General features: G+C 69.6%; 103 protein-coding genes and 4 pseudogenes. 60 read left to right on the top strand and 47 right to left on the bottom strand.

The features are described from left to right. From ACH4DZ_RS00005 to ACH4DZ_RS00025, 5 genes are all read left to right on the top strand, one after another. A partial coding sequence (locus tag ACH4DZ_RS00005; RefSeq protein ID WP_398284561.1) for an SDR family oxidoreductase occupies positions 1–726 on the top strand: 726 nt, incomplete at its 5' end. A gap of 47 nt (positions 727–773) precedes the next feature. Further along, the gene (locus tag ACH4DZ_RS00010; RefSeq protein WP_398284562.1) at positions 774–1325 is read left to right on the top strand and encodes a cupin domain-containing protein; all 552 of its coding nucleotides are present in this window, start codon (positions 774–776) and stop codon (positions 1323–1325) included. A gap of 53 nt (positions 1326–1378) precedes the next feature. Further along, positions 1379–2371, top strand: a complete 993-nt coding sequence (locus ACH4DZ_RS00015) for an alpha/beta fold hydrolase (protein ID WP_398284563.1) — start codon at positions 1379–1381, stop codon at positions 2369–2371. Further along, positions 2371–3306: a 2,3-dihydroxyphenylpropionate 1,2-dioxygenase gene (locus tag ACH4DZ_RS00020; RefSeq protein WP_398284564.1), complete on the top strand. Its 936-nt coding sequence runs from the start codon at positions 2371–2373 to the stop codon at positions 3304–3306. The genes ACH4DZ_RS00015 and ACH4DZ_RS00020 overlap by 1 nt, the downstream gene beginning before the upstream one ends. A gap of 118 nt (positions 3307–3424) precedes the next feature. Further along, positions 3425–3820: a hypothetical protein gene (locus ACH4DZ_RS00025; RefSeq protein WP_398284565.1), complete on the top strand. Its 396-nt coding sequence runs from the start codon at positions 3425–3427 to the stop codon at positions 3818–3820. A 93-nt stretch (positions 3821–3913) separates the two neighbouring features. Here ACH4DZ_RS00025 and dmpG read toward each other — a convergent pair whose 3' ends face one another. The 3 genes from dmpG to mhpD are packed head-to-tail and all read right to left on the bottom strand — an operon-like array spanning position 3914 to position 6683. After that, positions 3914–4930 (bottom strand): 4-hydroxy-2-oxovalerate aldolase, encoded by a 1017-nt coding sequence (dmpG, locus tag ACH4DZ_RS00030; protein ID WP_398284566.1) that lies wholly within the window; start codon positions 4928–4930, stop codon positions 3914–3916. Beyond that, the gene (locus ACH4DZ_RS00035) at positions 4927–5865 is read right to left on the bottom strand and encodes an acetaldehyde dehydrogenase (acetylating) (RefSeq protein ID WP_398284567.1); all 939 of its coding nucleotides are present in this window, start codon (positions 5863–5865) and stop codon (positions 4927–4929) included. Before ACH4DZ_RS00035 ends, dmpG begins: the two co-directional genes overlap by 4 nt. Beyond that, positions 5862–6683, bottom strand: a complete 822-nt coding sequence (mhpD, locus tag ACH4DZ_RS00040) for a 2-keto-4-pentenoate hydratase (protein ID WP_398284568.1) — start codon at positions 6681–6683, stop codon at positions 5862–5864. The genes ACH4DZ_RS00035 and mhpD overlap by 4 nt, the downstream gene beginning before the upstream one ends. Before the next feature lie 181 nt (positions 6684–6864). On the opposite strand from mhpD, the gene ACH4DZ_RS00045 reads away from it, so the two are divergent. Continuing rightward, a complete protein-coding gene (locus tag ACH4DZ_RS00045; RefSeq protein WP_398285429.1) occupies positions 6865–7638 on the top strand; it encodes an IclR family transcriptional regulator in 774 nt (257 codons plus the stop codon). Positions 7639–8149: 511 nt separating this feature from the next. Here ACH4DZ_RS00045 and ACH4DZ_RS00050 read toward each other — a convergent pair. Continuing rightward, positions 8150–8611, bottom strand: coding sequence for a nuclear transport factor 2 family protein (locus ACH4DZ_RS00050; RefSeq protein ID WP_398284569.1), 462 nt, complete (start codon positions 8609–8611; stop codon positions 8150–8152). 178 nt (positions 8612–8789) lie between these two features. Here ACH4DZ_RS00050 and ACH4DZ_RS00055 point away from each other — a divergent pair, with 178 nt between their 5' ends. Continuing rightward, complete coding sequence (locus tag ACH4DZ_RS00055; protein WP_398284570.1) at positions 8790–9662, top strand: helix-turn-helix transcriptional regulator; 873 nt, start codon at positions 8790–8792, stop codon at positions 9660–9662. A 74-nt stretch (positions 9663–9736) separates the two neighbouring features. Here ACH4DZ_RS00055 and ACH4DZ_RS00060 read toward each other — a convergent pair. Further along, positions 9737–9901 (bottom strand): annotated as a pseudogene (locus ACH4DZ_RS00060) (TetR/AcrR family transcriptional regulator); the annotation flags it as partial. 472 nt (positions 9902–10373) lie between these two features. Between ACH4DZ_RS00060 and ACH4DZ_RS00065 the strand changes: the two are divergent. Both ACH4DZ_RS00065 and ACH4DZ_RS00070 read left to right on the top strand, forming a co-directional pair. Beyond that, positions 10374–10766 carry a hypothetical protein gene (locus ACH4DZ_RS00065; protein WP_398284571.1) on the top strand — a complete coding sequence of 131 codons (393 nt, stop codon included), beginning with the start codon at positions 10374–10376 and terminating at the stop codon, positions 10764–10766. A gap of 92 nt (positions 10767–10858) precedes the next feature. After that, entirely contained in the window at positions 10859–11281 is a 423-nt protein-coding gene (locus ACH4DZ_RS00070) for a hypothetical protein (protein ID WP_398284572.1), read from the top strand. A gap of 68 nt (positions 11282–11349) precedes the next feature. Here ACH4DZ_RS00070 and ACH4DZ_RS00075 read toward each other — a convergent pair whose 3' ends face one another. The 5 genes from ACH4DZ_RS00075 to ACH4DZ_RS00095 form a co-directional block, all read right to left on the bottom strand. Continuing rightward, positions 11350–12231 (bottom strand): M23 family metallopeptidase, encoded by an 882-nt coding sequence (locus ACH4DZ_RS00075; protein WP_398284573.1) that lies wholly within the window; start codon positions 12229–12231, stop codon positions 11350–11352. 75 nt (positions 12232–12306) lie between these two features. Continuing rightward, positions 12307–13179 carry an NlpC/P60 family protein gene (locus ACH4DZ_RS00080; protein ID WP_398284574.1) on the bottom strand — a complete coding sequence of 291 codons (873 nt, stop codon included), beginning with the start codon at positions 13177–13179 and terminating at the stop codon, positions 12307–12309. A gap of 8 nt (positions 13180–13187) precedes the next feature. Beyond that, positions 13188–13943, bottom strand: a complete 756-nt coding sequence (locus ACH4DZ_RS00085; RefSeq protein WP_398284575.1) for an RNA polymerase sigma factor — start codon at positions 13941–13943, stop codon at positions 13188–13190. Positions 13944–13985: 42 nt separating this feature from the next. After that, positions 13986–14639 carry a M15 family metallopeptidase gene (locus ACH4DZ_RS00090; RefSeq protein WP_398284576.1) on the bottom strand — a complete coding sequence of 218 codons (654 nt, stop codon included), beginning with the start codon at positions 14637–14639 and terminating at the stop codon, positions 13986–13988. 254 nt (positions 14640–14893) lie between these two features. After that, positions 14894–18073, bottom strand: a complete 3180-nt coding sequence (locus ACH4DZ_RS00095; RefSeq protein WP_398284577.1) for an AfsR/SARP family transcriptional regulator — start codon at positions 18071–18073, stop codon at positions 14894–14896. A gap of 271 nt (positions 18074–18344) precedes the next feature. Between ACH4DZ_RS00095 and ACH4DZ_RS00100 the strand changes: the two genes are divergently transcribed. Next, complete coding sequence (locus tag ACH4DZ_RS00100) at positions 18345–18743, top strand: hypothetical protein (protein ID WP_398284578.1); 399 nt, start codon at positions 18345–18347, stop codon at positions 18741–18743. Positions 18744–19388: 645 nt separating this feature from the next. Beyond that, on the top strand, positions 19389–20972 hold the full coding sequence (locus tag ACH4DZ_RS00105; protein WP_398284579.1) for a GMC oxidoreductase: 1584 nt from the start codon (positions 19389–19391) through the stop codon (positions 20970–20972). Between the two features lie 33 nt (positions 20973–21005). On the opposite strand, the gene ACH4DZ_RS00110 is transcribed toward ACH4DZ_RS00105, so the two are convergent. Further along, a complete protein-coding gene (locus ACH4DZ_RS00110; protein ID WP_398284580.1) occupies positions 21006–22613 on the bottom strand; it encodes a PucR family transcriptional regulator in 1608 nt (535 codons plus the stop codon). Positions 22614–22741: 128 nt separating this feature from the next. Here ACH4DZ_RS00110 and hisD point away from each other — a divergent pair, with 128 nt between their 5' ends. From hisD to ACH4DZ_RS00130, 4 genes are all read left to right on the top strand, one after another. Next, entirely contained in the window at positions 22742–24067 is a 1326-nt protein-coding gene (gene hisD / locus ACH4DZ_RS00115; protein ID WP_398284581.1) for a histidinol dehydrogenase, read from the top strand. Positions 24068–24162: 95 nt separating this feature from the next. Continuing rightward, positions 24163–25770, top strand: a complete 1608-nt coding sequence (locus ACH4DZ_RS00120) for an APC family permease (protein WP_398284582.1) — start codon at positions 24163–24165, stop codon at positions 25768–25770. Then, positions 25767–26426: a ThuA domain-containing protein gene (locus ACH4DZ_RS00125; protein WP_398284583.1), complete on the top strand. Its 660-nt coding sequence runs from the start codon at positions 25767–25769 to the stop codon at positions 26424–26426. The genes ACH4DZ_RS00120 and ACH4DZ_RS00125 overlap by 4 nt, the downstream gene beginning before the upstream one ends. Positions 26427–26472: 46 nt before the next feature. Next, entirely contained in the window at positions 26473–28260 is a 1788-nt protein-coding gene (locus ACH4DZ_RS00130) for a thiamine pyrophosphate-binding protein (protein WP_398284584.1), read from the top strand. Positions 28261–28472: 212 nt separating this feature from the next. Here ACH4DZ_RS00130 and ACH4DZ_RS00135 read toward each other — a convergent pair whose 3' ends face one another. The 9 genes from ACH4DZ_RS00135 to ACH4DZ_RS00175 all read right to left on the bottom strand — a co-directional run bounded on the left by ACH4DZ_RS00135 (position 28473) and on the right by ACH4DZ_RS00175 (position 36981). Beyond that, positions 28473–29861, bottom strand: a complete 1389-nt coding sequence (locus tag ACH4DZ_RS00135; protein WP_398284585.1) for an aminotransferase class V-fold PLP-dependent enzyme — start codon at positions 29859–29861, stop codon at positions 28473–28475. Positions 29862–30049: 188 nt separating this feature from the next. Then, a complete protein-coding gene (locus ACH4DZ_RS00140) occupies positions 30050–31474 on the bottom strand; it encodes an amidase (RefSeq protein ID WP_398284586.1) in 1425 nt (474 codons plus the stop codon). Positions 31475–31503: 29 nt separating this feature from the next. Then, positions 31504–32253, bottom strand: coding sequence for a hypothetical protein (locus ACH4DZ_RS00145; protein ID WP_398284587.1), 750 nt, complete (start codon positions 32251–32253; stop codon positions 31504–31506). A gap of 53 nt (positions 32254–32306) precedes the next feature. Then, positions 32307–32915, bottom strand: a complete 609-nt coding sequence (locus ACH4DZ_RS00150; RefSeq protein WP_398284588.1) for a carboxymuconolactone decarboxylase family protein — start codon at positions 32913–32915, stop codon at positions 32307–32309. Beyond that, a complete protein-coding gene (locus tag ACH4DZ_RS00155) occupies positions 32902–33858 on the bottom strand; it encodes a VOC family protein (protein WP_398284589.1) in 957 nt (318 codons plus the stop codon). Before ACH4DZ_RS00155 ends, ACH4DZ_RS00150 begins: the two co-directional genes overlap by 14 nt. After that, a complete protein-coding gene (locus ACH4DZ_RS00160; RefSeq protein ID WP_398284590.1) occupies positions 33855–34301 on the bottom strand; it encodes a nuclear transport factor 2 family protein in 447 nt (148 codons plus the stop codon). Before ACH4DZ_RS00160 ends, ACH4DZ_RS00155 begins: the two co-directional genes overlap by 4 nt. Further along, a complete protein-coding gene (locus tag ACH4DZ_RS00165) occupies positions 34298–35221 on the bottom strand; it encodes a fumarylacetoacetate hydrolase family protein (RefSeq protein ID WP_398284591.1) in 924 nt (307 codons plus the stop codon). The genes ACH4DZ_RS00160 and ACH4DZ_RS00165 overlap by 4 nt, the downstream gene beginning before the upstream one ends. Continuing rightward, positions 35218–36039: an MBL fold metallo-hydrolase gene (locus ACH4DZ_RS00170; protein WP_398284592.1), complete on the bottom strand. Its 822-nt coding sequence runs from the start codon at positions 36037–36039 to the stop codon at positions 35218–35220. Before ACH4DZ_RS00170 ends, ACH4DZ_RS00165 begins: the two co-directional genes overlap by 4 nt. Positions 36040–36117: 78 nt before the next feature. Then, positions 36118–36981 carry an NAD(P)H-binding protein gene (locus ACH4DZ_RS00175; RefSeq protein ID WP_398284593.1) on the bottom strand — a complete coding sequence of 288 codons (864 nt, stop codon included), beginning with the start codon at positions 36979–36981 and terminating at the stop codon, positions 36118–36120. Positions 36982–37442: 461 nt separating this feature from the next. Between ACH4DZ_RS00175 and ACH4DZ_RS00180 the strand changes: the two genes are divergently transcribed. Continuing rightward, complete coding sequence (locus ACH4DZ_RS00180; protein WP_398284594.1) at positions 37443–37901, top strand: Rrf2 family transcriptional regulator; 459 nt, start codon at positions 37443–37445, stop codon at positions 37899–37901. Positions 37902–37997: 96 nt separating this feature from the next. Here the strand turns inward: ACH4DZ_RS00180 and ACH4DZ_RS00185 are convergent. Continuing rightward, a pseudogene (locus ACH4DZ_RS00185) lies at positions 37998–38261 on the bottom strand (IS5/IS1182 family transposase); the annotation flags it as partial. A 552-nt stretch (positions 38262–38813) separates the two neighbouring features. Between ACH4DZ_RS00185 and ACH4DZ_RS00190 the strand changes: the two are divergent. Next, positions 38814–39215 carry a nuclear transport factor 2 family protein gene (locus ACH4DZ_RS00190; protein WP_398284595.1) on the top strand — a complete coding sequence of 134 codons (402 nt, stop codon included), beginning with the start codon at positions 38814–38816 and terminating at the stop codon, positions 39213–39215. Here the strand turns inward: ACH4DZ_RS00190 and ACH4DZ_RS00195 are convergent. The 3 genes and pseudogenes from ACH4DZ_RS00195 to ACH4DZ_RS00205 form a co-directional block, all read right to left on the bottom strand. After that, positions 39209–39490 carry a hypothetical protein gene (locus tag ACH4DZ_RS00195; RefSeq protein WP_398285481.1) on the bottom strand — a complete coding sequence of 94 codons (282 nt, stop codon included), beginning with the start codon at positions 39488–39490 and terminating at the stop codon, positions 39209–39211. The two genes, ACH4DZ_RS00190 and ACH4DZ_RS00195, sit on opposite strands and share 7 nt — an antisense overlap. Beyond that, positions 39421–39592: pseudogene (locus tag ACH4DZ_RS00200) on the bottom strand (winged helix-turn-helix domain-containing protein); the annotation flags it as partial. The gene ACH4DZ_RS00195 and the pseudogene ACH4DZ_RS00200, both read right to left, overlap by 70 nt. Positions 39593–39669: 77 nt before the next feature. Beyond that, on the bottom strand, positions 39670–40428 hold the full coding sequence (locus tag ACH4DZ_RS00205; protein ID WP_398284596.1) for a FadR/GntR family transcriptional regulator: 759 nt from the start codon (positions 40426–40428) through the stop codon (positions 39670–39672). Between the two features lie 222 nt (positions 40429–40650). Between ACH4DZ_RS00205 and ACH4DZ_RS00210 the strand changes: the two genes are divergently transcribed. The 11 genes from ACH4DZ_RS00210 to ACH4DZ_RS00260 all read left to right on the top strand — a co-directional run bounded on the left by ACH4DZ_RS00210 (position 40651) and on the right by ACH4DZ_RS00260 (position 52491). Beyond that, positions 40651–42117 carry an APC family permease gene (locus tag ACH4DZ_RS00210; protein WP_398284597.1) on the top strand — a complete coding sequence of 489 codons (1467 nt, stop codon included), beginning with the start codon at positions 40651–40653 and terminating at the stop codon, positions 42115–42117. A 40-nt stretch (positions 42118–42157) separates the two neighbouring features. After that, entirely contained in the window at positions 42158–43600 is a 1443-nt protein-coding gene (locus tag ACH4DZ_RS00215; protein ID WP_398284598.1) for an aldehyde dehydrogenase family protein, read from the top strand. A 62-nt stretch (positions 43601–43662) separates the two neighbouring features. Next, complete coding sequence (locus tag ACH4DZ_RS00220; RefSeq protein WP_398284599.1) at positions 43663–44586, top strand: dihydrodipicolinate synthase family protein; 924 nt, start codon at positions 43663–43665, stop codon at positions 44584–44586. A 33-nt stretch (positions 44587–44619) separates the two neighbouring features. Continuing rightward, positions 44620–46266: a GMC family oxidoreductase gene (locus ACH4DZ_RS00225; RefSeq protein WP_398284600.1), complete on the top strand. Its 1647-nt coding sequence runs from the start codon at positions 44620–44622 to the stop codon at positions 46264–46266. Further along, on the top strand, positions 46263–46703 hold the full coding sequence (locus tag ACH4DZ_RS00230) for a hypothetical protein (RefSeq protein ID WP_398284601.1): 441 nt from the start codon (positions 46263–46265) through the stop codon (positions 46701–46703). Before ACH4DZ_RS00225 ends, ACH4DZ_RS00230 begins: the two co-directional genes overlap by 4 nt. Beyond that, complete coding sequence (locus ACH4DZ_RS00235; protein WP_398284602.1) at positions 46700–48226, top strand: gamma-aminobutyraldehyde dehydrogenase; 1527 nt, start codon at positions 46700–46702, stop codon at positions 48224–48226. Before ACH4DZ_RS00230 ends, ACH4DZ_RS00235 begins: the two co-directional genes overlap by 4 nt. Positions 48227–48242: 16 nt before the next feature. Further along, positions 48243–49295 carry a proline racemase family protein gene (locus ACH4DZ_RS00240; RefSeq protein ID WP_398284603.1) on the top strand — a complete coding sequence of 351 codons (1053 nt, stop codon included), beginning with the start codon at positions 48243–48245 and terminating at the stop codon, positions 49293–49295. Positions 49296–49323: 28 nt separating this feature from the next. Continuing rightward, positions 49324–50109 (top strand): electron transfer flavoprotein subunit beta/FixA family protein, encoded by a 786-nt coding sequence (locus ACH4DZ_RS00245; RefSeq protein ID WP_398284604.1) that lies wholly within the window; start codon positions 49324–49326, stop codon positions 50107–50109. Positions 50110–50144: 35 nt separating this feature from the next. Beyond that, positions 50145–51113 carry an electron transfer flavoprotein subunit alpha/FixB family protein gene (locus ACH4DZ_RS00250; RefSeq protein WP_398284605.1) on the top strand — a complete coding sequence of 323 codons (969 nt, stop codon included), beginning with the start codon at positions 50145–50147 and terminating at the stop codon, positions 51111–51113. Between the two features lie 32 nt (positions 51114–51145). Continuing rightward, the gene (locus ACH4DZ_RS00255) at positions 51146–51745 is read left to right on the top strand and encodes a short chain dehydrogenase (protein ID WP_398284606.1); all 600 of its coding nucleotides are present in this window, start codon (positions 51146–51148) and stop codon (positions 51743–51745) included. Between the two features lie 131 nt (positions 51746–51876). Next, positions 51877–52491, top strand: a complete 615-nt coding sequence (locus tag ACH4DZ_RS00260; protein WP_398285430.1) for a TetR/AcrR family transcriptional regulator — start codon at positions 51877–51879, stop codon at positions 52489–52491. A gap of 211 nt (positions 52492–52702) precedes the next feature. On the opposite strand, the gene ACH4DZ_RS00265 is transcribed toward ACH4DZ_RS00260, so the two are convergent. Together ACH4DZ_RS00265 and ACH4DZ_RS00270 are read right to left on the bottom strand one after the other, a co-directional pair. Then, positions 52703–53041, bottom strand: a complete 339-nt coding sequence (locus ACH4DZ_RS00265; RefSeq protein ID WP_398284607.1) for a thioredoxin family protein — start codon at positions 53039–53041, stop codon at positions 52703–52705. 172 nt (positions 53042–53213) lie between these two features. Next, positions 53214–54353, bottom strand: a complete 1140-nt coding sequence (locus ACH4DZ_RS00270) for a PucR family transcriptional regulator (protein ID WP_398284608.1) — start codon at positions 54351–54353, stop codon at positions 53214–53216. Between the two features lie 86 nt (positions 54354–54439). Here ACH4DZ_RS00270 and ACH4DZ_RS00275 point away from each other — a divergent pair, with 86 nt between their 5' ends. From ACH4DZ_RS00275 to ACH4DZ_RS00285, 3 genes are all read left to right on the top strand, one after another. Then, positions 54440–55495 (top strand): ferredoxin reductase, encoded by a 1056-nt coding sequence (locus ACH4DZ_RS00275; RefSeq protein WP_398284609.1) that lies wholly within the window; start codon positions 54440–54442, stop codon positions 55493–55495. A 7-nt stretch (positions 55496–55502) separates the two neighbouring features. Then, positions 55503–56621, top strand: coding sequence for a fatty acid desaturase family protein (locus tag ACH4DZ_RS00280; RefSeq protein WP_398284610.1), 1119 nt, complete (start codon positions 55503–55505; stop codon positions 56619–56621). 120 nt (positions 56622–56741) lie between these two features. Further along, positions 56742–56993 carry a hypothetical protein gene (locus tag ACH4DZ_RS00285; protein ID WP_398284611.1) on the top strand — a complete coding sequence of 84 codons (252 nt, stop codon included), beginning with the start codon at positions 56742–56744 and terminating at the stop codon, positions 56991–56993. A gap of 9 nt (positions 56994–57002) precedes the next feature. Here the strand turns inward: ACH4DZ_RS00285 and ACH4DZ_RS00290 are convergent, their stop codons facing one another. Continuing rightward, positions 57003–57146, bottom strand: a complete 144-nt coding sequence (locus tag ACH4DZ_RS00290; RefSeq protein ID WP_398284612.1) for a hypothetical protein — start codon at positions 57144–57146, stop codon at positions 57003–57005. Positions 57147–57249: 103 nt separating this feature from the next. Continuing rightward, positions 57250–57828, bottom strand: a complete 579-nt coding sequence (locus tag ACH4DZ_RS00295; protein WP_398284613.1) for a TetR/AcrR family transcriptional regulator — start codon at positions 57826–57828, stop codon at positions 57250–57252. Positions 57829–57919: 91 nt separating this feature from the next. Between ACH4DZ_RS00295 and ACH4DZ_RS00300 the strand changes: the two genes are divergently transcribed. Continuing rightward, a complete protein-coding gene (locus ACH4DZ_RS00300; RefSeq protein ID WP_398284614.1) occupies positions 57920–58366 on the top strand; it encodes an anthrone oxygenase family protein in 447 nt (148 codons plus the stop codon). A 1696-nt stretch (positions 58367–60062) separates the two neighbouring features. After that, complete coding sequence (locus ACH4DZ_RS00305) at positions 60063–60686, top strand: SMI1/KNR4 family protein (RefSeq protein WP_398284615.1); 624 nt, start codon at positions 60063–60065, stop codon at positions 60684–60686. Positions 60687–60863: 177 nt separating this feature from the next. Here the strand turns inward: ACH4DZ_RS00305 and ACH4DZ_RS00310 are convergent, their stop codons facing one another. Both ACH4DZ_RS00310 and ACH4DZ_RS00315 read right to left on the bottom strand, forming a co-directional pair. Continuing rightward, positions 60864–61004 (bottom strand): hypothetical protein, encoded by a 141-nt coding sequence (locus ACH4DZ_RS00310; RefSeq protein ID WP_398284616.1) that lies wholly within the window; start codon positions 61002–61004, stop codon positions 60864–60866. Between the two features lie 432 nt (positions 61005–61436). Next, positions 61437–61901: a MarR family winged helix-turn-helix transcriptional regulator gene (locus ACH4DZ_RS00315; protein WP_398284617.1), complete on the bottom strand. Its 465-nt coding sequence runs from the start codon at positions 61899–61901 to the stop codon at positions 61437–61439. 57 nt (positions 61902–61958) lie between these two features. Between ACH4DZ_RS00315 and ACH4DZ_RS00320 the strand changes: the two genes are divergently transcribed. The 9 genes from ACH4DZ_RS00320 to ACH4DZ_RS00360 all read left to right on the top strand — a co-directional run bounded on the left by ACH4DZ_RS00320 (position 61959) and on the right by ACH4DZ_RS00360 (position 72337). Continuing rightward, positions 61959–62825: an SDR family NAD(P)-dependent oxidoreductase gene (locus ACH4DZ_RS00320; RefSeq protein WP_398284618.1), complete on the top strand. Its 867-nt coding sequence runs from the start codon at positions 61959–61961 to the stop codon at positions 62823–62825. Between the two features lie 171 nt (positions 62826–62996). Further along, a complete protein-coding gene (locus ACH4DZ_RS00325; protein ID WP_398284619.1) occupies positions 62997–65231 on the top strand; it encodes an MMPL family transporter in 2235 nt (744 codons plus the stop codon). 197 nt (positions 65232–65428) lie between these two features. Next, positions 65429–66769: a sensor histidine kinase gene (locus tag ACH4DZ_RS00330; RefSeq protein WP_398284620.1), complete on the top strand. Its 1341-nt coding sequence runs from the start codon at positions 65429–65431 to the stop codon at positions 66767–66769. Further along, positions 66766–67443, top strand: a complete 678-nt coding sequence (locus ACH4DZ_RS00335; RefSeq protein ID WP_398284621.1) for a response regulator — start codon at positions 66766–66768, stop codon at positions 67441–67443. The genes ACH4DZ_RS00330 and ACH4DZ_RS00335 overlap by 4 nt, the downstream gene beginning before the upstream one ends. A gap of 209 nt (positions 67444–67652) precedes the next feature. After that, entirely contained in the window at positions 67653–68933 is a 1281-nt protein-coding gene (locus ACH4DZ_RS00340; RefSeq protein WP_398284622.1) for a metallophosphoesterase, read from the top strand. Between the two features lie 467 nt (positions 68934–69400). After that, complete coding sequence (locus tag ACH4DZ_RS00345; RefSeq protein WP_398284623.1) at positions 69401–69760, top strand: hypothetical protein; 360 nt, start codon at positions 69401–69403, stop codon at positions 69758–69760. 438 nt (positions 69761–70198) lie between these two features. Then, entirely contained in the window at positions 70199–71098 is a 900-nt protein-coding gene (locus ACH4DZ_RS00350) for an aminoglycoside phosphotransferase family protein (RefSeq protein ID WP_398284624.1), read from the top strand. 364 nt (positions 71099–71462) lie between these two features. Continuing rightward, complete coding sequence (locus ACH4DZ_RS00355) at positions 71463–71915, top strand: NUDIX hydrolase (RefSeq protein WP_398284625.1); 453 nt, start codon at positions 71463–71465, stop codon at positions 71913–71915. A gap of 242 nt (positions 71916–72157) precedes the next feature. Then, complete coding sequence (locus ACH4DZ_RS00360; RefSeq protein WP_398284626.1) at positions 72158–72337, top strand: DUF6480 family protein; 180 nt, start codon at positions 72158–72160, stop codon at positions 72335–72337. Positions 72338–72374: 37 nt separating this feature from the next. On the opposite strand, the pseudogene ACH4DZ_RS00365 reads toward ACH4DZ_RS00360, so the two are convergent. Both ACH4DZ_RS00365 and ACH4DZ_RS00370 read right to left on the bottom strand, forming a co-directional pair. Next, positions 72375–72990: pseudogene (locus ACH4DZ_RS00365) on the bottom strand (phosphotransferase). A 253-nt stretch (positions 72991–73243) separates the two neighbouring features. Continuing rightward, the gene (locus ACH4DZ_RS00370) at positions 73244–73783 is read right to left on the bottom strand and encodes a 2'-5' RNA ligase family protein (protein ID WP_398284627.1); all 540 of its coding nucleotides are present in this window, start codon (positions 73781–73783) and stop codon (positions 73244–73246) included. A 350-nt stretch (positions 73784–74133) separates the two neighbouring features. Here ACH4DZ_RS00370 and ACH4DZ_RS00375 point away from each other — a divergent pair, with 350 nt between their 5' ends. The 5 genes from ACH4DZ_RS00375 to ACH4DZ_RS00395 all read left to right on the top strand — a co-directional run bounded on the left by ACH4DZ_RS00375 (position 74134) and on the right by ACH4DZ_RS00395 (position 77754). Continuing rightward, positions 74134–74544: a DUF4190 domain-containing protein gene (locus ACH4DZ_RS00375; RefSeq protein ID WP_398284628.1), complete on the top strand. Its 411-nt coding sequence runs from the start codon at positions 74134–74136 to the stop codon at positions 74542–74544. Positions 74545–74859: 315 nt separating this feature from the next. Continuing rightward, complete coding sequence (locus ACH4DZ_RS00380; RefSeq protein ID WP_398284629.1) at positions 74860–75711, top strand: STAS domain-containing protein; 852 nt, start codon at positions 74860–74862, stop codon at positions 75709–75711. Next, positions 75708–76124 (top strand): STAS domain-containing protein, encoded by a 417-nt coding sequence (locus ACH4DZ_RS00385; protein ID WP_398284630.1) that lies wholly within the window; start codon positions 75708–75710, stop codon positions 76122–76124. Before ACH4DZ_RS00380 ends, ACH4DZ_RS00385 begins: the two co-directional genes overlap by 4 nt. Before the next feature lie 26 nt (positions 76125–76150). Then, positions 76151–76534, top strand: a complete 384-nt coding sequence (locus ACH4DZ_RS00390; protein ID WP_398284631.1) for an anti-sigma regulatory factor — start codon at positions 76151–76153, stop codon at positions 76532–76534. Then, positions 76531–77754, top strand: coding sequence for an ATP-binding SpoIIE family protein phosphatase (locus tag ACH4DZ_RS00395; protein WP_398285431.1), 1224 nt, complete (start codon positions 76531–76533; stop codon positions 77752–77754). The genes ACH4DZ_RS00390 and ACH4DZ_RS00395 overlap by 4 nt, the downstream gene beginning before the upstream one ends. Before the next feature lie 12 nt (positions 77755–77766). Here ACH4DZ_RS00395 and ACH4DZ_RS00400 read toward each other — a convergent pair whose 3' ends face one another. Continuing rightward, positions 77767–78594, bottom strand: a complete 828-nt coding sequence (locus ACH4DZ_RS00400; protein WP_398284632.1) for a class I SAM-dependent methyltransferase — start codon at positions 78592–78594, stop codon at positions 77767–77769. A gap of 72 nt (positions 78595–78666) precedes the next feature. Between ACH4DZ_RS00400 and ACH4DZ_RS00405 the strand changes: the two genes are divergently transcribed. Further along, positions 78667–79269 carry a TetR/AcrR family transcriptional regulator gene (locus ACH4DZ_RS00405; protein ID WP_398284633.1) on the top strand — a complete coding sequence of 201 codons (603 nt, stop codon included), beginning with the start codon at positions 78667–78669 and terminating at the stop codon, positions 79267–79269. A gap of 318 nt (positions 79270–79587) precedes the next feature. On the opposite strand, the gene ACH4DZ_RS00410 is transcribed toward ACH4DZ_RS00405, so the two are convergent. Next, the gene (locus ACH4DZ_RS00410; RefSeq protein ID WP_398284634.1) at positions 79588–80310 is read right to left on the bottom strand and encodes an alpha/beta fold hydrolase; all 723 of its coding nucleotides are present in this window, start codon (positions 80308–80310) and stop codon (positions 79588–79590) included. Positions 80311–80429: 119 nt separating this feature from the next. After that, the gene (locus tag ACH4DZ_RS00415; RefSeq protein ID WP_398284635.1) at positions 80430–81401 is read right to left on the bottom strand and encodes an alpha/beta hydrolase; all 972 of its coding nucleotides are present in this window, start codon (positions 81399–81401) and stop codon (positions 80430–80432) included. Positions 81402–81679: 278 nt separating this feature from the next. Between ACH4DZ_RS00415 and ACH4DZ_RS00420 the strand changes: the two genes are divergently transcribed. Further along, positions 81680–83296 (top strand): MFS transporter, encoded by a 1617-nt coding sequence (locus ACH4DZ_RS00420; protein ID WP_398284636.1) that lies wholly within the window; start codon positions 81680–81682, stop codon positions 83294–83296. A 70-nt stretch (positions 83297–83366) separates the two neighbouring features. On the opposite strand, the gene ACH4DZ_RS00425 is transcribed toward ACH4DZ_RS00420, so the two are convergent. The 7 genes from ACH4DZ_RS00425 to ACH4DZ_RS00455 all read right to left on the bottom strand — a co-directional run bounded on the left by ACH4DZ_RS00425 (position 83367) and on the right by ACH4DZ_RS00455 (position 93532). Beyond that, positions 83367–83831, bottom strand: a complete 465-nt coding sequence (locus tag ACH4DZ_RS00425; protein ID WP_398284637.1) for a DUF5709 domain-containing protein — start codon at positions 83829–83831, stop codon at positions 83367–83369. 119 nt (positions 83832–83950) lie between these two features. Further along, positions 83951–84922, bottom strand: coding sequence for a helix-turn-helix domain-containing protein (locus tag ACH4DZ_RS00430; RefSeq protein WP_398284638.1), 972 nt, complete (start codon positions 84920–84922; stop codon positions 83951–83953). Next, positions 84916–85944: a helix-turn-helix domain-containing protein gene (locus ACH4DZ_RS00435; protein ID WP_398284639.1), complete on the bottom strand. Its 1029-nt coding sequence runs from the start codon at positions 85942–85944 to the stop codon at positions 84916–84918. Before ACH4DZ_RS00435 ends, ACH4DZ_RS00430 begins: the two co-directional genes overlap by 7 nt. A gap of 242 nt (positions 85945–86186) precedes the next feature. Next, on the bottom strand, positions 86187–87152 hold the full coding sequence (locus tag ACH4DZ_RS00440; RefSeq protein WP_398284640.1) for an alpha/beta hydrolase: 966 nt from the start codon (positions 87150–87152) through the stop codon (positions 86187–86189). 31 nt (positions 87153–87183) lie between these two features. After that, positions 87184–90117 (bottom strand): AAA family ATPase, encoded by a 2934-nt coding sequence (locus ACH4DZ_RS00445; RefSeq protein WP_398284641.1) that lies wholly within the window; start codon positions 90115–90117, stop codon positions 87184–87186. Between the two features lie 384 nt (positions 90118–90501). Further along, positions 90502–92151 carry an amidohydrolase gene (locus tag ACH4DZ_RS00450; RefSeq protein WP_398284642.1) on the bottom strand — a complete coding sequence of 550 codons (1650 nt, stop codon included), beginning with the start codon at positions 92149–92151 and terminating at the stop codon, positions 90502–90504. Between the two features lie 40 nt (positions 92152–92191). Further along, complete coding sequence (locus tag ACH4DZ_RS00455; protein ID WP_398284643.1) at positions 92192–93532, bottom strand: MFS transporter; 1341 nt, start codon at positions 93530–93532, stop codon at positions 92192–92194. Positions 93533–93809: 277 nt separating this feature from the next. Between ACH4DZ_RS00455 and ACH4DZ_RS00460 the strand changes: the two genes are divergently transcribed. Further along, positions 93810–94739, top strand: coding sequence for a LysR family transcriptional regulator (locus ACH4DZ_RS00460; protein ID WP_398284644.1), 930 nt, complete (start codon positions 93810–93812; stop codon positions 94737–94739). A 323-nt stretch (positions 94740–95062) separates the two neighbouring features. Here the strand turns inward: ACH4DZ_RS00460 and ACH4DZ_RS00465 are convergent, their stop codons facing one another. The 4 genes from ACH4DZ_RS00465 to ACH4DZ_RS00480 are packed head-to-tail and all read right to left on the bottom strand — an operon-like array spanning position 95063 to position 101365. Continuing rightward, positions 95063–95845: an enoyl-CoA hydratase/isomerase family protein gene (locus tag ACH4DZ_RS00465; RefSeq protein WP_398284645.1), complete on the bottom strand. Its 783-nt coding sequence runs from the start codon at positions 95843–95845 to the stop codon at positions 95063–95065. Beyond that, positions 95845–97104 carry a CaiB/BaiF CoA transferase family protein gene (locus ACH4DZ_RS00470; protein WP_398284646.1) on the bottom strand — a complete coding sequence of 420 codons (1260 nt, stop codon included), beginning with the start codon at positions 97102–97104 and terminating at the stop codon, positions 95845–95847. The genes ACH4DZ_RS00465 and ACH4DZ_RS00470 overlap by 1 nt, the downstream gene beginning before the upstream one ends. Positions 97105–97129: 25 nt before the next feature. Further along, positions 97130–99280, bottom strand: coding sequence for a hydantoinase B/oxoprolinase family protein (locus ACH4DZ_RS00475; RefSeq protein WP_398284647.1), 2151 nt, complete (start codon positions 99278–99280; stop codon positions 97130–97132). A gap of 30 nt (positions 99281–99310) precedes the next feature. Then, a complete protein-coding gene (locus ACH4DZ_RS00480) occupies positions 99311–101365 on the bottom strand; it encodes a hydantoinase/oxoprolinase family protein (protein WP_398284648.1) in 2055 nt (684 codons plus the stop codon). 197 nt (positions 101366–101562) lie between these two features. On the opposite strand from ACH4DZ_RS00480, the gene ACH4DZ_RS00485 reads away from it, so the two are divergent. The 8 genes from ACH4DZ_RS00485 (at position 101563) to ACH4DZ_RS00520 (ending at position 110205) form a co-directional block, all read left to right on the top strand. Further along, on the top strand, positions 101563–103398 hold the full coding sequence (locus tag ACH4DZ_RS00485) for a helix-turn-helix domain-containing protein (protein ID WP_398284649.1): 1836 nt from the start codon (positions 101563–101565) through the stop codon (positions 103396–103398). A 207-nt stretch (positions 103399–103605) separates the two neighbouring features. Beyond that, complete coding sequence (locus tag ACH4DZ_RS00490; protein WP_398284650.1) at positions 103606–104880, top strand: hydroxymethylglutaryl-CoA reductase, degradative; 1275 nt, start codon at positions 103606–103608, stop codon at positions 104878–104880. 119 nt (positions 104881–104999) lie between these two features. Then, a complete protein-coding gene (locus ACH4DZ_RS00495) occupies positions 105000–105929 on the top strand; it encodes a hydroxymethylglutaryl-CoA lyase (RefSeq protein WP_398284651.1) in 930 nt (309 codons plus the stop codon). A 49-nt stretch (positions 105930–105978) separates the two neighbouring features. Then, positions 105979–106761 carry a CoA transferase subunit A gene (locus ACH4DZ_RS00500; protein WP_398284652.1) on the top strand — a complete coding sequence of 261 codons (783 nt, stop codon included), beginning with the start codon at positions 105979–105981 and terminating at the stop codon, positions 106759–106761. Then, entirely contained in the window at positions 106758–107402 is a 645-nt protein-coding gene (locus ACH4DZ_RS00505) for a 3-oxoacid CoA-transferase subunit B (protein ID WP_398284653.1), read from the top strand. Before ACH4DZ_RS00500 ends, ACH4DZ_RS00505 begins: the two co-directional genes overlap by 4 nt. Before the next feature lie 73 nt (positions 107403–107475). Continuing rightward, entirely contained in the window at positions 107476–108372 is an 897-nt protein-coding gene (locus ACH4DZ_RS00510) for an RNA polymerase sigma-70 factor (protein WP_398284654.1), read from the top strand. Between the two features lie 215 nt (positions 108373–108587). Beyond that, on the top strand, positions 108588–109526 hold the full coding sequence (locus ACH4DZ_RS00515) for a hypothetical protein (protein ID WP_398284655.1): 939 nt from the start codon (positions 108588–108590) through the stop codon (positions 109524–109526). A 121-nt stretch (positions 109527–109647) separates the two neighbouring features. Beyond that, positions 109648–110205: a hypothetical protein gene (locus tag ACH4DZ_RS00520; protein WP_398284656.1), complete on the top strand. Its 558-nt coding sequence runs from the start codon at positions 109648–109650 to the stop codon at positions 110203–110205. 61 nt (positions 110206–110266) lie between these two features. Here the strand turns inward: ACH4DZ_RS00520 and ACH4DZ_RS00525 are convergent, their stop codons facing one another. Beyond that, positions 110267–111037 carry a hypothetical protein gene (locus tag ACH4DZ_RS00525; protein WP_398284657.1) on the bottom strand — a complete coding sequence of 257 codons (771 nt, stop codon included), beginning with the start codon at positions 111035–111037 and terminating at the stop codon, positions 110267–110269. A gap of 187 nt (positions 111038–111224) precedes the next feature. On the opposite strand from ACH4DZ_RS00525, the gene ACH4DZ_RS00530 reads away from it, so the two are divergent. After that, the gene (locus tag ACH4DZ_RS00530) at positions 111225–111749 is read left to right on the top strand and encodes a glycosylhydrolase-like jelly roll fold domain-containing protein (RefSeq protein WP_398284658.1); all 525 of its coding nucleotides are present in this window, start codon (positions 111225–111227) and stop codon (positions 111747–111749) included. A gap of 221 nt (positions 111750–111970) precedes the next feature. Continuing rightward, complete coding sequence (locus ACH4DZ_RS00535) at positions 111971–112291, top strand: hypothetical protein (protein ID WP_398284659.1); 321 nt, start codon at positions 111971–111973, stop codon at positions 112289–112291. Positions 112292–112749 lie beyond the last annotated feature (458 nt).

Below are 112749 nucleotides of genomic sequence, written 5' to 3' on the forward strand. Positions count from 1 at the left end.
ATCGGCGCGGCTGCCGCGGCCGCGCTGCGCGCCGCCGGACACCGCGTCGTGCTCCTCGGCCGCACCGCCGAAACGCTCGCCCACACCGCCGCCGCCCTGGGTGACGACGTCGACCACCTCGTGTGTGACCTGACGGACTCCGGCTCCGCGGCCGACGCCGTCGCCGAGGTCCAGCGGCGGCACGGCACACTCGACATCCTTGTCGTCTCCTCGGGCGGTCCGGCGCCGGGAAGGGTTCTCGACATCGCCGAGCCGCAGTGGAAGCACGATGTCGACCTGCTGCTCCTGGCGCCTCTGGCGCTGATGCGAGCCGCCCTGCCCGCGATGGCCCGGCGTGGCTTCGGGCGCGTCGTGGTGCTCACCTCGACGGCGGTGCGCCAGCCCCAGCCGCAGCTCGCCTCCTCCAGCGTGCTGCGTCCGGCGGTCACGGCCGCGGTCAACCTGGCTTCCCGGGAGTACGCGCACCAGGGCGTCACCGTCAACTGTGTCGCTCCCGGCGCCACCCTCACCTCCCGCCGCCTGGAGGTGCTGCAGAGCCGTGCCGACGCGGCCGGCCTCGACCTGACCACCGTCATGCAGCAGGACCAGGCCGACATCCCTGCCCAACGGGCCGCGCACCCCGCCGAGATCGGCGCGGCGGTCGCGTTCCTGGCCTCCGCGGAAGCCGGTTATGTCAACGGGACGGTCCTCACCGTGGACGGCGGCCGTACCGAGGTCCCCGGATAGGTTCCCCGCATGAGCCCAGACTTGGCACCACGAGAGGACGACACCCGATGAGCACTTCAGGCCCCGGTTTCGTGTTGGGTGACTTCCTGGCCGCCCTCACTCCTGTAGTACGCCCTGGCGGTGCGCGACCGCTGGTGGTGCACGACGAGGACCTGGAGACCATTCCGCCCGGGACCGTGCCCAACCCCACGGAGCTGCGGGTCGCGGGCAGGCTGCCCACCTCCACCTTCGAGCTCTTCCGCCAGGTCATCCCGCCCAACGAGAGCTCGGACATGCAACGGCACTACCACGAGACCGTGCACTTCGTGATCGCAGGCGAAGGACACAGCGAGATCGAGCGAGCCGACAGTTCGGCGGGGAGCCACCGCGACTCCGCGCACGGGGGAACGGACGCGGAACCCGACTCCATCACCTGGCGCTCCGGCTCCTTCATCTACACCCCTCCGTGGGCGTGGCACCGCCACTTCAACGATTCCGCCGAGCACCCCGTCGAGTTCCTCACGATCGAGAACTCCCGGCTGCTCGCCCTGTTCGGCCTGGCCCGCAGGGAGAGCGCGGGACTCGTCACTCTCGCCGAGGCCCGTGCCCACTTCGAGTAGCGGCGCCGACCGCGCATCCACCGATCCGACCCCCGTGAGGAGCCCTGAACGCCATGGAAGGCATCGACACCGCAGGCCGGACAGAGCCTCCGGCGACCGCACCTGTCGCCGGATCCGCCGTCCCCGAGCACATCAGCGTGTGGGCTGAACTGGCTGCCCTGGACCACACTGTGCGACACGTCGACGTCCGGCTGTCCGGCCGGTCGGTGCGCACCCGCGTCCTCCAGGCGGGCGCCGGACCCGAGTTGGTGCTGCTGCACGGCACCGGGGGCCACCTGGAGGCATACGCCCGTGACATCGCGGGGTTGGCCCAGGACTTCCACGTCACCGCCTATGACATGGTGGGCCACGGCTGGTCGGACCTGCCGGACCTGCCGTACACCATCGACGTGCTCACCGAGCATCTGGTCTCTCTCCTGGACGTCCTCGAAATCGACCGGGCTCACCTGTCCGGGGAGTCGCTGGGCGGATGGGTGGCCGCGTGGTGCGCTGCACACCATCCCGAGCGGGTAGCACGGCTGGTGCTGAACACTCCCGGGAACATCGCCAACAAACCCGAAGTGATGGCCCGGTTGCGGGACAGCACCTTGGCGGCCGTACGCGATCCGAGCGACTCCACGGTCCGTCGCAGGGTGGAGTTCCTCTTCCACCACAAGGAGATGGTCACCGACGAGCTGGTCAATCTGCGCCGACAGATCTACTCACGGCCCGGGTACATCGACGCCGTCAGCAACACCCTGGTCCTCCAGGATCCTGAGGTGCGGCGCCGGTTCGCCTGGGATCCCGCGTGGGTGTCCCGGGTGACCGCGCCCACGCTGCTGCTGTGGACCAGCCATGACCCGACCGGGGGCCTGGACGAGGCGCACATGCTTCTGGACTGGCTGCCCGATGCCCACCTGCACGTCATCGACGACGCGGGCCACTGGCCGCAGTGGGAGAAGCCGGAGCAATTCCTTGCCGCCCACCGCGACTGGCTCCGTCCCGGAAGCCCGGAAAGCCCGGAAAGCCCTGCCAGCCCTGCCAGCCTGGGAAGGAAGCACTCCTGATGGCCGAGGTCATCGGCTTCGTGGGGATGTCCCACAGCCCGTTCGCAAGTCTGCTGCCCCCGGATCGCGCCGATGGCCCCGGTGCGCGGTTCCTCGCCGACGCGGAGCGGGTGCGCGTCGCGGTCGACCGACTCGCACCCGACGCCGTCGTTGTCATCGGACCGGATCACTTTCACGCCAACTTCTACGACGTGATGCCACCGTTCATGCTGGGTGTCGAGGAAGTCACCGGTTTCGGGGACTACGGCAGTACCGCGGGGCGGCTCCCCGTCGCGGGCAACCTCGCCTGGTCCGCACACACGAGCCTCACCGGGGCCGGCTTCGATCTGTCCCTGTCGTACTCCCTCACCGTCGACCACGGCATTGTGCAGACCTACGAGATGATCACAGGTGCCGTCGCCGTGCCGCTGGTGCCGCTGGTCGTCAACACCGCCGCTCCTCCCCTGCCGTCGCTGGACCGTTGTGTGGCCCTGGGCCACGCCTTGGGGGCGGCGCTGCGAGACGCGGAATATCCCGGCAGGGTGCTGGTCGCGGCCAGCGGTGGGTTGTCCCATTGGCTGCCCACGAACGACCCCCGCGACGTGGGAGTGGTGGGCGAGCGCCGTACGGCTCTGATCCATGGCCGGACCGATGTCCGGGCCTTCGCCGTGGCTCGCGAGCCACGCGTACGCGCCATGGGAGGAAATCCGGACGCACGGGTCAACGAGACCTGGGACGCCTGGTTTCTCGACCGCCTCTCCGCAGCCGACGCGCAGTCCGTCGCCGCGCTGGACGACGACGGACTGGAGGAAAACGCGGGCAGAGGAGGGCACGAAGTGCGGTGCTGGCTGATCGGGCAGGTGGCGGTGGGACAGCCACTGCAGTGGACCAGCTACGAGCCGGTGCCGGAGTGGATCACAGGTATGGGAATCGGTACGACATTCCCCGTGGACTGATCCCGGTTCCCAGTGGCTTCCTCCCCGCCGACGTTCGGCGCGCCCTCACGCTCAACCACATCGACGGCACCACGTATGCGCGGAATCCGAAAATGATCTCAGGGTATGGAGGCACGAAATGAAGAAGCACCCCGTCATGGCCATGGCCATGACCGCAGGAATCCTGGCCGGAACGGTTGCTCTCGCACAGCCGGCTGTCGCATCGACGTCCGACTGCTCCGGATACGAGCACGTCCAGACCCGCCCGGCGGCAGCCGGCGAAACGTCACTGCCCTGGCGATACCTCATATCCCTGCAGACAGGCACGATCGACGTCTGCCTCGACGGTCCGGACGGCACCGACTACGGCCTGAAGCTGGTACGACTCGTCCCGGGCGGCCAGGAAACCGTCGCTACCGCGCCGAGCGGTGGGTCCGACAAGACGCTCTCCTACGTGGGACCGGTCAGCGGTTATCAGGTGCAGGTCACCGCCGACAACGCCGGTACGTACACCGCGGGTGTCAACCTCCCGTAGAAAACGATCCAACAGCGTCACCGATCGCAGCGGGACCTGTAGGGGGTTGGCAGTCGTGGTCGTGACTGCCAACCCCCGCCTCATGGCTGGGTGTCAGCTGGTGGGACGGTCCGCTGCCAGGTCCAGGGCGATGTCGGTGATCATGTCCTCCTGCCCCCCGACCATGCCGCGTCGGCCAACCTCCACGAGGACGGCCCGCGTGTCGACGCCGTAGCGGCGGGCCGCCGCCTCGGCGTGGCGCAGAAAGCTGGAGTACACGCCGGCGTATCCGAGGGTGAGGGTCTCGCGGTCGACGCGGACCTCGCGGTCCTGGAGAGGGCGTACGACGTCGTCGGCGGCGTCCATGAGCGGGAACAGGTCGCAGCCGTGGTCCCACCCCATCAGGTCGGCGACCGCGACGAACGCCTCCAGGGGGCAGTTGCCCGCTCCGGCACCCTGGCCCGCGAGGGAGGCGTCGACACGGGTGACGCCGTTCTCGACGGCGACGACCGAGTTGGCCACGCCCAGGCCGAGATTGTGGTGGGCGTGGATGCCGATGCCGGTGGCCGGGTCGAGGATCTCACGGTAGGCGCGGACGCGGTCACGGACGCCGTCCATGGTGAGCCGGCCCCCGGAGTCGGTGACGTACACCGCGTGGGCGCCGTAGGACTCCATCAGCTTGGCCTGCCGGGCGAGTTCGGCGGGCTCGCCCATGTGGGACATCATCAGGAACCCGGCCACGTCCATGCCCATCTCGCGGGCCGCGGCGATGTGCTGGGCGGAGATGTCGGCCTCGGTGCAGTGCGTGGCGACGCGCACCGAGCGGATGCCGAGGGAGTGGGCCTGCTTCAGGTCGTGCAGGGTGCCGATGCCGGGCAGCAGCAGTGTGGTGGGAATCGCCTGCGTGACGGCGCCCACGACAGCTTCGATCCACTCCCAGTCGGTGTGGGCGCCGACGCCGTAGGTGATGCTGGAGCCGGACAGGCCGTCGCCGTGGGCGATCTCGATCGCGGCCACCCCGGCGGCATCGAGCGCGCCGGCGATGGTGCGGGCCTGCTCGACGGTGTACCGGTGGCGGACGGCGTGCATGCCGTCCCGCAGGGTCACGTCCTGGACGTAGAGGGGGGTCATCGGGATGCCACCTCCGTGGCGCGGTGTGCGGCCATGCGCTCGGCGGTGCGCAGGGCGGCCGAGGTCATGATGTCGAGGTTGCCGGCGTAGGCGGGCAGGTAGTGGGCGGCGCCCTCCACTTCGAGGAAGACGGACACCTTGACGGCGCCGGCCCCGCCGGGGGCCAGGGCGCGCAGCGGGTCGTCGGGTGCGACCCGCTCGAACTGCACCTTCTGCTTGAGGCGGTAGCCGGGCACGTAGGTCTGCACACGGGCGACCATCGCCTCCACGGAGGTGGTCACGGCCGCGTCGTCGCAGTCGCCGACCAGACAGTGCACGGTGTCCCGCATGATCAGCGGGGGTTCGGCGGGGTTGAGGACGATGATCGCCTTGCCGCGGGCCGCGCCGCCGACCTTCTCGATGGCGGAGGAGGTGGTCTCGGTGAACTCGTCGATGTTCGCGCGGGTGCCAGGACCGGCCGAGCGGGACGAGATGGAGGCGACGATCTCGCCGTAGTGGACGGGGGTCACGGCGGTGACAGCGGCCACGACCGGGATGGTGGCCTGTCCGCCGCAGGTGACCATGTTGACGTTGCGCGCGTCCAGGTGGGCGTCCCCGTTGACCGGCGGGACGACGTAGGGGCCGAGCGCGGCCGGGGTGAGGTCGACGACCGTGCGGCCGAGGGCGCGCAGCACCTCGTCGTGGCGGCGGTGGGCGCCGGCGGAGGTGGCGTCGAAGACCATCGACACGTCCGTGAACTCGTCCAGCTCCACCAGGCCGTCGACGCCCCCGTGGGTGGTTGCGACCTTCAGGCGGCGGGCGCGAGCCAGACCGTCCGAGTCCGGGTCGATGCCCGCCATCGCGGTGATCTCCAGTGACTCCGAGAGCCGCAGTACCTTGATCATCAGGTCGGTGCCGATGTTGCCCGATCCGATGACGGCTACCTTCGTGGTCATGAGTCCGGTCCTTCCGCGGCGACGGGCGCGAACACTGTGCTCACCGTGCCGAGTCCTTCGATCCGAGCGGTGAACGCGTCGCCCTCGGCGGCGACCGCCATGGGACCGAGCGCACCGGTCAGGACGATGTCACCGGCGCGCAGCGGGTCACCCATTCCGGCGAGGGTGGACGCCAGCCAGAGGGCCGCGGTGAGCGGGCTGCCCAGGCAGTCGGCGCCGGTGCCCCGCGAGACGGTCTCGCCGTTCTTGGTCAGGGTCATGGCCACGGCGCGCAGGTCGACGCGGTCCAGGGGGACGGGGGTGCCGCCGAGGACGTACAGACCGCAGGAGGCGTTGTCGGCGACGGTGTCCACGATGGTGATGTCCCAGTCGGCGATACGGCTGTCGACGATCTCCAGCGCGGGCAGCGCGAAGGCCGTGGCCCGCAGCAGGTCCGCGACGGTCGGGTCCCGGTGCGGCAGGTCCGTGCCCAGCACCAGGGCGACCTCGGCCTCCACCTTCGGTTGGAGCAGCCGGCCGGGTGCGATCGGCTGCCCTTCCGGTACCGCCATGTCGGCGAAGAGCGCCCCGAAGTCCGGCTGGTCGACTCCGAGCTGCCGCTGGACGGCGGGCGAGGTCAGGCCGATCTTGCGGCCGACCAGGCGTCGGCCCTCGGCGACAGCACGGTCGACGTACAGCCGCTGCACCGCGTAGGCGGCCTCGACGTCCTGATCGCGAAGGAGTGCGCGTACCGGCGGACACGGCACTCCCGTGCGAGCGGCCTCGGCGAGGACGGCCGCCACCTTCGTCGCCGCGTCAGCGGACTCATGGACGCTCATGCGGGCCTGCCGGGCGCGGTGGGGCGGCGGTGCGGATCGGACATGCGGGGTACCTCCGGGACGGGGAGACGCGTCGGTGTCAGGCGGCAACGGCAGGCGCGCCGGTACAGGACAGGTATAGGAGTACGGGCGGAGACCCGGCAAAATGTGTTCCATGACGCGGAACAGCACCCAAGGGAACATGCTCGACAAGGCCGGGATGATCCTGGATTGCTACCGACCCGACGGCGGGGCGTTCCGTCTGACAGAAATCACCGCCCGTACGGGACTGGCCAAGGCGACCGCGTTCCGGCTGTGCGCCGACCTGGTGCGCCTGGGGCTGCTCGACCGCGACGCGGACACCTACCGGCTCGGTGGCAAGCTCTTCGAGCTGGGATCGCTGGTGCCGCGCCGGCACGACCTGCGGGAGACGGCGCTGCCCTTTCTCCAGGACCTCTTCGAGGCCACGCACGAGACAGTGCACCTCGGGGTGCGGGAGGGCCGGGATGTGGTCTACGTGGAGCGGATCCACGGTCATCAGGCGCTGGCGCTGCCCTCCCGGATCGGTGGCCGACTGCCGCTGACGTGCACGGGTGTCGGAAAGGCGCTGCTGGCGTTCTCCGGATCCGGTCTGACCGAGGAAGTCCTGGGCGAACCACTGCCTCGGCTGACCCCTCACTCGGTCACGGACCCGGCACGGCTGCGCACCGCGATCGAGCAGATCCAGGTGTCCGGGCTCGCCTATGAGGAGCAGGAGGCGGCCCTCGGGGTCAGCTGCATCGCCTCACCGGTGTTCGACGGGCCGACGGCGGTGGCCGCGCTGTCCGTCGCCGTGCCGCTGGCTCGCTTCCGCCCGGCCCAGCTGGCACCTGCCGTACGGACGGCGGCCCTCGGCCTGTCCCGGGTACTGCGCTCCGGCGGGACCGGGCGAGAGGGCTCCGGGTTCTCTGCCCGCCGCGAATCAAACGGCCCATGAGGCGGACCGATAGGTGATCGCCCTCGCCCGCCATATGGCCCATGCTGTGAGGAGAAGGACGGGGCCGGCGGGGCGGAGAATCGCGATGCGCAGGGCGCCGGTGGGGGCTTGGCGGGCCAGGTCCTTCGAGGGTGAGGTGTCCCGCGGGGCGGACGGAGGGCCGGGGAGCGCTTCGAGAAGGCGCTGAACGTCACACTCGACTCGGTGGTGTTCCGCTCTTCCGGCCAGGACCTGACGACCACCGGCACGTACATCGAGATGTTCTCCCGCGTGACCGAGCCCGACCTGTTGGGACTCGCGGTCCATAACCGCGTCAAGCGCTCACCGACACAGTTCCCGTTGTCGCTCCGAGAGATCGGCTGGCGATCAGTCCGGCCCCACCCAATACAAAAGGATCTCAAGTCCGACACCATCTACGCTTACCCGCCCGGGCTGTAGGGAGGTCGCCAGATGAAAAGGACCTCTCAGGCACCGCGAGTTCCGCTCTCCGAGCAGCGGATGCCGACCGGAGTCAGAAACCGGCAGGCAGCTTGAAGGCGTCGCCTGTGAATGCGGACGTGTCGAGCCAGAGGTACTGGAACGAGCGGCTGGTGAAGACCCAGCCGTCCTCCGAGCGCCTCAGACGGTCCGCGGTCACACAGTGGTTCCTGTAATACGTCTCGCCCGGTCCGCGCGCGGCCTCGTGGCAGATGATGCTGGTGGTCGCCTCGTCACCGGAGATCTCGATGGGTCCCTGCACCGCGAACTGCACGAAGAAGTCCCGCCCCTCCCGCAGTTTCTGGTACGTGGAGACGATGTCGTCCACACCGACGGCATGCACCCTCTCCCCGATCGTCCACTCCGCGTCCGTGGCCCAGGTCGCGCGGAAACGGTCGATGTCACCTCGGGTGGCAGCGTCGGCGAAACGAGCGACGGTGTCGCGGACCGCTGCCTCGTCCAGCAGACGGGACAGTGCGTTCTCAGCGTTGGTCATTGTATTCTCCCTGCACGGTGAATTGCTGGTCCGGCCGGGAGTTTCGACCGATCCCGGATCCGGTAAACGTCATGTCCCTTATGGTGGCGCGGCCGGGAGATGCGAACCAGAGACGCTTCGACGGTAGGAAGAGCTGTACCACCCTCGCATCACACGGGCGGCCCAGAATGCAGGAAGAATGGCCATCATGACGACGACACCCGACATCGGCCTGGGCGCGATGATCCGCACGTGGCGCGGCCGGCTTCCTCCGTCGGCCGCCGGACTGCCAGTGGCCTCGGGACGCCGCGCCACCGGGCTGCGGCGCGAGGAACTGGCCGACCTCGCCGGGATGTCGGTCGACTACGTCGTGCGCCTGGAGCAGGGAAGGGCCACCACCCCCTCGGCGCCGGTGGTGGCATCGCTGGCACGCGCCCTGCAACTGTCCACGGCCGAACGCGACCACCTGTACCGGCTGGCGCGCCTCGCCCTTCCGGCGGGCGGCACGATCTCCGACCACCTCACGCCCGGCGTGCAACGGGTACTCGCCCGGCTCGGGGACGTCGCGGTCGCCGTCTTCGCGGCGGACTGGCAGCTGGTGTGGTGGAACCGCGGATGGGCCGGCCTCGTGGGCGACCCATCCACCTCACCGGCGCGTCTGCGCAACTTCGCCCGCGACAGGTTCCCCCTGGATGACGGACCCACCCACCTCGCACTGTGGCCCGTGACCGAAGCGGACTGGGGGGCCACCGACGCCGCCGTCGTCTCCGACCTGCGCCGCGCCACCGGCCGCTACCCCCAGGACAAACGCCTTGCCACGCTGATCCGTGAGCTGAGCGCCAACACGAGGTTCGCCGAGCTGTGGGCGGCCGGAGGCGTAGCCGCACACCGCGAGGACCAGAAGACGGTCGATCATCCCGCAGTGGGACCTGTCACGGTGGACTGCGACATCCTGACCGACGGCGACTTCGACCTCAAGATCGTGATCATGACCGCCGTACCCGGCAGCGAGGACGAGACCAGGCTCCGGCTCACCGCCATCGCCGGCCAGCCCACCACCACACCCAGCTGATCCGCGCCCATCTGTGCTCGCACAAGTGAGCAGTTCTGAGAGATCACAGCTTTCGGCGAACCGTACCCGGTATTTCATGGGCGAACGGCGCGGCCGTCCAGGGTGAGGTCGAGCAGGCGTTCTTCTTGCTGTCGGTGTTCGGTGCCTGCCGAGGTCAGGGCGATGCCTTCGAGGGCGGCGCCGATGTCGGTGGGCCGGACGTCACTACGGATCGTCCCGGCGGTCGCGCACGCGTCCATGCGGCGACTTCCAGTCTCACGCCCCGCAAAGAAGACCGAACCCCGGGCAGAGACTGCCCAGACCCTTGACGAAGAACATGGGGCCCCCTCGCGAGGACGGGACGGTCCCGGCGGCCACGGCATCACCCTGAACGCCCTCACTGCCTGGGTCCCCGTCGAGGCCGGCGGGCTGAAGCGCTTGGTCGACCGGCTGGCTGCAGCGGACCGGCTCGCCGATGCCCAGCTCGCCGAGACCCACCTCATCGGTCGGCTGACCGACCGCGTCCTCCCCCTCAGCTGCCCCTGCCGGCTTCGGCCACGCGCCCGTCCGAGTGTGATCCCTTCCCCCGTGCCCGGAGACGGCGCCGGAGACGGCGATGGACGACCAGATCGAGTGCGCGGACATACGACGGCCCTGCATGTCCCGTCCTAGCAACGCGCGGGCATTCACCGTCTCCGTCCCGCGCTGTGACCTGATGCCGAAGGAGCATTCATGACCACAACCTCGCGGACCAGGGGGCGCGGTAGGCTGACCGCGACCTGTGTCGCGGCCGGCGCCGCCTTGGCCGTCCTGTGCTCGGCGGGCACCGCCCATGCCGGTTTCTACGTCTCGCTGCAGACGCACAGCAACGTCCGCTCGGCTCCTCACACCAAGAGTGGCACCGTCGTCAACACCGGTTCGGTCAAGGACCGGTTCTACCTGGACGGCGTCTGCTATTCACGCGGCCAGTACATCAAGTCCGGCGGCTACGGCACCGACGTCTGGTATCGAGGCAGCGTCCACGACAGCGTGGATCTCACCACGGGTCCGTACAACGACGTGTGGGTGTGGGGCGGCAACGTCGCCATCGGCCGCGACCCCTCCGACTCGGTGCGCCCCTGCTGACCGGGAGACGCCGCCGGCTCGACACCGGCGGGGTGCCCTCGCGCGTTCGGCTCGCTCCGACTGCCTCAGTTCCGTCATCGAAGGAGTTCACCATGCCCCAGCACCGCTTCCGTCTTTCCATGGCCGTGGTGGCCGCCGCGGCCGCCGCCCTGTCCGGGGCCGCCGCCGTGCCGGCCCAGGCCGGGAACACCGTTCGGCCGTCCACGTCATCCGCGTCGCCCACGTCATCCATGTCGCTGCCGTCGTCAGAGCGCGTGGCGTCGAGCGGCAGGATCCTCCAGCCGCACAGCAACGTCCGCTCCGGGCCCGCCAGGTCGTACCGGATCGTGGCGAGCACGGGCTCCGAATGGGGCAGCGGCGTGGCCAAGTGCTACACCCGCGGCGAGTACGTCTCGTCCGGGGGCTACGGCACCAACGAGTGGTACCTGCTGAACGTCGACTTCGGCGGCGTCCAGTACTACGGGGTCTGGGCCTGGGCCGGAAGCGTCGTGGCCGGCGGCCTTCCCCACTGCTGAACCCCAGTCACCATGGCTGTGCCCCGGGCCCTTTGACGAGGGTCCGGGGCACAGTCATGGTGACTGGGTCAGCGGCACTCGGGGACGCCCGGCAGCCAGGCGTCCTTGTGGTCGATGTAGATGTTGGACAGATAGCCGCCGAGAGCCGGTACATGGGCCCAGGCGTCGTTGCGGTGGCCCTCGGCCGCCACCATGTCGCCGCGCTTTTGGCAGTCGACGTGGACCGGGGTCGGCCCGGACAGCGTGGTGACGACGCGGGAGTTCAGCCGTACGTCCTCGCGGACCCGGATGCCGGAGCCCCAGGTGGTGAAGTTCGTGCCCGGGGTCCCGCCACCGCCCGGCGTGCAGGGCAGGCGCACTCCGCGCGCGCCGAGGTAGTCGATCGGGTTCGTGCCCCGCGTGCTGGATGTCGAGGTGTGTGCCTCGAAGTGCAGGTGCGGTCCTGTGGACTGGCCCTCGGAGCCCATCCGGGCGATCAGCCGGCCGCTGTCGACCCGCTGGTTGACCGAGACCAGCCGCTCGTACATGTGGCCGTACTCGGTGACGGTTCCGTCGTCGTGGCGGATACGGATCCACTGGCCGTATCCGTTCGCGGGGCCGGAGACGATGACGGTGCCGGGGCCGGCTGCGTGGATGGGCGTGCCCCGGGTGTTGGCGATGTCCACACCGTCGTGGCCGGAGTGGTAGCCCTGGGTGACCCGCCCGGCGGCGGGACACGAACCGCTGTAGGCGACGGCCGCCGGGACGGATCCGGGTGCGGCGACGGCGTGGGCCGCAGGCAGCGGGACCAGCGCGACGGCCGACGCGACGGCGGCCAGCGCGACCGCGATGCGGACGGCGCGCCTTGGACGCCGGGCCGCCGGTACGGCGGCCTTGACGGACTCGGCGGCCTTGGCGGACTCGGCAGCGGGCGTGGACCGGAGCCGGGGGCGGGACGAGGATGTCGACATGGAGGTGGTGTCCTTCGTACGGGCACACGAACTGGTAGACGTGCGCGGGTGGTTGGCCGGGAGCCGAGGGTGGGGTCAGAAGTCGCAGACCGGGACGTCCAGCCAGGCCTTCGGGTCGTCGATGAAGATGTTGGAGATCCAGGCGCCGTACGCCGGCAGGTACGACCAGGCGTCGTTGCGGTGACCCTCGGCCTCGACCGGCTCGGCATGCTTTTGGCACTGCACGTCGACGGACGTGGGCCCGTTCAACCGGGCCTTGGTCTCGGACCGGGTGCTGGGCTGGGCTCGCAGATTGACGCCTGTGCCCCAGGTGACGTACCGCTTGGTTCCCGGGGCCGGCCCTCCCCCGCCGCCGGTGATGCGGATGGCGCCCGCGTACTGCGCGTTGAGGCGGACGGTGCTGACCATTACGCGTGTACCGGACTCGCGGGCCTCGACCATCTTGCCGCCGCCCAGATAGACGGCGATGTGGTGCACGGTGCCCAGGTTGCCGGGGTCCCGCGCCCACAGGACCAGGTCGCCGGGCTGGAGCGGTGCGGTGCCCTGCCCGCGGTCGAAACGGGCGGTGGCGCCCTGCCACTGCGCCTGGTTCCAGGAGCCCTCGGGCAGCCGGATGCCCGCGCCCTGCCAGGCCGCGTACTGCACCAGATGGGAGCAGTCGAAGCCCTTCACCTGGCTGTCGTGCGATCCGGGACCACCATGCGGGTAGTCCTTCCCGTAGGTGGGGCCGTGGATGGAGCCGCCGGCCCAGGAATACGGGACTCCCAGCTGGCTGCACGCGGCGTTGACGACTGCCTGGGCCTGTGCTGAGGCCTCGGCGAGCGGCCGGCAGTCGGCCGCTGCGGCCGGGCGCTGTGGCGCTGCCGGTGTAGCGGTGGCGGTGGCAGTGGCAGTGGCAGTGGTCGTGCCGAGCATCGCGGCGAGCAGGATGCCTCCTGCGGCGGTCATCGTCCGGTTCATGCGGCGCATGTGTCGTTCCCCGGTTTCCTTTGCTCTCGGTGTGCGGGTGCGTGCTGTGCGGGTGTCTGGTGCGTGGGTGAGTGGTGTGTCGGTGGATCGGTGCCGTGCTGCGCCGCCGGGTCCTGGGCGGGCCGGTCTTCGCCTCCGCGGGCCTGTGTGGACGAGACGGCGGGCGGGAGCGGTCCGTATGCGTGGAGTGCGGCACGGATCTTGGCCAGTGCCCGCTGCCGGTTGCGCTGGACGGTGCCGCGGTGCGTGCCGAGTCGTTCCCCGGCGCTGTCGTGGCTGAGCCCTTCGAGATCGACGAGGATGACGGCCGCCGCCTCCTTCTCGGACAGGCCGCGCAGCAGGTCGACGGTTGCGGACTCCGCCTCGCGGAGGGCTAGGCCTCCGTCCCAGCCCCGGTCGGGCAGCCGTCCGCTGCACACTTCGCGGCGGGATGTCTGCTGCCAGGCGTCGCGCAGCAGATTGAGGGCGGCTGCGCAGGTGTAGGCGTAGGCATGCCGTTGACGGGCGAGCCGGCGGGCGTGGGCTCGCCGGGCGAGCCGCAGGTAGGTCTCCTGGAGGAGGTCGTCGGCGTCGTGCGGGTCACCGGTCAGAGCGAGCAGCCGGCGCCGCAGTCGCGGCATGGCGGCGGTGAACGCCGTGTCGAACTCCTGGGGCGTCATCCAGTCGCTGCGGGCCGGTGTCCCGGTGCCCGTGCCGGCCGGGTGGTCGGCACGGGTGCTGATGTCGGTGCCTGTGCTGTTCATGGGGTTCCCCGTCCGCGCAGGTGTCCAGGTTCCGTGGGTAGGTCAAACCAGGTCGGTGGGCCCGTAGCGGGCGGCCGGCCGACCGGTGACGAGGGCCCAGTAGCGGTCGCCGTAGGACCAGTGCCACCACTCGGTCGGGTAGTTGACGAACCCCGCTGCGGTGAGGACTCGCTCCATCAGTTCCCTGTGCGCACGGGCCTCGGTGCCGATGCCCGGCATGGCCGTGCGGCAGGCGCCCGCGCTCTCCTCGGGGGTGGCGTTGACTTCGGTGCCGAGCGGCAGTTCGGTGCCGTCGTCGGTGCACAGGGTCAGGTCCACCGCTCCTCCGCTGACGTGCGGCGCCACGTCCGGCGGCGCGATGTACGCGCTGGTGACCTCGCGAACCCGCGCCTGCGAAGCGCCCGGGTGTGCGGTCCGCATGACGGCCTCGTACTCCTCGTAGTAACGGCGTTGCAGTCCGGGGGGCCGAAAGCCCTCCACCACCAGGAAGCGGACTCCGTCGGGCAGTCGGCGTTGCGCTTCGACCAGGCGCTCCAGCGCCCCCGTGCGCAGATGGGCGTAGGAGCCGTCGCCGTCGGCCTGCCGGGCATCCATCCGCAGTCTGCCGTCCGTCCGCAGGTCGGCCAGGGGCTCATCGCACTCCTCGACGGGAGTACGGGCCACCCTGGGATCCGAGAGCAGGATGATGTCTGTCATGCCGTCAACGGTGTCCGGGGGGCCTGCAGAAATGATGCACATCCTCTGCAGAGTCCTTTGCAGGCGTATACAGGGCCCTGTGCAGGCGTCTGCAGAGCTCCGGGGGCCTTGGGGGGCGGGGGCCGGGGCCGGGCTGGCCGCGGGCGGTGGGCCGGTCGGCCGCCGCGGACCGGTCTGCCGCCGGTCTGCCGCGTGCAGCGGTCGGTCGCCGTGGGAATCATGGGTCGATCGGCCGCCGTGGGCCGGTCGTCGTCTCAGGTTGTGGCCGGCGGGCCTTCGCCCGGTCGGCCGTCCTCCGTCGCCTCCCGGCTGCCCAGGCGGCGGAAGACCTCCTGGGCGTCTGCGCGTGCGGCCTCGGCGGACGCATCGTCGCCGCGGATACGGGCGACGGTGGCCATGTCGCGCAGCGTGCGGGCCCGCCACAGCGGCAGGTCCAGACGTTCCCACAGGCCGAGCGCGCTGTGCAGTGCCTCCTCGGCGGCGTCCGGGTCCCGGTCCGCGAGCCCGCATTCTCCCAGCGTGCGCAGCACGAGCGCTTCGCCGAAGGTGTCCTGCCGTTCCCGGGTGATCGCCAGGCAGCCCGCGAGCCGCTCCCGGGCCTCTGCGAGCCGGCCCTGGCGGATGTACACCTTGGCCAGCGACTGCCCGGTGTACATCGCGCCGAACACGTCGTCGTCCGCCTCGAAGTGGTTCAGGGCCTGCGTGAAGAAGTCTTCCGCCTCGGCGAGCCGGCCCAGCGCCCGGTGGCACAGGCCGAGCGAACGTAGGGTGAGCGCCTCGCCGTGCCGGTCCGCGGCCTTCCGGTACAGCTCCAGGGCGCGGGTGAGTTCACGCCATGCCTCCTCGTGCCGGCCCTGCTCACGGTGGACATAGCCGATGCCGTAGCGGATGTGGGCGCAGGCGACCGGGTCACCGAGGTGTTCGTACGCGGCGAGCGCGGGTTCCAGCCTTTCCAGGGCCTCGGCGTAGCGTGCCTGTTCGCGGCGGGCCGAGCCCATGCCGGCGAGCGCGGCGGCCCGCCCCCGGGCCACGTCGGCGCCGGCCGGTTCGGGTCCGATCCGCTCGAAGAGCCGCAGGGCGTCCGCGAAGTACGTGTACGAATCGTCGAACTGGTCCTCCTCGTAACGGAGTTGGCCGAGCCCGTTCAGCAGCCAGGCCTCGTCCTCGGTCTGCCCGCAGCGGCGTACGGCCTCCAGGGCGAGGGTGTGCGAGCGCGACCAGGCGTCGAAACGGTTGTAGAGGGCCACCGAACTCGCTATCAACACGCCGGCCAGATCCCGGGCCGCCCGGGCCCGGCCGTGGGCGGCGCAGTACACCACGCCCGCGGTCAGACTGGCCTGCTCGGCGGCGAACCAGTCGGCCGGGCGGGCGAGCAGTGCCTCCCGCACAGCGGCGTCCATCGGCTGTCCGGCATGCGGGCCGCACATCAGGCGGGAGGCGCCGCCGGGGGCCCGGGCGGCAGCTTCCCGGGCCAGCGCCAGCCAGCAGGCGACCAACCGCTCCACGGCGGCCCCGCGTTCCTGTGGGGTCTCCTCCGCCAGGCAGCGCTCACGGGCGTGTTCGCGGGCCAGGTCGTGGATGCGGTAGCGGAGCTGGCCCACCCCGTCGACACCGACGAGTTCGATGAGGTGGCAGTCCACGAGCCGTTCGACGGCGTCCTCCGCGTCCTCCACACTCAGGTCCAGCAGGGGGGCGGCAGTCCAGGCGGCGAAGTCGGGCAGTTCCAGCAGGGCGAGCCGGCGCAGCACCCGCTGTTCCTGCGGGTCCAGTTCGGCGTAGCCGAGTTCCAGGCCGGTGCGCAGTTCGAGGTCCCCGGCGCGCAGTTCGTCCAGGCGGCGGCGTTCGTCGCGCAGCCGGACGGCGAGCCGGGCGGGCGCCCAGTGGGGGCGGGCGGCGAGCCGGGCGCCGGCGATCCGCACCGCGAGCGGGAGCCGCCCGCACAGCCGGACGATCTCCTTGACCGTGTCGGGTTCGTCCGCGGTCCGTTCGGGTCCGGCGACCCGGCCGAGCAGTTCCATCGCTTCCGGCTCGGCGAGCGCCGTCAGGTTCAGGCGGACCGCGCCCTCCAGGGCGACGAGTTGGCGTCGGCTGGTGACGAGGACGCCGGAGCCGGGCCCGGGCGGTAACAGAGGCCGCAGTTGTGCCTCGCCGGTGGCATTGTCCAGGATGAGCAGGACGCGGCGGCCGGTCAGGTGCGTACGGTAGAGGGCGAGCAGGTCCTCGGCGTCGGCGGGCAGCGCTTCGGGGTCGACACCGACGGCTCGCAGCAGCCGGGCCAGTGCGGCGGTGGTTTCCAGCGGTGCCGCGTCCGCGGCCCGCAGGTCGAGGAAGAGCCGGCCGTCGGGGAACCGGTCGGCCGTCCGGTGGCCCGCGTGCACGGCGAGGGCGGTCTTGCCGGTACCCGAGCGGCCCGTGATGACGCCGACCGGTGGGGCCGTGCGCCCCGGGGCACCGCTGTCCGCCAGGACAGCGACCACCCAGGCGATCTGTTCCGCGCGCCCGACGAAGTCGGCGACATCGGGCGGCAGTTGCGACGGAACGCGCGCGGGTGCACCAATGGCGCGGGGGACGCCGGCAGGTAGGGGGGCGGCGGAAGCCTGTGCAGCGGGAGTGGCGGGTGCTGAGGCGGGAGGGCCGGTACGGGGCAAGCGGGCAGTGCCGGATGCGGGGCGCGGGAGGCCGAGCACAGCGGTGTCACCCCGCAGCAACGCCTGGTGCAGAGCGCGCAGCTCGGGTCCCGGATCGATGCCCAGCTCGGCACGGAACAGTTCGCGTCCTTCCCGGTAGACACGCAAGGCGTCCGGGACACGGCCGACACGGAACAACGCGCTCATCAACTGTCCGCGCGCCCGCTCGCGCAGCGGATGGGCGCACACATGCGCCCACAGCCCCGGAATCACCTCATCCGCGCGGTTCAACACCAGATCGAGGGCGTACACCTCCTCCCGGGCGACGAGCCGCAACTCCACGAGCCGGGACGCCTCGGTACGCGCGAAGAGCTGCCAGAGACCTTCCAGCGCGTCCCGGCCACGCCACAGTTCCAACGCCTGCCGTAAAGCGTCCGCCGCCTCGGCGGTGTGGCCCTCAGCCGCGGAGCGACGCCCCAGCACGACAGCGGCCTCGAAGCGGCGGGCGTCGACACATTCGACGGGGAAGTCGGCCAGATAGCCCGGGGAACGGGTCTGGATAGCGCGGGCGGCGCCCACCGAGGCCAGCGCCCGGCGCAGGGCCGCGACATACGAGGCCACGAGGGCGCCGGCGGTCACGGGCGGGTGTTCTTCCCATACGAGGTCCACCAGCCGCTCGGTGGAGACGACTTCCCCCGGATGAGTGACGAGCGCGGCAAGGAGCGCAGTCGGTTTGGGACCGCCCAACGAAAGGCGCCGGTCCTCGAACCACACCTCGGCCGGGCCGAGAAGACGCACGTCCAGCATGATTCCCCGTCCGAGCAGGTCAGCGACGGGGCCACCCTACCGGCGGGAACGGGACAGGAAAGGAGGAACCGGACGGGCTCCGTCCTTCTGGCGGGCCGGGGCGGGTCCCGGAGTGCGGGGAGGGGGAGAGAGGAATCGTGTCCGGCGGGCCTGCCGTCCTCGGCGGCGCCGCGACACCACCGGACGCTTCTGCAGTCCGCTCATACGAGAGCGCCGCCGACGGCGTCCAGCGCACAACACCGTCTTCCCAGCACGGAAAGCCGAGGCTTCCATGACGATCACCAGCCCCTTCCGCCGATCCCGACTGCGCCGGGCCGTCCTGGCCGGCGCGGCAGCGACGGGAGCCGTCCTGTCCCTGCTCACCACGGTTCCGGCGCACGCCAAGCCGAAGACCACCCAGGTGTACGTGTGGGCGACGAACGTGCACATGCGCTCCTGCGCCGGCTACGAATGCGAGCCGTACGATCGCGTACGGATCAGCCGGATGCACGTCACCGCGTACTGCCAGAACCGAGGTGACGTGGTGCGCGATTCCGGTCACGTCAACGACTGGTGGGTGCAGGTGGACGCGGGCGGCCCGCGCGGCTGGATCAGCGCCGTGTACGTACGGGGCGGCGGGGACATGCAGCCCGTTCCCGGCGTCTCCCAGAACTTCGGGGACTGCTTCTGACCGCCGGGTTCACGGGCGGCCTGCCCATGTGCCCCGCCGAGTAGCCCTCCCGTAGCTGCCTGTACGGATACACGGGCCAGCATCCCGACCCAGAGCCGCCCCCTCGTTCGAATCGCCCACCTCTCCGCTCTTCCTTGAGGACCGTGGAGGGCGCCGTATGAGCGCAGCGGCCCCTCCACATCGCGAGGCGGGGCGGGGCCGCTGCTGTTCGAGGCACTGTTTGGTGGCGGACGTAGCTACATCGGGAACCTGTGTCCTTGTCCCACGGCGACTGTGGGCGATTCGCCGATCCCGATGACGGACCGGTCCTCGATGTGGCCGCGACACCTCTCCGACCTGCAGGAACTCCGCGCCCCGGACCAGTTCACCACCCATTGACCGATAACCACTGGCCGCTGGCCGCTACTGACAGGATGGCTTTGCCTCATGGGGCCCGCGATGGACCGTGGCCAAGACTCCAGGTCAAGGCCACTCCCCCGCCCAGCCCCCATGCCACACAATGTGCATTTTACTCGGCGAGTATTTCTCATTTCGTGCATGTGCCTGTTCGGCGGATCTGTCTAGGCTCTCTCCTGGAACCCGACAAGACGAGGACCGATTTCCCCGCCCCGAGTCCGCATCAGAGCGCCGAAGGAATTCCGTTTCATGGCCAACCAGGTTAGTCAGGATTACGTGCCCCCGGAGCTTCGGCCCGGTTCCGTGATGTCGGTCGGTGCCGACGACGAGATCAGCACGGATGTTTTGATCATCGGCTCCGGCATGGGCGGATCGACTCTGGCCTGGGCGCTCAAGGACGCGGGCCTCGACGTGCTCGTCGTGGAGCGGGGAAACTTTCTGCCACGGGAGCCCGAGAACTCGCAGCCGGCCGAGATGTACATCAACGGGCGGTACAAGAACGCCGGTTACTGGTACGACGGCAGGACGGGCGAGCCGTTCGCGCCCGGTGTCTATTACTGGGTAGGCGGAAACACCCGCTTCTACGGCGCCATGCTGCCGCGTTTCCGGCGCAGTGACTTCACCGAGGTAGAACACCACGACGGTGTCTCCCGCGCCTGGCCCTTCACCTACGACGATCTCGATCCCCATTACGACACCATGGAGCAACTGCTCCAGGTGCACGGGCAAACCCATGAGGACCCGACCGAGCCGCCGCACTCCAGGCCCTATCCCCACCCCGCCCTCGAACACGAACCGGAGATCGAGAGGTTCGCCCGCTCGCTGCGCGGCCAGGGCCTGCATCCGTTCCGCACACCGAACGCCCTGAACGTGAACACCCAGGCCGACCGTGCCGCGGTGACGGCCGCCGACGGCTGCCCGGACGAGACCGGTATGAAGTCCGACGCGGAGAACAGGATCCTTCTTCCCGCGCTGCGCGACGGGGTGAAGATCCTCACCGGCACGGAGATCAGCCGGCTGATCACATCGCCGGACGGACGCACGGTCGTCGCCGCCGAGGCCCGGCACGCGGGCCGCGTCGTCCGTCTCAACGCCAAGAGCTTCGCCGTCGCCGGGGGCGCGGTGAACTCGGCGGCCCTGCTGCTCCGTTCGGCGAACAACGCACATCCGCAGGGCCTCGGTAACTCCTCGGGCCTGCTGGGCCGCAACTACATGGTCCACAACAGCACGTTCTTCGTCGGGGTCAACCCGCTGCGGACCAATCCCACGAAGTGGCAGAAGACCCTCGGCATCAACGACTTCTACGAAGCCGGTCCTGGAACCCCCTTCCCGCTCGGGAACCTTCAGATGCTGGGCAAGCTCCAGGCGCCCATGCTCAAGCCGGCCCGTCCGTGGGCACCGATGTGGGCTCTGAGGTTCATGTCGGCCAGGAGCATCGACATCTACCTGACGACAGAGGACCTCCCCTCGCGGGACAACCGGATCCGGGTGGAGGGCGACCGCATCCTCGTCGACTGGACGCCGAACAACCTCGAACCCCACCATGAACTCGTGCGCCGGGTGACCAAGACGGTCCGCAAGGCGGGATATCCGCTCATCTTCACCCAGCGCATGGGGATCGAGACCAACTCCCACATGTGCGGAACGGCCGTGGCGGGTCACGACCCGGCACACAGCGTCCTCGATCCGTCGTGCCGCAGCCACGACATCGACAACCTCTGGGTGACCGACGCGTCGTTCTTCCCGTCCTCCGCGGCGCTCAACCCGGCTTTGACGATCGGCGCGAACGCCCTGCGCATCGCTCCCTCCCTTGCGAAGGCGACCAAGGGCTGAGCGTGCTCCGCAGACCTTGGTGGCGTGCCTTCGTCAGGTGCGCCGCAGGGTCGGCCTGCGCAGCAGGTCATGTCCGCGTACGGCCAATTGAAGCCGCTGCTGGTTGTCGACCCGGGTGAGGTCGAGGCCGAGGATCTCGGAGAGTCTGTCGAGACGGTGGTAGAGGGTGCGCCGCTGGATGAAGAGTTCCTCGGCTGCCCGCGCCTTGTTCCCACCGCAGTCGAGGAAGGTGCGCAGGGTTGCGAGCAGCTTGTTCTTCACGAGTGCGTCGTGCTCAAGGAGGGGACCCAGTTCGTCCTCGACATAGCGCCTGAGTTCAGGGCCTTCGGAGAGCGCGACGAGCAGACGCAGAGCGCCCAGATCGTCGAAGTGGCGCACCTCCGCGGTGGCGGCGGCCGCTGCCACGGAGGCCGCGCTCCGGCTCTGGCGCAGCGCCAGTGGCAGCGCCGTCGGTTCCACGAGACGGCTGATGCCACCCCGCAGACCGTGCTCGCTCAGCACGGTGTGCACGTCGGGCGCGGCGTCGCGCGTGGGCAGGCCCACGACAGCCATGTCGAAGTCTCCGGTGTCACCGACGACGGCGGGCCAGCCGGCCTTGTGCAGGAGACGGGCGAGAGTGGGGTCGCTGAAGGCTTCGCCGTCCCCGGCGCACGCTGTGACGACGATCAGCTCCCGCCCGCGCAGGTCCTGCCCGAGCGCCAGAGCGAGGCCGAGGAACCTTTCGCCCGTGATGTCGCCGAGCAGCAGCCTGTTCAGCAGGGCCGTCTGGCGCTGGGACGCGCGGGCGCCGCTCTCCCGCTCGCTCAGCAGGGTGATAGCCAGTGTCGCGGCCGCGCGTTCCAGCGTCCGTAGTTCGGCCGGGGCCGGCTGCACACCTCCGTGCAGGAGGTGGAGCCAGCCCCAGGACTCGCCCCGCAGGACCACATGCTGCCGCGCGCAGGGCACGACCTCCTGGAACGAGGCCGCCGGTGCCATGGGAGCCCCGGGGCCGTGTGCCACCAGGGAGTGGTGGCGTTCGTGGATGGCTCGGGAGTGCGCGCTCCACCTGTCCACGACCTCATCGGCCTCCGGCGTGGCACCTCCGTAGGCGAGCATCTGATGAGCCACGTCTTCCAGCACGACGGGACGCCCCGTGCGACGCGCCAGTTCCCTGACCACACCCACGTAGTCCTCGCCGGCCAGCAGCAGGTCCATGAAGGCCTGGTTGGTGGCCTCCTCGGCGATCAGCTGCTTGACGCGCATACCGACCAGCACCTCGTGGACCTGGGCGGAGGTTTCGACGAAGGGGATCTCTTCGGCGAGTCCCACCAGCGGCAGACCGGCGGCCTCCGCTTCCTCGACGGCGGCCTCGGGCATGGAGTCGAACATGCGGCCGGCGAGCTCGACCACCAGGACGGACGCCCGGGCATCCGCGAGACGCCTGATGAACGCGCGCTGCTGAAGAGCGGTCTCGCCCATGCCGAGTCCTGCCGTCAGGAGCATCTCCTGACCGGTGAGGAAGCGGTGGATGTCAGGGATCTCCCCGGTGTGCACCCACCGCACGGGGCGGTCCAGATTCCTCTCCCCGGCGTAGACGCGCACCTCGGTGCGGGAGAACACCTCAAGTTCGAGAGCGGCTCGGACTGTCAGTACTTCAGCCATGATCATTTTCCTCAGTATGTGCAGGATTCAAGACCAATATTGCACACACTGTGCCTGTTCCGGCAGGGCTTCATCTACCCAGACTTCATGTCAAGCCCGCAGGCACGACCACCTGCAAGGAGTGCAGAGTGTCATCGACAAGCAAGATCGTTAAAGCTCCCATCACGCCGGATCCATCGCGGACCAGCCGTCCGGAAATCGTCGAAACCGTCGCCGACGTGATCGCCGACGTACGGCAGTACGGCGATGCCGCCGTACGCCGGTGGTCGCAGAAGTTCGACGAGTGGAGTCCGGAATCCTTCCGGTTGACGCCGGACCAGGTCGCCGCCGTGGTCTCCTCGGTACCCGAGACGGTCCTCGACGATCTGCGGTTCGTGCAGAAGCAGGTGCGTGGCTTCGCCCAGGCACAGCGCGACTCCCTGACCGACTTCGAGGTCGAGACGCTCCCCGGGGTGTTCCTGGGCCAGCGCAACCTCCCCATCGGAGCGGCCGGGGCGTACGTTCCCGGGGGCCGCTACCCTCTCACCGCGTCGGCTCACATGACCGTCCTGACGGCCAAGGTCGCCGGAGTGGAGCGGGTCGCCGCGACGACCCCGCCGGATCGCGGCGCCCCACCGCCCGTGAGCATCGCCGCGATGCACCTGGCCGGTGCCGACGAGATCTTCGTCATGGGCGGTGTCCAGGCCGTCGCCGCACTGGCGCTGGGCACCGAGACCATCGACGCGGTCGACATGCTCGCCGGACCCGGCAACGCCTACGTGGCGGAGGCCAAGCGCCAGCTCTTCGGCGAGGTCGGGATCGACCTCTTCGCCGGCCCGACGGAGGTACTGATCGTCGCGGACGGGACCGCGGACCCGTTCGTGGTGGCGACCGACCTGCTGTCCCAGGCCGAGCACGGACCGGACTCCCCTGCGGTCCTGATCACGACGTCGCAGGAGGTGGCCACGCGCACCATCTCCTGGGTCGACGAGCTGCTGCCGGGCCTGCCCACCGGCGAGGTCGCCGGGCGCGCCTGGCGTGACCACGGCGAGGTGATCGTGGTTCCCACCCTCGACGCCGCCTACGACCTCGCCGACCAGTACGCCAGCGAGCACGTCCAGATCCTCACGGACGAGCCCCGCGAGGCGCTGCACAGGATGCGGAACTACGGTGCCCTGTTCCTCGGGGACAAGACCTGCGTCGCCTACGGCGACAAGGTCATCGGCACCAACCACGTCCTGCCCACCCTCGGGGCGGCCCGCTATACCGGAGGGCTCTGGGTCGGCAAGTACCTGAAGACGGTGACCTACCAGGAGATCAAGGACGCCACGTCCAGCGCCCGGCTCGGCGAGATCTGCGGCAGGGCATCGCGCATCGAGAACTTCGAAGGTCACGCGCGCTCGGGGGACGTCCGCAGCGCCCGCTTCGGGTCGGCCACGCTCGACTGGACCGACCACGCCTTCGACCAGGTCTGAACTGCGATGGCAGATCAGGACTTAGGCCGGACCGCCCGCGCGGCGAGGCAACCGTTCGACAAGGAGCACTCACCCTTCGACCCACGGAGATTGTCATGTCAGCTACGGAGAACGACGCGCAGACGTCCGGAACCCCTCATGGCAGAGCCTCGGGCAGGTCCCCCGGACCCGCCTCTTCGGCCGAGGACGCACAACTCCTGGCGGCGCTCGGCTACGAGCAGAAGTTCGACCGCAAGGTCAGCCTGTGGGCGAACTTCGCCCTCGGGTTCGTCTACCTCTCGCCCCTCGTGGGCGTCGTGTCCCTCTTCGCGGTCGGGCTGGCCACCGCGGGCGGGCCGTCCATCTTCTGGATAGGCATCGTCGGGCTCGGAATGTTCCTGGTCGCCCTGGTCTTCGGCGAGGTCGTCTCACAGTTCCCGCTCGCCGGAGGCCTCTACCAATGGGTCCGACGGCTCTGGAACGGGCGCTACGCCTGGTTCACCGCGTGGACCTACATCTGCTGCATCACCATCGGCATCACCAGCACGGCCCTGTTCAGTTCGGACTTCGTCGCCAGTCTCTTCGCCGGCACCGCCGACGCGCCCGGGATCAGTTCCACGCCCGCTCAGCGCCTGTGGATCGCGCTCGGCATGACGGTCTTCTGCCTGGTCTGCAACTGCTTCGGCACCCGGACACTGGCTCTGATCTCCAAGATCGGGCTCGCCGCCGAACTCATCGGTATCGTCCTCGTGGGCTTCTACCTCCTGATCTTCGAGCGGCACAACTCCCTCTCGATCTTCTTCCACACCAGCAGCTCCAACCACGACAGCTACTTCGCGGCCTTCATCGCTGCCTCACTCGTCGGGCTCTTCCTCTTCTACGGGTTCGAGGCGTGCGGCGAGATCGCGGAGGAAGTCCCGAACCCGGCCCGCAGCATCCCGCGTGCGATGCAGCTGACCGTGGCCGTCGGTGGACTGGCAGCCGTGCTCGCGTTCGTCGGCTACGCTCTCGCCGCCCCGGACCTCGCGTCGATCCTGTCGGGAGAGGACTCCAACCCGATCCCCTCGATCCTGCAGAGCTCGATGGGCACCGTCGGCACCAAGCTGGTGCTCCTGGTCACCCTGACCTCCTTCATCGCGGGCGTGATGAGCCAGCAGGCCGCGGCGAGCCGGATCGTCTTCTCCTTCGCCCGCGACAACATGTTCCCCGGTGCCCGTGTCTTCTCGAAGATCTCCCACAGGCACCGTGTCCCCCTGAACGCGCTGCTGGCCGTGAACATCGCCCCGGCGCTGATCTTCGTGTTCATCTACTACTCGCCCGACTCCCTCACCAAGATCGCGGCCTTCCAGATGCTGGCCGGATACACGGCGTTCATGATGGTCGTACTGGCCGCGCTGCGGATGCGCCTCAAGGGCTGGCGGCCCGCCGGGGCATGGACGCTGGGCCGCTGGGGAATCGTGGTCAACGTGGCGGCCCTGGCCTACGGCCTTCTCGGGATGGTTCTGCTGGCCTGGCCCACCGGCGACTCCGGAACCCCGGTCGTGGACCGATGGATCGCGCTGATCGGCTTCCTCATCGTCTCGGCCGTGGGCCTCGTGTACCTCTTGACGGCGAAGCCGGACCGCAATTCCACAGCGCCGGAAGGGGACGCGCTGGAGGTGGCGGAGCGTCTCCGCAGCCGCGCCGCACTCATCACATCCACGATCGGAGAGGAGAACGCATGACCCGCGTGCTGTATCTGTACGGAGGCTGGCCGGGGCACAAGCCCTACCAGGTCGCCGCGGAATGGGCTCTCCCGATCTTCAAGGATCTGGGATACCAAGTCGACGAGACGAACGACATCTTCACGCTCGACGGCGACCTCACCGGCTACGACCTGATCGCACTCAACTGGAACAACGCGCTGCTGTCCGAAGGACTCACCGCCGCTCAGGAGACGAGCCTGTTGACCGCGGTCGAAGCCGGTACGGGGATCGCCGCCTGGCACGGCGCCGCCGCCGCGTTCCGCACGAGCCTGAAGTACCACTGGCTGCTCGGCGGCAGCTTCCTCGAACACCCCGCCGGCGAAGGGGTGAAGTACCCCTACCGGGTCACCGTCACGGGCACCGGCCATCCGATCACCGCAGGGGTCAACGACTTCACGGTCGCCTCCGAGCAGTACTACATGTCGGTCGACCCCAACAATCACGTCCTCGCCGAAACCACCTTCACGGGCGAGCACCTGCCGTGGCTGGAGGGGAAGACCATCCCTCAGGCATGGACCCGGACGTGGGGACAGGGCCGGGTGTTCTACAGCGCGGTCGGACACGACCTCGACGACCTGCGGAACCCGGACGTGACCCGGCTGTGCGCCCAGGGCTTCGCCTGGGCCGCCCGCTGACGACCGTGACCACGAGAACCGAACCGAGCTGAGTGGGAGCAACCACATGCCTGTCCTCACCGGAGGCCAGATCGTCGCGCGGACCCTCCGCAACTACGGGGTCGACTACGTCGCCGGCATCCCCGGCCACGGCATCTGGTCACTGACCGACGCCTTCCTCGACGACGAATCCAGGATCCCCTTCATCCAGACCTTCCACGAGCAGAGCGCCGTCCATCTCGCGGACGGCTACTACCGCGTCACCGGCCGCCCTCAGGCCGCGGTGACCTCCATCGGCGCCGGCGCCAGCAACACCGTGATCGGGATGGGCACCGCGTTCACCGACTCCACCAGCGTCCTCGTGATCACCGGTGGCCCGCCCACCCACATGCGCGGCCACGGGCTGCTCCAGGAACTCGACCGCTACACGGCCAACGACTTCCCCAAGGTGGCCGAGGCCGTCAGCAAACGCCACTGGGTCGTCACCCGTGTCGAGGAGCTTCCCTTCGTCCTGCACCGCTGTTTCAACTCCATGCTCACCGGCCGCCCGGGCCCTGTGCACCTCGAAGTGCCGATGGACGTGCAGGCCGAGGCCGCGGATGTGGAACTCCACGACCTCGCCCGGCGCGTCCCCGTCGGCCGCCAGCATCCCGACCCCGAAGCGGTGGAACGCGCCGCCGACGTACTGCGCACCGCTACCCGACCGGTCATCGTGGTGGGCGGTGGTGCCATCACGTCCGAGGCGTCCGACGATGTGCTCGCCCTCGCCGAGCGCTGGCAGATCCCGGTCGTCACCACGTGGAACGGCAAGAGCGCCTTCCCCGAGGACCACGACCTGTTCGCCGGCAGCGTCGGCCAGACCGGCACGCTGGTCGGCAACGCGATCGCGAGCTCCGCCGACGTCGTCGTCTCCGTCGGCTGCCGCTTCACGGACTGGTCGGCCTCCAGCTACGCGAAGGGCGTCACCTTCTCGATCCCGCCGGCCAAGCTCATCCACATCGACATCGATCCGCACGAGATCGGCAAGAACTACCCCGCCGAGGTGGGCATCGTCGCCGATGCGCAGCGAGCCGTGGCAGCGATTGTCGACTCCCTGCCCACGAAGGGCGTGGACCGCTCCGAGTACCTGGCCGAACTCGCCACCCTCAAGCGGGACTGGGAGGACAAGCTGGCCGGCCGCCGTGACAGTGACCGCTTCCCATTCACCTCGCAGCGTCCGCTGGGGGCTCTCCGTAACGTCCTTCCGCGCGACGCGATCATCGTTGCCGGCTCAGGCAACACCCAGGGGGCGGTCAAGCAGACTTTCCCTGTCTACTCACCGCGTACCCACCTCACTTCCGGTGGTTTCTCCTCCATGGGCTGGGCCATTCCGGCCGCGGTCGGCGCCAAGCTGGCACGGCCGGACAGTCCGGTGGTGTGCGTTCTCGGTGACGGCGACTTCCTCATGACCGCCCAGGAAATCGCACTGAGTATCACCGCGAACGCGCCGGTGATCTTCGTCGTCCAGAACAACGCGGGATACATGTCGATCCGCGGCGGTCAGCGCAAGCAGACATCGCGGCACATCGGCGTCGAGTTCTCGCGCCCCGACGGCACGCCGTACAGCCCCGACTTCGCGGCCATGGGCCGGTCCTTCAGGATCGAGTCCTGGAAGGTCTCCGACGCCGACTCGCTGGAGTCGACCCTGCACAAGGCCGTCCAGTCGGGCGAGCCCGCCCTGGTCGAAGTGCCGACGGACCGCGATGCCGCCGGCCCCTGGGTGCCCGGCTGGTGGGACTTCCCGGTGCCGGCGTACATCACGGACGAGCGGCAGGACGAGTACCAGCGGACCAGGGCCACCGAACAGCACCTCTGAGAGAACCCGCGCCCGTCGCCCGCGCACAACGGGCATCCGAGGACATGCGGCTCACCTCCTCCGGCACCTCGCCCCCACCTCGCCCCCACCTCGCAACACACCGCGACGCCCGCTCGTGCAGCCGAGGATCTGGCTGCACGGGCGGGCGTCGCGGTGTCCTGGGGACAACCCGTCGGCGAATCCACCTAATTCACTCTCGATCGACGGGACCCTCAGCAGCGCAGCCGAGGACTGAGACCCTCGGCCACAGGAATCCGGTCGCGGTAGGCGTCGGCCGCGAAGTTGAGAAAGGCGTCGACATCGGCCCTGCTGGACGAAAGACCTACCGAGACGCGCACAGCGCCTCCGGAGGGAAGCCCGAGCAGGGCGAGGTAGTCGTCGACGGTGCCGTCACGGGTGAGTTCGAGGCCGCGCAGGGCTGACGAGTCGATGGAGAACGCCGCCTCGCCCGCACCGGGGTTGCAGAAGCAGCCGGTACGCAACGAGATGCCGAGGGCTGAGCTGTCACGGCTCACGATGCGTTCGTCGATGACCTCGCCGTGGGGATCCAGCAGGTTGAGACTGACGGTCGCACCGCGCCCTTCGGTACCGGGCGGGCCGTATATACGCGCCAGGGGCTGCCCGTTGGCGTGCCGCAGGGTACGCAGCCCGTCGAGCAGGTAGCGGGTCAGGCCGGTGACATGGTCATGGACGGTAGCCATACCGATCGACCGGATCCAGTCCAGGCCCACCTCGACATCAGGTATCGAAAGGAAGTCGAGGGTGCCATCCTCGAAGGCCGTCTCGTCGTCGGCCGGGCGGTACCACCCGCCTGCGGCGCTGGCGACCTTGACCGTCCCCCCGGAGAACCAGGGGCGTCGAAGCCTCTCAAGGGCTTCACGGCGGGCGATGAGGGTCCCGATACCGGTGGGGTAGCCAAAGACCTTGTACCAGCTGACAGCCACGAAGTCGGGTCGTACCACGCTCAGGTTCAAGGGGTTGGTGGGCACGAAGGCCGCCGCGTCGAGCAGGACATCGTAGCCCCGGGCGTGGGCGTGCTCGATCCACGTCAACGGGTGCTGCACACCGGTGAAGTTGCTCTGCGCGGGAAATGCGAACAACCCGCCGTTGTCGCCGTGCCCTGCGGCGAGGGCCTCATCCAGCGCACTGTCGGCAATCCTCAGGTCCGGCCCGGCCAACGGTACGTACCGCGTATCGGCTAATCCCGAACGCGCGTACTCACGAAGGCCGTTGACGGAGTTGTGGTTGTCAGCGGTGAGCACCAGGTTGCTGCGCTCGGCGAACGGATAGGCCTCCCCCACCAGGCGGATCGCACCTGTGGCGTTCGGTGTGAAGACGACCGCATACTCTCGTGGGTCGGCGTCGAAATGCCGCAGAACGGCTTGTCGCGCGCTGGCCACCAGGACGTCCGACGCCGCCGACGTGGGGTTATCCGAATGCGGATTACCAAAGGCATTTCCCATGATCCGGGTGGTGTGGGCCCTCAGCTGCCATCTGGAGGGCAGGCCCGCACCCGTGTGATCCAGGTAGACGTGCTTTTTCTCGTCCAGGTAGCCGTATTCCCTGGCCCGTATTTGAGTAAGAAGTGTTACATCGACCATGTACACACTATAGAGCGAAATTACGGTAGTGCTGTCAACTGCGCTTACACCAGGTCCCGTTGGAAAGTACCCGCACGGGAACGGTTCCGCCGACCGTTGTCGCACCAGCACCCTATTCCCTAGCCTTTACGGATAAGGGCAAATATCCGGCCCGCGTATTCGAGGGAGTGGCATTCCCGTCCCGGAACTCACAGGACCGGCACATGCCGACCACCGAACCCGGCACCGAGATTCTGCTCGATCGCGGACGCGACCCGGAAGGCTGTGACGTCGTCGTACGGGGCCGCGACGACCTGCACGCCTGTGGGCACTCCGTTGGACGCCCATCCGGAGGGCACCGAAATCACGGGGCTCGCGCTGTAGATGTTGAAGGCGGGTGTCAGCGAGGCGTCCGAGAAGTGGTCGAGTTTGCTGCCGTCCACGACGAGTTCGGTGTCGACGTAGTCCTCGCCGGCCGCGAAGGCCGTGGCGGCGACGGTCGGGATGACCAGGGCGTCGTAGCGGTCGAACAGGGCGTCGAGGCGTGCCCAGACGGGGGCTTCGAGGGTGTGGCCGGTTTCGGTGTCCGCCTGTGGGGCCGCCGCCATGCTTCTGCGAGCGAAGTCCAGTGTGTAGGGGGTGATCCTGCCGGGCTGTCGCCGGTCCATCGCGAGGATCTCCGCGGCTGTGCCGTTGCCGAAGTGGGCCCACAGTGCCCGCTTGATCTCATCGAGGCGCCAGATGGTCCCGACCTCTTCGACGACGGCTCCGTCCACGCTCAGGGCATCCACCGCGGCTCGGGTGTTGGCACGTATCTCGGGGTCGACGGGAAGGTCTCCCGGGGAGACGGAGAACGCCACCCGAAGACCGCTCACCCGCTCCAGGTCCGAGGGGATGCGAACCGTCGCCGTCAGGGACGAGGGGTCCCGTTGGTCCGGTCCGGCCATCACGTTCTGGAGGAGGGCGCAGTCGGCGACGGTCCTCGCCATCGGGCCGTGATGGAAGTACGGGTCCAGTCCGGCGGGCGGGAGAATCGGGTTGCGGCCGTGCGGGGGCTTGAATCCGACCACCCCCGTGAAGGACGCGGGTGCCCGGAGGGAACCCCCGATGTCCGATCCGGTGGCCAGCATGCTGGTGCCGGCGGCCAGGCTCGCCGCCGATCCTCCGGACGAGCCGCCGCAACCGGCCTCCAGGTTCCACGGATTGCGCGTCACCCCCCAGCGCCGCGTGTGGGACAACGGCATGCAGCAGAACTCCGAGGTCGTGGTGCGGGCGTGCAGAATGCCTCCCGCGGCCTCGATCCGTGCCAGTCCCATCGAGGTCTCGCGCGCGGGATACGACGGGCGCAGCAGTGTGCCGTCGGTGACCGTGTGTCCCGCGATGGGCTGCTCTTCCTTGGCCGCCACGGGGAGGCCTTCCAGCGGCCGGGGGCTCGCGCCGGGCCGATACCGCTGTTCAGCCCCTGCGGCTGCCCGCAGGGCCTTGTCGAACATCTGCTCGGCGAAGGCGTTGACGCTCGGTTCGAGGAGTGCCGCGCGTTCGACGACGGCGCGCATGACGTCCACCGGTGACAGCTGCCGGGATCGGAACAGCCTCAGCGCCTCGGTCGCGGGCAGGTAGTGCAGTGCTGACATGTCGGGCTCCCCTGCGGATGGTGCGGTTGTCACCGCCGGGCCCGGGAGCCGAGCGGTGGGATGTCCGAGACGAGCCGGTCGAGGAAGGTCCCGAGCCTGTCGTTCATCCCGGTGAAGTCGTTGTCCCGCAGCTCGGCGGGTTGTTGGACGAACGGACGGCCGGCGGAAGTGTCGTCCCACGCGCCTTCCGAAGAGCCGATCAGCTGTTCGACCAGGCTCGGGGTGAACTCCATGTGGCACTGCAGTCCGTACACGCGTCTGCCGTAGGCGACGATCTGCCGTGGGCAGCCGGCGCTGGTGGCGAGTACGCGGGCGGTGTCCGTGAGACCGGGCATCTCGTTGTGCCAGTGGCCGGCGGGGAACGTCTTCTCGAAGCCGGCGAAGAAGGGATGCCGTTGCCCGTCGGCGGTGAGGGTGGCGGGGAAGACGCCTATCTCCTTGTACGGGCTGGGCTCCGTGGCCGCCCCCAGCGCCTCGCCGATGAGCTGTGCGCCGAGGCAGACGCCGACCACCGCTTTGTCCGCTGCGGCGGCGGAGGCGATCAGCGCCCGTTCCGCGGCGGCGTCGAAATGGCCGCACTCCTCGACGGTCGTGCCGGTTCGCTGAGGGCCGCCCATCACGATGAGCAGGTCGATGCCGTCGACAGAGGAAGGCAGCTCGCCACCCTCGTAGAGCCTGGAGTGGCTCATGTCGTGGTCCCTGGCGTCAGCCCATTCCTCGAAGGCTCCGGGGCCTTCGAACGACTCATGGACGATGAAATGTGTACGGATGGCGTGCACTCCTTTCTCCCTGCTGCGGATGCGGATCCTGATACGGATCCGCGGCGCCCCTCCTACCGCTCGGGGCCGGGGATCTCCGGCGGATCGAAGACCGCGAGTGCCAGGGCGAGCATCGAGTAGTAGCCGGTGAGCCAGACCAGCTCGGCCAGACCGCGTTCTCCGAGTGCGGCGCGTGTCTCGGCGAAGGCGCCGTCGTCCAGGGATCCCGTGCGCAGCATGGCGTTCACCGCGAGCAGGGCCTGTCCACGCTCCGGTGACAGGCCCTGTGGCGGCCTGCCGTCCCGCAGCTCTCCCAACTGGCTGTCGTCGAGGCCGAGCCGCCGGGCGGCGGGTTCGTGCGCGAACCACTCGAAGACGCAGTCGTGATGAGCGGCGACGAGGAGGATGGCCGCCTCGCGTACGAGGGGATCGAGTTCCCCTCTGTAGCGCACCGCCGCACCCAGTTCCTGAACGGGGTCGCCGAGTGCCGGGACGATGGCCATGAGGGCGAACGGGCCGAGGAGGGAGCCGTCGCCGCCGACCAGCGGGACGTCGCCCCGGCGTCCTCTGGGTCCGTCCGTGATGCGGTGGTGAAAGGCTCGCTGCTCGGCGTCCAGCTCCGACGGCCGGAGCGGTTCGAAGCGTCCTGGTGCTCCTCCCGTGCCGGTGCTAGCGGGCCGCATCGGGGGTCCCGTAGACGTGGAACTCCGGCGGCAGCGGCGCTCCCCAACCGGGCTTGGCCTTCCAGTCCTCCGCGTTCCAGACGTACGGCTCGGCGTCGGGGTCGAAGACCAGGTATCCGCCGTTCGCGACCTCGACGCGATTGCCTCCCGGCTCACGGGTATAGAGGTAGAACCCCTGGATCGCCGTATGGCGGGAGGGGCCCGCCTCGATCCGGACGCGTGCGTCGGTGAAGAGATCCGCCGCGCGCAGCACCTCTTCCCGGCTGTCGACCACGTAGGCGAGATGGTGCAGGCGTCCGTGTGCCTCGGTGTGCTCCTGCGTATAGATCAGCTCGTGGCCCTGGATGGTGCTGCTCATCCAGGAGGCGACCTCGCCCTCTCCGTCCGCCTGGCGCACGATTTCGTAGGTGCGCAGCCCGAACCCCTCCTGCCAGAACACGCGGCATGCCCGCACGTCACGGGCGAGAAGGTTGACGTGGTCGAGACGCCGCACGTTCGCGCCCCGCCCGGCGTACGCCTGGAAGTTGGTCGGCAGGACCGGCCGCTGTCCCTCGGGGGCCTCGTAGCGCCGGGTTTCGTAGTACAGGCGGAAGGTGTGTCCGTCCGGATCGGTGAACTCGTAGGAGGGGCCCATCCCGTGGTCCGCCGGTGTCCACCGGCCGGCGTGCCCATGTGCTTCCAGCCAGTCGATCCGGCGCCGCAGCGCCTGCGCGCTCGCCGTCCGCCACGAAACCCAGGCCGGTCCTGCCCGGTCGGAGGCGATCACCTTGAGCGACCAGGTCTCGTAGTCGCCGAAGGCCCTCAGGTAGGTACAGTCCTCGCCCTCCGCCACGACGTCCATGCCGAGCAGGTCCACGAAGTAGCGCAGCGTGCCTGCCGGGTCGGGAGTGAACAGGGCGTGCCGGCCGAGATGGGCCAGATCGTGGATCGGTTCACCGGTCATCGACCCGCTCCCGTCGTGGTCGTCGGTGCCAGGGCGTCATCACGGAAGACAGGCAGGATGATCCTTTCCGCGAGCTTCCATGACCCGTCCGCGTCACCTGCATAGGTGTCGTGGAAGTCCGCGACCATGTAGAGGGGCACGCCCTGAACCGGCTCGGTGTTGCTCGCGAAGGTGTGCCAGCTGCTTCGGCCGAGGACGGTACCGCCGGGGCCCTCGCTGAGCAGCAGATTGCCCAGTCCGTGCCGCGTCGTCCTGGCACCGGAGCGGGCTTCGAAGGACGCGATCACTGATTCCGCATCGTGGAACTCACGTCCCGTACTCACGTAGTGCACGTCCGGGGCGAGCACCTCGCGCAGCCCGCCCCAGTCGTGCAGGTCGAGAGCCCAGGAGAACCGGGCGTTGAGGTCCGCGATGGCCGCTCGGGTCGTCGGATCGATGCTCATCGCCACTCCACGTGGTTGGCGAGCGCTCCGATGCCGTCGACGGTGATCTCCACCAGCCCGCCGAGCCGGTTGAGGTCCAGGTTCTGCACCGCACCGCCGGCTCCCGACCTTCTCAGCGCCGTGCCCATCCCGATCACGTCCCCCTGCTCCAGCGTCAGATACCGGGACGCGAACGAGATGACCTCGGCGACGCCGAAGCGCAGGTTCGCGGTGTTGTCGTCGGTGATCAGCCGGCCGTCGTGCGAGCAGGTGATCCGAAGGGCGTGCGGATCGGCGACGTCGTCCGCCGTGACCACCCACGGACCGAGCGGAGCGAAGGTGTCCGCTCCCTTGTAGCGGGCCGGGTAACTCACCCAGCTCTCCACGAAGCGCACCCCGTCGGCCGCCCCGGGGTCGGGGTGGATCGCCCGGTAGTGGAAGGTGTCCTCGTTTCGCAGGCCCGGCGCCGTGATGTCGTTCAGGACGGTGTAGCCGAACACGTGCGACAGCGCCTCGTCCTGCGCGATGTCGGCGCCGGTGCGTCCGATGACGACGGCCAGCTCCGGCTCCGGATGCACCCGCCCGTCCTCCTTGCGGAGGCGGATGGCCCGACCGTGGCCGACCAGGGACGACGACGGCTTGACGAACATCGCGGGTGTGTCCGGCCCGGACATGATCCGGTCTGGATTGGCGCTGTTGTTCAGCGCCACACACAGGATCTTGCCCGGCCGCAGCACCGGCGGCAGCCAGGCGAGTCCGCTCACCTGCAGGCGTTCACCGGCCCACAGTGCTTCGTGGACCGCTGACAGCCGTTCCTCGTCCGACACCCGCGCGATGCTCTCGATGTCGGTGAAACCAGCGGGCAGTACGGCTGCTTCCGTGTCGGTGACCGCGATCACCGCCGCCGGGCTGCCCCGATGCTCGACGGTTGCGAACTTCATGCCGGCCCCTGGGTGTCTCCGGTGTCGTCGGCCAAGCCCCGGGGGGTGGGGAGGGGAATGGCCTCCCCGTCGGCGACGAGGTGGGCGGTGATGCCCCTGAGCTGGGCTGCGGCGCTGAAGCGCTGGGTGATGTCGCTCTGTTCGGTGTAGGCGGGAGGGTTGTTGAACAGCTCGTAGTGGATGGCGCAGGCGGCGGAAGCACCGAGGGCCGCTGCGGCTTCTATGGCCTGTTCGGGGGTGAGGGTGACGGGCACAGCGGCGTCGTAGCCCTCGAAACGGGCGATGACTCCGTTGACCGGAAGGAACGCGACGTCGAACGGCCCGTGATCGCGGGCGATCTGCCACCAGTTGCCGTGCCACATGGTGTCTCCGCAGTGGATGATGCGCGTTCCGGCGCCTTCCACGATCCATGCGACCTGGTAGGAGTCGCTGCCCCGCCAGTCGAGCGAGGTGACGGGGGTGACCGTCAGGGGGCCGATGCGGCGGGCCTCACCCAGTTCCTGTGGGACGGCCTCGACGCCGTCCTTGGCCAGGTCCGGCGCGATGGACGCGTGGCAGCCGATGGTCCCTGATACTGCCAGGCCCGTGAGCAGTTCACGGTCGTAGTGGTCGGGGTGCAGGTGGGTGATCAAGGCATGCGTTCCGGCAGGCGCCTCGATGGGGGGAAGCGGCCTCTTGGGCGGTCCCAGGACGGGTTCGAGCGGTGCGACGTTCTCCAGCGCGTCGATCAGCAGCCGGGTATCGCCGAGCTGGATCTCTACGCCCGCCCAGCCCAGACGGCGCAGGCGCATCGTGTCGGTGATGGTTTCCGTGGTCATGATGAATCTCCTTGAGCGCCCGGCCTCCGCTGATCGGACAGGGTTTGCCGGTGTCTTTCAGGGGTTTGCCGAGGTGTTTCAGTTCTTCAGTGCGGTGCGGACCATGTCGGCGAAGGCGGTCGGTTCGCGGCCTGTCAGGTCGGCCACCGCCGGAGTGACGTGGGAGAGGAACCCCTGGCGCGTGGACGCGCCGAACGAGGTGATCAGCCGTACCGCCGGCTCCGGCAGACCGGCGTGACGCAGGCCCTCGGCGAAGGCGTGGTCCTCTACATCGACAAGCTCGACGTCACGGCCGCCGATCTCCCGAGCCAGGGCCGCCATGTCGGAGGCGGTCACCGCCTCGGGACCCGTCACGTCGACAACCTCGTCGACGTGGCCGCCCTGTGTGAGCACCGCAGCTGCCACGGCCGCGCAGTCCTCCCTGGTGACATAGGCGGCAGCACCGCTTCCGCTGTTGGCGAAGAGCCGCCCAGACGCGATGGCCTGCTCGACCACGGGCACCTGGAGATGCATGTACAGGTTGTTGCGGAGCACCGTCCACTCCAGACCGCTCCCCCGCAGCGCCCGCTCCGTGCCGGCATGGTCATCGACCACCACGGCCGGATTGTCGGGCACCGGCCGCGGAACCGAGGTGTAGACGACGTGCGACACCCCCGTCGCAGCGGCCGCAGCAACAGCAGCCCGCTGCTGATCCAGCCGGGAACCGATCTTGTCGGTAGAGATCAGCAGCAGCCGGTCCACGCCTGCCAGGGCGCCCTCAAGACCAGGTCTGTCGTCGAAGTCCGCCTGCCGCACCCGCGCTCCCCGCGCGGCGAACCCGGCGAGCGCTTCCGGCGCCCGCGTCAACAACACGACTTCGCCAGGATCCACACTCCGCAGCACCTCCTCGGCCACAGCTCGCCCCAACGGGCCCGAAGCACCAGAAACACCAATCGTCACCACATCGCACCTCTCGGCAATTCGTAATCATCTCAGCTACGTATTGCCGATACCGTAACCATACCGATTACAGAAGCGCAAGGCGGCAGCCACAGCCCGGCAAGCTCGCCGGGCCCCAGGGGCGCCAGCCCCACCGGTATCCACGCAGGTTGAGGCGGCTGCCTGAAGATCATCATCTGAACCGGGCGGGCGATGCACAGCACGTCGCGCCTACGTCCGAGCGTTGCCGGTGCGCGGCGAACATGACATCGGCCGGGTCGCGGTCAGGACCGCCGCCGCCGTGCTGGTCACCGTCGATGACGGCACCAGCTCCCCCACTGCCGCTCACCTGGCCTAGACATAGAGGCGCCCCCGCCGCCGGTTCACGCACTTCGGGTTCGGTGCCGCCCGGTACACCCGGTCCGGAGTCGCTCACGGAACGGTTGCTCGTAGCCATGAAGGTTACAAAATGGCAGGATGGGAGCATGGCCCGATCCACAAACACCCAGTTCGCCGTTGCCGTGCACGTGCTGACGATGCTGGCAGGTGTCACCGATGGCCGCGCCATGAGTTCGGAGGAACTCTCCAAGAGCGCCAACGTCAACGCTGTCTACGTACGCCGTGTACTCGGCCCCATGCGCAACGCGGGGCTAGTTCGCTCCCGACCGGGCGTCAATGGCGGCTGGGAACTGGCAGCCGACGCCGCTCAGATCAAGCTCCAGCAGGTCTGGCAGGTGCTCCAAGGCGCCGAACCCGTACTCGGCCTGCACGGACCCGACCCGACCTGTGCCACAGGCCGATCGGTCCAGAAGTCACTGGCCTTAATCGACCGTACGGTCGCCGGCGCTGTGGCGACCGCTCTTGGGCACTTCACCGTGCAGGACGTACTGAAGGGCGTTCCGGATACGCCGCGGCTCCTGAACGCCGAGTACCCATCAAGCTGAGCGCGATGGGGCGGCGGTGGCGAGGAAACCTGGCATGCAGGGTGCGTCAGGCGTGGGCGGAGGATAGCTGGATGAGGGCGTCGGCGGCGGGGCCCTCACCGGAAGAGCTGCCGCGATCACGAGTCGGTTCTCCGCGTCCACAATGACCTGCACGTTCGCGTAGTAGCGGCAGTTGCGGCTGGACGCACCCACGTGCCGGTCACGGACCGGGACCAGCCCTCCGTCCCGGCCAAGCAGGGTGCCGTACCCGCCCCACTCCCGCCCCGCCCCGCCCCGCCTTCAACAGCCGTGCAAATTGCGTCACCCGCAGCCCCGTGAACGTCTCCACCCACACCGCTCAGCCCTCAACACCTCAGCCATACAACGGAGATGACCAGCTCACGGCCTTGCGCCACACCCTTCAGGCTGAACCCGGCACACCTGCGCACCCCCTCCGGCGAGGCCGGGACCGGTGACAAGGGAAATGAGGATCACGCCCCAAGGGCCGGTATCCGGTGTACGCATGGCCGGCACACACTCCCCAACCGCCGCCCCGCGAGTCATGGCTCGACATCAGGGTCAAATGCCGTTAACGACGAGTATCACCACGTCCACACCGAGGAACCCTCGACGTCTCGTGCCTTCGGCAGCCTCTCCCTCGGTTCGCAGCCAACAAGCCATTAGACGACTGGTCTACTTTGGACTATGCTGACTCACAACAAGTCGCTGCACGCAGTGCCGACGCACTTCGGAACACCCGCAAACGCTCAACCGATCAAGGCTCACAGGAGACCCGTGGCTCGACGCAGACGTCAGGCCGAGGTGCGACACCGCTCGCGTCTCGACTCAGCGAGTACTCCCCGCTGAGCTGCTCATCACGCACGACCACCGAGCGTCAACTGATCGACACCCCTCACAGATGGCAGGCACTGAATGATCCATTCCCAGGCATTCAAGGTTATCGACGATCTCTACACGGCCTACGCGGAAGGCGACTTGGACGCCTTCTACAAGGATCTGTCTTCCGATCTCGTATGGGTCGAATGTGAGGGCTTTCCAACCCCTGGAGTGTTCCGGAGCAAGGAAGAAATCGTCGACAATGTCTTCAGCGTTCTGGCGCGTGACTGGATCCGATGGGACTACCAGCTCGAACAGCTCATTGATGCCGGTGAACGCATCGTCGCAGTCGGAACCTACCGCGGTACCCACAGCACCACCGCCAAGTCCTTCAGCTCCCGAGCCGCGCACGTGTGGCATGTCGTCGACGGAAAGATCACTCGATTCGAGCAGTTCGCAGACACACACCTCATACAGAAAGCCATGACCGATCAGTGAGGTTTCCAGGGTGGAGTCGGTGGTGTGAGGGTCAAGCCGGTGGCGGTGAGGCAGCCGTCGATCGGATGGGGCCCGAGCTGGATCCTGCGCAACTCCCGGCGGAGGACACGGTCCAGGTCATCGGGTGCATCGAAGGCGGCGTTGCGTGCGCCTTTGAGGAGGAGGTGGTTGCGGGGCCGGTGGACAAGACGGCTTTCCATGACGGCGAATCCGGACCCGTCCTCGAAGGGGATCCGGGCCCCGTGGGCCGCCGCGAGGCTTTTACCCTCGGCCACACCTCCTCCTTCCACAGTTCGACGGCGTGTTCGTCGCGTTCAAGTGCTCTGCGGGCGGGCACCTGCCATGACCAGCCAGCCGTGCCGTTTCAACAGTCGCCACATCAGTGACGGTCGGGGAGTTGGCCGGGCCCGCAGAACGCAGGGCCTCCATGCCGCCCTCGACGGCAAGAGGCAGGTCAATCCCGTCGGCCTGCCGCTCGGGTGAGGAAGTCCGGCGTCTGGCGGACAACCCGGCGCCCGTACACGTCCTCGATGATGGATTCGAAGTGTCCGAGGTGGCGGAGCATGGTGCTCTCGATCTGTTCCGGCTCGCCGCGCTGCAGCGCGGCGAGCGTTTCCTCGTGTAATGCGATGCCGGCCGCGTAGTCGTCCGGCGTGCGGAGCATCATGTCGTGCACGGCCTCCAGTTGCCGCATGAGGCCGATGAGGGTGCGTTCCAGGTAGGGGTTGTCCGCGGCGCTCCACATGGCGCGATGGAAGCGTGACTCCGCCTGTGAGGCCTTCAGCAGATCGTCGCGGTGCGTCCTGAGCAGATCGATCGAATGCTGCATGTCGGCATAGTGCTTGGCCGTTGCCCTGAGCGCGGCAAGCTGTGCCACCCGGGGCTCCAACGTCCGCCGGGCCTCCAGGAGGCGGAACACTTCGTCGGCGTCGGGGGCCTCGGCAGGGGTTTTGAGCAGGTCGTCCGGTATCCAGATGGAGGTCACCTTCGCCTGGCCCGCGCGTCCGGTGCCGTTGCGCAGTACTTCCGCCTCACTCAGGCGGTCGAGGGCCTGGCGCACGGTGGGCCGGGAGACTTCCATCTGCTCTGCCAGGGCCCGCTCCGAGGGAAGGGTGTCCCCCTCGCGCAGCTGGCCGCTGTGAATGCGGTCCACGATCTGGTGAAGCACGCTCTCGACGACGCTGCGGCTCCGAACGGGCAGAAACTGGTCCACTAGTACTCCATTATTGGTAACAAGGCCTTGCCATTAATGGTCAGTATAGCTAACGTCGAGTTGAGCCGCCTCCCCCACTCGGCCACTCCTCGCAGTCTTTTGTCGCCCCTGCCTCCGCCAGACCTCTCTGCAAGGTCAGCAGCCGCGACCAGAACCGATCGGAGATCTGCCATGACTCCACATTCCGGGGACAGAACCTCGCCCACGAGCAGTCCCACACAAGTGACCGGTGACGGTGCACTGGACTCGCGCCAGACCACCGACGACGCCTACCTGGCAGAACTGGGCTACAAACCGCAGCTCAGCAGGAAGCTGGGACAGTTCTCCGCATTCGCTCTGCAGTTTGGCACGATCGCCCCCATAGGCGGCATCGTCTTCACCTTCGCCGTCGGCCTGGTCGCTGTCGGTCCCGCAATGTTCTGGCCATGGGTCGTCGCGGGCGGCCTGCAGATGCTCATCGCCCTGTGCGTGGCGGAGGCGTGTTCCGCCTACCCGATCGCAGGCGGGGCATACAACATCGTCTCCCGGCTCGGCGGCGCCTTTCTGGGGTGGCAGACCGGATGGTGGATCGAGCTGGCCCACATCTTCTCGCTGGCGTCCTCCTGCATCGCCCTGGTGCCGGTCATACTCGCCTGGTTCGGTGCGTCGGTGGGGCACTGGGGCCTGGTGGGCGCCGCCGCGGGACTGATTCTGATCTCCACCCTGATCAACGTCGCCAGCGTCAAGTTCAGCACCAGGTTCGTCAATGCCGGCGTGGTTGCCACCCTGATCGCCTGCGTTCTGGTGTCCGTCGGAGTCGTGGCCGCGCTCGTCTTCGGCGCCGACCCTGTCCATGGCGCCGACTACTTGTTCACCACTGAGGGCACGGTCAAGGGCTCGATCCTCCTGCCCCTGATGTATGCGGCGCTGCTGCCCTGCATCGTGCTGAACGGCTTCGACGTGAGTGGCAACGCCAGCGAGGAGACCAAGGACGCGGCGCGCACCGTCCCCCGGGCGATGGTGCGAGCCAACCTTGGCTCCTACGGCTTCGGCACGGTCGTCATCCTGCTGCTGATCCTGGCGATGGGCCGGGTCGGCGACACGCTGGCCAGCGTGCAACCCGTTACCTTCATCCTCGACCCGGTGCTCGGCCACGGTCTCGCCAAGATCTTCGAGGGCCTGGCTGTGCTGGGACTGTTCGTCAGCGCGGTGGTCCTCCAACTGGCCGGCGCGCGGGTGTTGTGGGCCCAGGCCCGCGACAACAAGCTGCCCCTCGGTTCGCGCTTCAGCAAGCTGAACAAGGAGCACGTACCCGCCTTCGCGGTGTGGGTCACGGCCGGCCTGGCGATTCTGTCGACGCTGTGGAGCTCTCTGTACGTGGTGCTCATCGCCATGACGGTGGTGCTGTGGGTGACCGGCTACGGCGTTCTGCTCACTGTCATGTGGCTGGGCAAACTGCGCGGCACCGTGCCCACCGCCGCCTTCCGCGTGCGGGGCTGGCGGGTCATCTTCCCGCTCACCATCGCCTGGTCGGTGCTGCTGTGCGTCGTCCTCATCTACCAGAACCCCCGGCAGGTGGGGCTGGGACTCCTGATCGCCTTCGTCGCCGGAATCGTCGTCTACGCGCTGGGCCCGGCACGCCACGGCGGGCGTCACACAGCCCGCTCCGCACCCGTGGAGCCGGACTCGGCCGCCGAACACTCCGCGTGATCAACCACACCAGCAGTACGAATGAGGGAGTACAGCAGTCATGAGCACCCCCACCATCGAGCTCACCTGGAACTTCATTGGCGGCAAGCCGACTCGGGCGAGTGCCGAAGGCGTCCTGCCCGTGGTGAACCCGGCCACCGGCCGGCAGTTCGGGGCCGTGGCAGCATCGAATCCCGCCGATGTCGCCCTTGCCGTCGCGGCGGCGAGAAAGGCGTTCCCGAGCTGGGCGGCCACCAGCCCCGCCGAGCGCTGTCAGGCCCTGCATCAGGTGGCCGACCTCCTTCAGGCTCACTTCGACGAGCTGGCCGAACTGGAGTCGGTCAACGCGGGCAAGCCCATCTCGGCGGTGCGCGATGAGGAACTGCCTGGTGTCATCGATGCCGTACGGCTCTTCGCGGCCACCGCGCGCAGTCTCCCCGGCATCGCCGCCGCGGAGTATGTGCCGGGCAACACCTCGTTCATCCGCCGGGAGCCGGTCGGGGTCGTCGCCGGGATCACCCCGTGGAACTACCCGCTGCTCCAGGCCGTCGCCAAGGTGATTCCGGCGATCGCCGTCGGCAACACGGTCGTCCTCAAGCCGGCCGAAGCCACTCCGCTGACGACATTGCGGCTCGCGGAACTCGCCGGCCAGGTCCTGCCGCCGGGCGTGCTCAACGTCGTCACCGGAACCGGCCGAGAAGCCGGCCAGGCCCTGGTGACCGACCGGGCGGTAGGGATGGTGTCGTTCACCGGATCGGTTGCGGCCGGCTCCGCGGTCGCCGCAGCGGCGGCCACCGGTCTGAAGAAGACCGTGATGGAACTGGGCGGCAACGCTCCCGCCATCGTCTTCGAGGACGCCGACCTCCACCAGGCGCTGGACGCCCTGCTGGTCGGAGGGCTCTACAACGCCGGCCAGGAATGCATGGCTTCCAGCCGCATCCTCGTACACCGCTCCATGTACGAATCGTTCGTGGACGGTCTTGTCGAGCGGGCCCGCGCCACAGTCATCGGTGACTCGCTCGATCCGGCGACGCAGCTCGGTCCCTTGATCTCGCAGGCGCAGCGCGAACGCGTGGAGGGCTTCCTCTCCCGGCGCAGCACCGTCGCGCGGATCGCGACAGGTGGCACACGGACGGACGCACCAGGGTACTTCCTGGAACCGACCGTGGTCGTCGGGGTGGAACAGGAGGACGAGCTGGTCCAGGAAGAGATTTTCGGCCCGGTGTTCACCGTCCAGCCCTTCGACGATGACGACGGCGCGCTGCGCATGGCCAACGACACCCGCTACGGCCTGGCCGCCTCGGTGTGGACCCGGGACGTCGGACGCGCGTTCCGCATCACCAACCAGCTCACCTCCGGAACGGTGTGGATCAACAACCACCTGGCGTTCGGCCCCGACCTTCCCGTCAGCGGTCACGGAGATTCCGGCTACGGCGTCGAGAACAACCTCCTCGGCGTCATCGAGTTCACCAAGATCAAGCATGTCGCCGTCAACAACACCTGACCGACAGCACACAGCACTGGGCGCAACGACGGTGCGACACTACAGAAACGGATGCGATTTCCATGGCTGTCTTCTCCGGCGTCCACGCCGCGCTGCTGACTGCGTTCGACGCCGACGGCGCGCTTGACACCCGTGCCACAGCGGCGCTTGCCACCGACCTCGTCGACCGCGGCGTGCACGGCCTGGTCGTCAACGGCTCCACCGGCGAATTCGCCTCGCTGAACACTCAGGAGCGTCGACTCAACCTGGAGACCGTCATCGCGGCGGTGGGGGAACGCACCCAGGTCACCGCCCAGGTCGGAGCCATGACCACGGCGGACGCCGTAGCCAGCACCGAGCACGCCCTCAAGGCCGGCGCGGTCGCGGGCATGCTGGTGCCCCCCTATTACGAAGCCATCGACGAGCGTGAGGTGAAGGCGTACTTCCGGACCGTCGCGCAGGTCGGTCTTCCCCTGATGGTCTACAACAACCCCAGCGCCACCGGCTGGTCCATGCGACCGGAGTTCATCGCCGAACTGGCGGCGATCGACGGCGTGCGGTTCTTGAAGGACACCACCCCCGAGGTGGGCCGCCTGTTCCGCATCCGGCAGTTGTGCGGGGACAACATCGAGATCCTCAGCGGGCAGGACTCCGTCGCCCTCGCCGGCTTCCTGGCCGGCGGAGCGCAGGCCACCGTATGGGGCGCTGTCAACGCCGCGCCCGAGGCCTGCGTACGGTTGTGGGAACTGGCTGTCGTGGATCAGGACGCCGAGCGGGCACGCGAGTTCTGGCAGCACCTGTACCCCCTCACCCATTTCTTCGAGACCCACGGCTACGCGCAAGCCGTCAAGACGGCGACCAACCTGCGGGGCATCGACGTCGGATCACCCCGCCTCCCGGCCCTGCCGGTCGAACAATCCGACATCGACGAACTCCGGCAGCTTCTGAGGCTCGCGAACGAAGCTGTCGCGCAGTTCGACCGTCCGGTCGCCGCACAGTCCGCTTAGAGACCAATGGGACGCCCGAGAGGGAGAGAAACCATGAACGAGTCCCCTGAGGCCCACGCCGGCCGTCCGAGCGAACCCGCGGACGTCCTCATCATCGGCGCCGGCCCGTCCGGTGCCGTGGCCGCCCGCCATCTGACCGAACACGGTTTCCGCGTGGTCTGCCTGGAGCAGGGTGACTGGGTCAACCCGACCGAGTTTCCCGGCGACAAGCCTGAATGGGAGTTGCTGTCGCTGCGCCGGTGGCACCACGACCCGAACGTCCGCCGACGTCCCGCCGACTATCCGTGCGAGGTCAGCGACTCCGACATCCATCCCGTGATGTTCTCAGGGGTGGGCGGCAGCTCCCTGCTGTACGGAGGGCACTGGATGCGGCTGCTGCCTTCCGATTTCCGCACCGCCACCCTCGACGGCGTAGGCGACGACTGGCCGTTCACCTACGAGGACCTCGCCCCGTACTACGACCGCGTCGACGCTCAGGTGGGCGCCGCGGGCATGGAGGGTGACCCCGCCTACCCGCCGGGCTGGGCCCCTCCGCTGCCGCCCCACCCGATCGGCAAGATCGGCAAGCGAGCGGCGCGGGGCATGATCAAGCTGGGCTGGCACTGGTGGCCGGCGGTCAACGCCATCGCCTCCCAGCGGCACGGAAATCTCGCCCAGTGTGCGCGGATCGGCTCGTGCGAGACGGGCTGTCCGCAGGGTGCCAAGGCATCTTTCGACCTCACCCACTGGCCGATCGCCCTGCGCCGAGGTGCCCGGCTCATCACCGGGGCCCGGGTACGGGAGATCCACACCAACCGGCAGGGACTGGCGGACGGAGCCTTCTATCTCGACCGCGAGGGAGCGGAGCACTTCCAGCGAGCCGAGGTCGTGATCGTGGCCGCCAACGGAGTGGGCACACCCCGGCTGCTCCAGCTCTCGGCCTCCAGCCGGTTTCCGAACGGTCTGGCCAACTCCTCCGGCCTGGTCGGCAAACGTCTCATGCTGCATCCCAACGCAGAGGTCACCGGCATCTACGACGAGGACATGGACAGCTGGCTCGGCCCGGCAGGACAGTCGGTCTATTCCCTTGAGTTCTACGAGACCGACGTCACACGGGGCTTCGTACGCGGAGCCAAGTGGCAGGTCATGCCCACCGGAGGACCACTACGAGCCCTGTCGATCCACGGCGGTGCCGACTTCGACGAGCACTGGGGCGCGCCGGTCCACGAGAACATGCGCTCGACCTTGGGACGAGCGCTGCAATGGGGCATCAACTCCGAGGATCTCCCCGAGGAGTCGAACACCGTCACCTTGGACGAGAAGCTGACGGACTCCGACGGAATCCCGTCCCCGAAAATCAACTACACCATCTCCGAGAACACCCGACGGCTGCTGCGCTTCAACCTCGACCGCGCTCACGAGGCTCACCAGGCCGCCGGGGCCGTACGGACGGTGGAGACCCCGCTGTGGAGCGACCAGCCCGGTCACCTGTTGGGCACTGCCCGCATGGGCAGTGACCCTGCGAGCTCGGTCGTCGACCAGTACGGGCGTGCCCACGACGTCCCCAACCTGTTCGTCGTCGACGGCAGCGTATTCCCCACGGCGGGAGCGGTGAATCCCACCGCGACGATCTGCGCAATCGCCCTGCGCAGCGTCGAGCACCTGGTGCAGCAGGCCCGCGAGCAGGAGGTACCGCGATGAGTCTCACCTCCCCACAGCACGCGACGCTGCTGGCGTTCGCCGGCACCCTGATCCCCGCCGGAAAGCGGGAACCGGCGGCCGACAAGGTCCTTGCCGACGGCTACTGGCTGGGCCGTGCCTTCGCCGCCGAACCCCGCTTCGAGGCGGTGGTCGCCCAGCTCTGCGACCGCCTCCACGGTCAGGACCCGGCGCCCGCCCTACGGACACTGGCCGAGGACCACCCGGACGAGTTCGACGCCCTCACGACCGTCGTGGCGGGGGCCTACTACATGGCACCCGAGGTGCGGGGCGCTATCGGCTATCCGGGACAGATCCCTCACCCCGCGAGCCTCACCGAAGCGGTCGACGACCTCGAAGAGGAACTGATTGCTCCCATGCTGGCGGGCGAACGGCGCTACCGGCCGACCCCCGATGCCCGCGAAGAGAGGCCGACATGAGCAGTGTGACGTGGGTCGAACCGGCTCAGTTCATCGGCGGCCGCTACCAGGACGGGACCGGCACCGAGCAACTCGTCGTGAGCGAGCCCGCCTCGGGCGCTGTCCTCACCTCGTTCCCCGCTGCCACCGCCGAGGACGTGGACAGCGCGGTCCGCGCGGCACGCCTCGCCTGTCCCCAGTGGGCCGAGGCCGGCCCGGCGGAGCGCGCGAGCGCCATCGGACGGCTGGCGGCCGAACTGCGCTCCGTCGCTGACGAGCTGGCGGACACCGAGACTCGGCAAGCCGGGAAACCGATCAAGCTGAGTCAGGAGTTCGACGTTCCGGGCAGCATCGACAACGTCGAGTTCTTCGCCGCGACGGCACGGCATCTGGAGGGCAAGGCCGCTGGGGAGTACTCACCCGACCACACCTCATCGATCCGCCGAGAGCCCATCGGCGTGGTCGGGTCGATCGCGCCCTGGAACTATCCCCTGCAGATGGCCGTATGGAAGATCCTCCCGGCCATCGCCGCCGGAAACACCATCGTGCTCAAGCCCTCCGAACTCACCCCCCTCACCTCTTTGATGCTGGCCGAGGCCGCGACTCGCGCCGGTATTCCGCCGGGCGTGGTGAACATCGTTACGGGGTCGGGGAGAACGGCAGGCCATGCACTGGTCAGCCACGAAGGCGTCGACATGGTGTCCTTCACCGGCTCCACCGGGGTGGGCCTGGGTATCGCCCGCGCGGCCGCCGGCAAACGGCTGCACCTCGAACTCGGCGGCAAGGCGCCATTCCTGGTGTTCGACGACGCGGACCTGGAGGCAGCCGTACATGGAGCGGTCGCGGGCGCGCTGATCAACACCGGCCAGGACTGCACCGCCGCCACCCGTGCCTACATTCAGCGCCCCCTGTTCGAACAGTTCCTCAGTCACACCGCAGACCTCATGGCAGGCGTGCGGCTGGGTGACCCACTCGATCCGGGCACCGACCAAGGGCCCCTCATCCACGTGGCCCAGCAACAGCGTGTGGCAGGTTTCGTCGACCGCGCACGCTCCGCAGGCGCCAAGATCCTCCACGGTGGGTCCGCTCCGGGCGGTGACCTGGCACACGCCCCCTACTACCGGCCCACACTGGTCACCGGCGTCTCGCAGGACAGCGAAATCGTCCAGTCCGAGATCTTCGGCCCCGTCCTCGTGGTCCTGCCCTTCGACACCGACGACGAGGGCCTCGCCCTGGCCAACGACACTCCCTACGGGCTCGCCGCATCGGCCTGGACAACCGACGTGTACCGCGCCCAGCGCGCCACGCGGGAGCTGCGGGCCGGATGTGTGTGGATCAACGATCACATCCCGATCCTCAGCGAGATGCCCCACGGCGGCTACAAGGCCTCCGGCTACGGCAAGGACATGTCCGCCTACGCCTTCGACGAATACACCAACGTCAAGCACGTGATGTCCGACATCACCGGCGTCGCCCGCAAGGACTGGCATCGCACGGTCTTCGGAGACCGGTCGAGCCTGACTTCTCCCGCCCACCCGCAGTAGGACAAGGAAGGCCGCCATGCGTTGGAAGAGAGTCCTGAACGTCGTCGACTGTCACGCCGAGGGCGAGGTGGGCAAGGTTGTCGTCGGGGGCATCGGTGACGTGCCCGGCGAGACCATGTTCGACAAGAGGGTCCACCTGGAGACCAAGGCGGACCATCTGCGCAAGCTGCTGCTGTTCGAGCCGCGCGGTGCGGCGGTGCACAACGCCAACATCGTCCTGCCCTCGCGTCACCCCGAGGCGGACATGGGTTTCGTCATCCTGGAATCCACCGAGTATCCGGCGATGTCCGGCTCCAACACCATGTGCGTGGCGACCGTGCTGCTGGAGACCGGCATGCTGCCGATGACCGAACCGGTCACCGAACTCACCCTCGAAGCTCCGGCGGGACTGATCAGGGTGCGTTGCGAATGCCGGGACGGCAAGGTGCTCAACGTCCGGCTGACCAACCAGCCGGCGTTCGTCTACCATCTGCAAGTCCCGGTCGAGGTACCCGAGTTGGGCACCCTCACCGTAGACATCGCCTACGGCGGCATGACCTACGTGCTGGTCGACCACAAGGCTCTCGGGCTGCAACTGGTCCCCGACGAGGCCCGCGACCTGTGCCGGCTCGGCCAGGCGGTCAAACAGGCCGCCGCCGAGCAGTACACGGTGGAACACCCTGAGAACAGCGCGATTCCCGGCATCACGCAGACGCTGTTCGCAGGAGACCTACACAAGGAACCGAGCAAGGACGGCGGACTTCCCGTCCTGCGGTCCCGCAACGCCGTGGTGGTCTCACCCGGACGCATCGACCGGTCGCCCTGCGGTACCGGCACCTCGGCGCGACTGGCCGTGCTGCACGCCAAGGGCCGGATCGCCCCCGGCCAGACTTTCCTCCACGAATCGATCATCGGCACCGTCTTCGACAGCCGGGTCGAACGGACCACCACCATCGGCCCGTACCAGGCTGTCGTACCCAGTGTCGCCGGTGGGGCGTGGATCACGTCGCTCAGCCAGCTGGGCCTGGACCCCACCGATCCCTTTCCCGAGGGCTACACCCTGTCCGACACCTGGCTGCGTGCCCTGTGACTCTCGCAGGCATCTGAAAGGGGCCATCATGAGCCTGAGAATCATCGTCCTGGTGAAGTACGTGCCCGATGCCGCGGGCCCCCGGAGCTTCGCCGACGATGCGACGACCGACCGTGAGGCAGCGGACGGGCTGCTGTCGGAACTGGACGAGTACGCCGTCGAACAGGCGCTGCGGATCGCCGAGGCCGACGCCGGCACCGAGGTCACCGCCCTTACGGTGGGGCCGGAGGACGCCGAGGCCGCCTTGCGCAAGGCACTGTCCATGGGAGCGGACAAAGCCGTGCACGTCACGGACACGGCCATCCACGGCAGTGACGCCCTGGCCACCTCCGCGATCCTCGCCAAGGCGGTCGAACAGATCGGCTACGACCTCGTCCTGCACGGCATGGCCTCCACCGACGGCGCCATGGGTGTCATGCCCGCACTCATCGCCGAGCGCCTCGGCATCCCCCAGATGACCCTGCTGACCGAGGTGGCGGTGGAGAACGGCACGGTCAACGGCCGCCGCGACAGTGACAGCGCCACCGAGCATCTCCAGACGTCCCTGCCGGCCGTGGTCTCGGTGACCGACCAGTCGGGCGAGGCCCGCTATCCGTCGTTCAAAGGCATCCTGGCGGCCAAGAAGAAGCCCATACAGACGCTGGACCTCGCAGACCTCGGCATCGAGGCCGTCCACGTCGGGAGCGTCGGCGCCTGGAGCGCCGTGGAGACGATCACCGCCCGGCCCCCGCGTCAGACCGGCACCGTCATCAGGCACGACGAAGACGCAAGCCGCCAACTGGTCACGTTCCTACAGACGAACAGGTTCATCTGACCCGCCCCCACGACACTCTCACGGAGACAAGCGCAATGGGTACAGTCCTCGTCCTCATCGACCACGCAGACGGCCGGATCCGTAAACCGGCACTCGAACTGCTGACCATGGCCCGGCGCCTGGGCACCCCGATCGCCGTAGTGCTGGGCGCCGGGTCCTCCGCCGCAGAGGTCGCCGACGCAGCGAGCGAATACGGCGCCGCCACGGTGTACGTGGCCGATGCCCCGGAGTTCGCCGACTACCTGGTCGTTCCCCACGCCGACGCGGTGGCTCAGATCGCCCGAACCACCGACCCCACCGCGATCCTGATCACCTCCTCTCCGGAGGGCAAGGAAATCGCCGCGCGCCTGGCTGTGCGCCTGAGTGCCGGGCTGATCACGGACGCCGTGAACCTGGAGGCCGACGACAACGGCCCGCTGGCCATCCAGTCGGTCTTCGCCGCCACCTACGCGGTCGCCTCCCGAGTCACCCAGGGCACCCCGGTGATCACCGTGAAGCCGAACGCCGCGGTCCCCGAACCCGCGGCCACCACCTGCCGGATCGAGCACGTGGCAGTCGAGTTCTCACCCGCCGCCACGGGCACCAAGGTCGTCTCCCGCACTCCGCGCACCACCTCTGGTCGTCCGGAACTGACCGAAGCCGCCATCGTCATCTCCGGCGGTCGCGGGGTGGGCGGCCCGGAAGGCTTCAAGGTTGTCGAGGACTTGGCCGATGCCCTCGGAGCAGCAGTGGGGGCCTCCCGCGCCGCAGTGGACGCCGGCTGGTACCCGCACGCCAACCAAGTCGGCCAGACCGGCAAACAGGTGTCACCACAGCTCTACCTCGCCGCGGGCATCTCCGGTGCGATCCAGCACCGCGCCGGTATGCAGACCTCCAAGGTCATCATGGCAGTGAACAAGGACCCGGAAGCACCGATCTTCGACCTGGCCGACTACGGCGTGGTCGGCGACCTGTTCACCGTACTTCCCGAGCTCACCGACCAGATTGTCGCCCGCGAGACCTGACGACCCCGGCCAGCAAAAGGAAGAGACCCACCGTGAAAATCTTGCTCGTCGGTGCCACCGGCAGCCTTGGCACAGCCCTGCACGCCACGCTTGCGAAGCGCGGGCACGAAGTGATCGCAGCGAGCCGTTCCCACGCCGACGCTCCGGTGGATCTCACTGATCCCGCCAGCATCCAATCGCTCTTCGAGCGAATCCGCCCCGTCGACGCGGTGGCATGCGCAGCAGGCAGTACCCCGTACAAACCGCTGATCCAGCTCACTCGCGACGACTACTTGTCAGGCTTCCTCAACAAAGCACTCGGACAGATCGAACTCGTCCGCCTGGGACTCTCTGCGATCGCACCGCGCGGCTCGTTCACCCTGGTCACCGGCATCCTGTCACGCGAACCGATCGTCACCTCAGCGGCCGCCTCGGCAGCCAACGGCGCGGTGGAGGCGTTCGTGCGCGCGGCAGCCCTCGAAACAGCCCCGATACGGGTGAACGCGGTAAGTCCGAGCGTCATCACCGAGACGCTGGACAAGTACGCCACCTTCTTTCCCGGCTACGAGTCAGTCTCCCTGGAACGCGTTGTCCAGGCCTACATCCGGTCGATCGAGGGCAGCGAAAGCGGCCGGATATTCGAAATCGGCTGATCGCCCCCTCCCCCAGGGCCGTCAGCTCCGTTCTGTTGTCGCCCTGCTCATCTCCTGCCACCACGTACCGAACGAACATCGTGATCGTCGGTCAGTCCGCCCGATCCGTTCGTTTCTCTGAAAGCCGGGCCATGGCAACCGGATATACCGATCCACAGCGTCGCGAACGCATCCTCGCCACGACGCTCGAACTCATCGCGCAGGAAGGCATCGCCGGCGTCTCGCACCGGAAGATCGCGGCACGCGCAGGCGTCCCGCTGGGCTCAATGACTTACCACTTCCACGGCATCGACGAGGTGCTGCGCGAGGCGTTCCGACACTTCACCGACCACATCGTCGCGCTGACTGATACGCACCTCACGGAATTGGCAGACCAGGATCAGGCGAGGACTGCCGTGGTCGACCTCATCCATGTCCTGTCCGACGGAACCCGCCGAGACTTCGTCCTCATCCAGGAGCTGTACACCTTGGCCACCCGCGAGGCCTACTACAGGGAACTCGTCCAGCGGTGGACGGCCCACACCCGTAGCCGCCTGGAGGCGCACTTCGACCCGGATACCGCCTGCCAACTAGACGCACTCATCAAGGGACTCGCCCTCCACCGCTCGTTGCTCACAACGCCCCACGACAGCGCACTCACCTTCGACGCTGTCACCCGTATCACCACCATCCGAGGGGGCGGGGTGGCGGGGGGACGCCTTGAACGGCCGCGAAACACAGAACCGAGCAACGCCCGCGACGAGTGAGCTGAACCTTGGTCTCCTGCGCACTGCCGGGTACGACGGTCATGATTACGATCTTGAGCTCGGAGTCTGTGTCGGTCAGGACGTGGCAGTTCACCATGACCGGGCCGACACCGACGCCAACGCCGACTGACCGACGAGGCATCCCACCGAAGGCGTCCTCCTGCTCCTGTCCCTGTGGCAGACTCGCGCGGCCACGTGCCGCAGCGGGCGCTCAGAGGTGGCCGTCCAGGAACTTCCGTACCTCGGTGGTGGTCATGGGCCCCGTGCCGTGCGCCACCACCTCTCCCTCCTTCAGCAGGACGTAGGACGGGGCTCCGGTGATCCGGTATCGCTCGGTCGCAGCCGGGCAACGTGTGATGTCGGCGCGGACGGCCGTCAGGAGGCCCGCGTAGTCGTCGGCGACGCCACCCACGACGAGGTCCATCGCCCGACAGGGCTCGATTGCCTTGGGCCATGTACCGGTGAAGTATGCGAGGACCGGAACTACGCTCATCCCGAGGATGAAGTCGAACTCGGCGTCCTCACGGGGTCGGTGAACCCGCTGCGCCATGGAGACTCCTGACCTCGCGTCCGTCATTACATCCCCATCATCCCTCGCGCGGTGTGCCAGGCCGGCCCGGTCGGCCGCCCGGCCGACCCGTCGGAAGCAGGGCACGTCCCGGGACTCTGTCTGGGCTTCCTGGACCGCTCGTGGACGCGGTCATGGACGGTCGACGTACGCATCAGCCGGCCCGGAGACCTACCGCGAGCGTCAGTTCAAGGACCCGGTGTGGCGATGCGAGATCCGGAAACAGCTCCCGCAGCTGCGACATCCGGTACCGCACGGTCTGGGGATGGACGAACAACGCCGCCGCCACCTCGTCCCGTCTGCCCTGGTGCAGCAGCCACGCCCGCAATGTCTCTTCCAGCCGTTGTCCGGTCGCGACGGGCACGGTCCGCAACGGTGCGAGAGCTCGGGCACGCAGGTCTGCGTACGCCTCCTCGTCGGCGCTCAGCACCAGCTCGGGCAGGTGGTCCTCGGTGTCGCGAATATCGGAGGAGAGGGAGCGCGCGCGTACGGCTCGTGCGTACGAGGCGGACGCACGAGTCCATGGCCGGGCCGGGCCGACCACGGCGGTGCGGTCGGTCAGCTGCCGCAAAAGATGTGGTCGGTCGGCGTCGGGGACGAGCAGCACACCGGTGGCGTCCGGCAGATCGTCGAGGACGAGGGTGTTCGGGTCGAGCGCGCGGTAGGCGGGCCGGGCCTGGGCGGCGGGCAGCAGGACCGCGGTCAGTGCAACCGGAGGCTGCCAGCCGGCCCGTTGACCAGAGGCCCGCAGCACGTCCGGGCCCGCGCCGGCGAGGAGGTCGCGGGCCAGGTGTTCCAGGTGGCGCTCGTGGGCCCTGCCCCGAGCGGCCAGTTCGTCGGCGTGGCCCGCCGCGCTCGCGGCGGAAAGCTCGTCGATGTAGGCGAAGGTCAGCTCGGCGAACTTGGCGACGTCGGCGGCGGGCAGACCTGCGGGTACGGCACCCGCTGCCAGGCATCGCCAGGCCACGCGGGCGCCGACGCGGTAGGCGCTGAGCAGGGCGTCCATCGAACGGCCGTCGCGCACCTCGCCGCGGCCCAGCTCGTAGGCCGCGTCGCCGGCGTCGCCGCCTGTGGCGTTCCCGCTCGCGAGGTCCAGGTAGTGCCCCAGGGCGGTGCGGACGGCTCGGCGGATGGTGGCGCCCATGCGGCCCGACAGAGCGTTGGCGTAGGGAGGGACCTCGTCGATGATCGCCTGGACGACCTCGTCGGCGGTGCTCCTCAGCGCGCCCCGAAGCGCGGTGACCGTCGTCTCATCCAGGGCCAGTTCGCTGGCCTTCCTGATTGCATAGCTCATTTTTTGTTCCCTGCGAACAATTCCGCCGACCAGATTCACGTCCTGCGGTCAGGACTTTACGCCTTGAGGCGCATCAAGCTGAAGTCATGACGAGTGCAGCCCTTCGCAGCAGGGCGTGGAAAATGCTGGAGACGGTCACGACGCCACTGCTGCCGTCGGACTACCTCGACCTGGTCAGCCCGCTGCGTGCGGGCGCTGACCTGCGTGGGCGCATCGAGGCCGTGCACCCCGAGACGCGTGACGCCGCGACCGTCGTGATCAAGCCGGGACGGGGCTGGCGCGGCCACACAGCCGGTCAGTACGTGCGGATCGGGGTCGACGTCGACGGGGTGCGCCTGTGGCGTGCCTACTCCATCACCTCGCCGACCGACCGTCAGGACGGCCGCGTCACGATCACCGTGAAGGCGATCCCGAACGGCAAGGTCAGCAACCACCTGGTCCGCAGAGCGAAGCCGGGCACGCTGATCCAGCTCGACCAGCCGACAGGCGACTTCGTGCTGCCGCGGGCCAAGCCCGCAAAGGTGCTCTATCTGACGGCCGGCAGCGGCATCACGCCCGTGATGGGCATGCTGCGCGACACCGAGTTCGACGATGTCGTCATGGTCCACTGCGCGCCACAGCCGCACGACGTGATCTTCCGCAACGAACTGCACGAGCTGGTCGCGGACGAGAAGCTGCGGCTCACCGAGGTGCACACCGACACGGACGGCATGCTCGACATCGCCCGTCTCGACGAGCTCGTGCCCGACTGGGCCGAGCGGGAGACCTGGGCCTGCGGGCCCGCGGGCCTGCTCGACGCCGCCGAAGAGCACTGGACCGAGCACGGCGTCCAACAGCGCCTGCACACCGAACGTTTCCGCCCCAGCGTCGTCGTCACCGGCGACGGCGGCGAGGTCACGTTCAGCGCCACCGGCAAGACCGTCGACGCGGACGGCGCCACGCCGTTGCTGGACATCGGCGAGGAGGCCGGCGTGCTCATGCCCTCCGGGTGCCGCATGGGCATCTGCTTCGGCTGCGTCACGCCGCTCAAGGCGGGCGCCGTCCGCGACCTGCGCACCGGCGAGATCACCGAGGCCGAGCCGGGCGTCCTCATCCAGACCTGCGTGTCCGCCGCGGCGGGCCCCTGCGACATCGAACGGTAGGAGCACCTTGACCGCCATCGACCCCACCGCCCACCTGACCGCGGAGCAGATCGAGGAGCTCGGCCGCGAGCTGGACGCGATCCGCGACGAGGTGATCGCCGGCCGCGGTGAGAAAGACGCCGCCTACATCCGCAAGGTCATCTCGGTGCAGCGCAAGCTTGAGCTTGCCAGCAGGGGTGTACTGCTGTTCTCGATCTTCCCGCCCGCGTGGCTGCTCGGCACCGTCGGACTGTCCGTGGCGAAGATCATGGACAACATGGAGATCGGCCACAACATCCTGCACGGCCAGTGGGACTGGATGCGGGACCCGAAGATCCACTCCACCACCTGGGAGTGGGATCACGTCTCGCCGTCCGAGCAGTGGAAGCACTCGCACAACGAGCTGCACCACACGTACACCAACGTGATCGGCAAGGACAACGACCTCGGCTACGGCATCATGCGCGTCGACGAGGACCAGAAGTGGCACCCGTTCCACCTCGGCCAGCCGCTGTGGAACTTCCTCAACGCCTGCTTCTTCGAGTACGGCATCGCAGCGTACGACCTGGAGCTCGGTAAGAACCTGCACAAGCGCCGCCGCAACAACCCGGAGTTCCGCGCACGGGCCAGGGCCGTGGGCCGCAAGATCCGCAAGCAGGTGCTCAAGGACTACGTGATCCACCCGCTGCTGTCGGGCCCGTCGTTCCTCAACACGCTCGCCGCCACGTTCACCGCGAACCTGGTCCGCAACATCTGGACCCACTCGGTCATCATGTGCGGGCACTTCCCCGAGGGCGTGCAGGTCTTCGAGCGCCGGTCGATCAAGGGCGAGACGCGCGGCCAGTGGTACCTGCGCCAGATGATGGGCTCGGCGAACATCAGCGGCAGCAAGGCCATGCACTTCATGACCGGCAACCTCTCCCACCAGATCGAGCACCACCTGTTCCCGGACCTGCCGAGCAACCGGTACGCCGAGGTCGCGGTGAAGGTGCGCGCGCTGTTCGAGAAGTACGAGCTGGAGTACGTCACCGGGCCGCTGCCCAAGCAGGTGTTCTCCGCATGGCACAAGGTCTTCCGGCTCTCGCTGCCGAACAAGAAGCCCAAGGCCAAGACGCCGGACCGCGAGCAGGAGCTCGTCGCGGCCTGATTCCCGGGACTGGGCCAGATCTCTCGGCCGTACCGGCGACACCGCCACGGTCGGTGAGATCCGTTGCGGACGGTAGGAGGCGGATAAGTTCACCGTGGTGTGTCCGTGGCTGGTGTGTCCGTGGCACTTCTGGAGGGGGCACCGGTGGACGTCGTCGCGATCATGGAAGCACTGGCTGAACAGGGGATAACCGTGCTGTTCAAGGCTGATGCCGAGCGGATGGCAGACAGGCGCAAGCCCTGGACGTTCGTGGCCAGTGGCGCCCCGTTGCGTGGCGACATCCTCGTGCGTACCGATGCCGCGTCGGCGGAACAGTGCCTCGAAGCCTGCCTGCCACGCCTGCGTGAACTGGGCTTTTATTTTCCCGAGTGACGAGCCATGTCAGCTGGAGTAAAGCGACAACTCACCGCGTGTGGTCACCGGGACGTAGCGGCTCCAGGTGCCTCCGGCTTCGGTGACCAGCCGTGTAGCTGTCTTGTCGTGGTAGCCGAGCGCCTTCGCGATGACGGGGGCCGGCCAGATCAACCGGCACCCGGGCGATCCGATGGGCGCGAGCGACCGGAAGCGATGCCGCAGGCAAGCGGCGGGGCTTCGAGGACCGCGTCTGCGCGCCCACCGGGACGGCGTGTCAGACCATGGCGAGCCGGTCAACCAGCAACTCCATCCTCCGCTCAGCTTCCGACGACGGCAGCCGTCCCACCCGTGTCAGCGTCGCCAGCCCGTGCAGGGCCGCCCAGAACACCTCGGTGAACAGTCCCGGATGTACGTCGTCCCCGGCGACCTCGCCCAGGCTCTCCAACAACGCGGCAAAAGCGTCCTTGAGAGGTTCCGGGGTGTCCTCGCGCGCGAAGGCCAGACCGCCGTCGAGCTGGAACAGGGCGTCATAGACCGCCGGATTGCGTGCGGCGAAGTCGAGGTAGGCGCGGGCGAGGGCGGTGACCCGCGCGCGCGGGCTGTCCGCGGCGGCTGCCGCGGCCCGCACCGCCGCGGCCAACTCGGTGGCGCCTTCGAGGGAAACGGCGCCGATGATCTCGCGCTTGCCGCGGAAGTGGCTGTAGAGGACGGGCTGACTGTATTCGATGCGCTCGGCGAGCCGACGTGTGGTGACCGCGTCCCAGCCCTGCTGCTCGGCGAGTTCGCGGGCTGTCGCCACGATGAGGCGCTCGCGGGCCGCCCGTTCGCGCTCCTTGCGTTCTTGTACCGACATGGCTCGATCCTAGCACCGCTAGACAATCAAGCGGCAGCAGGTCTAGCGTTGCTTTGTCATCTAGCGACACTAGATTCTCGAAGGGGTTGCAATGCTCAACGCACTTGAGGTCTTCACCACCGTGGTCGTCGGCCTGATGGTGGGGGTGGAGTTCGCCGTCGCCTTCGTCATGAACCCGATCCTCAACGCCCTACCAGAGGACAGCCGCCAACTCGGCCACGCCCACGGAGGCCGGATGCTCGGCGCCCTGATGCCGTTCTGGTACATCGGCTCGCTCGTCCTGAGCGCACTCTGGGCCATCGCCGGATGGCACCAGCACGGCGCCGGCCTGGTCGTCATCGCGGCCGCGCTGCTGATCCTGAGCGTGGTCATGTCGCTCCTGCTGCTCGTCCCGATCAACAACCGGAACAAGACGTGGACCCCCGAAAACCGGCCCGACGACTGGCAGGAGCAGATGAACCGCTGGCTCCGCTTCCACTACATCCGCGTCGCCGTCATCATCGCCGCCTTCACCCTGCTCGTCGCCGCCCTCGCCTGATCCCGCAGACCGGCACCAGGCTGCCGGCGCACCATCCCCAGCCTCCGAGCGGCAACGGGCCACCAAAATCCCGACATCGGGGAATGCGACCCTGCCCGCCCGCTGCCACGGAGACCCCGCAAGTGCGATCCCGACGAGCTACGCCCCAGTATCAGCCCCGGCGCTACCCGATGCTCCGCGATCTTCGCCGGTCATCCGGACGGAGTTCCCCGGCGGGTTGCCATGTCACACCATCAGCAGTTCATGACAGCCCTCGATGCGCTGGACCGCGCTTTCGCCTCTGATAGGCCGTTCCTCGTCGGTGGTACACGTACCGCCGTCTCGTCCCGCGCATCGCCCGCCCCCCTTGTCGGCGGTCAGCACAATCACCCCAGTCCGGTGTCCAGCAGGGACACTCTCGGTCTCATCACCGTCGCCACTGATAGCTTGCGCCCCTGGCTGGAGGCGGTATTGGTCGGCAGCCCACGCCATGACAGCGACCAGACGCCGTCGACCGCGTTCAGGTCTGGCGCGTACAAGGGCAGTTGCATGATGGTGAGCCAGTCGTGGGCAGCCGCGTACACGCGCATTCCCGCGGTGCGATCACAGCGGCCGCGCCTCCGCTGTCCGCGAGACCGTCACCGAAGGCGCCGAGAAAGGCGGGCAAGCCCGCGCGCTGGCCCTGACCGGGTGTGTCGAGGCCGCCCGGCAACATGCTCTGCGCCACCAGTGGGCCGGACTCTCGCCCCCGGACGGACAAGAGGGCCGCCTGGTCGCACCGCAGGGACCCGGGCAGCCGACTGCCCGGCAATGGCCGGGGCAGCGAGGCGGCCGTCCCAGGGGTTGGCCACGAAGTTGCATGGCCAGGCTCGGCCGCCGAGCACCGGCCGGGCGTTATGCGGTCGTTGCGCGATACCCACAGCACTTTCACACGCGACCTGCGCTGAGGCGTGCGGCGGCGGAGACCCGATGCGGTGTCGTCTGCTGGAAGGGTTTTGTGGTGATCGCCGTAGCTGTTCTGCTACTGCCGGCTGTGGCCGTGCTGCTGTACGCGATGGACCGCCTGGAGGACGGAATGCGGCGCGGGGCGTCCACTAGACGTCACGCCCGCGGCAGGCATCTTCGACTGGTGCACAGCAGCATCGGCCGGCCCGGCTCCCGCGAAAGCACACGCAGGCAGGGCGCGGGCCGCGAAGTTGCATGACGCCCTGATGCCCTGATGCCTTGACGCTCCGGCCGCAGGATGCGGGCGGCGCCGGGGAGAGGCGGGGCGTTCATGCACGGCGCGTAGTGATCGTGTCCCGGTTCCCGGGTGACCGCCGGTCCGTCCGGCACTGCCACCGGACACCTGTCCGCGGAATCGGGCGAGCCCTTCGTATGGTCGCCACGGCGCGGACGGCGTCGAGGAACTTGCGCCAGGCCGCTGTGACCAGCCTGCCCTTGGGGTCAGCGGCGCGAACGGTGTCCGGGTCTTCGACAGGGGTGTCGGGAGGACTCCCTCGCCCACCACGACACGACCGGGGAATGGTGAAGCGCCCACGGCGTCTCTCTCGGCTTCGACGAACGCCCGGTGGAGGCTTCGCGCCTACCACGGCGCTGCCTCGGCACTACCTCAGCAGGACACGCGGCCCGGACAGGTCCTTGCTCCTGAGCCGGTTCCGCAACCCGACACGTTCGGCAGAGCCCTGACGGACTGCTCGCGTCTACCCTCACTTGCATGACGACCGATTGGACGGCAGAACACCAACGCATCGCTCGGGGGCGGCGCTTTGGTGAAACCAGTCGTCCGCCCGCGAGGCAGGTCGCCTCCCCGCCGCCGCTGTCCGAAGCGGATATCTGCGAAGCGGAGGCGGAGTTGGGCATCGCGTTCCCGGACCAGTACCGAGAGCACTTGCTCCGGCAAAGCGCCGGCGGCGCGGTGAACCGCCTGTGTCGATCCGCGGCAGGTTGGGGCTGGTATGGGGACTCAAGCACCAACTACGACTTGCTCACTACTGACTTCCCGCATCCCGACTCCTACCGTGCTTACGAGGATGAGCTGGACGCGCGCGAGCCGCAGACGCAGAACTTCCCGGACCAGAACGCCTACCAGGCGGCATGGGAGCAGTGGGACGCTGAGTACGGGGTGTTCCAGGAGCGCAAGACGTCCGGCGCTGTATTCATCCAGGACAACGGCTGTGGTTTCTCGACCCTGCTCGTTGTCACCGGTCCGCACCGGGGCTCACTGTGGTTCGACGGCCGGGCCACCTGTGACCGGATCCTTCCTCTGAACCTGGGGGGCCAACCCGTGTCGTTCATGGACTGGCTCGCTCGAAGCTCCATGAATCTGGTCCACTGGTAATCCCTGCCGGGCCCACCGGGCGGAGCCTGCCCGGCAGCCCGATCGCAAGACCCTCGAATCAACCACCGACGGTCACTCGATCAGGCAAGTCGCGGCCACGTCGTAAGCGGTCCACTCCTTCCAGACTGGGTGCAGGCGGCGGCGTCCGGCGAGCCAGGCCATGGTCCGCTCGATCACTTAACGGTGACTGTCCAGCCACTCGGAGGACTCCATGCCCTTGCGGGCGTTGCGGTGCTGGATGCCTCGTTCGCGGAGCCATTTCCACAGATAAGCGTAGTTGTGACCCTTGTCGCCGTGGTGCGCGATGTGCGCTGCCACTTCGGGGCTGCTGGCCGCCCGCACGTCCCTGGCACGAACCGCGAGGCGGCGTCGCGAAGCGCGGGCGGACGCGCAGTGAGACTCGGCGCGGCACGAAGACAGGCGAACGGGCCCCGACACCGGGCGACTGTCGACCGCCCTTGCCCGGGCCGAAATCGCGACGACCGCCATGGCCACGATCTTCATCGCCTGGCCCCGCGAGGGTCGTTCACCGCGTTGCGCCCGCCCAGCCGCGAACCAAGTGTCGCGGGGCCCACAGCAGAGAACGGCTTCCGGATTCCACAGGCTGCTCGGTGTCTGCACGAGCACTGGGAAGTCGAACGGCCCGGACAGGAGGGTTCCGGCCGCGAAACCAGCGGTCAGTGCGACTGCCGCGCCTCGTACTCCCCCGCCGCACGACGCGCTCCCCCGCCTCGCGTCTGTCTGTACGTGTCAGCCGGTCTTGTCAGCGGTCAGGGCGACGTCCAGGTGTGCGAGCAGCGTGTCGAGCACGGCCAGTTGTTGCGGTTCGAGCATGCCGAAGGACTGGCGGAGTACGTGCGTGCCCGCTTCCTCCGCGGCTGCCAGTGCCGTGCGGCCCGTCTCGGTGAGGGAGACGGTCTTGCGGCGGCGGTCCTCGGGGTCGCCGCTCCGGGCGACCATGCCGAGGCGCTCCAGGCCTTCGACGATCTGCGTGACGGAGCGCGGTGCCTGGCCGAGGGATGCGGCCAGCTCCGCCTGGTGGAGCGCGCCGCGGCCGGCCAGGGCCTGAAGGACCTTGGTGCGGGACAGGGACAGGCCGGCGGTGGCCAGCATGCGGTGGTCGACCTGTTCGCGCAGGGAGTACGCGAGGGTGAGGAAGGACAGCCCCACCTGCTCCGGGGCGCTGCCCGTAGTCGTTGATTCGTGCTGCTCCATGGTTCGGGTATCCTCGCACAATGTAATCGTGAGGTACCTCATGAAAGGAGTGGCGAGATGGATCGTCCCGTCGCCGTGATCACCGGAGCCACCTCCGGACTGGGCCGCATCGCCGCCTTCGAGCTGGCCCGCCGGGGCTACCGCATCGGCACCGTGGCCCGTTCCCGCAGCAAGGCGCAAGCCCTCGTCACCGACCTGAAGGCGGTGACCGACGAGCCCGTCGACGTCTTCCACGCCGACCTCGGTCTGCTCTCCGAAGCCCGCCGCGCGGGCGAGGAGATCGCCGCGTACTACCCGCGTCTGGACGTCCTGGTCAACAACGCCGGCCTCCACGCCTTCGCCCAGCGCATCACCGCCGAGGGCCTCGCGGACATGACGGCGGTGAACTACCTCGGCCCGTTCCTCCTGACCGAGGCACTGACGGCGAAGCTCGGCGCCTCGGCGCCGGCCCGGATCGTCAACATCGCCTCCGAAGCGGCCCGGCAGGCGAAAACGATCGCCCCGGCCGAGGACCTGCGGCGCACCGAGCCCTACACCCGCCGGGAGTCGATGCCCCTGTACGGGCGCACGAAGCTGATGACCATCATGTGGACGCAGGAACTCGCCCGCCGCCTGGACGCGGACAAGGTCACCGTGAACTGCTGCGACCCCGGCTTCAACGCCACCGGCCTGGGCCGGGACCTGCCCGGCTCCGCCGTCCTGCAGCGGATGCTGAACACCCTGAGGATCGGCGATCCCCGCAAGGGCGCCGGCATCATCGTGCGGCTCGCCACCGACCCGGCGCTCGCGGGCACCACCGGCGGCTACTTCTCCGCCCGCGGCGCCCGCCCTCTGCAGTGCCCCGAGCCCGGCCGGGACCCGCGCGTACAGCGGGAACTGTGGGACGCGACCACGGCGCTTCTCGCCGCCCACCCGGCCGGCTGAGACCCGGACACCCGCCTCAAGGAGGACACCGACCGGTACCGGGGTACCGCCCCGGGCGCGGATTCGTCCTCCAGTAGCTCTTTTCGGCCGCAGCCGACTCCTACGTTCATGGGCGGGGCCTGTCGGGCTCGCCCTCACACATCCGTCTTTCTCCTGGTGGGAGTAATTTTCGTGGCCACCCTTCTCTACCGGCTCGGCCGGCTCGCCTTCCGGCGGCGCCGGCTGGTGCTGCTGGCATGGATCGCGATGCTCGTCGCCGCGGTCATCGGCGTCAGCAGCGTGTCGGGCAGTACGACGGACGACTTCACCCTTCCCGGAACCCAGTCGCAGCAGGCCATCGACCTGCTGGAGAAGGAGTTCCCGCAGGCCTCGGCCGCCGGCGCCGCGGCCCGCGTGGTCATCGAGGCTCCGGACGGGCAGAAGCTGACGTCCGCCGCGCACAAGCAGGAGGTGGAGTCCCTGGTCTCCGACCTGCGCAGGGCACCGCAGGTGGCGAGCGTCACCGACCCCTTCACCGCAGGCCTGGTCAGTTCCTCGGGCAGCATCGCCTACGCCCAGGTGACCTACGCCGTCCCGCAGGCCGACATCACTCCCACCGCGTCGGACGCCCTGCACGAGGTGGCGGACAAGGGTGAGAAGGCGGGCCTGCACGTCAGTCTGGGCGGCAACGCGGTACTGGAGGAGGAAGAGAGCAACGCCGCCGAACTGATCGGTCTGCTGGTCGCCGCCTTCGTCCTGGTCATCACCTTCGGTTCGCTGGTCGCGGCCGGACTGCCTCTGTTGTCCGCGATCGTCGGTGTCGGTATCGCCCTGTGTGCCATCACCGTCGCCTCGTCGTTCGTCGACATGGCCTCCAACGCGCAGACCCTGGCGCTCATGCTGGGTCTGGCGGTGGCCATCGACTACGCCCTGTTCATCGTCTCGCGCTACCGGACAGAGCTGCGCGAGGGCCACGAGCCCGAGGAAGCCGTCGGGCGTGCTCTGGGGACCGCGGGCTCGGCGGTGGTCTTCGCCGGTCTGACCGTCGTCATCGCGCTGGCCGGTCTGAGCGTCATCGGTATCGCGATGCTCACCACCATGGGCCTCGCCGCGGCCTTCGCCATCACCGTCGCCGTGCTGGTCGCGCTCACCCTCCTGCCTGCCACGCTGGGCTTCACCGGTACCCGCGTGGCCAACGGCCGCCTCAGCACGCGCCGCGTGCGGGCAGAGCAGCACGGCCGGCGTGTCACGACGGGCGTTCGCTGGGGCCGCTTCGTCACCCGCCATCCCTGGAAGATGCTGCTGGCGTCGGTCGTCGGCCTGGGCGTGCTGGCCATCCCGGCACTGTCGCTGCGGCTGACCCTGCCCGATGACAGCATGGCCGCCCCCGGCAGCACCCAGCGCGTGGCCTACGACACGCTCAGCAGGGGCTTCGGGCCGGGCTTCAGCGGCCCGCTCACCATCGTCGTCGACGCTCGGGACAGCGACGGCGCGAAGACCGCGGCCACGGCCACCTCCGCCATGCTGGACGGCCTCGACGACGTCGCCGCCGTACGGCCCCCGGTCTTCAACGAGGCCGGTGACGTCGCCCTGATCACCGCGGTGCCGAGCAGCCCGCCCACCAGTCAGGAGACCGTCGACCTGGTCGCCGACATACGCGACCGGAGCGGCGCGGTGGAGAAGGACAGCGGCACGCAGGTGATGGTGACCGGCACGACCGCGCTCAACATCGACGTCTCCGCCAAGCTCGGCGAGGCGATGGTGCCCTACCTGGCCATCGTCGTCGGCCTCGCGCTGATCCTGCTGCTCCTCGTGTTCCGGTCGGTCCTGATCCCGATCAAGGCCGCGGCCGGCTTCCTGCTCAGCGTCGCCGCCACCCTCGGCGTGCTGGTCGCCGTGTTCCAGTGGGGCTGGCTCAAGGATGTCTTCGGCGTCGACGAGACCGCCCCCATCGTCAGCCTGCTGCCCATCCTGCTGATCGGCGTGGTCTTCGGCCTGGCCATGGACTACGAGGTGTTCCTCGTCTCCGGCATGCGCGAGGCGTACGTCCACGGTGCCGGCCCCACCGAAGCGATCGTCACCGGGTTCCGCCACGGCGCCCGCGTGGTCACCGCCGCCGCCATCATCATGATCTCCGTGTTCGCCGGGTTCCTCCTCGACGACATCGCCCTGGTGAAGTCCATCGGCATGGGCCTTGCCACGGCGGTCCTCTTCGACGCCTTCGTCATCCGCATGACCCTCGTCCCCGCGGTGATGACCCTGCTCGGCGAACGGGCCTGGGCGCTTCCCCGCCGGCTCGACCGCCTCCTGCCCGACGTCGACGTGGAAGGCGAGAAGCTCCGCCGCGTACTGGCCGAACGCGACCGGCACGCACGCATCCCCGTGCGGAGCGAACAGGAGCCGACGGCGCCCGCGCCCCTCAGGTAGGCACTCCCCCGGCACACCCCGACCCCGCCCGCCGGCCCCCATCCCCCGAGGGGCGGCGGGCGGTCCCCCGGGGGCCCGGACAGCACACCGTGCACCGCACATCGGCTGTCCGGGCCCCGTTGCCCCCGCCCACCGGTTCACGCTCCCCGAGGAACGGCGGGCAGCCTGCCCGGACAGCGAGAAGGCCCCCACCTGCCATGAGCGAGCCGACCACCCGAGAACCCGATCCGACCACCCGAGAACCCGTACGCGGCATCTCGCCCCATGCTTCCCGGCTTCCGCGGTCACTGACCAGCGACCCCGACCACCGCGTCACGGTGTCGATCATCAGTGGGCTGGCCGCATGGCGGATGCTCGACCGCGACCACCCCCGGCTGCGGCTGTGGGCCGTGCCCGTCTTCTGTGCCGTCCTCGGACTGCCCTCCCTGCTCAACCCGGCCAACCGCGCCCACCTGCCCGGCGAGATCGTCCTCACCTTCGCGTACACCGTTCCGCTGCTGTGGCGGGAACGACGTCCCGGCCTGGTGTTCGCGATCACCACAGCCGCCTCCGTACTCGCACTGCCGCTGAACGTCCTCAACGGCGCCGACGCGGCCCGGATCGTCGCGCTCTACAACGTCGGCCGCTACGGCACACACCGCAGGCTGGTGATCGCCTGCGCGGTCACCGCCGCCCAACTCGCCGTCTGGGTCGCGGCGTTCTGGGGAAGCGGCCAGCTGCAACACGCCAAGCGCCCGGAAATCGTCACGCTGCTGACCATGCTCGCCGTGACCGCCTGTGCCGGACTGGCCCTCACCGGACGTCTGGCGAAGGCCTACATCGTGGCTCTGGAGACCGAGAGGGACCAGCAGACCCGGCTGGCCGCGGCCTGGGAACGTACCCGCGTCTCCCACGAGATGCACGACATCCTCGGCCACACCCTTGCCGTGATCATCGGCCTGGCCGACGGAGCGGCCGCCCAGGCCAGGTCCCGCTCGGAGAGATCCGCCGACTCCCTCGACCTCATCGGCGACAGCGGCCGCGAGGCCCTCGCGGAACTACGCCGCCTGCTCATCGTGGTCGACAACCCCGCGACACAGCGGGACACCACCCCGCTCGCCCCGCAGCCGACCCTTCAGGACCTGCCCGCGCTGCTCCAGCGCGTCCGCGCCGCCGGGCCCACCGCCGACCTGCACACCGACGGGGACCTGACACCGCTCAGTCCCGGCCTCCAGCTCACCGTCTACCGCATCGTGCAGGAAGCCCTCACCAACACCCTCAAACACGCCGCGGCCGACACCATCGTCTCCGTCGACCTGCGCAGGGACGAGGAATCGGTGCACATCACGGTGGAGGACACCGGCCCGGCCCGCGCGACGGACAGCGAACGGCACGGCAGGCACAGCGGGCAGGGCCTGGTCGGCATGCGCCACCGCGCCGCCCTCTACCAAGGGCGCGTCAGCGTCGGCCCGACCCGTGCCGGCGGCTGGCGGGTCCACACCGTCCTCAGCACCTCCCGCACCCTGCCCAGCGCCGTCACGGAGAAGCCCCGCACATGACCACCGTCCTCATCGTCGACGACCAGACCCTGCAACGACTGGGCTTTCGCATGCTCCTTGAAGCACAGCCGGACATCTCGGTCGTCGGCGAAGCCTCCCAGGGCCAGGAGGCCGTCCGACTGACCGCGGAACTCCGCCCGGACGTCGTCCTGATGGACGTCCGGATGCCCGGCGTCAACGGCATCGAAGCCACCCGCCGCATCGTCGAGTCCGGCGGCCGTTCGCGGGTCCTGGTCCTGACCACCTTCGACCTCGACGAGTACGCCTACGACGCCCTGCGGGCCGGCGCGGCCGGCTTCTTCCTCAAGGACGCACGGCCCGAGGAACTCGTCGTCGGCATCCGGGCGGTGGCGGCCGGTGACAGCGTCATCTCCCCGAGCCTGACGCGCAGACTCATCGACGCCTTCACCACCTCGCGCCCGTCACGGGCGCCCGGCCCCCCTGTCCTCAGCCCCGAACAGCGACGACACCTGGCCGCGCTGACCGAACGCGAACGCGAAGTGCTTGCCGCCATCGCCACAGGTTGGTCCAACACCGAGATAGCCGCCCACCTCCACCTGGCCGAGTCGACGGTCAAATCCCACGTCAGCCGCATCCTGGCCAAGATCGATGTCCGCGACCGCGTACAGGCCGTCATCTTCGCCTACGACGTCGGCTTGGCCCGCCCCCACTGAACTCGCGCAAGCAGGCACCTGAACCCCCGGATGCCGTAGTCCGACACGGCCGCCCCACGGCCCGGGCGCCGCCGACCCCGACCGTTCGAGAACCTCGACCGTTCGACAACCCTCACGGAGCACCCCGCCGCCATGCACCCACACCTCGACCCCGGCACCCACGACGGGCGATCCGTCTCCAGCCCGTTCGCACCTGCTGAGGCGGCGGCGTGAGCACCCTCGCGCAGGAGGCCGCCGTCGCCGCAGCGAGCATCGTCGCCTCGGCCGCCGCACACCGCTACCTCTACCTGCGGCTGGTCAAGGACGTCACAGTGTCCGCCCGGCTGCGCCGCGCGGGCCGGGCCGCGGCGATCGCCCTCACCATCCTGGTCCCCGCAGGTGTCCTCACCGCCCAGTACGCGAACCCCACGCGCATCGCATGGCTGGCCTGGCCGGCCTTCGTCTGGGTCGCCATGGCCGCGCACCTGCTGATGACACTCGTCGTCCTGGAGATCCCCGTACGCCTCATGGCGCGTGCGCTGCGGCGTCGCGCCGGATCCAGCTCCGTGGTTCTCGCGCAGGCTCCTCGGGCGCCGGTCGTCCAGCAGGGCGACTCCGCCGCGGCCCTGGTCACGGGCGACACGAATCCCGGACCTCCTGAGGACGCAGCATTTCGGATGCTGGACCGGCGTCTCGTCCTGACCCGCTCGGTCGCGCTGCTCGCCACCAGTTCTGCCGCGGCCACCACGGGCTACGGCTTTCACCGCGGTCTGGGAGCACCCGACGTGAAAGTCGTGCCCGTGGCTCTGCCCCGACTGCACCCCTCACTCGACGGCATGCGCATCACCATGGCCGGCGACCTCCACCTCGGGCCGTTCTTCGGCCGCGCCCACACCGCTCGTATGGTCCGCATGATCAACGACACGTCGCCCGACCTCGTCGCCATCGTGGGAGATCTCTCCGACGGCAGCGCCGACGACCTGGCCGCCCACGCCGCGCCGCTCACCCGGCTGTCCTCGACCCACGGCGCCTTCTTCGTGACGGGCAACCACGACTACCGCCACGATGTCGACGCCTGGATCGCCACACTCGCCGACTTCCGCGTCACCACGCTGCGCAACACCCGGACACTGATCGAACATCGGGGCGGAGCCATCGACCTCGCTGGCGTCACCGACGTCACGGGCGAACAGAACCACGACGCGCCCGACTACGACAGGGCTCTAGGCGACCGCGACTCCTCCCATCCTGTCGTCCTGCTCGCCCATCAACCCGTACAGGTGCACGAAGCCGCCCGGCACAAAGTCGATCTCCAACTGTCCGGGCACACACACGGCGGAGCCTTCTTCCCCGGCAACCTGCTCGTGCCACTGACCCAGCCCGTCACAGCAGGACTGGCCACCATCGACCACACGCAGCTCTACGTCACCCGCGGAGTCGGAGCATCCCTGCCACCCATCAGAGTCGGAGCGCCACCCGACATCACAGTCATCGAACTGCGCAGGCCATGACGCACGGGGGGGGCGCCGCCGAACCGGAACGGTCCGCCGCGTGGCAGTCGACGAGACCCGGCGTCCGCGGTTGCCACCCCCGTCAGCCCTCAATGGCATCAGCGCTCTATGGCATGTCAGCCGCTGCCGACTGTCCGGTCCTGCATGCCGGAGAGCACCTGTGTGAGTGAAGGCGAACCGAGCACATCGCGTCATTTCGCGCGCACCACTGTGCACCACTGTGCACCACTGTGCACCACTGTGCACACGCGGCGGGGTACGAGCGCAGCGGACCAGTGAGGCGGAGCTCCTCCGGGCGCGTGCCGTCTGGGCCGCCGGTGGTAAACGCTGGCCGACACGAATGACCGGCGGTGTCTGGTGGGTTCGGGCCAAGGCTGGTGCCGTCCGCACGGGATGGCTGATCGTTTCGAGGGTCGGGCTCGTCCGCGCCGTGCGGGCGGCCGGCGCCGACGAAAGGACACCCTTCCGTGCCCACTTTCCAGACCGAGGACATCCCCCACGGCTTCGCCTTCGACGAGGCAGGCAAGGTCATCCATCCCCGCTACGTCCGCATCATCGCCCCGCCCCCGCCGTCGGGAACGGGCTTCGGCTGGAAGCGCGTCTGGCTGACGTTCGCCTCCGATTTCGGTGACGCCAAGGTCCGGGTGGCCGTGTTCAAGAGCGGCACCTGGACCGCCCGGACAGTGGATGTGACCTCCAGCGGCAACAGGGTCGGCTTCGAGATCGAATCCGGTGTCCAGAAGGTGAGCGTGGGCCGGATGAAAACCACCGCCGTCGACCGCAACGAGGACATCCCACTCAGCTGGCTGCTGGAATCACAAGCCTGACGTGGCCGGTGGGTTTCCGGCACTTGCTCAAGTGCCGGAAACCCACCGGCCTGCGGTAACCACAGTGGCCAGCAGACGGCCTGTGGGCTCTCATGGGCGCCAGTGCTTTTGGCCTGGTAACTGGGTAGTCACGTTCTGCGCACGGCGGAAAACGTAGCGGTGAACTCGCTGGTGTCACCTAACGGACCTCGCCGAAGGGGCACAGCCATGCCCCCGGCCGTGCGTGAGACGACGAAAGCTCACATCAGCCGGCCGTGGGTGGCATGGGCGGCGCCGCACTCGACACGACCCCCTCAAACACCCGCGACAGGCGGGCGCGTTGAGCGAGTGTGGCAGAGGACCGCCGGTTAAGAAAATGGATCGACAGACGAGTCCAACAGGCACTGTGATGGCTCCGACCGCCCGCCGCATGGAGCGGGCCCAGCGCAGGAGTTGCTCTTGGAAGCCGGGAGAGCCGCCGCCCCCCGCCCCGCGATCGATGACGCACTGGCCAGGCGCCTGGTCGATACTCAGTTCCCGCAGTGGGCCGATCTGCCTCTCAAGCTGTTCGGCCCGGCCGGTTCGGACCATGTGATCTACCGGCTGGGCCAGGAGCTGTCCGTCCGGCTGCCTCGTCATGAAGGGGCGATTCGACAGGCCGTGAAGGAGTCTGAGTGGCTCCCCAGGCTCGCCCCGCACCTGCCGTTGGCCATCCCGGTACCGGCAGCGGTGGGTGAGCCCGACTTCGGCTATCCGTGGCAGTGGGCGGTGTCCCGCTGGCTGGACGGCGAGGTGGCGACCGCCGAGGCACTGTCCGACTCGTCCCGGGCGGCCGTCCAACTGGCGGAGTTCCTCACCGCTCTTCAGGCATTCGTTCCCGAGGACTTCCCGGCCGAGGACGCTCGCGAGGACCTCACCGGTCGGCCGCTGACCGAACTGGACAGCGCGACGCGGGCCGCTATCGCGGAGGTCGACGGCGCGTTCGACGCCGTGGCCTTGACCGGGCTGTGGGATGCGGTGCTGAGCACCCCCGGACGGGATGGCCCACCGGTCTGGTTCCACGGCGACTTCCACACCGGCAACCTGCTGACCGTCGACGGCCGCCTCAGCGCGGTCATCGACTTCGGCGGGCTCGGCATCGGCGACCCGGCCTGCGACCTGATCATCGCCTTCACTCTGATGTCGGCCGGGCCCCGGGCCACCTTCCGCGCCACGCTGGGGGTCGATGACGCCACCTGGACCCGGGGCCGCGGCTGGGCCCTGGCCACCGGCCTGAACGCCTACACCTCCTACGCCGCCGTCGATCCCCAGGTCGCCGCGCAGACCACCCGCCAGATCACCGAGGCGCTGATCGGCTGATCGGCCGATCTCAGGATGTGTGGGTTCACCGACCCTGTCACCGGCCAGCAGCGTGCGATTCGGACCGTCGTCGCCGCCTCGATGTCATCGGCGTCATCGGTGTGTTCGGCGAGCACGGCCGCTACTGGTCGCCGTCGGTGTGTAACGCCACGACGGTCACAGCCGAGGCAACAGGGGCGACCGGTCCCATCGATACGGCAGACACGGCATACACCGCCACGACGGTCGCAAGGACCGATCAATGCGTACAGACGAATTGGAAACGGATGAAGAGCAACAAGGAACGCGCCGTCCTGGGCACGGAGACGGGGCTGTACCGTTCCCACCGGTGACGTCCCGTCTGATTCCAACCGTCCGAGGCCCCGTGCGACGACTATTTGCCCGCCTCTGGCGGCTCCTGCGCCCCGTTCAGAACCGCATTGTGTGGTCCCTGAACGCCAAGTTCGTGGTCGGCGTGATCGGTGTCGTACGCGACGGCGAGGGCCGGGTCCTGCTGCTCCGGCACCGTATGTGGCCGCCGAACCGCTCATGGGGTCTGCCCAGCGGTTTCGCGCACAAGGGTGAGGACTTCCGGCACACCGTGGTTCGCGAGGTCAAGGAGGAGACCGGTCTCGATGTGGAAGTGGGCCGCCTGGTCATGCTGAACAGTGGCTTCCGCACCCGCATGGAAGTGGCCTACGAGGCACGTCTCCTCGGCGGTGAACTGCGCCTCGATCCTTTCGAGATCCTGGAAGCCCGCTGGTGCCGCCCCGATGACCTACCCCAAGGCATCCAGCCCGTGTGCCTGCCCCTGGTACGCGGCGAGACGATCCCCTGAGCGCGTCGTGGGACGCCGGCATGAACGTAGACGTGTCACTCGACCCCGCTCCGCGACGAGACGGGACGCTTGATCATTTCCTGCTGACAGCGCCAGAGCGACTCCACTGTGCAGAAATCCTGGGAGACGTGCTCGACCGGGTTACGCCTGCGCGTTCTCAGCGCAGGACGCAGGACGCAGGACACAGGACGCAAAGAAAATCTGCGGATGCGCGCACGTGTGACCTGCGTGAGCCTGAAGTCATGACAGATCAGCGCGTACCACCACAGGAAACGCCCCCCGCTGAAGGCTCGATCGCCGAGGCGCACGAGGAACGCGCGGATGGAGGAATGTGGGAACACCCCGGCGTCTGGGTCTGGCTGATCGTTTTCGGCGCCGTGATCGTCGCGGCCTTCTTCATCGCCCGCATTTTCGCTCTCTGACTCCGAGCTTGTTCTGCAACCTTTGAGCCCATCCGTGCTACAGAGCAGCCGTAAATACCTCGTGGTGAGCTGCCAGCCGCCCCTGGATGTGGTCCCAACGCTGCCAACCACCGCGTTCGGACAGCGCCCGGGTGTAAAGGGGATCGCCGCCGCTGCGGACACGGGATCAAGCATGGGAACCCGGTAGCGAGCGGTCATGGCAACGTCCCACACGGCTCGGCCAGGGGCTGCCATGTCGAAATCGATCAAGGCTGCGGCACGGCCGTCGCGGAAAACGACGTTCTACGGGCACACATCGTTGTGCACAGCATCGTTCCTCCGGCAGGGTCGGCCAAGGCTCGGGGCCACTCGGCACATGCGTCAACCGCGATGGCCGAGGCGGCGTCGTGCAGGCGCCGCAGCAGGTTTCCCACCGATCTCAGCGCGGTCTCGGTCATCGCCCAGCTCGGAAACGGTGGCAGAGCGACCTCGCCGGGGATGAAGGTCAGCCGCTCGCGGCCATTCGCGGTGAGATCGACCGGCTTCGGAGCCGCGTCGAACCCGTGCTCTTCGAGCGCGAGGAGATGGGCATGGAGGGCGCGCGCGGTGCGCGGCACCGGGCGTTCCACCAGGGCACCGCGTGGGAATGGCCCACGTCCAGCCCGTCCTGACAGCCATCGCCGTCAACATCGAGCGTCTCAACGCACTGCCACCGGCCGAGGAAGCTCTCCGTACACCGCCGTCCGACTGCGTTGCAGAGCCACCTCGCCGAGACGAGCGTGACTCGGCTTGACTCTGTCCAGGATCTCGCAATAGCCGAGGTCAGCTGCTCAGGGCCCGCCAGGCCCTCTGGCGGGGGCCTTCTGGCATGCCCCCGGGTTACATGGCGCAGCGCGCCTCCCGTAGCCGTGGACCGTCGGTCCGGGTCTAGGAACACGGCCCCAACGGGGTAGCAGAGCGAACAACGGAGTCGTACGTTCGGGCCCAGGCCCACTGGCCCGTCAGGACGTCGTCCGGTTCGCCGGGCGCCGCGGAGAACAGCGGGGTGTCGGGGCAGGCGACGTCGCGGCCTCGGGCGAGAGTGATGTGCGGCTTCCAGCGCCCGGGGGCATGGATCGGATTGAGCCGTCCGCAGGCCGGGGCGTCCCGCAGGGTGCGCCATACCGCTTCGTGCAGGTGGAGCAGGGCTTCGTCGGGCCGGACTGTCCAGGCCAGGACAGGCGTCCGGCTGGCGAACCGCACCGTTCCGTCGAGGCGCAGGGGGACGGGCAGGACCGCGAGGGCGTCCTTGAGCCGGACGCGTACCTCGGGCACGAGCGTGTCGGCCGTGGCGAGGGTGAGGTGGGGACGGTTTGTCGGGTGCCGGTGAGTGGCCTGACTGGGCAGACCGGCATCCGACAGACGGCGCCACACATCGCGTACGGTCCGCTCGGTCGTCACGTCGGGCAGCAGCTCGACAGTCTGCATACGGCCAGCGTACGACGCCGCGAGGTGCGGCTGCGCTGCACAGCACGCCACTGGAACCGGGCGCCCGCCGCAAGCCGACCCGTGCCTTTCTACGTGTACGACATCGCTGACCGGCTGTGCTCCCTGCGGTGCCTCTCCTCGCAGTAGACGGTGTGTCACCGATTCTCGGCTCGTCGCCGACGTCGTAGCTTCCGGTGTGGCCGCGCTTGTTCGACCTGACTGCCGAGCCGGGCATCGCCGGGCACAGGTCGTGCGGCTCGCGCGACGGCATGTGATGCACGCCACGGGGAAGACGCCTCAGCACACCTACGACATGTACGCGCACGGTCAACGGAAAGCGAGGCCCGCGGATGGCTCACTACGGTCAACCTGCCCACCCCTATCCCGGACATCACGCGGACCCCGGGTCCAGGACCGGCAACGGTCTGGCGATCGCGTCATTGGTGCTGGGCATCGCCGGCTGCGTGTTCTTCTGGACAGTCTTCGGGGGCATCCTCCTGGGCCTGGTGGGGCTGGTACTCGGAATCATCGCCGCCCGGCGCGCCCGCGGTGGACGGGCTCCGCACCGGGTCATGGCCATCGTGGGCGCAATCCTGAGCGCTCTCGCGGTCATCGCCTCCTCCGTCATCGTCGCGATCGGGGTCTCCTTCCTGACCTCGGACTCGTTCAAGGACTACAACGACTGCGTTCAGCACGCGGACAACAAGTCCGAACGTGACCAGTGTTCAGACGACTTCGAACGCGACGTCAACGACAACTGACTCTTTGACGGCAGTCCTCAGTGATCCTGGTGACGGTGCGGCCGGAGACGTGCTGGTGCGGGGCGAATGCGGCGGCTGCTGCTGTCGGCAGCCGAAACGAGTCGAACCGAGCCGATCCGTACCCGGCACCGGCCGTCCCGCACTCGCCGGGCGAGGTCGGCCCCAGCCCCGCCGACTGGGGAACTGAGAAGTCGATCTGCGCTGCGAAGAGGGACCAACAGCCCCGCTGGCGCAAGAAAGCGGCGCCCTCGGGGGTCGCCGGGATGGCCTATGGTTCCCGAAGGGCCGTCTGGTCTGCTGAAGAAGGATGTGCTCGTGGCTGGTGGGGGCGTTTCGGACCGTTTGGTCGAGTTGTTGTCCGTGCAGGGGGAGAACCTCGGCGCCAACTGGGCGGACAAGGTCACCGGCAGGCTGGGCGGGCGGGTGAGCCGCGCGGAAGTTCACCAGGAGCTCCAGGAGATCTATACGGCGCTGGTGGCAGCGCTCGGCAGTGGGAGCCTGGACGGGCATGGCGACGCATATGGCGAGATCCGTGCTCTGCTCACCGAGCTGTCGCGCAACCGGGCCCGGCAGGGTTTCACCCCGACCGAGACCGCGGTGAGTGTGTTCGCCCTCAAGGAGGTCCTGGAGCCGTCCTTGTCGGGCAAGGGCGGTGACCTGCAGGCGTATCTGCAGTTCGCCGCGCTGCTGGACACGCTGGGCCTGTTCACCATCGAGGTCTACGCGGCCACGCGGGAGGAGCTGGTGGCGGCGCAGGCCGAGCAGCTTCTGGAGCTGTCGACGCCGGTGGTGAAGCTGTGGGACGGGGTGATCGGTGTCCCGCTGGTCGGGACCCTGGACTCGGCGCGCACGATGGTCGTGATGGAGAAGATGCTCCAGGCGCTGATCGACACGGGTTCCGAGCACGCCATCATCGACATCACGGGTGTCCCGGCGGTGGACACCGAGGTGGCCCAGCACCTGCTGAAGACCGTGGTGGCCGCCCGGCTGATGGGCGCGGAATGCACGATCTCCGGGATCCGCCCGCAGATCGCGCAGACCGTCGTCGCCCTGGGAATCAACTTCGGGGACATCGTCACCAAAGCCACGCTGGCCGATGCGCTGCGGCACGCGCTGCGCCGCTCGGGCGTCACCCTCTCGGCCACGCCGCAGGCGCGTGCCCGATGACTGAGCGCGTCCCGGTCCTGCAGATCGGTCAGGTACTGCTGGTCTCCATCCAGATCGATCTGGACGATCAGTCGGTACTGGCGCTGCAGGACGATCTGGCGGCCAAGGTCGTCGAATCCGGTGCGCACGGGGTGGTCATCGACATCACGGCCCTGGACATCGTGGATTCCTTTGTCGGCCGGATGCTGGCCACGGTCGCCTCGCTCTCGCGTCTGCTGGACGCGCAGACCGTCGTGGTGGGCATGCGCCCCGCGGTGGCCATCACCCTGGTCGAGCTGGGCCTTTCGCTGGGCGGGGTGCGGACCGCGCTGACCCTGGAAAAGGGCCTGAAGGTGCTGGAGCGGGCCCACGTCGCGTCGTGGGGAGCTTCCGGCCCCGCGGGTGCGGTGCCGAATACTGCGGCAGGACGGTGAACGGCGCTCCCGGCGCTCCTCAGCTGTTGGAGATCACTGCCAGCGCGGGGGTCGTACAGGCGCGTCAGCTGGCGCGCGCCCTGGCCCAGGAGTGCCGCTTCTCCCTGGTGGAGCAGACGAAGCTGATCACCGCCGCCAGCGAGCTGGCCCGCAACACACTGATTCACGGCGGCGGTGGCACCATGACGGCCCGTCTGGTGGACGAACGCGGCCGTCGCGGAGTACGCCTCGTTTTCAGCGACGACGGTCCGGGCATCCCTGATGTGGAACTGGCCCTGACCGACGGCTGGACATCTGGCGGCGGCATGGGCCTGGGGCTGTCCGGCTCCAGGCGACTGGTCGATGATTTCGTCCTGGACACCACCCCGAGACAGGGAACCACCGTGACCATCACCAAGTGGGCGCGATGACCGGCCCGGGACTCATACAAGTGGTGGACTGCGAGGACGTGGCCTGGTTCCGTGACGGGTCCGAAGGCGCCCGTGGTGCCGCCGCCGCTCTGGGGCGGCGCATCGGTCTGGGTGAGCAGCGCACTGCGGAGCTGGTACTGGCCGTGACGGAACTGGCCACCAACCTGACCAAGCACGCCATCGACGGCTCTCTGCTGCTGCGCGTCCTGCGCAACGACACCACGGCCGGGGTGGAAGTGGTAGCCGTGGACGCGGGCCCGGGAATGGCGGACGTACCGGCAGCACTGCGGGACGGCATGTCGACGCTCGGCAGCCTGGGCATCGGCCTGGGGGCGATCCATCGGCTGGCCGATTCCCTGCACATACACTCCCGACCCGGTCTGGGCACAGTGCAGCTCGCCCGGTTCTGGCCCCGTCCTGTGCATCCCCGCGTGGCCGGAGAACCCCCCGTGGGAGGCATCACCCGGCCGATCAGCGGCGAGGAGGTCTGCGGCGATGCCTGGGCCGCGCGAACAGACAACGGCGTAGCTGCGCCGCCGGCCCCGACAGAGAAGGCCGGCGACCCATATTCGTCGGCCACCGGCGCCCCCGACTGGGCTGCCCTGACCGGAATTCGACCGCCTGCAGCGCAGACCCGGACGGCCTTGGGGCACAACACTTCCCTGCGTGCGGAGAGAACGGGGCGTCCCGCGCCCGTACGTGCCTCTGTCGCCGGCCCGGGCGCTGGCATGCTGGTCATGTCCTGTGACGGGCTGGGCCACGGTCCGATGGCCGCCGCAGCAGCGCAAGCCGCTGTCCGTGCTTTCAGGACAGGGACGGCCCGCACCCCCGAGCAGGTGATGGAGCAGGTGCACCGGGCGCTCCGCGGCACCCGCGGCGCGGCAGTGGCCATCGCCCGCCTGGAGCCCGATGGCCGCCTGTTGTTCTGCGGTGTCGGGAACATCACCGCCGCACTGGTCACCCGCACCTCCCGCACCACGCTGCTTTCCCACCCGGGCATCACGGGCCACCAGATGCACCAACTGCGCGTCTACGAGCACCACTTGCCCGCCGACGCCGTCCTGGTGATGCACTCCGACGGTCTCAGCGACCGCTGGAGCCACACGGATCTGGCAGGACTGCTGCACCACCCGCCAGCCCTGATCGCCACCGCGCTGATGCGCCAGACCGGGACCCGTCGCGACGACGCCAGTGCGGTGATCGCCAAGTCGCCCCGGTGAACTCATACGGGGTCAGGAGGCGGTGGCGCGTACGGCGGTCGTGGCCAGGGTGGTGTAGTTCATTGTGAAGCGTCCGCCCAGGGAGTCGATGGCGCTCCCGACCGCGTCCAGTATCCGGACCAGCTGGTCGGGGCGGAGTTGGGTGAGGCCGCCGGTGGTGGGTAGCAGGTCCAGCCATTGGTCGCGCGTGTAGGACTGCTCCCAGTCGAACTGCCACTGTTCGGGTGCGTTGAACTGTCCGGTTTCGCGGATCTTGTCGGCGAACTTCGCGTATCCCGCCTGGTAGAAATCCAGCGGACGTCGAGCCGGTTGGCCGTTGAGCGGGGAGCCGGGCGCCGCCAGCCGGTAAGCAGCGGCGAACGGTTCGGCCACCTCGACCGGCGGCTCGTACGCGTGCCCGAAAATCGCCAGCAGCCCACCTGGGCGCAGTACACGGGCCGCCTTCACCACGCCGGCGACCGGGTCCACCCAGTGCCAGGACTGGGCGGCGACGACCGCGTCGAATGTCCGGCCGGCCGGCTGCCAGGCTTCGAAGGTCGCCACCTCGACCCGCAGGCCACGGGCTCGCGCGAAGTCGGCCATCCGCGCATCGGGCTCGATGCCGAGCACGGTGCGGCCGGCGGCCTGGAACTGGCGGGCCGCGATGCCGGTGCCGCAGCCGACGTCGAGCACGTCAGGCCCGGGGCTCGCGGCGACGATCCGCGAGATCAGGGTATCGGGGTAGCCGGGCCGGGCCTGGTCGTAGCGTTGCGCGTCCACGCCGAACGACTCGGCCATCCGCCGGACGTCGTGCGGCTGCGCCGGGGATGATTCAGGTTGCTCTCGCGGTAAAGTGGGCATGCGCCCACCTTAGTGGGCACATGCCCACTGGGCAACGGCCGCCCGCGGGATGAAGTACGAGAGGATCTGTGAATGCCGACTGGAGTGCACCTTCGCGACGCCCGGCAGCAACTGTTCGACGCTGCGGAACGTGTGCTGCTTCAGGACGGGCCGAACGGGCTGACCAGCCGGGCCGTCACCGACGAGGCGGGCTGCGCCAAGGGCGTCCTGCACCGGCACTTCTCCGACTTCGACGCCTTCCTCACCGACCTCGTGCTCGACCGGGCCTCGCAGCTTGAGACGCAGGCGGGTGCACTGCGCGGGTCCGCCGGCACCGGCACGGTGGCCGGCAACCTCACCAGCGCGCTGACCACCCTGTTCGGACCGATCCCGGTGGCGATCATCCCGCTCATCACCTTCCGGGATGAACTGCGAGCACGGCTGCGGCAGGCCAGGCCCGGAGGCGGCATCGCGATCCTTGCCGAGGCCTCGACCGCGATCTCCGCCTATCTGGCCGACGAGCGTGAACTGGGCCGCATCGCGGCCGACGCCGACATCGACTCCCTCACCCTCTCACTCGTCGGTGGCGGGCATCTCCTGTTCACGGACCGCGGCCCCGGCCCACCGGACACGGCAGTCGTCAGCAAGCTCGTGACGGCGGTCATCGCCGACGTCGTACAACGACGACCGACTTAGGAACGACATACTCCAGCCGGCCGTCTCGGGGCGCGTCGAACCATGAGCCCCGTGCGGGTAGCCGTGTCCGACTCCGGGGTCCTTCGGAGACCTTGATCCGGGCTGTCGGAGCACGCTTATGATTCGCCGTCACGCCGACTAATGAGGTCCCGCTGGTAGACCTGCGGGCCAGGTCCGACTACGCCGTGTCGGTCGACGGAGAGTTGGTTGGTTCGGTCTGTCGCTCGGCTGTGCGCCTGTTGGAGGGCCTTTGTTCTGGGAGGACTGGTCTCTGTCTCCTGGAGCAAACGCCCCCTCACGTGTCCTGAGGCAGCCCGGTCAGGCGGAGGCGCTCCGGACCGCTTCGCGGATGAGGTCCGCGACCTTCTTGGGGTGCGCGAGCATGACCAGGTGGGACGAGTCGACCTCGGTCGTGGTCATGCCGGCGCGCTCGTAGCCGAAGCGCTCGACGTCGGGGTTGATGGTGTGGTCCGAGGACGACACCAGGCCCCAGGACGGCTTGGTCTTCCAGGCCGCGGCCGTGGCCGCCTCTGCGAAGGCCGCGCCGGCCAGCGGACGCTGGGAGACGGCGAGCACCCGGGCCAGGTCCGGGTCCACGTCGGCGGCGAAGATGGCGGGGAACTTGTCGGGCTCGACGGTCACATCCGTGCCGGGCTCGTCCGAGCCCTCGACCGGGAACGACGTGTACACCAGGGCCGAGGCCAGGTCGGAGTCGGGGAAGCGGCCCTGCAGCTCGCCGAGGCTCTCGCCCTCCTCCAGGGCGTAACCGGCCAGGAAGACCAGGGCCTTCACGTTGTCCTCGACGCCCGCGACGGTGATGACGGCACCGCCGTAGGAGTGCCCCACCAGGACGACGGGGCCGGGGATGGCGCGTACGACCGAGGCGATGTAGGCGGCGTCACCGGTCAGGCTGCGGTTGGGCACGGCCGGGGCGAGCACCTTCAGGCCGTCGGCCAGCAGCTCGGGGACGACCCGGGCGAAGCTGGACGCGTCGGCGAAGGCCCCGTGCACCAGGACGACGGTGGGCGTGGAGTCGGTCATGGAGTTCCTTGTCGGTCGTGTGCGGTCGTGGTCGGGCGTGTGCGGTCTGAGATGCCTCGGGCGCGAGTGGCCGTCGTGCGGCGCGGACGGTTCGTTCGGGGTGAACGCCGTCGCCCGGGTCAGACCGCGTACAGGGCCGCGCGGAGCGTGCGTACGGCCAGGGAGATGGCGGTGTCGGCGGCGTGGGTCTCGCGCAGGGCGTTGAGCATCACGAAGTCGTGGATGACGCCCTGGAAGCGGACCGCGGTGACGGGCACGCCGGCCTCGCGCAGCTTGTTGGCGTAGGCCTCGCCCTCGTCGCGCAGGACGTCGGCCTCACCGGTGACGACGAGGGCCGGCGGCAGACCCGTGAGCTGCTCGGTGGTGGCCCGCAGCGGGGAGGCCGTGATCTCGGCGCGCTGCTTCTCGTCGGTCGTGTACTGGTCCCAGAACCACTGCATGCCGTCACGGCGCAGGAAGTAGCCGGTGGCGAACTGGCGGTAGGAGTTGGTGTCGAAGCTCGCGTCGGTCACCGGGTAGAACAGCACCTGCTGGACCAGCGGGACACCGCCGCGCTCCTTCGCCATCAGGGTGAGGGCGGCGGCCATGTTGCCGCCGACCGAGTCACCCGTCACCGCGATCCGGGTGGCGTCCAGGCCCTTGGTCGCGCCCTGCTCCACGACCCAGCGCGCCACGGTCCAGTTCTGCTCGATGGCGACGGGGTAGCGGGCCTCGGGCGAGAGGTCGTACTCGGGGAAGACGACCGCGGCGTCGGCGCCGACGGCGAGTTCGCGCACCAGGCGGTCGTGGGTGTGGGCGTTGCCGAAGACCCAGCCGGCACCGTGGATGTAGATGATGACCGGCAGGGGGCCCGTGGCGCCGGCGGGCTTGACGATGCGTGCCCGGACGGTGCCCGTGGGGCCGCCCGACACCGTGATCCACTCCTCGTCGATCGCCGGCTTGGCGATCTCGCCGGACTGCACCTCGTCGACGGCCTTGCGGCCGTCCGCGGGGGCGAGGTCGAAGAGGTAGGGCGGGTTGGCGGTGGCCTCGGCGAAGGCCGCGGCGGCGGGTTCGAGCACGGGCTCGACGGGTGTGAAGGCTTCGGACATGCGCGTCTCCTGGGACTGCGAGGGGCACCCCGGTCGGTCCGGCGCCCTTGAGGCCACCGTAGAAGTGCGGTGCGCCGGGCAGTTGTCCCCGAGTGCACTCCTGTCGTCCCCGGAGTGCGTTGTTCGTGTGCGAACGCTGTGCCCCGCGCCCCGCGCCCCGTGCGCTGTGCGCTGTGGGGTCGGCGCCTGTGCGCGCACGGGACACTCCGCCGCTCGGACCGGTCCTAACGTGACGGCTCGGCGGGCGACAGCCCCGCCTGGACCCACTCGGGAGCACCATGAACGCCACCACCACCGACTCCCCCTGGGCGCCGCTCGCGGCACGTGTCTTCCGGGCGCTGTGGATCGCCCAGCTGGTCTCCAACATCGGCACCTGGATGCAGACGGTGGGCGCACAGTGGCTCCTCGTCGGGGACAGTGCCGCGCTGATGACGCTGGTACAGACGGCCGCCGGCCTGCCCGTCGTCCTGCTGGCACTGCCCTCCGGGGTGATCGCCGACCGGTTCGACCGGCGTGTGGTGCTGGTGACCGCGCAGTTCGCGATGCTGGCGGTATCCGGGGCGCTGGCCGTACTCGCGTTCCTGGACGCGCTCTCGCCGACGGTCCTGCTGCTCCTGACGTTTCTGCTGGGCTGCGGTACCGCGCTGATGGGCCCGGCCTGGCAGGCGATCCAGCCCGAGTTGGTGGCGCGGGAGCGGCTCGGTCAGGCGGCGGCGCTCGGCGCGGTGAACATGAACCTCGCCCGCGCCGTGGGCCCGGCGCTCGGTGGGGCGGTGGTCGCGGCGGCGGGCGCCGGCTGGGTCTTCGCCTTCAACGCCGCGTCCTATCTGGGCATCGCGACCGTCCTGCTGCTGTGGCGGCGCCCCGCCGTGGCGACCGCACCGCCCGCCACGAACGTAGGGCTGCTGGCCGCCCTGTACGCAGGCCGCCGTTACGTCTGGAACGCACCCGGCATCCGCCGCGTCCTGCTGCGCACGCTGCTGTTCATCCCCGGCGGCGCCGCCTTGTGGGCCCTGCTGCCGCTGACCGCGAGCCGCTCGCTCGGCCTCGGCTCCGGCGGCTACGGACTGCTTCTCGCGGCGGTGGGCGTGGGTGCGGTGGGCGGAGCCTTCCTGCTGCCCCGGGCCCATCGCCTGCTTGGCGCCAACGGCACCCTCGCGGTCGGCGCCCTGCTGTTCGCCGGGGTGCTCACGGTGCTCGCCACGGTCCGCACCCCGTGGGTGGTCGCGCTCGCCCTGCTTCCCGCGGGCCTCGCCTGGATCGCGGTCCTGTCCACGCTGAACGCGGCCGTGCAGACCCGGCTCCCCGGCTGGGTCAGGGCCCGCGGCCTCTCCGTCTACCTCCTGGTCTTCCAGGGCGGACAGGCTCTGGCCGCCCCCCTGTGGGGCACGGTCGCCGACTGGCTCGGGCTGAGCGCCTGTCTGCTGATCGCCGGCGCCACGATGCTGCTGAGCGCGGCCAGCGTACGGCGGTGGCCGCTGCGGGACGCCGAAGGCATCAACCCCATGCCGTCCGACCACTGGCCGGCCCCTCCCCTGGTGTTCGCGCCCGAAGAGGCCGACGGCCCGACAGGCCCGGTCCTGGTCTCCGTCGTCTACCGGGTCCCGTCGGAGCACTGGGCCGAGTTCACGGACCGGATGCACCGCGTGGCCCGCTCCCGGCGCCGTACCGGAGCCCTGTCATGGGGCCTCTACCAGGACGGCCACGTCCCGCAGCGGTTCGTCGAGAACTACCTGGTCTCCTCCTGGGCCGAGCACCTGGACCAGCACCACGTCCGGCTGACGGCCACCGACCGCCGGTTCGAGGAGGAGGCCCGGGCGCTGCTCACCCCGGACAGCACGCCCGAGGTGACGCACGCCTTCGACACCTCGGCGGGACCACCGGTACGGCCCTGATCCCCCCGAGCGCGAACCCAGGGCTGCAACCCAGGGCGGGAATCGAGGGCGGGCATCGAGGGCGGGAAGGTCAGAAGCTCTCGGATTCGGGGACGACGTGCATCGCCGCCTCCTCCGCCGAGGCCCCGGCGCCGTCCAGGCCACGGTCGGAGGCGAACAGGTCGGACTCGGTGACCTCGTGCGTTCCCTCGTCCGGCGCGAGGAGCCGTCCGGCACGGGCGTCGCCGACCTCCTCGTCGAGGAGTTCGCCGTCCGTGTCCGGGGTGTCGCCGAGATCGTCGCCCTCCGGGACCCCGATGTCCGGTACTTCCTCGGCCAGACGCTCGTCCAGGGTCTCCCCGCGTCGTGCCTCCGCCGCCGTCACGCCCGTGTGCTCCACGGCCCAAGGGCGCTCCGGCGGCGAATAGCCCTCGTCCAGGGCTTCCGTGCCGGCCCGGTAGTCCAGGGTGTCCGAAGCGTCCAGCAGACCCGCGTCGTCCTGCACCTCCGAACCGTCCGGCTGGTAGACCTCGTCACCCATCGTCTCGTCACTCATGTGCGCTCCATCGTTGTCGGGGTCGTTCGGTTCGATCCGGCCGTCGTCCGGAAAGGGTAGAGGTCGTAGGCGTAGGCGTAGGCGTAGTGGTGGTCGGATCGCCGGCTGGGTCGGCGGTGTCAGTCCGCCCGGACCGCGCCCGCCGCCCTGCGCCACTGCGCCGGTGACATCCCGTACATGTCGCGGAACGCCCGGCTGAAGTGGGAAGGGCTGGTGAACCCCCAGCGGGCGGCCACCTCGGCCACGGGACGATGGGCCGTCGCGGGGTGGACGAGTTCCCCGTGGGCCGCTTCCAGTCGCCGGGTACGTACCCAGGTGCCCACGGTCGTGTCGTGCCGCTGGAAGAGCTGGTGCAGATAGCGCAGCGAGATGCCGTGCTGGGCGGCGATGGTCCGAGGGCCGAGGCCCGGCTCGCCCAGCCGGGTGCGGACGGACTCGGTGATGCGTTCCCACAGGTCCGCCGGTTCGGGCGGCCGTCCGGTCTGTTCGAGGGCCACGGTCGCCAGGATGTCCACGACGGTACGGGCGAGTTGCTCACGCCGAGCATGGCCGGCCCGTGCGACCTCGTCGACGAGTGCGTCGAGCAGCGGCAGCAGCAGGCCGGCCGCGCCCTCCGCCCTCTCGTCCACCACCGTGGCCGTAAGGGCGTGCAGTTGCCGTTCCTCCAGGCGCAGCAGGGCCCGGGGCACCATGAGGATCCGCGCCCGCTGCCGCTCGGGGAGCACGATCCGAAAGGGCCGCCGGGCGTCGAGGAAGGCCAGGTCGCCTGGGCGGAGTTCGGCGGTGCGGCCGTCCTGGAGCAGTCGTGCTGTGCCCTCCAGCTGGCGGCGGACCAGGAGGTGGGTCCGCGGGTCGGCGGCCACCGAACGGGCCCCGCGCAGAACCGTTCCGGGGCCGAACGCCTGGGTGGCGATCTGGAGCACGCCGAGTCGGTCGGCGCTCAGTTCGCCGTCCCACGGACGGTCCTGCTCCACGGTGACCTCGACGTCCACGAAGGTCCGCGAGAGGGCGCGCTGCCAGGAGGGGAGACGGTCGCCGGGCACCAGGTCCCGGGTGGAGCAGGACACCCAGGGGGCGTGGCCGGTCAGCAAGACGCCGCTCCCGCCCATACCCGGTCCCGCCATTCCGACGGTGACAGCCCGAAGGAGTTACGGAAGGCCTTGCCGAGCCCGGCCGGGCCGGTGAACCCCCAGCGCCGGGCGACCTGGCCCAGGGTGACGGAGCCCGGCGGCCGGGCGGCGAGCTCCTTGCGGCACTCCTGCAGTCGCTGTTCGCGGATCCACCGGCTCACGGTGCTGTCCTCGGCCTCGAACAGCCGGTGCAGACAGCGGACCGAGATGCCGTGCGCCCCGGCGATGACGGACGGGGTCAGTCCGGGGTCCGACAGGTGCCAGCGGATGTAGGTCCGAACGCGCAGCAGCAGGACGCCGTCGGCGCCCGGCACTTCGGCGGGGTCCGCCCCCAGCTGGTCCGCCGCGGTCGCCGCCATCAGGGCGATGACGCTCTCGGCCAGCCGGTCGGCTGTCGGCGTCGCATACGACGCGGCGGTGTCCGCCAGCCGGTCCAGCATCGGCCCGAGCAGGGCGGGGAGCCCGCCACTCGGGCGTACCGAACGGCCGGTGAGCTGCCGCAGGCCCGTGTCGGGAAGTTGCAGCAGCGCGCGCGGGACCGCGAAGATCTTCATCCGGAAGCGTTCCGGGTAGACGGTGTGGAAGGGGCGGACGGTCTCAAAGAACCCGATGTCCCCGGTCCGCAGTTCCGTGGTGCGGCCGTCCTGTTCGACCTGGGCCCGGCCGGCACCCTGAACGGCCACGAAGACCTGCCGTCCGTCGCCGCGGGCGATGGAACGCGGTGTCCGGTGGACGTGGCCGGGGTCGCACTCCACCGTCGTGATCTGCAGGTTTCCCAGGTGGTCCGTCCGCATGGTGGCGTCGTACGTACGGCCTTCCGTGGTGATGTCCATCCCCACCAGAGTGTCGAGCACGGCGTCGTGCCAGTAGTCCAGGCTCTCGCTCGGCGCGACCGAGCGGGTGGTCAGCACGGTGCTTCGCCCACTCACCGGAACGGCCGGGTGCGGGCGTCTCTCCTCGTGGGAGTCGATCGCGGTTGGCATGCCGTCAGCATGTCGTGGCGGTACCGGTCCACGCATCAGTCGGCCGACTGCTCTGCGGCCGTCGGGCCGCGCAACACCTGGAAGGCGCAGGCTGGGATCGGTCATTGCAGTGCCGACCTCTCTCCGCGCACGCGCACGCGGAGACAAGCGCACGCGGAGACACTCGCAGGCGAAGAGTCGGTCGTCGCAGTGCTCGTCGTCGTGAACGACGCCCACGCGGAGACCGGCCGCCGCGGTGCTGGTCATTTCGTACGCGTACGCAAGAAGGCGCAGCCGGTCAGGATCGCCGTCCGGGTGGGCTCGCTGTCTGCCAGGGCGTGCAGCGCCACGAAGTCGTGGATCGTGCCGAGGAATCGCAGGGACGCCGCCTCGACCCCGGCCTCGGACAGCCGGCGCGCGTACTGTTCGCCCTCGTCGCGGGCCACGTCTGCCTCGGCGGTGACGACCAGGGCCGGCGGCAACCCCGCCAGATCCTCCGTGCGCGCCCGCAGCGGTGCCGCGGTGGGTTCGCTCCGCCGCGTGGGGTCGGCGACGTACCGCGCCCAGTAGGCGCGCAGGGCCTGGCGTGTGAGGAGGTAGCCGGTGGCGAACTGCCGTTGTGAGGCGCTGTCGCAGCGGGCGTCGGTGAGCGGGTAGTAGAGCAACTGCGCGCCGATCCGCGGACCGTTGCGGTTCTTCGCCAGCATGGTCACGGCGGCCGCCAGCGTGGCCCCGGCGCAGTCCCCCGCCACCGCCAGCCGGTCCGGGTCCAGCGCGAGCTCGCCGGCCCGGGAGACCGCCCAGGTCAACAGGGAGTAGCACTCCTCCAGGGCCACCGGGTAGCGGGCCTCGGGGGCGCGGCTGTACTCCGGGACCACGGCGCACATCCCCGCGCCGGTGACGAGTTCGCTGATGAGACGGGCGTGGGTCTGGGCGTCGCCGAGCGCCCATCGGCCGCCGTGCAGATACAGGAGGGCCGGCAGCGGGCCGGACACCCCGGCCGGGCGGACGGTCCAGAAGCCGAGCAGCCCGGACGGGCCGACCGGTGCCACGCGGAAGACCGCCTCCACGTCGAAGTCCTCGAACCGGTCGGGCTGGGCCTCCCGCAGGGCCCGCCGCGCCGTGTCCGGGCCGAGGTCGTCGAGGGCGGGCGGGGTGGCGGAGGCGGTGATCAGGCGCTGCACCACATGGTCGAGGGTCACGGCCGTGCCCGGTTCTCCGGGTCTCATGGGCTCTCCTCCGACCGTTCGGCCGCCACTGTCACCGGTCCTGTACCAGGTCACGGAGCTGATGACGGCTGCTGATGCCGAGCTTGGGATACACGTTGTACAGATGCGAGCCTACGGTGCGTGGCGAGAGGAAGAGCCGCTCCCCGATCTCACGGTTCGACAGACCGCGTGCGGCGAACTGGACGATCTGCCGCTGTTGTGCCGTCAGCTCCTGCAGCGGACCCGCGCCTTCGGGGGCCGGCGCGGCACCGCTGGCGCGCAGTTCGATCCGGGCGGCGGTTGCGAGGGCGCCGGCGCCGAGGCGTTCCGCGGTCTCCAGCACCGAGGTCAGCTGTCGGCGCGCCTCCAGGGTCCGGCGCCGACGGCGCAGCCGGATGGCGTAGTCGAGGCGGACTTGACCACGCTCCCACGGCCACCGGCCGCCCCCGTGGTTGACGAGCGCGAGCTGGAAGTGCTCCTCGGCCTCGCCGTCCGGGCCGACCATGGCGGCGGCGTGGTGCATGAGCAGGGTCATCCTGGTGCTCGGGCGCTCCCCCTGTTCCGCACGGACCCGCTCCAGAACCGGCAGGGTTTCGGCGGACCGTCCGGTGCGCTGTGCGGCGACCGCGAGTTCGGCGATGCTCCGCGCGGACAGGTGGGGGTGCAGAGGCGCTCCGTCGGCGGTGAACAGTTCGCGCAGGTGCCGCCAGGCTCCTTCCACGTCTCCCTGCGCGAGGGCGGCGAGTCCGCGGGCGCGCAGCAGGCGGGCGTGGGTGGCCCGGTTCTCGTCCAGGGAGACGGCACGCCAGACGGCGGGGGTGAGCCCGGGTGCCTCCGCGGAGGTTCCGCGCAGCGCCCGGACGGTCAGGGCCTGCGCCTCCAGGTCGGCCTGGAGACGGGGCAGGCGCAGTACGTTCGCCTCGGTCAGGGCGTCCTGAATGACGGTTTCGGTCTCCGGGAACCGCCCGATGGCCAGGAGGGTGTCGATGAGAGGGAGAACCGACCAGCCGCGCAGCCCGAAGGCTCGGGCGGCCCGCAGCCGGTCGTCGGCGGTACGCGACTGCCCCAGGTCCACGTCCGCCTCGTCCGCGTGGCGGGCCACCGCGGCGAGGACCGCCCGGGCGACCGGCCCGTCGGGTCCGGATGGCGGGGCCTCCGGTCCGGCGGGCGGCAGGCCTGGGGCGGCGGGCGGTTGGCCGGGTACGGCGGGTGGCAGGCCGGGTACGGCCGGCGGGGCTCCGTGCGGGCGGCCGAGGCCGGAGTGCGAGCCGGTGGCGGACTGCGGCCGGGCCACCACGGTGACCAGCGCCTCCAGTGCCCGCCACGCATGCGGTGTGTCCAGGCGGAGCAGTGGGCCGGCCGCGGTGGGGTGCCACCGCTCGGCCCCTCGGGCCTGGCGGGCGCGGTCGAGCAGTGTGGACAGGGCCGCCGTGTGCTCCGGCAGACCGGACTGCTCGGCGATGGCCGCCGCCAGGCCCGCGAGTGCGAGCGCGTGGCTCCGATGGATCAGGGGGAGGTGTTCCGCGACGTCGGCCAGCACTTCGAAGGCCTCGCGCTGAGCGGACTCCTGGGAGAGGACGGAGGCCAGGGCGCCTGCCGCGACACAGACGAGTTCCGGATCGGCTCCCGGGTCGACTTCCGGGTCAACTTCCGGATGGGATCTCGGCTGGGCTCCCGGATGGGCTCCCGGGTCGGCGGACTCCTGGACGAGCCGTCCGTGCAGCTCCCGTACCCAGCCGGGATCACCCACCATGTGCGCCGCCGTCAGGGCCTCGGCCAGCCGGCGTGCCCGTTTCGACCGTTGTGGGCTGAGCCTGGCCGCCTGCTCCAGAGCGTGGGCGGCCGCCACCGCGTCCCCGCGCCGCCAGGCGGAGTCCGCCAGCAGGGCGGCGACGAACGCGTTGGGTCCCACGGCGGTGGCGGCCAGGTGGCGGGCCCTGGCCTCGGGCAGTACGGCGATCTTGGCGAGGTCACGGTGTGCCTGCTGGCGTTCGCCGGCCGAGTGCCGCAGATACGCGGCCGATCGCGCCAGCGGGTGCCGGAAGTCGAGCCGGTCCTCGACCACGACGACCAGAGCGGCGGCCTCCGCCGGTGCCCACACCGCGAGGTCGTCGGTGCCCAGGGCGGCCATGACGGCGCCGACGGTCTCGCCGGGCCCGGCGGCCGACGCGTACAGCAGGGCCCGGCGTGTCCGCGCGGGAAGCGCGTCGAGCCGTATGCCGAAGACGTGCTCCGTGGGCGGGTGTCGCGTCACTCCGGTGGGCCCCGGCGCACCACGGCTCAGTTCCACGAGGGCCAGCGGACTGCCCTCGGCCTCCGCCAGGATCTCCAGCCGGTGTCGGCCCGTGGGCGCCGACGGCTGCCTGTCGAGGAGCGCGGCGGCCGGGGCGTCGCTCAGCGGGCCCAGTCGCAGGGTCTCGGAGCCGGGCGGCGGGCCGGGCAGGTCCGCCTCGTGGCGTGCGGCAAGCAGCACTGTCAGCGCGCGGCCGGGCAGCAGCCGGGCCGCGGTGAACAGCGCCTCCAGGAAGGTGCGGTCGCACAGGTCGGCGTCGTCCACGCACACCAGCACCGGCCGGGACCCGGCGAGCCGGTCCAGCAACGCCGTCACGGCCGCGTGCAGTTCGGCCCTGTTCCCGCCGTCCGCTCCCGGCCCGGCCGTCAGCACCCGTTGCTGCGCGGCGGGCAGCGCGGCCAGCTCGCCGCGTACCTGCGGTGTCAGCAACTGTCCGAGACAGGCTTGCGCGTGCCCCGGGTCCTCGGCCCAGCCCTGCGCGGACAGCACCAGTACGCCGTCGGCGGCGGCCCGTTCCCCGACGTGCCGGAGCACGGTCGTCCGCCCGATCCCCTCGTCGCCGAGGAGCAGCAGGGTCTGAGGAGTGCCGGGCTCGCGTGTCACGCATCGCAGGATCCGCGCGATCTCACCGTCCCGGCCCAGGACGGTGGCCTCGTGGCCGGTCATGGGCTGCTGGGGCGGGTGGACCGTCATGCACGTACTCCCGGGGCGGTGCGTTTTCCCTGACCAGGGGATTGTCGCCGAGTCGGGGACGTAACCGCTTCTGTCACATGACTGGTCGCCAGGCCAGGTGACGAGCCGGTTCCGGACCGCTGCGGGCGGCCTCCACTGTGCCGTCGGCGACCTGGAGCCCGGCATGCCGGGCCAGGTGACGAGGAACCAGGTGAGCCAGAGAGTGGGGATGAGCCCTGCGATCCTCATAGGGGTGGGCGTTGCGATCCTGTGGCTGATCCTGCACGGAACGATCAGAGGCGTGGCGATGACCTGTGCAAGCCGGCTGCAGCCTGGCGTGGGCACACCACCGGGTCATCCCTCGCCAGGTCATCGACCGTCTGGGAGCACTGAGCCATGTCGGGACTACGCGGACAGGGCGCCGCTGTCGTGGACGACGGCGCCGCCGATCACCGTGGCGCCGACGGACAGGGTGTCGATCCGCTGCGGGTCGACGGTCAGCAGGTCGTCCGAGAGGACGGCGAAATCCGCCAGCATGCCGCGGGAGAGGCGGCCCTTGCGGTCGTCGGCGTGTTCGGCGTAGGCGGAGCCCACGGTGTAGGCGTACAGGGCCTGTTCGGGGGTGACCGCTTCGGCGGGGGCCAGTGGGGCGCCGCCCGCGGTGCGGCGGTTGACCATGTCGTGGATGCCGAGCAGCGGGCTGCCGTGCGCGACCGGGGCGTCGCTGCTGCCGGGGAGGACGGCTCCGGCGTCCAGGAGGCTGCGCATGCGGTAGCAGAGTTCGGCGCGTTCGGGGCCCAGTGCGGTGATCATGCCGTCGCCGATCTCGGAGACGAAGCGTCCCTGCGGTACGGGGATGACGCCGTTGTCCACCAGACGGCGGACCTGTTTGTCGGAAGCGACGGCGAAGTGCTCGATACGGTGGCGCGCGTCCCGGCGCGGGTGGGCGGCCTGCGCGGCTTCGAAGGCGTCCAGGACGACGTCGATGGCGGCGTCCCCGATGGCGTGGGCGGCGATCTGCCAGCCGCACCGGTGCGCCTCGGCGATGGTGCGGTGCAGCCATCGCTCGTCGAACTGGAGGAAGCCGACGTTCTCGGGTTCGTCGTGGTAGCCGCAGCACATGTGCGCCGAGCGGCCGATGAGCGAGCCGTCAGTGGCTATCTTGGTGGCGCCGATCTTCAGACGGTCGTCGCCGAATCCGCTGCGCAGGCCCAGGTCGAGCCCGAACCAGGTGTCACCGTCACCGACGGCCCCCAGGTCGTGCAGGACGGTCATGTAGGGCATGACGGTGGTACGGATGCTCAGTGCGCCTTCCTGTACGGCCCGGTGGAAGGCGTGCAGGTCGGCCGGGCCGTGCCCGACGTGTTCGGCGGCGGCGATCCCCGGTTCGGTGAGGCTGGTGATGCCCTCGCTCACGCCCTGGTCGTTGCCGGCCCTGATGGCGGCGACGACCGAGTCGACGGGCGAGGGGCGGAACGCCCGGGTCACCAGGTGCTGGGCGGTCTCCTGGAGCAGGCCGACCGCCCTGCCGTCCGGGTCGCGTCCGATGTGGCCGCCGTCGATGTCGGGGACACCGAGCCGGTCGGTGAAGCCGGCGCGGGTGAAGGCCGCGGTGTTGCCCACGCCCATGTGGCAGGAGACGTGCTCCAGCCACACGGGGCGCCCCTGAGCCGCTTCGTCCAGGGCTTCGGCCGTGGGGTGGGCGCCGATCTTGTTCTGGTCGTAACCGGCGCCGAAGAGCCATTCGTCGGGGCCCAGCCGCGCCGCCCTTTCGCGGACCGCGGCGTAGAGGGCGTCGAGGGTGGGGACGGTCCGCGCGTGCAGGTCGAGTTCGAGGAGGCGGCGGCCACGCATGCTCAGGTGCTGGTGGGCGTCGTTGAAACCGGGCACCACCGGGGCGCCGCGCAGGTCGTGGACGTGGTCGGCGGTGCATCCGGCGATTTCTTCGTCGAGGCCGACGACACGGCCCCCGAAGACCCCGAGGGTGTGTGCGGTGGGCCGGTCCGTGTCGAGTGTGGTGAAGCGGCCGTTGGTGAACAGTGCGTCCAAGTGCATGACTGGGTCCTAGCAAGGGAGGTTCGAGTGTGCGGCCGGCTTACGCGACGGTGGGGAGACTCTCCCGGTCACGGGCTTCGGTCCCCGAGGCGTCGTCGCGGGGGCCCGAGCGGTGCCGGGCCAGAGCCAGCACGCAGACCGTGGTCAGCAACAGGAGCGTGATGTAGTAGCCGACCACCGGCCAGTGGCCGGCGCCCCGGGTGAGCAGCCACTGGGCGACGAAGGGGGTGGAGCCGCCGATGACGGTGCTGCACAGCTGGTAGGCCAGGGAGACGCCGGTGTAGCGGACCTTGACCGGGAACGCCTGGGACAGGAAGCCGGCCAGCAGCGCGTAGTAGCTGCATCCGGTGAGCACGCCCAGGGCCAGCCCCACCCCGATCAGCGTGCTGTTACGGGTGGCGATCAGGAGGAACATCGGCACCGCGACGACGATGTTGGCGATCAGGGCGCCCGCCATCACCCGCACCGTTCCCACGCGCTGGGCGAGCAGTGCCGCCAGGGGCTGCCACAGGAACTGCAGGATGGCGAGGACCAGAAGGATGTCGAGCATGGTCTGCCGGTGCACGCCCAGGTCGCTCGTGGCCCAGGACAGCACGAAGGTGTTGGTGAAGTAGGCGGACGAGATGCCCATGGCGCTGGCACCCACACCTAGCAGGACCAGCACACGGGAGGTGCGGAACAGCTCGACCACGGGAATCTTCGGGGCGGCGTCCTGCTGGTGCCTGGCCTTCTCGAAGTCGGTGGACTCGGTGACCTTCAGCCGGATCACCAGACCGATGATCACCAGCAGGGCGGAGAGCAGGAACGGGACGCGCCAGCCCCACGTCATGAACGCGTCGTCGGACAGGTTTCCGACGGCGATGAAGACGAGGGTGGCCAGGATGGACCCGGCCGGCGAACCCTGCTGGACCCACATGCCCGCGAGGCCGCGGCGCTTGTGCTCGGCGTTCTCGGTCGCCATGAGCACCGCGCCGCCCCATTCGCCCCCGACCGCGATGCCCTGCACGGCACGGAGCAGGACGAGCAGGACCGGCGCGGCGGCGCCGATGGTGGCGTAGGTGGGCAGCAGGCCGATGAGGGTGGTGGCGGAACCCATCAGGACCAGGGTGGTGACGAGGACGTTCTTGCGTCCCACGCGGTCACCGATGTGGCCGAAGATCAGTCCACCCAGCGGGCGGGCCAGGAACCCGACCCAGAAGGTGGCGAAGGCCGCGAGGGTGCCGGCGGTGGGGCTGGCGGTGGGGAAGAACAGCTTGCCGAACACCAGGGCGGTGGCGGTGCCGTAGATGTAGAAGTCGTACCACTCGACCGCGGTCCCGATGAAGGACGCGGTGGTGGCACGTCTGGCTTTGCGGCCAGCGGGGGATGTGACCTGGGGCATGGCTGACTCCGGGAGTAAGCGGCGGTGCCGGCGGGGATTCGACCTGTGCGCGGCGCGAGGCGGCGGAAGGTCCTGCGTTGACCGCGACGCTGCGGGTGCCCGTTCGAACGGTGTTGTCCGGTCGGCCATAGTTTCGTGGCCCACCAGCCATACGGTCCAGTACCTTCTGAGCTGCACGGTCATACCTCGAAGGCATGACCGTGTCCCGGCGGGGATACGGTGGCGGGCGCCGAGCGGTGAAGGCCCGGCAGCGACACGGGCGCGGCACGACGGAGGCATGATGGAACTGCGGGTCCTGCGGTATTTCCTGGCGGTGGTCGACACCGGCTCTATGACGGCCGCCGCCGCGCGCGTCCATGTCGCCCAGCCCTCCATCTCCCGGCAGTTGCGCTCCCTCGAACGCGAGCTGGGCGCGGAGCTGCTCCGGCGCACCAGCACGGGGGTCCAGCTCACGGCGGCCGGACGCCGCTTCGTACCCGTCGCCAGGGACCTCACCCTGCGCGCCGCCCAGGGCACGGAGCTGCTTCAGGCCGTCTCCGGGCAGAGCCCGCTTCAGTTCCGCGTGGCCTGCCCCAACTCCACCATCACGCACCTCATGGCCCCGTACGTCGCGGAGCTCGGCGGCCCCTTCACCGACGCCCGGGGCTGTGAGCCGGACCAGGTGTACGAGCGGTTGCGGGCCGGGGACGTCGACATCGGCATCTCCACCGGCCCGCCGCCCGGCGGCATGGCGGCGCGGCGTCTGGGCGGCCGTCGGATCAGCGCGCAGATGCCGGCCGCTCACCCCATCGCCCAGGAGGGCGGGGGCGACCTGGAGCTGGCGAGCCTGCTCGATCACCCGGTCATCGTCAGCAGCCGGGCCAGCGCCGTGCGGCGCGCCCTCGACACCGCCCTGTACGAGCAGAGCACGCCGCTCAGGCCCGCCTTCGAGCCGCAGTCCGAGGCCATGGCCCAGGCCCTGGCCGCCGCGGGCCACGGCGTCTGCGTCGTCGTCGACCACCCGCAGTTCGACCTGAGCGTGCGCCCGCTGACCGGCCAGGGCCGTCCGCTGGCCATCTCCCTGTACGCCGGCTGGGACCCCGACCATTACGCGCACGAGGAGATCGACGCGGCCGTACGTCAGCTGTCGAGCTGGCTCATGGCCAACGACGGCGGCAGAAAGCCCGGCAGCCGCCCTCGCGATGCTCCCCAAGCGCCTCGCCCCTGATGAGCTGACCGACCGCGGCGATCGCCCTTCGAGTCTCCGGCCGGGGGGCGTTGCCACCCGAGGATCGTTCGCCGAAGGGGGTCGGCTTCACCGCCGTGGCGGGCAGTTGTCCGACCCCTGCGTCGACCGCTGTGCGTCCAGACTGCTGCCCGGTGAGCACGCCGCCGCCATGCGGGCGTCGCCGGCCGCCGCCGAGCGGGCCGGCATCACGCAGGTAGAGCCGCTGCCGGTGGTACCCGGTGGCAGCGGCTTCCTGGGTGTGTGCGTGTCGGTGCGGGAACCGCAGCCGTTGCCGGCCGGCGCGAGACCGCCGGCCACGGACGTCACGGGCGCGCGCGGGAGGGGAAGTCCGGCTCGCGCCGTGCGGTGAACGCGCTCAGCCCCTCACGGGCGTCCGGTGAGGTGAACGCCTTCTGCCCGTAGAGGGCTTCGCTGTGGAAGGCCTGGTCCTGCGGCAGGTCGCCGAGACGGAGCACGGCCTCCTTGATGGTCCGCAGGGCGGTACCGCTGCGCGTGGCGAGCCGGTGGGCGCGGCGCAGCGCGGCTTCGAGGAGATCGGGGGCGGGGACGACCTCGTTGAGTACGCCGTAGCGCAGTGCCTGCTCAGCGGTGACGCGGTCGCCCTGGAGCATCAGTTCCATGGCCCACGCGTAGGGGATCTGGCGGGTGAGCCTGGTGAGCGTACCGCCGGCCGGTACGACGCCGACGCCGCTCTCGGGGAGGCCGAACTCCGCCGTGTCGGCCGCGATCCTGATGTCCGTGGACAGCATGATCTCGAATCCGCCGCCGAGGCAGAGGCCGTTCACCGCGGCGATCACCGGCTTGAACAGGGAGGTGTGCTTCTGGTGCGCGGCGTCCCAACGTGAGATGTCGAAGCGGCCTTCCGCCAGCGCCGGGATGGACTCGGTGAGGTCGGCGCCCACGCAGAACGCCCGGTCGCCGCTGCCGGTGAGGACCGCGACAGCGAACGCGTCGTTGTCGCGGACCTCGGCGAAGGCCGCGCCGAGGTCGTCGTACATCGTGAGGGTGAGCGCGTTGAGCTTTTCCGGGCGGTCGAAGCGCACGATCGCGATGTCGCCGTCCCTGTCGAGGGTGATGCCGCCCATCAGACGGCCCCTTCTCGCCGCAGCCGCGTGATCTCGTTCCCGTCGAGGTCGGCAAGTGCCCGCAGGATGGTGTCGGAGTGTTCGCCGACCTTCGGCGCCAGTCCGCGCGGCTGGGTGGGCGTGTCTCCGAGCTTGATCGGTGATCCGAACATCCGCAGCTCGCCGAAGTCGGGATAGTCGACGTCGACGACCATGTCGCGCGCGGCGATCTGCGGGTCCGCGACGACCTCGGCGATGTCCTTGATCGCGCTCAGCGGTACGGCGTCTCCGACGATCTCCTCAAGCTCGGTCTTCGTCCTGTCCTCGAACCACCGGTGCAGCAGCGGCCGGACCCGGCGTTCGTACACCTCGGGCGTGAACCGCTTGGCCATGGTGTCGATCTCGGGGTCGTCGGCGAGTTCGGGCTGCCCGAAGAGCTGACAGGACAGACGCCAGAACTTGTCGGTGTAGCCGCCGAAGAAGACGAATCCGTCCTTGCACGGGTAGAGCTCGTAGGGTTTGACGAACGGGTGCTCGTTGCCCAGGGGGCCGGGGACCTTGCCGTCGACCGTGTAGGACACGACGGCGTTCTCGGTCAGGCTGAGCACGGAGTCCTGCTGGGAGACGTCGACCATCTGTCCCTGGCCCGTCTTCTCCGCGTGGCGCAGGGCGGCCAGGGTGCCGATGACGGCGTACAGCGTCGCGGAGAGGTCTCCGATGATGGTGCCGACCCGCGCGGGCGGCCGGTCGGGGAAGCCGTTCATCGACCACAGGCCGCCGGTGGCCTGCGCGCTGTTGTCGTAGGCGGGCCGACGCCGGTACGGGCCGTTCTGCCCGTAGCCGGAGATCGCCGTGTAGACCAGGCGCGGGTTCTCCTGGCGCAGGACGTCGTAGCCGACGCCGAGCTTGTCCATCGTGCCGGGCCGGAAGTTCTCGACGAGGACGTCGGCGCGCCGCACCAGCTTCTTGAGCAGTTCCTTGCCGCCGTCGGTCGACAGGTCGATGGTGAGTCCGAACTTGTTGCGGTTGAACTGTGCGAAGAAACCGCTGAACTCGTCACCGGAGTCGGACTTGAGTTTGGGCGGGAAGTCGCGGGCGTAGTCCGGGTCCTTCGGGTTCTCGATCTTGATCACGGTCGCGCCGAGATCCGCCAGCAGCATCGAGCAGAACGGTCCCGCCACCACCCGCGTGATGTCGAGGACGACCACACCGCGCAGCGCGCCCTCGGACAGTCCTCCCGGCAGCATGCCCGCGAGGGGCCCGGTGTCGTTGAAGGTCATGTTGTTCCTTGCTGTTGGTTCTCGGTCAGCTCGCGCCGGTGTCCACCCGGACACGGGCATCGAGGAGGGTGCCGCACGAGGGACTGTAGAACTCGTCGATGACGATCTTCCAGCCTTCGGTGCGGGGGCGGACGCGCACTCCGTGCTCGGCGAGCCGGTCGGCGGCGACATGGGTGACCTTGTGTGCCAGGTCGTGCCAGTCGTCGCCGTCCCCCAGGCGGGCGCCGCTGGCCGGCACGTGCCAGCCGTCGGCGTCGCGCCGCGGTGCGGAGGCCCGGGCCGTGGAGTCCACCGGAACGGGCCGGTCCGGGCTGCCGCCGAGACGTTCGTGGCGCAGCGCGGCGCGCGCCTGCGCGGTGGCGGCCTCGTCGGCGATCCCGTCGGTGACGACCACTCCGTAGGTGTGTCGCGCGGTCTCCTCGGTCACGTATCCGTCGCGGACGTCGGCGGCGACGAGCCGCGGTTCCCGGAGCAGCGGGTCGCCGTAGCCGCCTCCGCCGGCGATCCACTGCACCAGCACGTCACCCTCGCGGATGCTGACGGACTGCTGGTTGATGGCGAGCAGTTCCCGCTCCGCGCTGTCCAGCGTGCCGGGGTCGGGTACGCGGCCTTCGGCGAGGAGGTCGGCGACGTTGCTGCGGTGCCAGACCTCGTGGCCGCTGCCCCCGCCGGGCAGTCCCCCGCCGAAGCCGTCGGCGACCACCTGGGCGTTCGGGGCGAACACGGTCTGGGTGACCTCCTGGGCACCGTGCAGTGTCCACGCGAAGCGCAGACCGAGGCCGCCGCGGTGGGCACCGTGCCCGGCGCTCTCGACGTTGAGCTGCTTCCACAGGTAGAGCACCGGGTAGAGCATCTCGTTCATCTCGACGTCCGGCAGCATGTTGTTGACCTGCGTCATCATCCCGGCGCAGTCGAGCCCGTCGCTCTCCGGCTGGGCGCCGGCGCCCATGCCGCCGCCGTCCATGTTGAACAGCACGAAGTACTCGCCGTCGTCGGTGGTGCCCGCGGAGATGCCACCCGTCCACGAGTCGCCCCACACACCCTGGGTGCGGTCGCGGATGACGTCGTCACCGCTGCCACGGCACGCCTCGTTCATGAGTTTCGTGATGACGCGGCTCACCCGGGCGCCGGTCGTCAGGTGTCCGTTGCTGATGGGTGCCGGAGGGCGCGGATTGACGATCGAACCGGGCTCGGCGACGATCTCGAACGCGGTCATGACCCCTTCGTTGAAGGGAACGTCCCACGCGAGGATCGGCACGATGGCGCTGGCGACACTGCCGACGAGCGCGCCGTAGCTGCAGTTGACGAAGCCGTCGGTCTGCTCGCTGGAGCCGGTGAAGTCGAAGGTGACCTGGTCGTCGCGCTTGGTCATCGTGCACGCGACGCGGTAGAGGTCGTCGACGTGTCCGTTGTGCTCGGTCCACTCCTCGGCGGTGTAGGTGCCGTCGGGGATCTCGCGGACGCGGTCGCGCACGACCTGCTCGGCCAGCTCGAAGGACAGCTTCGTGTAGTCCCGGAACCGGTCGAGCCCGAACTCCTCCGTCGTGGCCAGCAGCCGCCGGATGCCGGTGTTGTTGCTGGCGACCAGGCTGCGCACGTCGTTCCAGAACAGGGCCGGTACGCGGACGTTGTTGAGGAGGATGCGGCGTACCCACTCGACGGGTTCGCCACGCTCGAAGATCTTGACGCCCGGCGGCAGCCGCAGCGCCTCGGCGTAGCAGTCGTGGGCGCCGGGCGCGAAGCCACCGGGGGTCATGCCACCGACGTCGATGAGGTGCGCCTGCGACTGCGCCCAGCCGATCAGCTCGTCGCCGTGGAAGATCGGCGAGATGACGTTGGTGTCCGGCGGGTGGCTGGCGCCGGCGGTGTGCGGGTCGTTGCTGATGAACGCGTCACCGGGTGACAGCTGCTCACCCTCGATCGCCTTCACGAGGTTGCGCACCGCGACGCTGCCGGAGCCGATGTGGAACTGGACGTAGTCGGAGTAGGCGTAGATGCGGCCGGAGGGGTCGAACAGCGCGGTGTTGAAGTCGCCGGCCTCGGTGATGACCGGAGAGCCCGAGGAGCGGATCATCGCGATGCCCATCTCCTCCACGATGGAGTCCAGCCGCATGCGGATCACTTCGAGGGTGACGGGGTCGAAGCCTTCGGGCAGGTTGTGCGGGGTGCCACTCATGGTCGTCTCCTTCGACGGACGGGGCGGGAGTCAGCGGGCGGCGAGGCGCATCAGGAAATCGCCGCCGTCGGTCAGGGCGACGGTGGCACCGCTGGGCACGTACACCGTGGTGTCCGGCTCCTCCAGCAGGCAGGGTCCTTCGGCCCGGCCGAGGGCTCCGAAGCCGCGGTGCACGTCGATCTCCAGCCGCTTGCCGGTGAGGGGCTCCAGGACCTTGCGACGGCTTAGCTCGTGCCGCTCGTCGCTGCCCGCGACCCGTTCGACCTTCTGTACGTCGCTGCGCCCGATGGCCCGTACCCGCGAGTTGACCAGCAGGATGTCCGCCTCGGCCCAGGCGGTCCCGGCGCCGAACTCCTCCTCGTAGTCGGCGACGAACTGTGTCCGCAGCGCGGCCTTGTCCGCTTCGCCGAAGGTGCCCGCGGGCAGCCGGGTGGTGACTTCGAAGATCTGGCCCATGAACTTGACGTCGGCCTCGCGGAAGAGCTCACGCCGGTCCTCGGGGATACCCTCGGCCTCGAACCAGGCCTGTGCGCGCTCCTCCAGGGCGGTGAACTCCTTGTCCAGGTCGGCGGCGGGCCGGTCCATCGTCCAGGGGCTCGTCCGTACGGCGGAGAACACGGAGTCGGCGTGCATGAGGCCGTGCGCGGAGAACACGGCGGCGTTGCGCGGGACGACCACTTCGCGCACGCCCGCCTCGGCGGCGATGGCGGCGGCGAACAGACCGCACGCGCCGCCGAAGCCGACGAGGGTGAACTCGCGCGGATCGTGTCCCCGGTTCACGGTGATCTTGCGCAGTGCGTTGGACATCTGCGACGTCGCCAGCCGGTAGACGCCTTCGGCCGCGGCGTCCTCGGTGATGCCCAGCGGTTCGGCCACGTGCTCGCGCAGGGCGGCGCGTGCCTGACCCTCGTAGAGCGGGACGGTGCCGCCGAGGTAGTAGTCCGGGTTGATGAGCCCGAGCACCAGCGCCGCGTCGGTGACCGCCGGGCGGGCGCCGCCCTTGCCGTAGCACGCGGGGCCCGGTGTGGAGCCCGCGCTGTGCGGGCCGACACGCAGGAGATTGCGGCCGTCGACCCAGGCGAGGCTGCCGCCGCCGGCCCCGATGGTCTCGATGTCCACGGCGGTCAGGCTCGTGGGCAGACCGCCGATCTCGGCCCTGGGCAGCAGCCGGAACTCGTCGTCGATGATCGCCGCCGCGTCGAGGCTGGTGCCGCCCATGTCCGCGGTCAGCACACGACGGCGGCCGAGCTGCCGGCCCAGCAGCCGGGCCCCGGTGACACCGCCCACCGGCCCGGAGTTGAACATCTGGATCGGGGCCTTGCTGGTCTCCTCCACCGACAGGAATCCCCCGTGCACCTGCATGATCTGCACCCGCGCCCGCAGCCCTCGGCCGCGCAGTTCGTCGGCGAGATGCTGGAAGTGGGACGCCACGATCGGCTTGACCGCGGCGTCCAGCGCGGTGGTGACCATGCGCTCGTACTCGCGGTACACGGGAGTGAGGCGGCTGGAGAGCGTGTACGGGACGTCCGGGTGGTGTGCGTCCAGGTACTCCCCGATCGCCTTCTCGTGCGCCGGGTTGCGGAACGACCAGAGCAGGCAGACGGCGATCGCCTCCGCGCCGGCCGCCAGTACCGCGTCGACCGCGGTGGCGATCGCGTCGTCGGTGAGCGGCGCCAGCACCGTGCCGTGCGCGTCGACCCGCTCCGCGACCTCGATGATGCGACGGCGCTCCACGATGTCCGGCGGCGCCGCCATCTTGTGCGGGTCGCGCTCGTCGGTGCGGGCGGACCGGGCGATGCGCAGGGTGTCGCGGAAGCCCTGTGTCGTCAGCAGTCCCACGGGGGCGAACTTCTGTTCGTCCACCGCGTTGGTGACGATGGTGTTGCCGAGCACGAAGCGGTCCACGGCGGCGAAGAACTCGGCCTCCGTCATCGCCGCGCGTTCCTGGAGCACTGCCAGCGCGCCCAGGATTCCGGTGGTCACGTCCTTGGTCGAGAAGGCCTTGCCCCGTACGGCGACTCCGTCGACGACCGCCACGGCGTCGGTAAAGGTGCCACCGACGTCGATGCCCACATGAAGTGTCATGCTCGCTGTCTCCTTTGACTGCGTCGGTGCTGTGCGCGCCCGGCCCGCACGGGGCGGCTCGCGCAGGCTTCCCTGCCTCGGACCTGCCTCGGCGCTGCTGTGGACGCTACGTGCGCCGTAACCGCGCGGCTATGTATGTTCGGTCCACTGGGTTCGAGTCGCCGGTGGCTCATCGGCACAGAAGGCGAGGCCCGCACATGGCGGACACTTTTCCGGTCGACGTTGTCGTGAGCCTGCTGCAGGCCGCGTCCGCCGAGCAGGAGGCGGACGTGGACGAGCTGCTGGCGACGGTGTCCCTCTCCCGGCAGGACAGCGTGCGCATCGGGCAGGAGCTGCGACGGCTGCGCGCGACCTCCGACCGCTGGCGGCGCCGCGGTCAGGAGCTGGCGGCACTGTTCTCCTCCGCGCGTGAGCTCGCCCAGCTCCGCGACGTCGATGAGCTGCTGGGCCGGCTCGTGGAGCGGGCGCACGACCTGATGGGCACGGACGTCACCTACCTGTCCGAGTACCAGGAGGACAGCCGCGAGCTACTGGTGCGTACCACCCTCGGGACGGTCGCGCCGTCGTTCCCGGGTCTGCGGGTGCCGCCGGGGATGGGCCTGGCCAGCCGGGTGGTCGAGGGACGCCGGCCCTGCTGGACGTCCGCCTACGCCACGATGACCCAGGCACCCCACGACTCCGGCATCGATTCCGCCGTGACCGCGGAAGGCCTCGTGTCGATGCTCGGCGTCCCGCTGCTCGCGGGTGAGGAGGTGATCGGTGTGCTGTTCGCCGCCAACCGGGTCGAGCACGAGTTCACCCCGGAGGAGATCTCCCTGCTGTCGGCCTTCGCCGACCATGCCGCCGTCGTGCTGCAGACCGCGCGGCTGCTGGCCCGCACCCAGGACGCGGCCGACGAGACCCGCCACGCCTACGGCGAGCTCGCCCGTCATGTGGAGGCCATGGAGCGCGCCAGCGAGGTGCACAGCGAGCTCACCGGCCTGGTGCTCCAGGGCAGCGAGGCACCCGACGTCGCCACCGCGCTCGGCCGGGCCCTGCGGTGCCGGGTGACGCTCCTCGATGTCGGACGTCTCAAGGAGCCCGTGGCCACTGCGGTCGACGGCAGCCGCCGCAGCGGCCGGTGCACTCCGACGGGGAACGGTGGGTACGTGGTCGCTGTCCTGGCCGGCGCGACCCTGCTGGGCGCGCTGCTGCTGGAACCCGGCGAGGTCCCGTTCGGACCGGTCGAGCTGCGCACCGCGGAACGCGCCGCCCAGATCACCGCACTGCTCAATCTCAAGCAGGACGCCATGATCGAGGCCGAGCAGCGGGTGCGCAGCGATCTGCTGGCCGATCTGCTCTCCGACGACCCCGAACGCCACGCCGACCTCACCACCCGGGCCCGCGCGCGGGGCGTCCGGCTCGACGAACTGCGCTCCGTGGTCGTCGTCGCGCTGCCCGCCGAACTCCGCCACGAGGCCGTCCGCGGTCTGCGCCGCGAGAGCGCCCTGATCGGCGAGTACGCCGACCACGTGATCGCACTCACCACCGACTCCGACCCGGCCGCCGCGAGCGCCTTCGTCCATGCCACCGTCGGCCGCACCGTGCGGGCGCCCGTGCTCGCGGTCGGCGCGGGCTTCTCGGACCTGGACCACGATCTGCGCGCCCGGATCGACGCTGCGTCGGCCTGTGTGGGCGTCCTGCCGGCCCTCGGGCTGGACGATGCCGCCGTCACCGCCGACGCCTACCTCCCCTACACGGCGCTGTTCGGTCCCGGAGAGGCGCGTGTGGCGACGTACCTGCGGCATGTCATCGGCCCTCTCCTGGACTGGGACGCCGCCCACGCCGGCAAGCTCGTGCCCACCCTGGCCGCCTATCTCGGCAACCGGATGAGTCCGGTCGCCACCGCCCGCGCCCTCCACCTGCACAAGAACACGGTGCTGCAGCGGTTGGAACGTACGGCGGAACTCCTCGGCGGGGACTGGCAGGAGCCGGACCGACTCTTCAGGATCACGGTCGCGGTCCAGTTGGCCCACCTCACGAGGGGTGCTTGACCTCCGCTGGAAAGGTCGCAGCACCGGGGAGGCTCGACCACCAGGAGGTCCTGTTCACAGAGCAGGCCATGGAGCCGGGCAGGACTGATCGTCCAGTAGACCGCCGGAGCGCATGGGCCATTCGGCCATACCTGTGCTGGCGGAACGGAACTAGCGTCGCCTACCGCACCGAGCCTTTCGGTGACCACATCGCAGTGGAGGGGCCGCATGCCGCGCACCAGCCGTATCCAGGGTCTACGGGACCTGTCCGTCGACGCACGCCGGCAGATCGTGGCGGAGTCCGCCACCCTCGATCCGGCACACATCGCCGCCTTCGCCCCGCAGCACGGCCTCGGTATCGATTTGGCCGACCACATGATCGAGAACGTGGTGGGGGTCATGGAGCTGCCCGTGGGTGTGGCGACCAACTTCACCGTCAACGGCCGTGACGTGCTCGTGCCGATGGCCAGCGAGGAGGCCTCCGTGGTCGCCGCGGCCTCGAACTCGGCCAAGGTGGCCCGCACGCAGGGCGGCTTCTTCACCTCGTCCACCGAGCCGGTCATGCAGGCCCAGGTCCAGATCATCGGCGTCCGTGATCCCGAGGCGGGCCGGGTCCGACTGCTGGAGGCCCGCCAGGAACTCGTCGAACTGGCCAACGCGCAGGACCCGAAGCTGGTCGAGTTCGGCGGCGGCGTCCGTGACATCTCGGTGCGGGTGGTCCCTTCCCGCGCCGGCACCTATGTCGTCGCCCATCTGCACGTGGACGTCCGTGACGCGATGGGCGCCAACGCGGTGAACACCATGGCCGAGGCTGTCGCCGCCCGGGCCGGCCACATCGCGGGCGGCCGTACGCTGCTGCGGATCCTGACCAACAAGGCGGATCAGCGCCTATCCCGAGCACGGGCGGTCTTCGACGCCGAGGCGCTGGGAGGCGAATCCGTGGTCGACGACATCGTGCACGCCGCGGCGCTCGCGGAGGCCGATCCGTACCGTGCGGCCACCCACAACAAGGGCATCATGAACGGCATCTCCGCGGTCGTGCTCGCCACCGGCAACGACACCCGCGCGGTCGAAGCCGGCGCCCATTCCCACGCGATCTCTCCCACCGGGCGCTACACCTCGATGTCACGGTTCGAGAAGGACGCCGACGGAAACGTCGTCGGCACCCTGGAACTGCCCATGCCGGTCGGTCTGGTGGGCGGCGCGACGAAACTGCACCCGGTGGCGCAGGCCTCGATCGCCCTCCTCGGTGTCACCACCGCGACCGAGCTGGCAGAGATCATCGTCGCCGTCGGGCTGGCACAGAACTTCGGCGCGGTGCGTGCACTGGCCACCGAGGGCATCCAACGCGGACACATGTCCCTGCACGCCCGCAACGTCGCCCTCACCGCGGGCGCGAGCCCGGAGGAAGTACCTGCCCTCGTCGCCCGCCTCGTGGCGGACAAGCAGGTCCGCGCCGACCACGCCCAGCGCGTCCTCGCCGAACTGCGGGCCGGCCGCTGACACCGACGGTCGCCGGGTGCCCGGACGGGCGGCTCGGTCCAGGTTCGGCCAACCCCAGCACGGCCGCGGTGCATGGCACCGGCCCTGTCAACAGCGCCCGCAGTACCGGAGGTTTCCCAGTGACCCACTACGGCATCGATCAGCTGCCCGGACTCCCCACCCGGGTCACCGTCTGCGAGGTCGGCCCTCGCGACGGGCTGCAGAACGAGTCCCGAACCGTACCGGCCTCGGTGAAGGCGGAGTTGGTGGAGCGCCTGGCCGACGCCGGGCACTCCGTGGTCGAGACCACCAGTCTCGTCCATCCCGAGTGGGTGCCCCAACTCGCCGACGCGGAGGAGGTCCTGCGCCGCATCGACCGCAGGCCGGGCGTACGGTACCCGGTGCTGATCCCCAACATGCGAGGGCTGGACCGGGCCATCGGCCTCGGGCTGGACGACATCGCGGTGTTCGGTTCGGCGACGGAGAGTTTCGCCAAGGCAAACCTCAACCGGACGGTCGCACAGTCCCTGGAGATGTTCGCGCCGGTCGTCGGACGGGCCCGCGAAACCGGGATGCGGGTACGCGGCTACCTCTCGATGTGCTGGGGCGACCCCTGGGAGGGCGAGGTCCCGATTCCGCAGGTGGTGTCGGTGGCCACCCGGCTGCTCGCGCTGGGCTGCACCGAGTTGTCCCTCGGCGACACGATCGGGGTCGCCACTCCCGGCCGGGTCGCAGCCCTGCTGGACGCCCTCACCGCGGCCGGCGTACCGGTGGAGGGCATCGCGGTGCACTTCCACGACACCTACGGTCAGGCGCTCTCCAACACCCTGACCGCCCTGCGGCACGGAGTGACCACCGTCGACGCATCCGCCGGCGGCCTGGGCGGCTGCCCGTACGCGAAGTCCGCCACCGGCAACCTGGCCACAGAGGATCTGCTGTGGCAGCTCGCGGGCCTCGGCATCGACACCGGAGTGGATCTGGACAAGCTCGTCGAGACGAGTACGTGGCTGGCCGCTCTGCTCGGCCGGCCCAGCCCTTCCCACACCGTCCGCGCCCTCGCCGGCGGCTGACCGCCCCGGAAAGACCGACCCAGAAGGCCGACCCGGAAAGAGCGAATGCATGCCTGTCAACAAGATCGCCGAGAGCGCCGCCGCGGCCGTGGCCGACATCGCCGACGGTGCCAGCCTCGCGGTCGGGGGGTTCGGGCACTGCGGCATCCCGACGGCACTGATCGAAGCTCTCGCCGAGGCCGGCACGACGGACCTCGACGTGGCGTCCAACAATTGCGGCACTGACGGGCGGGGGCTGGGCATCTTGCTGGAGCGGCGGCGGATCCGCCGGATCACCGCCTCGTACATCGGCGAGAACAAGGAGTTCGCCCGGCAGTACCTCGCCGGTGAGGTCGAGGTCGAACTCACTCCGCAGGGCACCCTCGCCGAGCGGCTTCGCGCCGGCGGGTGCGGCATCCCCGCCTTCTACACACCCGCCGGGGTCGGCACGGTGATCGCCGACGGAGGCATGCCTCTGCGCTACGGACCGGAGGGCGGGGTACGTCTGTCCTCGCCCCCCAAGGAGACCCGGCGCTTCACCGCGGAAGGCGTCGAGCGCGACTACGTCCTCGAACACGGCCTCCCCACGGACTTCGCACTGATCCGAGCGACCCGTGGCGATCGCTACGGAAACCTCGCCTTCCATTCCTCGGCGCGGAACTTCAACCCCCTGGCCGCGATGGCGGGACGGGTCACGATCGCCGAGGTCGAAGAGCTGGTCGAGCCCGGCGTACTCGGTCCCGACGAGGTGCATCTGCCCGGCATCTACGTCCATCGCGTCGTCGTACTGACCGCGGCGCAGGCCGCGGCGAAAGACATCGAGAAGCTGACGGTCCGAGAGGTGGCCGCATGAGGACCCGGGAGGAGATGGCGGCCCGCGCGGCGGCGGAACTGCGCGACGGCGAGTACGTCAACCTCGGCATCGGAATGCCGACGCTGATCCCCGCCTACGTTCCCGAAGGCATCGACGTGGTGCTGCACTCGGAGAACGGCCTGCTCGGCGTGGGCGACCATCCCCTGCGCGCGGATGTCGACCCCGACCTGATAAACGCCGGCAAGGAGACGGTGACGCTGCGCCCCGCCGCTTCCGTCTTCGACTCCGCGCTGTCCTTCGGGATGATTCGCGGCGGCAAGGTCGATGTCGCCGTCCTCGGCGGCATGCAGGTCTCCGCGGGCGGCGACCTGGCCAACTGGACCGTACCCGGTCGCATGATCAAGGGCATGGGCGGAGCCATGGACCTCGTCCACGGTGCGCGCCGCGTCCTCGTGCTGATGGAACACACCACCCGGACCGGCGAACCGAAGATCGTCGAACGTTGCGGCCTGCCGCTGACCGGGAAGGGCGTGGTCAACCGCATCATCACCGACCTTGCCGTCGTCGACGTCGAGCCGGGCGGACTCACGCTGCGCGAAACCGCCCCCGGCGTCGACGCCGACACGGTCCGCGAGCGCACCGCGGCGGTGCTGCGCGATGGCCGACGAACCGTCGTCTGAGGCCCGGCGCAGTCCGCGCACCCTCCGGGGGGCCGCTGTAGCATGAGCGATCTCCAGGACACAAGGAGCACGGATGCGCACCGGGGATGACGTCAACTCGCTTGAGCGGGCGACGGAGCAGTTCGTCGCGGTGCGTCCTCAGCTCTTCGGCATCGCCTACCGCGTACTGGGCAGCGCCGCGGAGGCCGAGGACGTGTGCCAGGAGACATGGGTGCGGTGGCAGAACGCCGACCGTTCGGACATCGTCGAACCGGCGGCCTTCCTCACCACCATCGCCACCCGACTCGCGATCAACACGGCCCGGTCCGCCCGCGTGCGGCGCGAGGCGTACGTCGGACCGTGGCTTCCGGAGCCCATCGACACCAGCCCGGACCCGCAGGTCGGAGCGGAGCGCGCCGAGGCGGTCGAGATGGCCGTGCTCCTCCTGCTCGAAAAACTGAACCCGGTGGAACGGACCGCCTACGTGCTGCGGGAGGCGTTCGACTACCCCTACCGGCAGGTCGCGGACATCCTGGAGACCAGCGAGGCCAACACCCGCCAGCTGGTGAGCCGCGCGCGCAAGCACCTGGCCACCGAGCGGCGGGAACAGGTCGACCGGACGGAGCACCGGCGGCTGCTGACGGTGTTCCTCACCGCGGCGCGGACGGGCGACCTCAAGGCGCTTGAGGACGTTCTCTCGGCGGACGTCGTCAGCTACACGGACGGGGCCGGAATGCGGGGCGCGTCGCGGATCCCGGTCGTCGGGCTCGCGCATGTCTCCCGGTACCTCGCCGCATTCGCACCACGTTTCTGGCCGGAGTCGGACGTCCGCTGGGTCGAGGCCAACGGGCGCACGGCCGTTCTCGTCCTGTCCGGCGGGAACGCTGTCGCCCTGCTCTGCGTCGACGCCTCGGCGGAGGGTATCGACCGGATCATGTGGGTGATGAGCCCCGCCAAGCTCGCGGCCTTCGCGGAGTCGCAGAAGACCTGAGCCCGTCACCGACGGGCCGGGGCGGGCCGTGGTGCCTCGACCGGAGTGGGCGCGCTGTGGCGGGCGCACCTCGTCACCTTCGGGTGGGCGAACTGGGTCCGGCCGCCGCGGCGGGACACGGCCCCGCCTGAATGGCCGCAGGAACCTATGGCGGACCGCGCAACCAACCGGCGCGCTCATGTGTCTGATGAACACTGCATCAGGACAGGAGAGACATGGACACTCCCCCCGTGGGCCCGGGCCGCGGGCCCGAGAAGTGGTTGCTGCGCGTCGGTGTCGTGGGCCTGTTCATTGCGACCCCCGGTGTGGCGGTCGGCTACTTCGAGGGGTTCGAGGACGGAACGGAGGCCGGTGCCTTCGCCTTGGTCATGATGTCCATCGGCGGCCTGCTGACGGGTCTCACGGCCTTGGCCGGCCTGGCGCGCAGGCTGGATCCCGAGTCGCGAAGGGAGCGCCGGCGCAGAACGGCCGTCCTGGCTTCCCGGCGGGCTCCTCTGGCCACCGCTGATCTCACTTACGCGACTCTCCTCGAAGCTGCCATGAGTTCCGCGTGCGGAGCCCCACGGCAGCAGCCTCTCGCGCCCGAGACCGATGACCGAGGGCAGTTGGTCTGGTGGCGCGATCGTGGTCTGCTCACCGCGTTCCGCCTTCCCGGCACCGCCGCCACGGCCGTCTGCACAGCCCTCGTGGGGCTCGGTGGTGTGCTGCACATCTTCGGCGGGGCCGGCCGTGGCTGGGTCTTCCTCGTGGCCTCGGCCTGCTGCACGGTGGTCGGGGTGTTCGAAGCACGGCGCGCCCGCGCTCTCGCTCGTGTGGCCGTCAGCGAGGACGTACGCCCGATGCGCTGGCTGCTGCTGCGCGAACCCCACGACGGAGACGCCTACTTGGTGCTGTACCGGGCCGATGGCGACCCGGACGAGACTGCGCCCATGCTCCTGCGGATAGCCACGAAGCGGCAGGCTCTGCGGCTTGCGCCGGCGGGCGTCGCGGACGTCCACGGCCTGCTGCGTCCCGACGCTGCGCTCGTGCCATGGATCGACGGCTCACCTGTGTGGACCTGGCACTCCGTGGCCACGCTCGACCTGACCTCTGAGGGTGACCAGTGGCGGCTGACCTATCTCACAGGATCCATTCCGCGCGACGCCCGGGCGTGAGTCCGCTCAAGGCACGCCCGCCGACCGAGGCGCGGACACGAAGTGACACCCCCGTCCCCGCCCGCCCGACATACCGCAGGAGGCAGGACGTGATCGACGGGAGCTTGAGGAGGGTCTTGCCATGGTGAACGGGAGCGAGACATCGGGACGGTTGCGGTGCTTCTTCGCCCTGTACAGGATCAGGACCCGCGTTGCTTCTTCTCTGGTTCTGCTGCTCGGCGCCGGCACGTTGTGGATGGTTGCCGTGCTGCACTTCGGCGCCGACGAGGCCGCCGAAACGACTGTCTCCCTCCTGCCGATGTACCTCCTCGTCCACTACATGGTGTGGCGATTCAGGCTCAGTCCTGGTGTGGGTGCCGGCCCGGACGGCCTCGTGGTGAGGAACGAGTACTTGGAGCACCGGATCCCGTGGTCCGAGGTGAGCCATGTCGCATGGGGCAGGGGCATCGAGGGCCGAATCCTGCGCGTACGCGCGAACGGCGTCACGGTCGGTTCCGCTGCTTTCAGAGGAGTCGTCGTTCCCGAGGCGGAGCGCCGCAGAATACTGGCGTTCATCGAAGAGGCGAGGAGGAGTCCGTCGGCTGGCAATGGCACGTACCGCGTGCGTACGGTCTTCGGTCCGGCGGAGGTTGTGTGCCTGGTGGGATTCGTGTCCGCCCTGATCGTCGCGACGAACTGACCGGGCCGCGGGAACGCGTACACGGTGCGGAATGCCCGTCCCGCGGTCAAGTCCGCCGCGATCACCCTGCGTCCGGGCCGAGTTCAGCCTGGCGGTCCTTCTCCGCCTGGGCGTCCCGCTTACGCTGAAGGCGGTAACAACCGTCCGGTTCCAGCTTCTCGGCGGACACGTCAACACGCCGCTCCCTCTCCGCACGAAACTCGAAGCAGTCCCTGCCCTGCGGGCCCACGCCGCCCGACAGCCATACGGGAGCGATGAGTTGACCGCCCCTGATCTCGCTGTCCGCGAGTTCGACGCCCAGGGTGCTCCAGACCTCGGCGGATCGGGCGCCCTCCGGACCACCGGCGGCAACCGCGGTACGCAGTTCGGTGACGATGTCCTCACTGACGGCCGCGGGCTCACGGTAGAGCCGGTCCGACCGCACCAGGCAGGCTTTCTCCGGTAGTTCGCGTACACCGACGGACGGATCGGCCGTGGCCGGGACGACCTCGAAGCGGTAACAGCCGGTGGCGTGCGTGCCCCCGAAACCGACGTTCACCATGCCGAGGAATCGAGCGGTGACCGTCACCCGCCCTGCACGCCGCTCGGTCAGCGGTGTCCTTTTGCTCATGTTCCGGACCGCGCGCCGGATCTCCGTGTCCAGCAGCACACCATCGGCGGCCGACCTCGCCAGCCGGGCGCGCGCACCGTCGGCGGCTTCCCTGACCTGGTCCCGGGCGTCGACTTCGGCCTCCCTGCCGGTGTTCCAGAAGGACACCATCACGACCACTACGCACACAAGCGCCAGTACCGGCACCGCCAGACAGCCCTTGAACAGACAACCCCCGCGCATCGCGATACCCGCACACTCCCCGTCCGGTTCTCCGCCGGCACGTCGCCGAACGGGGCCCGTCACGACGGCAGCACGTCGGCGGGCACAGCGCAGCCTGCCATCCCGTCGGCCGTCCCGTCAGCCATCGAGCGACTCCCCGTGCGGGCGACGGCGCGCGTATGGAGGCCGGGGGTACGGAGCACTGCGATTGAAATGGTTCAATTTCGCAGCCCTGCAGACCCGGAGCATCCCGCTATCACACACCCCTTGGAAATACGTCTGGCAACCCGCCGCGGCCTACGGCACCACCGGCACGGCAGGAACGAAGACCAGCAAGGAGCCCGTCCATGTCGACATCGACCGACTCACGCCCTGGACGGACATCCCGAAGCTGAAGAACACCTCGGGCACCGGGACCTACGACACGACCGTCACCCTGCCCGCCACCTGGAAGAAGGGCAGCGGCGCCCGGCTCGACCTGGGACAGGTCACCGACTCCTACACCCTCACCGTCAACGGCACCGAGGTACCCACCGTCAACCAGCTGAACGCGACGGCGGACATCGGCGCCTACCTGCACGCCGGCAAGAACACCGTCAGCGTCCGGGTCTCCACCACGCTCATCAACCGGCTGCGCACCCTCTCCAGCGCACTGTCCACCCGCACCGCACAGGCCAACGGTCTCGCCGGTCCGGTCACGCTGACCCCGTACAGCATCACCAGGGTCAACTGACCATCACCACGGCTGGGGGTGCACACCGTCGGTGTGCACCCCCAGCGCTACGCACGGGGCCAGGACCGGGCATCATCACCGGTACCGGTACCAGTGGGCGATGCCGGTGCAGACGCCGATCAGTACGGCGTGCGTGAACTGATCGGCCTGCACGGCGTCCTGGGAATTGCCACCGGCCGTCACGCTCCTCGTGACGATCGGTGAGAAACGAGGCGGAACACATGGGCAAGAGCTGGCCCGCGCCCTTCGCGGTCAACGCCCTGCTCGGGATCCCGGGCATCGTGCCCTACTGGCTGGTGTTCTACTTCGCCGTGAACTGGCCACTGGCCGGACTCGGCCTCGCTGGGAGCAACCCCACGGAGAACGACGGTGTCCTGCCCTGGCTACTGGTCGGCGGGCCGGTCCTCACCCTGTTCTTCCTCCTGTGGTGGCTGGTCAACCGACCGCTCCGACGCCGCACCCTGCTGGCACCGAGGGCTTACTGGCTGCTGAGCTTCGCGGCCACCACTCTGCCCACGCTCATCCTCTTCGTCGTCTTTTAGCGAGCCCTTTCAGGGGGTGGCCTGGGGCCGGGTGTACGCGGTGGAGACGCTGTGTCGGCACGTGGACGATCACCCGGCCATCCGGCCCTGGCTACTGCGCCGGGCCGCCGACGGCGACTTCCTCAACAGCGCACACAGGACACACAGGGCGGATCCTTCACGTAATGACGTATTGCGAAGGGATGGGTACGTCTCTCCGCCACTACCCACAGGCGTTCGAAGTGCTGGAGGCTCACGTGCGGCATCCAGGACTTCTCGGGCCCACGTCCCAGCGCTGTTCCGTCGCAACCACAGTCGCCGCCCATCTGGCGAAGGAGACGCCCCTGTGGTCCGACGATGCTGAACTCAGGGCTCGTCGGCATCGGGTGCGGCCAGCATACGTTGCGCTGACCGACCGCACGGCCTGGTGCAACTGAGCAGGATCAGTGGCCTGTTGGCACGGATCACTTGCGCTGCGA

The sequence above is a fragment of the Streptomyces sp. NPDC017991 genome (assembly GCF_044328075.1).
Taxonomy (GTDB): domain Bacteria; phylum Actinomycetota; class Actinomycetes; order Streptomycetales; family Streptomycetaceae; genus Streptomyces.

Excerpts from the sequence above, each read along its gene's own strand:
- ACH4DZ_RS00400 (WP_398284632.1), bottom strand. The coding sequence starts at position 78,594 with ATGCCCACTTTACCGCGAGAGCAACCTGAATCATCCCCGGCGCAGCCG.
- ACH4DZ_RS00245 (WP_398284604.1), top strand. The coding sequence starts at position 49,324 with ATGAGCCTGAGAATCATCGTCCTGGTGAAGTACGTGCCCGATGCCGCG.
- ACH4DZ_RS00395 (WP_398285431.1), top strand. The coding sequence starts at position 76,531 with ATGACCGGCCCGGGACTCATACAAGTGGTGGACTGCGAGGACGTGGCC.
- ACH4DZ_RS00065 (WP_398284571.1), top strand. The coding sequence starts at position 10,374 with ATGACCACAACCTCGCGGACCAGGGGGCGCGGTAGGCTGACCGCGACC.
- ACH4DZ_RS00055 (WP_398284570.1), top strand. The coding sequence starts at position 8,790 with ATGGCCATCATGACGACGACACCCGACATCGGCCTGGGCGCGATGATC.
- ACH4DZ_RS00475 (WP_398284647.1), bottom strand. The coding sequence starts at position 99,280 with ATGAGTGGCACCCCGCACAACCTGCCCGAAGGCTTCGACCCCGTCACC.
- ACH4DZ_RS00315 (WP_398284617.1), bottom strand. The coding sequence starts at position 61,901 with ATGGAGCAGCACGAATCAACGACTACGGGCAGCGCCCCGGAGCAGGTG.
- ACH4DZ_RS00260 (WP_398285430.1), top strand. The coding sequence starts at position 51,877 with ATGGCAACCGGATATACCGATCCACAGCGTCGCGAACGCATCCTCGCC.
- ACH4DZ_RS00525 (WP_398284657.1), bottom strand. The coding sequence starts at position 111,037 with ATGCGCGGGGGTTGTCTGTTCAAGGGCTGTCTGGCGGTGCCGGTACTG.
- ACH4DZ_RS00105 (WP_398284579.1), top strand. The coding sequence starts at position 19,389 with ATGGCCAACCAGGTTAGTCAGGATTACGTGCCCCCGGAGCTTCGGCCC.
- ACH4DZ_RS00385 (WP_398284630.1), top strand. The coding sequence starts at position 75,708 with ATGACTGAGCGCGTCCCGGTCCTGCAGATCGGTCAGGTACTGCTGGTC.
- ACH4DZ_RS00435 (WP_398284639.1), bottom strand. The coding sequence starts at position 85,944 with ATGCCAACCGCGATCGACTCCCACGAGGAGAGACGCCCGCACCCGGCC.
- ACH4DZ_RS00150 (WP_398284588.1), bottom strand. The coding sequence starts at position 32,915 with ATGCGGCCCGCTAGCACCGGCACGGGAGGAGCACCAGGACGCTTCGAA.
- ACH4DZ_RS00070 (WP_398284572.1), top strand. The coding sequence starts at position 10,859 with ATGCCCCAGCACCGCTTCCGTCTTTCCATGGCCGTGGTGGCCGCCGCG.
- ACH4DZ_RS00520 (WP_398284656.1), top strand. The coding sequence starts at position 109,648 with ATGGTGAACGGGAGCGAGACATCGGGACGGTTGCGGTGCTTCTTCGCC.
- ACH4DZ_RS00155 (WP_398284589.1), bottom strand. The coding sequence starts at position 33,858 with ATGACCGGTGAACCGATCCACGATCTGGCCCATCTCGGCCGGCACGCC.
- ACH4DZ_RS00500 (WP_398284652.1), top strand. The coding sequence starts at position 105,979 with ATGCCTGTCAACAAGATCGCCGAGAGCGCCGCCGCGGCCGTGGCCGAC.
- ACH4DZ_RS00110 (WP_398284580.1), bottom strand. The coding sequence starts at position 22,613 with ATGGCTGAAGTACTGACAGTCCGAGCCGCTCTCGAACTTGAGGTGTTC.
- ACH4DZ_RS00220 (WP_398284599.1), top strand. The coding sequence starts at position 43,663 with ATGGCTGTCTTCTCCGGCGTCCACGCCGCGCTGCTGACTGCGTTCGAC.
- ACH4DZ_RS00085 (WP_398284575.1), bottom strand. The coding sequence starts at position 13,943 with ATGAACAGCACAGGCACCGACATCAGCACCCGTGCCGACCACCCGGCC.
- ACH4DZ_RS00225 (WP_398284600.1), top strand. The coding sequence starts at position 44,620 with ATGAACGAGTCCCCTGAGGCCCACGCCGGCCGTCCGAGCGAACCCGCG.
- ACH4DZ_RS00305 (WP_398284615.1), top strand. The coding sequence starts at position 60,063 with ATGACGACCGATTGGACGGCAGAACACCAACGCATCGCTCGGGGGCGG.
- ACH4DZ_RS00470 (WP_398284646.1), bottom strand. The coding sequence starts at position 97,104 with ATGACCTTCAACGACACCGGGCCCCTCGCGGGCATGCTGCCGGGAGGA.
- ACH4DZ_RS00120 (WP_398284582.1), top strand. The coding sequence starts at position 24,163 with ATGTCAGCTACGGAGAACGACGCGCAGACGTCCGGAACCCCTCATGGC.
- ACH4DZ_RS00480 (WP_398284648.1), bottom strand. The coding sequence starts at position 101,365 with ATGACACTTCATGTGGGCATCGACGTCGGTGGCACCTTTACCGACGCC.
- ACH4DZ_RS00090 (WP_398284576.1), bottom strand. The coding sequence starts at position 14,639 with ATGACAGACATCATCCTGCTCTCGGATCCCAGGGTGGCCCGTACTCCC.
- ACH4DZ_RS00140 (WP_398284586.1), bottom strand. The coding sequence starts at position 31,474 with ATGTCAGCACTGCACTACCTGCCCGCGACCGAGGCGCTGAGGCTGTTC.
- ACH4DZ_RS00330 (WP_398284620.1), top strand. The coding sequence starts at position 65,429 with ATGAGCGAGCCGACCACCCGAGAACCCGATCCGACCACCCGAGAACCC.
- ACH4DZ_RS00180 (WP_398284594.1), top strand. The coding sequence starts at position 37,443 with ATGGCCCGATCCACAAACACCCAGTTCGCCGTTGCCGTGCACGTGCTG.
- ACH4DZ_RS00135 (WP_398284585.1), bottom strand. The coding sequence starts at position 29,861 with ATGGTCGATGTAACACTTCTTACTCAAATACGGGCCAGGGAATACGGC.
- ACH4DZ_RS00420 (WP_398284636.1), top strand. The coding sequence starts at position 81,680 with ATGAACGCCACCACCACCGACTCCCCCTGGGCGCCGCTCGCGGCACGT.
- mhpD (WP_398284568.1), bottom strand. The coding sequence starts at position 6,683 with ATGAGCGTCCATGAGTCCGCTGACGCGGCGACGAAGGTGGCGGCCGTC.
- ACH4DZ_RS00045 (WP_398285429.1), top strand. The coding sequence starts at position 6,865 with ATGCTCGACAAGGCCGGGATGATCCTGGATTGCTACCGACCCGACGGC.
- ACH4DZ_RS00095 (WP_398284577.1), bottom strand. The coding sequence starts at position 18,073 with ATGCTGGACGTGCGTCTTCTCGGCCCGGCCGAGGTGTGGTTCGAGGAC.
- ACH4DZ_RS00425 (WP_398284637.1), bottom strand. The coding sequence starts at position 83,831 with ATGAGTGACGAGACGATGGGTGACGAGGTCTACCAGCCGGACGGTTCG.
- ACH4DZ_RS00075 (WP_398284573.1), bottom strand. The coding sequence starts at position 12,231 with ATGTCGACATCCTCGTCCCGCCCCCGGCTCCGGTCCACGCCCGCTGCC.
- ACH4DZ_RS00230 (WP_398284601.1), top strand. The coding sequence starts at position 46,263 with ATGAGTCTCACCTCCCCACAGCACGCGACGCTGCTGGCGTTCGCCGGC.
- ACH4DZ_RS00125 (WP_398284583.1), top strand. The coding sequence starts at position 25,767 with ATGACCCGCGTGCTGTATCTGTACGGAGGCTGGCCGGGGCACAAGCCC.
- ACH4DZ_RS00490 (WP_398284650.1), top strand. The coding sequence starts at position 103,606 with ATGCCGCGCACCAGCCGTATCCAGGGTCTACGGGACCTGTCCGTCGAC.
- ACH4DZ_RS00410 (WP_398284634.1), bottom strand. The coding sequence starts at position 80,310 with ATGACCGACTCCACGCCCACCGTCGTCCTGGTGCACGGGGCCTTCGCC.
- ACH4DZ_RS00300 (WP_398284614.1), top strand. The coding sequence starts at position 57,920 with ATGCTCAACGCACTTGAGGTCTTCACCACCGTGGTCGTCGGCCTGATG.
- ACH4DZ_RS00080 (WP_398284574.1), bottom strand. The coding sequence starts at position 13,179 with ATGACCGCCGCAGGAGGCATCCTGCTCGCCGCGATGCTCGGCACGACC.
- ACH4DZ_RS00455 (WP_398284643.1), bottom strand. The coding sequence starts at position 93,532 with ATGCCCCAGGTCACATCCCCCGCTGGCCGCAAAGCCAGACGTGCCACC.
- ACH4DZ_RS00375 (WP_398284628.1), top strand. The coding sequence starts at position 74,134 with ATGGCTCACTACGGTCAACCTGCCCACCCCTATCCCGGACATCACGCG.
- ACH4DZ_RS00160 (WP_398284590.1), bottom strand. The coding sequence starts at position 34,301 with ATGAGCATCGATCCGACGACCCGAGCGGCCATCGCGGACCTCAACGCC.
- ACH4DZ_RS00460 (WP_398284644.1), top strand. The coding sequence starts at position 93,810 with ATGATGGAACTGCGGGTCCTGCGGTATTTCCTGGCGGTGGTCGACACC.
- ACH4DZ_RS00295 (WP_398284613.1), bottom strand. The coding sequence starts at position 57,828 with ATGTCGGTACAAGAACGCAAGGAGCGCGAACGGGCGGCCCGCGAGCGC.
- ACH4DZ_RS00445 (WP_398284641.1), bottom strand. The coding sequence starts at position 90,117 with ATGACGGTCCACCCGCCCCAGCAGCCCATGACCGGCCACGAGGCCACC.
- ACH4DZ_RS00025 (WP_398284565.1), top strand. The coding sequence starts at position 3,425 with ATGAAGAAGCACCCCGTCATGGCCATGGCCATGACCGCAGGAATCCTG.
- dmpG (WP_398284566.1), bottom strand. The coding sequence starts at position 4,930 with ATGACCCCCCTCTACGTCCAGGACGTGACCCTGCGGGACGGCATGCAC.
- ACH4DZ_RS00100 (WP_398284578.1), top strand. The coding sequence starts at position 18,345 with ATGACGATCACCAGCCCCTTCCGCCGATCCCGACTGCGCCGGGCCGTC.
- ACH4DZ_RS00020 (WP_398284564.1), top strand. The coding sequence starts at position 2,371 with ATGGCCGAGGTCATCGGCTTCGTGGGGATGTCCCACAGCCCGTTCGCA.
- ACH4DZ_RS00240 (WP_398284603.1), top strand. The coding sequence starts at position 48,243 with ATGCGTTGGAAGAGAGTCCTGAACGTCGTCGACTGTCACGCCGAGGGC.
- ACH4DZ_RS00165 (WP_398284591.1), bottom strand. The coding sequence starts at position 35,221 with ATGAAGTTCGCAACCGTCGAGCATCGGGGCAGCCCGGCGGCGGTGATC.
- ACH4DZ_RS00010 (WP_398284562.1), top strand. The coding sequence starts at position 774 with ATGAGCACTTCAGGCCCCGGTTTCGTGTTGGGTGACTTCCTGGCCGCC.
- ACH4DZ_RS00015 (WP_398284563.1), top strand. The coding sequence starts at position 1,379 with ATGGAAGGCATCGACACCGCAGGCCGGACAGAGCCTCCGGCGACCGCA.
- ACH4DZ_RS00370 (WP_398284627.1), bottom strand. The coding sequence starts at position 73,783 with ATGCAGACTGTCGAGCTGCTGCCCGACGTGACGACCGAGCGGACCGTA.
- ACH4DZ_RS00440 (WP_398284640.1), bottom strand. The coding sequence starts at position 87,152 with ATGAGACCCGGAGAACCGGGCACGGCCGTGACCCTCGACCATGTGGTG.
- ACH4DZ_RS00415 (WP_398284635.1), bottom strand. The coding sequence starts at position 81,401 with ATGTCCGAAGCCTTCACACCCGTCGAGCCCGTGCTCGAACCCGCCGCC.
- ACH4DZ_RS00035 (WP_398284567.1), bottom strand. The coding sequence starts at position 5,865 with ATGACCACGAAGGTAGCCGTCATCGGATCGGGCAACATCGGCACCGAC.
- ACH4DZ_RS00505 (WP_398284653.1), top strand. The coding sequence starts at position 106,758 with ATGAGGACCCGGGAGGAGATGGCGGCCCGCGCGGCGGCGGAACTGCGC.
- ACH4DZ_RS00335 (WP_398284621.1), top strand. The coding sequence starts at position 66,766 with ATGACCACCGTCCTCATCGTCGACGACCAGACCCTGCAACGACTGGGC.
- ACH4DZ_RS00405 (WP_398284633.1), top strand. The coding sequence starts at position 78,667 with ATGCCGACTGGAGTGCACCTTCGCGACGCCCGGCAGCAACTGTTCGAC.
- ACH4DZ_RS00265 (WP_398284607.1), bottom strand. The coding sequence starts at position 53,041 with ATGGCGCAGCGGGTTCACCGACCCCGTGAGGACGCCGAGTTCGACTTC.
- ACH4DZ_RS00510 (WP_398284654.1), top strand. The coding sequence starts at position 107,476 with ATGCGCACCGGGGATGACGTCAACTCGCTTGAGCGGGCGACGGAGCAG.
- ACH4DZ_RS00235 (WP_398284602.1), top strand. The coding sequence starts at position 46,700 with ATGAGCAGTGTGACGTGGGTCGAACCGGCTCAGTTCATCGGCGGCCGC.
- ACH4DZ_RS00215 (WP_398284598.1), top strand. The coding sequence starts at position 42,158 with ATGAGCACCCCCACCATCGAGCTCACCTGGAACTTCATTGGCGGCAAG.
- ACH4DZ_RS00130 (WP_398284584.1), top strand. The coding sequence starts at position 26,473 with ATGCCTGTCCTCACCGGAGGCCAGATCGTCGCGCGGACCCTCCGCAAC.
- ACH4DZ_RS00360 (WP_398284626.1), top strand. The coding sequence starts at position 72,158 with ATGACAGATCAGCGCGTACCACCACAGGAAACGCCCCCCGCTGAAGGC.
- ACH4DZ_RS00450 (WP_398284642.1), bottom strand. The coding sequence starts at position 92,151 with ATGCACTTGGACGCACTGTTCACCAACGGCCGCTTCACCACACTCGAC.
- ACH4DZ_RS00050 (WP_398284569.1), bottom strand. The coding sequence starts at position 8,611 with ATGACCAACGCTGAGAACGCACTGTCCCGTCTGCTGGACGAGGCAGCG.
- ACH4DZ_RS00170 (WP_398284592.1), bottom strand. The coding sequence starts at position 36,039 with ATGACCACGGAAACCATCACCGACACGATGCGCCTGCGCCGTCTGGGC.
- ACH4DZ_RS00250 (WP_398284605.1), top strand. The coding sequence starts at position 50,145 with ATGGGTACAGTCCTCGTCCTCATCGACCACGCAGACGGCCGGATCCGT.
- ACH4DZ_RS00320 (WP_398284618.1), top strand. The coding sequence starts at position 61,959 with ATGGATCGTCCCGTCGCCGTGATCACCGGAGCCACCTCCGGACTGGGC.
- ACH4DZ_RS00190 (WP_398284595.1), top strand. The coding sequence starts at position 38,814 with ATGATCCATTCCCAGGCATTCAAGGTTATCGACGATCTCTACACGGCC.
- ACH4DZ_RS00485 (WP_398284649.1), top strand. The coding sequence starts at position 101,563 with ATGGCGGACACTTTTCCGGTCGACGTTGTCGTGAGCCTGCTGCAGGCC.
- ACH4DZ_RS00465 (WP_398284645.1), bottom strand. The coding sequence starts at position 95,845 with ATGGGCGGCATCACCCTCGACAGGGACGGCGACATCGCGATCGTGCGC.
- ACH4DZ_RS00535 (WP_398284659.1), top strand. The coding sequence starts at position 111,971 with ATGGGCAAGAGCTGGCCCGCGCCCTTCGCGGTCAACGCCCTGCTCGGG.
- ACH4DZ_RS00515 (WP_398284655.1), top strand. The coding sequence starts at position 108,588 with ATGGACACTCCCCCCGTGGGCCCGGGCCGCGGGCCCGAGAAGTGGTTG.
- ACH4DZ_RS00270 (WP_398284608.1), bottom strand. The coding sequence starts at position 54,353 with ATGAGCTATGCAATCAGGAAGGCCAGCGAACTGGCCCTGGATGAGACG.
- ACH4DZ_RS00275 (WP_398284609.1), top strand. The coding sequence starts at position 54,440 with ATGACGAGTGCAGCCCTTCGCAGCAGGGCGTGGAAAATGCTGGAGACG.